Genomic DNA, 115,343 nt, shown 5'->3' with positions numbered 1-115,343 from the left:
CGCAAATACAAAACCCAACACCACCAGGCCACCAAGAAATATGAAGATATTATTATAGATAACCGCGAAGTAAATACTAACTACTATCAACCCAAAAACAACCAGCCGCAAAAGCGAATATTGGTTAGCCAGTTTTTCGTATTTGGTAAACTCGCTTTGTGCTGCTTGTGCACGTTGTTGGTAATCGTTGATGATAGACTGGTTCATGGGTAAAATTGTAAGGCTAAGTTAGTTCTTTTGCCATTCTGAGTGAAACGAAGATCTTCTTTACTGCGCGAAGGCTGTCATGCTGAGGCCCTCGAAGCATGGTGGGCAGGCCTCTGCGCGCGACACTTCGACGGAGCTCAGTGTGACAGCCGTTGTAAACCCCATAAACGCAAAAAGCGTCCCGATGAAAAACGGGACGCTTTTTTAGATATATGTAGGGTTGATTATATTATTGTTTCCAGCCGCCGCCAAGTGCCCTGTATAAATCAGATACAGCGCTCAGTTGTTCGTTTTTGATAGAAGCTAACTCTAACTCGCTTTGTAACACGTTGCTTTGCGCAGTTATTACTTCAAGATAAGTAGCCATACCGTTTTTAAACAACAGGTTTGAGTTTGCAGTAGCGTGTTTCAATGTATTAACACGATTGTTGGCAATAACCTCCTGCTCTTTCAGTTTGTTAACTTTAACCAGGGCGTCAGAAACTTCGCCAACAGCAGTCAATACAGATTGTCTGAACTCCAGTACAGTTCTTTCACGTTGTACTTTAGCTACATCATAGTTGGTTTTCAGTTCTTTATGGTCAAACAATGGTTGCAACACACTACCTGCAACTACACCAAACAGTGAAGCCGGGATATTAAACCAGTTGCTGGCTTTGAAAGAGTTTATACCACCTTGCGCTGTAATACGCAAAGCAGGATACATTTCTGCTTTGTTAATACCCACATTAGCGTTAGCCATTACCAAAGCAAGTTCGCGTTGTTTCACATCCGGACGGCGACTTACCGCTTCAGATGGCACACCTGCTGCCAATGCATCAGGTATATTGATTTGCTCCAGAGTAATGTCCCTTGTAATGGCATCAGGCAAGTGCCCGGTTAAAATGCTCAGGGCGTTTTCCTGGATGGCCACATTTTGTTCAAACTGTGGTACCAATTGCTCGGCAGCTTGTTTTTGTGCCAGGGTTTGATCAACAGCTAAAGAAGTAGCCTGACCAGCATCAAATTGCAGTTTAACAATACGCAGTGTGCTATCGGTTAAACGCAGGTTGCTTTTGGCAATTTTCAACTGCTCATCCAGCATCAGCAGGTTATAATAACCTTGTGATATACCGGCAACTAAGTTAGTTTGGATTAACTTTTTAGCCTCAGCAGTTTGCAGGTAAGCAGCTAATGCGCTTTTTTGCTGACTGCGGATCTTACCCCAGATATCAGCTTCCCAAGAAACACTTAGGTTAGCATTATAATCCTCGATATGTTTTGAACCGATATTGTACTGAGCCAGGCTTAAACCGGTAACGCTGTTGTCAGACGGTCGGTTTGAGTTTGCAGTCACATTCAGATCAACCGATGGTACATACTCCCATTTTACCTGTTTAAACTGTAATTGAGCAGCTTCCATATTTTTCAATGCAATCTGCATATCAAAGTTTTTAATCATGGCGCTGTCAATCAGCTTTTGCAGTGTAGGGTCAGTGAAGAAAGTTCTCCATGGTATATCTGCAATACTGCTGGTATCCTTAACATTATCGTTCCTAAAGGTGGTAGGCACATCGGCTACCGGTTTAGGTATATCTTTCGATACTTTACAGGCGCTCAATGCAGCAATTGCAAGCAATATGGCAAACCTGTTTATATATGTTTTCATTTCTATTGATATTAAAATTAAGCAGTGTATCCTTCTTCCAGTACCGTATTGTGGTCTACTTCTGATTCTTCAAGCAGCACAGCTACCGGTACACCGGTTATGCGTTCTTGCAGACCCTGGAAGATTACGAATAATACCGGGATGATGAATAAACCAAGTAAAACTCCCGAAACCATACCTCCGGCAGCACCAATACTGATAGAGTGGTTACCCTGTGCAGATGGGCCGGTTGCAATACTCATCGGGAATAAACCGAATACGAATGCAAGCGATGTCATCACAATTGGACGTACACGTAACCTTGCTGCTTCAATAGCCGAAGCAACCAGCGTATGACCTGCCTTGCGTTTCTGCACGGCGAACTCTACGATCAAAATCGCGTTTTTAGCTAACAGACCGATGAGCATGATCAGCGCTACCTGTACATAGATGTTGTTTTCGATACCGGTTAAACCTAGTACCACAAACACACCGAAGATACCTGTAGGGATAGAAAGTATTACCGCCAATGGCAGGATGTAACTCTCGTACTGTGCCGATAACAGGAAGTATACGAACACCAAACACAACATAAAGATCACAGCTGATTGACCACCTGAAGAGATCTCTTCACGGGTTTGACCAGAGAACTCGTAAGCATAACCACCTGGTAATTGCTCTGCAGCAGTTTCCTGGATAGCCTTGATGGCATCACCAGAACTGTAACCTGGTTTAGGTATCGCGTTTACCTCGATAGAGTTAAACAGGTTATAACGTGAAGCAGTTTCTGAACCATAAACACGGGTTAATTTAACCAGGGTATTGATAGGCACGTTATCACCAGCTTTGTTTTTAACAAATACACGGTCGATAGATGTAGGGTCTGTCCTGTCGGCAATATCAGCCTGAACAACCACACGGTAGTATTTACCGAAGCGGTTAAAGTCTGATGCTTGTGCAGTACCGAAGTAAGCCTGCATGGTAGACAAGATGTCTTTAACATTTACACCCAGTTGGTTAGCTTTTTCGTCATCAACTTCCAGTTGTAATTGAGGATAATCTGCTTTGTATGAGGTAAAGGCATAAGCGATAGCCGGTTTTGCCATCAGCTTACCAATAAAGTTATTGGCCACGCCGCTAAATTTATCCAGTCTGCCGTTGGTTTTATCCTGCAGCATTACGTCTAACGCTTCCACGTTACTAAAGCCCGGTACAGTTGGGAAACTGAACACGAAGAAAGTACCGCCAGGGATGCCTCCCAGTTTACCACGAACGATGTTTTGAATATCATCGATATTTTTAACAGGGCCACGCTCATCTGTAGGTTTTAACAACAGGAAGATAACACCCGCAGACGGGCTGCTTGATTGCGTTAAGAAGTTGAAACCAGACAGTGCCGTAACGAACCTTGCTGATGGTAAAGTTTTAAGCTGTGCTTCTGCTTGTGAGAAGATCTTGTTGGTACCGCTCAACGATGTTCCTGATGGTGTTGAAACCGCGATAGCCACGAAACCCTGATCCTCTGTTGGGATAAAGCCCGATTTGGTTGTTTTTACCATGTAAACGGTACCAACAACTATTAAGATAAGGCCACCAATGGCTACCAGTTTATTTTTGATCAGGAATTTCAGTCCGCCAACATAACGATCTGTCATGTAGTTAAAGCTGCCGTTAAAGCCTGCGTAGAATTTATCTGCAAAACCTTTTTTAGGCGCTTCGTGACCGTGACCATCAACATTGTGTTTGTTCTTTAAGAATAGCGCAGCCAAAGCCGGGCTTAAGGTTAAAGCGTTAACAGCCGATATAATGATCGCAATCGCCATGGTTAAGGCAAACTGTCGATAAAATATACCTGTTGAACCGGTCATGAAACTCACCGGTAAAAACACAGCCGCCATTACCAGGGTAATAGATATAATGGCACCGGTAATCTCGTGCATCGCTTCGGTAGTTGCCTTTTTAGGCGTAAGGCTTGGGTTGTGCTCCATTTTGGCGTGCACCGCCTCTACCACCACAATGGCATCATCCACCACAATACCAATGGCCAGTACCAATGCAAACAGGGTTAACAAGTTTACAGAGAAACCGAACAGGCTCATGAAGAAGAACGTACCGATGATAGCTACCGGAACCGCGATTGCAGGGATTAAAGTAGATCTGAAATCTTGCAGGAATAAGAATACTACAATAAATACCAGCACGAATGCTTCTACCAATGTATGCTCAACCTGGTTGATAGACTCATCCAAATCTGTTTTGGTACGATAGAACTGGTTGTATTTGATACCGACAGGGAAATCTTTCGATGCCTTCTCCATCAGCTTATCAATAGCAATCTGAATTTCGTTAGCGTTTGAACCTGACAACTGGATGATACCGATAATGATACCATCGTGTCCGTTCAGGTTACTTACACTGTTATAAGAGTAAGCACCCAATTCAACACGGGCCACATCTTTCAGGCGCAGTACAGAACCATCTGCATTGGCCCGGATAGCAATGTTCTGGTATTCTTCTGGTGTGGTGAGCTTGCCTTTGTATTTAATTACATATTCAAATGCTTCGTTACTGCGCTCACCAAACCTACCTGGGGCAGCTTCGATGTTTTTATCTTGTATAGCGGCAGTTACTTCGGCAGGGGTAATTTTATAAGCTGCCATTTGGGCTGGGTTAAGCCAAACACGCATCGAATAATCTTTAACACCACCAAATATAGCTGCAGAACCAACACCCGGGATACGTTTAATTTCCGGCACGATATTGATCTGCGCGTAGTTAGCTACAAAGGTTTGATCGTATTTCTTAGGATCTTCTGAGTAGATACCCATTGCACCAATAAAGCTGTTTTGCTGTTTGGTGGTAGTGATACCGTATTGCACTACCTCGGCAGGTAACTGGCTGGTAGCTTGCGAAACACGGTTTTGCACGTTTACCGCAGCCTGATCGGGGTCGGTACCTTGTTTAAAGTAAACGGTGATACCCAATGTACCATCATTACTGGCGGTAGAGGTCATGTAAGTCATGTTCTCCACACCGTTAATGGCTTCTTCAAGCGATGGTGTTACCGAACGCAAAATGGTCTCGGCGTTAGCGCCCGGATATACTGCCGATACCAATACTGCCGGAGGAGCAATATTCGGGAACCTTTCCAGGGGCAGTTTGGTTAAGCCAAGCACACCCACTATCACCAATAAGATGGAGATAACGGTTGAAAGTACCGGCCTTTCTATAAATTTCTGAAACATAACTTTAAAGTTTAGTTGTGTGTATTAGTTTTTTGCTACAACGGCTGCTTTATCAGAAGCAGGTTGTTTTTCAGGATGTATCACCATACCTTCCTGTAATTTGTCGATGCCGCTCAGTACAATCTGGTCGCCAACTTTTACACCGTCTTTAACCAGGTAATTGTCGCCGTTTTTACCAAGGATGGTAATCGCTTGTTTTTTAACCTTACTGCTATCGCCTACGGTAAACACAAACACTTTATCCTGCATATCAACCGTAGCTGACTCTGGCACGATCAAAGCATCTTTATGATCGAGGCTTAAGCGAATTTTACCGGTGTTGCCAGAGCGTAACAAACCTTGTGGGTTTGAGAAGGTAGCACGTACAGTAATTGCACCGGTAGTTTTATCAAACTGACCGTCGATGATGTCGATTTTACCTTGTTTGGCATATTCGGTACCATCAGCTAACAAAAGCGATACTGCTGGTAATTTGCTCAATTTATCTTTTATGGTTTCGCCCGGATATTGTTCTTTAAAGGCAACGAAGTCTTTTTCACCTAAAGAGAAGTAAACGTGTACATCGTGTACATCAGATAGTTCGGTAAGTGCAGCAACATCTGTTGGGCCAACTAAACTTCCTTGTTTTTTCTCTAAACGGCCGATATAACCATTTACAGGAGCTTTAATTAAGGTATAACCTAAGTTGATTTGTGCTGTAGATACGTTAGCTTTTGCCGATTCTATATTGGCAGTTGCTACACGGTAACTTGCTTTAGCAGTTTTTAACTGATAATCTGATACTACCTTGTTTTCTACCAGCGGGGTTAATTTATCAACCTCAATTTGCGCATTAGCTTGTGCTGCTTCTGCTGCGTGTAATGCTGCTACGGCATTATTTAATGCTGAGCGGTAAGGCGATTCGTTTATTTTGAATATTGGCTCACCTGCGTGTACAAAAGCACCCTCGTCAACAAATACTTTATCTAAAGTACCGCTCACTTGTGGGCGAACTTCAACGTTAACAGTACCTTCTATAGAGGCTGGATATTCCTGGTAAGTAGTGGCATTACCAGCCTGAACCTCTGCTACAGGTAAGGTTGGAGCCGGTGGGGCAACTTGTGCCTGCTGTGGTTGACCGCAGCTTGCCAGTGCCGCCGTTAACAGACCAAGTGCTACGATCTTAACAGCAGTAAACCTTTTAAAGCTGTTAAAGTTTAGACTAAGAGATGTATTCATGAGTTTGTTGTGTTGCATTTTGATTATTGTAAAAAAAGCCGCATATACTGCCAAATAATTCAACAGCAGTTTAATTAGGGTGTGATTTTTTATTATTTTAACAATGTTACGTTTCCTAACAGTGTTAGGTATAGTAGCAAAAAAAGAGGCGCTACTTTAAATTTTTGATAAAGCCTGTGATGGCATCGTGCAAAACCATTTTGTTTAGTTCCATATCAACAACTGAGTTGCCATTTATTTTGATAGATATTAACCCGTGCATTACCGACCAGAATGTGTGATACTTTAAGCAGGCGCTTACGTCTCTTCCACTCTTATCAATCATGCTTTGGATCGATTCTGTTACTGCCTCAGCAAATTTCACCTGTTCGGGTAAACATTCCGGTGATTCGCAGCAAGCCATCCCGATACCGAACATCAGTTGGTAATGTTCCTTGTTGTTCATTGCAAAATCCCAATAAGCATCGGCAATTGCTTTGATCTGATCGGCAGGGTCAGCGTGCTGACTTTTTGCTTCTAATATTTTTTCAGTTAGTAGTTGAAATCCTGTGCGGCCAAATTCAATGAGTATGGCCTCTTTATTTTCGAAGTGATCGTAAATAACCGGGACGCTATACTCAATGGCATCGGCAATTTTGCGGATAGACAGCGATTGCCATCCATCAGCTTTTACCATTTGCCATGCTGCGCAAATGATATCTTTTTTTACCTCATCCTTATGACGCTGTCTGCGTTCTACGATTCCCATTTTGTTATTTCCTAACAGTGTTAGCAAAAGTATCAATGTTTGGGATTAACTTCCAAATGATTTATAAAAAAATGCCGGTTTGGCATATCATATTATAATTTCATGACAAAAGGTGTGTGTTTGTACTTTGATTTGACTTTCATTGGGTGGTTCTGTGCTAACTTGTAGGGTATGTCTGCATTTAATTGAATGTCAGTCCCGCTCAATCGCCGCGGGTAGGCTGTTACTTTGGGGCGCCAAAGTAACCAAATCGCTCATCGGCAAAAGGCTTCTTTGCGCACGAGGCCATACTGCACAAGCAGTCAGAACACACAGGCCGGGATCTTTTGCCCCACTTGCGCTCGCACAAGTCAGCCCTTCTGCAAAATCTCCAATGCCTCTTTCCAGCACACAAGGCCAACATTGTTCTGACCGCTTTTGGCCGAAGCTGTTTGCAGATTAAATTAACTTGTCATTGCGAGGTACGAAGCAATCTCGTAGCTATAAGTCCTACGACGAGATTGCCACGCTATCGCTCGCAATGACAAAATTAAATGATAAACGGATTAAAATTGTTGTGATGAACCCTTAATAACCTAATAATTGTGGCATCTTAATTTTCGGATAGCACAACTCCTGCCCTACCACACCCTTCAATAGAAAATTGAGCAGCCACGAGTTTTCTTTTTGGTACTTTTTCTTTTGCGGAAAAAGAAAAAGTACATCCACTAACGATTCATATACTTCATTGCCGCACCTAATGAAAAACGAATTCTGCATTAACTAAATCAGCGACTCTGTAGGTCGGGGATTGCTTTTCCGAAGTAAATCCGGGACAGGCTGTTCCTCGCAATGACGTGTTGGGAGCAGAATGAAAAACGGACTTCTACGTTTATGTGAGGCAGTGCTAATCGGTTTGAGATTGCTTCATTCCTCGCAATGACGCGCTTTTGGATGATTGATTTTAATTAAAAACCTCTTGAAATAAATAAGGAGTGGCTCGCCCACTCCTTATTTATATTAACTAAACTATTTACCCTTGCATGTAAAAAAACTTGACGCAAAGATGCAGGTACGTTGTTGGGTTAATGTAAGGTCAATATTAAATCTTGTGTTAATTTTACAGTTGTGGTATCAATTCCATAACATGCTGTTTGAATATCCTATCTAGCACATCCTGGGTTTCGTTGGGGTAGTTTACTTCAACAATTGTATCGTCTTTAAGCCAGTTCACAATAGTTTCTTCGTGCTTTTCTTTGAGACTTTTAATCACCGGCACACCCATTGATTTTAGAGCTGCCGCATTTAATTGCTGCTCGTACTGGTTTTTCATAGGGATAACCAGCAGTTTCTTTTTCATAAACAGCGCTTCGGCCGGAGTTTCGAAACCGGCACCGCATAGTACACCTGCTGATGAAGCCATGCTGGCAATAAACTTTTCGTTATTAATAGGCTGTATAGTGATGTTGCGATGTTTAAGTACCTTTTTGTTGTGCTTGGAAAACACTTCCCACTTTACATCTTTAAAATTGGAAAGCTGTGTGATCAACCTCGAATCATCGTAAGCCGGAAGGTATACTGTGTAGTGACCTTTATTAGTCACCTCGATATTACGCACCTGCTGGCGGATAACCGGGGTATAAATATTATCGTTGAATGATTTGAAGTGAAAGCCGTACTGCTCGCTTGTGGGGGCGTATTGTTTTAAGATCAACCGGCCAACCATATCAGATGATTCTGACTTTGGGGCTTGATGTGCCAATACCGCAGCCTGGTGACTTAGGCCAACACAAGGTTTATCGTGCAAATAACAAGCCCAGGCAGATACCGGTTCGAAATCTGTGATCACCAGGTCATAATCATGAACTGGCAGGTTATTAACCTCTTTTAAGAATTTGCGGAAGTTTGATTTGTAGAAGGTTCGCCATAAATCAACACCTCCTTTTTTGCCAAATACAAACCCCATCCCATGGCATTTGTATTTAACCGGGAAAGGCAGCGACAAATCGCCCTGGATGCCACTTACCAGGATATCAACCTCAGCCATATTTTTTAGTAGCGGAACAATATCCATTGAGCGGCTTAAGTGTCCGTTGCCTGTTCCTTGTATGGCGTAAAGTACTTTCATTGGGTATTACCTGTATGGGCTGTTTGTTTAATCTCTAAATATGGCAACAATTGTGTTAACTAATCGTCAGCAAGATATTAAATAACGCCCCAAAGGTAATTTACCTGTTGGATAATGCGTGGTGAATCTCGCCGAAAAGTAAACCACTGCCACCGCCATAATGTTTAACCACCGGTATATTTTTATGCGCAGCCAGTACCGATTCCAGTTCCTGTTCTTCGGCAGCGGACAAGCCGCTGCCGATCAGGATCAAATCAAACTCACTATTATCACAAATCTTTCTGGCTTCGTCTATACTCGCAGCACAGGTGCTGTTCCACGCTTCGTTATTATTAATTAAACGGTTTATGGTTTGCAAAATACCTTCGTGTGTGCAAATGGCCAGTATTTCAATCTTTTTCATGGTAGATTTTTGATTTATTAGAGTTCCATTGGTACTTCCATCAGTAGTATCTCAGCTTCGGTATCAGCTTTAACAGTCAGGCTATCGGCAACAATACCCATACCGTCGCGTGATTCTAAAGCTTGACCGTTGATGGTTACGTTACCACTTAAGATAAAGGCATAAACCCCATTCTTCTTATCATTTAACTCGTAAGTAGTTTCGGCACCTGCATCAAACTTACCCATATTAAACCAGGCATTTTGATGGATCCATACACCAACGTCATTTGCATTAGGTGATAAGATCTGGTGAAATACGTTTTTTTCAGTAGTATCAATCTTAACCTGATCATAACGTGGGGTTACGTTACGTTTATTAGGATATAACCAGATCTGCAGGAATTTAACAGGGGCGCTGCCATCTTTATTAAACTCGCTGTGATATATACCGGTTCCGGCGCTCATGGCCTGGATTTCACCTTTCCTGATGATGGCTTCATTACCCATACTATCCTTATGCACTAAATCTCCTTCGAGGGGTATCGAAATAATTTCCATATTATCATGCGGGTGATCGCCGAAGCCACGGCCACCGTCAACGGTATCGTCGTTTAATACTCTTAACACACCAAAATTCATGCGTTCGGGGTTATAATAACTACCGAAACTAAAACTGTGAGCACTGTTTAACCAGCCATGATTGGCAATTCCACGAGTTGCTGCTTTATGTATGATGAAATTTTCCATTGTTTTAAATTGATATATCAAAGGTAAGGTGGAATTGGTGATTGGAACTTGACCTGGGTCAAGAACGGTGCGTTCGTTCATTTTTATTGTTGTGCTTTGATGAATGTTAGTCCCGCTCAATCGCCGCGGGTAGGCTGTTACTTTGGGGTGCCAAAGTAACCAAAGCACTTGTTGGCAAAAGGCTTCTTTACGCACATGGCCATGCCGCACAAGCAGTCAGAACCACAGGCCGGGATCTTTTGCCCTATTTACGTTCGCGCAAGCCATCACTTCTGCAAAATCTCCAATGCCTTTTCCCACACACCAGCCACCATTGTTCTGCCCGCTTTTGGCCGAAGCTGTTTGCCGACTGGAAAAAGAAGCAAGATTATAAACTTTATGATAAACTATTGTGAAGAACCCCTAAATAACCTAATAATTGTGGCATCTTAATTTTCGGCCAGCACAACATTGGCCACACCACACCCATTCAAAGAAAATTGAGCAGCCACGACTTTTTCTTTGCGTTACTTTCTTTTTGAGAGAAAAAGAAAGTAACATCCACTGACGATTCATAATTCACACTACCCTTCCTAATGAAAAACGGATTGTGCGTTATTAAAGGCAGTGCTAATCGGCCTGAGATTGCTTCGTACCTCGCAATGACGGGGGAGGAAAGACTCCTACTAACGACGCTTCAGCAATTTACTCTGCATTCTGCTCAAAAACTCGGGTGTAACACCGATATAAGTAGCGATATCTTTTTTAGGGAGCGTATTAATTAATGTTGGGTACCGTTTGCAGAAATTATTGTACCGCTCTTCGGCTGTTAAACTCAGGTTATCCATTAAGCGTTGCTGATACGATACCAGCGAGTTTTCGGTAATGATACGGAAGAAACGTTCGAACTTGGGGACTTTGCCAAACAGCACTTCCTGGTTGGCTTTGGATAATAAAAGAAGTTCTGTTTTTTCGATGGCTTCGATATTCAGCGTGCCGGGCTTCTGACTGATGAGGCTGTACATATCGGCCATCCACCAACCTTCGGGGGCGAAGCTGAGTACATGCTCGAAGCCGTTATCATCGATCGTATATCCTCTTAAAACACCCGACACTGTAAAGGCCGAATATTTGCAGATTTGGCCATCCTCCAGCAAAAACTCTTTACGCTTCAGTGTTTTTTCCTGCAAAAGCGATACAAAGTATTCTTTTTCTTCGGCAGTGAGGTTAATGTATTTGCCAATATTGTGCAGGATGAGATCGGTAGACATAAGGGTTTCTGAATATCTGACCAATATACAGAAACCTTGCGTAAACCTGTTTATGAAGCGGGCCGGTCAACCAGTAATCTGTTCCATTCCGGATGGCGCTTCAAGTAGGCTTGCACATACGGACAAAGCGGTACCAGTTTTAAATGGCGTGCTTCCATGTATTCAAACGTTTTGGTGACGATAGTTGCGGCCACGCCTTTGCCTTCCAGCTCAACAGGCGCTTCGGTATGGATGAGGTATACCTTGTCGCCCTTTGTTTTATAATCGATAAAAGCGCGGTAGCCTTCCACAAACAATTCGAAATTGTGAATAGGCTCGTTATTGATGAGTTGGATGTCTTCGTACATGGTTAAAGATATTAAATATCAATGTTTTTTAATAAAAACTATAGAGCTTACCCCTTATTTACGCAAGTGCGAATTGTACTGACAGTAGTGTTCCCCTAATTTAGGGGAATGCACAGGACAGTGCTTTAGCAGTAGCTTGAACAAGGGGTAAACTCTATAAATATTAATTCTTAAACACTAATTGATTTGCCAAATCAATCTCTTCCTGCGTAATAGTGTGCGGGCGGCCTTTGTAAATTTTCAGCGTTACATCGGCGTTTAACCCGGTGATCACTTTTACACTTTCATTTACACGGCTTACCGGTACGTGCGGATCAGGATCACCGGTTGTAATTAGTATAGGTGTGTTATTGAAATCACCTGCATAGTTTGCCAGGTTCAGTTCCTCCCCTATTAGGCCTCCGGTAAAGGCAATTGCACCACCGTATTGTTTTGCGTTACGGGTAATATACTCTAACGTTAAACAAGCCCCTTGTGAAAATCCTGCAAAATAGATTTTATTGGCAGGGATCCCATCGGCTTCTATCTGTTTAACCAATTGAGTTATCACACCTAAGGCCGAACTTAAAGCAGGCTCATTATCCTGAACCGGTGCCAGAAAGCTATACGGGTACCAGCTATGGTTAGTAGCTTGCGGTACGTAAATGGCAAAATCTGCAACATTAAACTCATTGGCGAGGCCAATCATATTGTGGGCGGTGCTACCGCGGCCGTGGAGCAGTATTAATGCTCCTTTGGCCTGTTGCGGTTTTGCCCCGGCTGTTATTATTTGATATTCGTGAGTGTACATGATCTGATTAATCTAATTTTGGTAATACTTTTACTAAAGCATTTCTGTGCTGCTCGTACTGTGCTGGCAATTTTAAGTTTAGGCCTAACTCTTCAACCGATTCATCTACTGCAAAACCAGGGTTATCAGTAGCAATTTCGAACAATACGCCTCCCGGTTCGCGGAAGTATAGTGAGTAGAAATAGTTACGGTCTATTTTCTCGGTGATGTTCATGCCCAGTGCAACAAGTTTCTCGCGGTACTGCATTAACACTTCTTCATTTTTAACCCTGAAGGCAACGTGGTGAACAGAACCTCCGGCTACATGGCCTGCAACTTCTCCGGCTACTTCAACCAGATCAACAATGGCTGCGTTATCAACCGCATCGGTAACAAAGCGGAAACGGTTTACATGTTGCTCCAGCAATTTGTATCCAAACACACCAGTTAAAATATCGGCAGTAGCCTGCATTTTGTTAGTAGTGATAGTGATACTGTGGAAGCCTTTGGTAGCGTTCTCTGCCTTAACTTCATCGGTTTCCCAAGGCAAACGTAAGTCTGGTGTTTTAGAGGCGATGAGTTCGAATTTCAAACCATCAGGGTCTAAAAAAGTTAGATAAGGCTCGCCAAATTTTTCGGCCACTTTGTTGTAGATCACGTTGCGTTCTTCGAAACGTTTCAACCAAAAGTCGAAGCTGCTTTCAGGCACAGAATAACCAATCTCGGTAACCTGGCGTGCGCCTCTCCTACCGATTTGAATATTTTCCCATGGGAAGAAAGTTAAGATAGTACCGGGGGTACCAACCTTGTCGCCATAGTAGAAGTGATATGTTTCAGGGTCGTCAAAATTCACAGTTTTTTTTACTATGTGCAGGCCCAGCGTTTTAGTATAAAAATCGAAGTTACGTTTGGCATTACCTGCTATTGCAGTGATGTGGTGTATGCCGTTTATTGAATTTTCCATTATCGTGTTTCCTTTTAAATTGTGGTGATGTTTTGTTTTGATGATACAAATGTACCCTACATTTAAAGGCCCGCACTTGATGTAGGACAAGAAGTAATGTGGAGGATTATTTTGTTGAGAGATGTTCAATATTTAAATATCAATAAAATTGATATTTAAATATTTTTTATTATCAATTATTTTATTTAATTTTGAATAGTTAAAATCAATATAATGAATGCAGCACAAAACATTATAGAAAAATTTGGCGGTCAAACCGAATTAGCTCAATTGATTGGCAAAGGGCAAAGCACAATTGCTCATTGGGCTAAAACAGGTTTAATCCCAGCAAAATGGAGAACACACCTTTTATCTTTAGCAGAACAAAAGGGCATCGATCTAACATCCGAGGATTTTGACTTATTACCTGATGATTTTCCTAATGTGAACTCTAATTTGCCAAAAGCAACGCATTACGGCGATTTACCATTAAACGGAATAACTCTTTCGGCTGCTGTTGTAGACGGAAAAAGGCTTCTCTCTGAAAGAAGCCTGGCAAACGCTTTTGGCATAAAAGGAGGAGGGGCATATTGGAGTAGAAAAAAAATTGATAGTACCGCAATTTTACCTGAATACTTATCGGCAAAATACCTTAAACCTTTCATAAATAGCGAATTAGAGCAAAGGTTAAATAACGCCGTCGAGTACATTTCTTTATCTGGTGTTAAGTCAAGAGGAATTGAAGCAACAGTTTTATCTGATATATGTGATGTTTATATTACAGCGAAAAAGTTCTTTGATAGTAAAGGCATGGAAGTTGAAAACCTTTCGTCAGTAGCTGATAACGCATACGGCCTATTAAAATCTTTTGCAAAAGTTGGGATAATAGCCTTGGTAGATGAAGCGACTGGTTATGAAAAGGAAAGAGAGAAAAACGAACTTCAAGCCTTTTTAAAGAAGTTTTTTGCAGAGGAGAAAGGTAAATTGATCTCCTTATATCCTGATGATTTTTTTGAGGCCGTGTTTAAAATGAAAGGGTATAGCTGGAAGGGCATAAACAACGGAAGAAAGCCACAATGGATAGGACACGTCATAAACAACGTAGTGTACAAAAGAATTGCTCCAATGGTTCTAAATGTATTACGAGAAAAAAATCCCGTGATAAACAAAAGAGGCTATCGCAGGTCTAAGCACACACAATGGATTGATGCCGAATACGGTCATAATAAACTAAAAGAGCATTTAACATTTGTAACTCTGTTAGCAAAAGCGTCTGGGTACAATTGGGACGTTTTTTTGTCCCTACTTGATAAGTCTCTACCAAAATTCAATAACGATGGCTCACAAACTTTGGAAATAGATTTTCCATCTAATAAATAAAAAAGGGCAATAAGCCCTTTAAAGATCGTCGTGCAGACGCAAGAAACAGCGGTGCAAATTATACACTGCTAACCTCGATAAACAGCCATCTCATGAGTGGTCCCTCATTAGGCGTAAGTGTTTATCGGGGATTTCTTGTTTAACAAAGTTACTAATTATTGTTAATTTATACATGGGAACAATCCTTTATCAATTAAAGAAGATTCTTCACTGCGTTCAGAATGACAAATTTGTTAAGGAGTGGTTCCTTTATCTTTTCGTCCTCCGTCCCTTTACAGGCGCTTTCACCACCGGCTCATTAATCTCAAAACTTCCCGGCAAACCTTCTGCAGCATTTTTACCGATCCATATTTTATATTTACCTGGGTCTGTTACCAGTTTCATAGCCTGGTTATGGTAGGCTAGATCGGCGGTATTTAAGGTGAATACAACATGCTGTTTCTGACCAGGGTTAAGGCTGATCTTCTTAAAACCTCTCAACTCTTTTACCGGGCGCACCACATCGCCAACCATTTGTTGCACATAAAGCTGTACCACATCGGTACCGGCATGCTCGCCAACATTGGCAATCTCTGCGGAAATTGTGATGTTATCGCCCATATTCAATACCGTTTTATCCTGTACCAAATGATAATAATCAAACATGGTATAACTCAAACCATATCCAAATGGATATTGCGGCAAATAACCTGCATCCAGATAATGCGAAGTATTACCCAGCGAACTTTGCCATGCCCCTACCGGGATGCTATCAATAGCCACGTAGTTTTGCTTATTGGCCGGCCGGCCGGTGTTGGTGTGGTTATAGTACAAAGGCTCCTGCGCACCTGTTTTAGGCCAGGTTACAGGTAAGCGGCCTTCGGGTGCGGCAATGCCTGCCAGCATATCGGCAATGGCTGGGCCGCCCATGGTACCGGGGTGCCAGGCCATTAAAACGGCATCAACCTTGTTTAAAACATTGCCTAAAGTAATTGGCCTGCCAGCCATAATTACCAGCACAATTGGTTTACCTTCCTGTTGCAGGGCGCTGATTAAACTATCCTGCGCACCCGGCAAGCCAATATCGGCCCGGCTATGTGCTTCGCCGGATAAGATAGATTCTTCTCCACCAAAAAACACAATCACATCGGCATCATGCGTTACTTTAACAGCTCGAGAAAAACCATCGGTACTGCGGTCGCGGCTAAACTTTAAACCTGGCGCATAAGATATATTATCCTTACCATACATGTTTTGCAGGGCAATTAATGGCGTTTGGGTGTCTTTGCTGTCGCCATCAAAAGTCCATGTACCTAACTGATCGTGCGGTGCATCTGCCAGCGGACCAATTACAGCTATCTTCTTCACTGTTTTGGCAAAAGGAAGCGTTACGTTATCATTCTTCAGTAATACTGCGCTTTCAATCGCAGCTTTCTTAGCAGCAGCTAAACTGGCATCGGTTAATATTACTTTGCCATCAGGCTGTTCGGTATATGGGTCGTCAAACAAACCTAAACGAAATTTCAACCTTAATACATCGCGCACCAATGTATTCAATTGTGTTATCGAAACCTTGCCACTGGCAACCAGCGCTTTCATATTTTTCTCATAGGTATTGCTGGCCATTTCCATATCCACACCTGCGTTGGCGGCTTTGGCGGCAGCATCGCTACTATCGCGGGCATAACCATGGGTGGTCATTTCTACCACACCGTTCCAGTCGCTTACCAGCATGCCGTCATATTTCCATTCGTTGCGCAAAATTCCTTTCAGTAAAGGCTGATTACCGGTAGCTGGCACGCCATTTAGATCATTAAACGAAGCCATAAATGTAGCAATGCCTGCATCTTTAGCTGCTTTAAATGGTTTCAGGTAAACATCATACAACATCTGCTGACCAATGGTAGCCGTGTTATAATCGCGGCCACCTTCGGCAGCACCGTAGCCCACAAAGTGTTTGGCGCAGGCAGCTATCGAGTTTGGTTTGGAAAGATCATCGCCCTGGAAACCCTTTACATAAGCCTTAGCCAATATAGATGACAGATAAGGATCCTCTCCCGGCGATTCTGCTATCCTACCCCAACGGGCATCACGGGCAATATCCAACATAGGCGCAAAAGTCCACCGCACACCTACCGACGAGGCCTCTACCGCAGCAATACGCGAACCCTGCTCCACAATATCAGCATCCCAGGTTGCCGCCTGTCCTAAAGGGATTGGGAAGATAGTTTTAAAACCATGAATAACATCCCGCGCAAAAATCAGCGGGATATGTCGCGGGCTTTCTTCAACAGCAATACGCTGCAGTTCGTTTACCTTATCAATATCAACCACATTAATTACCGAACCCGCCCTGCCTTCGCGTACCGCATTTTTTAAAGCCTCGGGCAATGGGCCTTTTACCCTGCTTGATGCTCCGCGTTGTGCTGTCTGGCCAATTTTGTCATCAAGCGTCATTTTAGCCATCAAGCTGTCAATGCGTTGCTCAATGGTTTTATGTACTGGCTGTTTTGGGGGGCGATTGCTAAAAGCACATAACCCAAGGGCAAGAGTGGTTATGGCAGCAGCATTCCATACTTTTCTGGTAAAAAATTCAGGCATTTGTTTAATGATATTCAGGGTAATGTTGATGTAGCGATAAATGTTTTGTAAAAATAGGTTAGGTCAGTAAAAACGCTGCTTCAAATTAACGGTTTTCAGCGCAAAATTACAGTGAAAATCAACTACATCGTTTGAGATATTGCTGTGATGTTTATTTTGGCATTTTTGATGTAACAAATCAACGTACTAAACATCAAACCATTATACGTTAATTAACTATCCCGATAGCTATCGGGAAAACAAACCTTTTATATATGAAATGGAATTTGCACTTTAAACGTAAACAAGCCGAAAACAAACCTAAGAAAAGCAAAACCCGTGAGTGGGCCGACGCGCTTCTGTTTGCCGTTGTAGCCTCTACCATAATCCGTGGATTGCTCTTTTCGGCCTACGCTATCCCATCAGCATCAATGGAAGGTTCGCTTTTAACAGGCGATTATTTGTTTGTGAGCAAGTTTAACTACGGCCCCCGGATGCCGATAACGCCTATATCGCTTCCGTTTTTAGAGCCAACTATCGGTAGTGTCAAAACCTATTGGAATGGGTTGCAATTTCCATATTATCGCCTACCGGGTTTGTCGCATCCTAAAAAAGGTGATGTAATCGTATTCAACCTGCCGTCTGATTCGATCAATAAACCGGTTGATATGAAAACCAGCTACATTAAACGTTGCCAGGCCGAACCGGGCGATGTACTGACCATTGTAAACACGCAAGTTTATATAAACGGCAAAGCTGCGCCCAATGCCCCGAAAGCGCAAACATCATACCTGGTAACTACCGATGGCCAGCAGATTAACCCGCAGGTAATGCACGATCTGCATATTGAGATTTACCAGCAATTAACCGATAACGATTTTATTATGATTATCCCAGTTGATAGTTATAAGGAATTTAAGAGTTATTCGATTATTAAAAACATTAAGCCTTATATGGACCCTGCCGGGCAATTTGATGCAGGCATATTCCCTCATAACGCCCTGTATAAATGGAACAATGATAACTTCGGCCCGCTTACCCTGCCTAAAAAAGGCTGGAAAGTTAAGCTGAATGATTCGACAGTTGCCTTATACAGCCGTGCTATTCAAAACTACGAAGGCAATAAATTAAGCCATGTTGGCAAGGCCTATTACATTAACGGCACCAAAGCCGATACCTATACTTTTAAACAGAACTACTACTGGATGATGGGCGATAACCGCCATAACAGCGAAGATTCGCGCGTTTGGGGTTATGTACCCGAAGAGAATATTGTTGGCAAAGCCATGATTACCTGGATGAGCATCGATAGTACTGAGAATTTGTTTAATAAAGTACGTTGGAATAGGATTTTGAAGAAGATTGAGTAGGTTTTAGTAACAGTGGTGAGTGGCAGTAGCAGTCATTTTTCACCATGTTACTCAATTAGTGGCAGTGGCGAGTGGCGGTAGCAGTCATTGCATCTCCAAAACGTCATTGCGAGGAACGAAGCAATCTCAGATCTATTATCACTATCTTAAATACAGCACAGTCGGTTTTCCATTAGGGATGGGTTGTGCTGTATTTACGTTAGTGGATGTACTTTTTTTTTTTCCGCAAAAAAGAAAGTACCAAAGAAAAAACTCGTGGCTGCTTTATTTTCTGTTAAAGTCAGTGCTCAGGCCAATGTTATGCTACCCGAAAATCAAAAGGCCACATGAGGACGGTTATTAACGGTATTGGTGGCAGTTTTACTTGAGATTTCTCATCGTCATCCAACTACTCACTTAATCAACCATTCACCACTCACTAAGAGCTTATTTCAATATCAACACCGGCTGCGTAGCATCATTATACAAACCTTCTGTAATGCTGTTATGGGTTAGGTTGTAGAAGAAGCTATGTTTACCCGGCAATGCTATGATTAAGTTAGCCTGGTGCTCATCGGCAAAAGTAGTTATGCCGCGCAGGATGTTTCTGTCTTGTACGTAGTAAACTTTGTAGTCAAAATTTTTCAATATCACACCCAATTTCTCTTCAACAATTCGGCGTTCCTCATCGGTTTCGTAAGGGTTTTTGCTGGCATCTACATTTAGCACCATTATTTCGGGGTGGAACCAGTTATAACGTTCTTCAATTGCGCCAATAAGCTCTGTATTTAATACCGCTTTAAAGTCAACCGCTAATACCACTTTATCAACCGGTTTATGCTGATAGGTTACCGGTACAATTAATACAGACACGGTACTGGTGCGGGCTATATTAATCAACAGCTTGTTGATACTGCTATGTTCAACATAAGTATTGCCATCACTGCCTGCAATAATCAGATTTGGCTTTTCCTGTTCGTTAATCTGTTTTATGGAGCGCACAATCGGCTCTTCGGTAATAGCAACCTGTACTTTTACTTTCTTATCCAGTAACTTAGTAAGCTTATCGCAAAGCCCGTCTACCACACCTTTTATACGGGTGCGTTCCCTATCCATATCTTCCTGACTTAGTTGTACAAAATCAGCCGAGGGAAGGTATTGCGTGTAAACAGAACTATAATAAGTAGATAATAAAATGATACGGTCAACCGGCGCATATTTGCAGAATTCGGCAGCGTAAGCAATAGTATTAGCCGCTGTAGCGGATGAATCGACAGGTATTAAAACAGTTTTCATGGTGTATATAGATTATAGACAGTTAGTAGCCGGCCATACTATGGGAGGTTGCCAACCATCTTGTTTATTAAATTCAAACAAGTGGTAAGATCATCGGCATCAATATCCTCGGTGGCAACGGTATACATTTCTGTTACCCAGGGATAAAGCTGTGCTTTTAAATTATTGGCTTCGTCGGTCAAGTAAATCAGTTTATTACGGCGGTCGTTCTCATCCTCTACCCGCTTCACCATATTACGTTTTACGAGATTATCGATCAGATAGGTCATGCTCGATTTATCCTTCAACGTTATATCGGCAATTTCCTGCTGGTTAATGCCATTTTTGCGCCACAGACATGAGAGTACTTCCAGCATTTCGAAGGTAAGGTTCATATTGTTTTCCTTCATCCTTAGCTGTATGGTTTGGCGCGATTTATTGCGCATCTCCTGCATGGCCCGCCCCAATTCTATCGCTAATTCTGCTTTATTTACTGTTGCCATTTTTCAGGATTTAATGAGCTGCATCTGCAAGGTTTACTTTGGCTTTGCTTCGTTTTATAAATATCAGCACAATAGGCACACAAACCAAAAACATAACGCCCACCCATAAAAAAACATCCATATATGACAGTAGCGTGGCTTGTTTGGTAACCGCGCCATCCAGCATGGCATAAGCCGTTTGCCGGGCAGTAATACTATCTAAGCCGTTGTGGCGTGAACTTGCTGTCATTTGCGCTACCCGCTGCTGTACACTTAAACTGTTAACATCCAGATGCGACACCAATGTATTGCGGTGCACCTGTGTTTGCCGCGATACAAACGTAGAGATCAAGGCCACACCGAACGAACCACCCAATTGCCGCATCATTCCCGAGAATGCCGCTCCCTGGCCAATCTCTGGTCCCTTTAAGGTGGATAACGACATCGTGCTCACCGGTACAGAAAGCAAGCCTAAACCAAACCCGCGGATAATCAAGATCCAAAAGAAATCGCCGCTACTGGTGAATGGAGTCAGAATAGTGTATGATAAATAACTATAAACAAAGAATACCGTCATCCCTATGGCAATCAGATACTTCTGAGGGATGCCTTTCTGTATTAAAATCGCCACCACCGGCATCATCACAGCCACAAACAAAGTGCTTGGCAATTGCAGCATACCCGATTGCTGGGCCGTCCATCCCAATAGAGACTGGGTATATAAGGGTATCACAAAGGTCGACCCAAACAGCCCTAAACCCATAATAAAGGATAATAATACCCCTATCCGCAGGTTTCCGTTCTTGAGTACGCGTAGATTTACGATGGGATATTTATACGATAACTCTCGCCAGATGAAGAGATATAAACCAAGGAAAGCCGTAACACATAATACAATGATGGCTTTACTGCTAAACCAATCGTCCTCCTGCCCCTTCTCTAACACATATTGCAGGGACGAGATGCCTACGGTAAGCAGACCGATCCCCCACCAGTCAACCTGGCTGGCTGGTCGCTTCTCTTCATATTGAGGGCTCCGCACGTATTGCAGCGTAAGTAAGGTTGCAATGATACCTACCGGGATGTTAATGTAAAATATAAACGGCCACGAATAATTATCAACAATATAACCACCCAGCGGCGGTCCAAGTGTTGGGCCAACAATTACGCCCAATGTATAAATTGCTTGCGCCATGGCACGTTTTTCAGTCGGCCAGCTTTCGGTAATAATGGTTTGCGATGTTACCAATAGTGCGCCTCCGCCCATTCCTTGTAAAAAACGGAAGATCACCAGTTCCCAGATATTATGGGCATTACCGCATAAAAAAGAACAAACAGTAAATATAACAACCGAGGCAGCAAAGTAATTTCGACGGCCAAACTGCTGGGAGAGCCAGCTGGTCATGGGTACAATGATTACGTTGGCCAGTGAATAAGCTGTAATAACCCAGCTAATCTCATTCAAGGTAGCGCCAAGGTTACCCCGCATATCATTTAAGGCAACGTTAACAATGGTGGTATCAATAATCTCTAACAGGGCGCAAAAAACGGCGGTGATAGTTATAATGATTCGCCTCGGCCCGTATTCAACTAAAGATTGTGCTTGCATATATTATTAGTAGTAATATGCAAAGTTAAATAATTGATAGTTTGAATTCAAACCAATATTTAACGAATTTACATTTCTACTACATGGCGTATTGTCCGGTATAAACAACTCACACCATCAACATAATCAACCACTTAACCAATATATTTTAGTTTAAAAAATTAAAATACTGTTAATATATTTCACCCATAGTAAAATAAGCCCGTTATTAATGCGTACCTTGCGCACTTATTAAAAATAATACAATGCAAAAAGAAGGAACAGTAAAGTTCTACGATACCACTAAAGGTTTCGGCTTTATTTCACAAAGCGAAAACAGAAATGATGTTTTCGTTCACTCAACTGGCTTAATCGACGAAATCCGTGAAAACGACAAAGTTTCTTTCGATATCGAAGAAGGCAGAAAAGGACCAAATGCGGTAAATGTTAAAGTAATCTAAGAAATACTATAAATTTAATCGTGAGCACTTGCCTAACCGGCAGGTGCTTTTTGTTTATAAAAAAATTAAAACCAACAGTAAAATATGGCAAAATCCCAGGCAACCTTCATGAAAAAACAACTCGAAAAAAACCGTCAGAAAAAGAAGGAAGATAAAGAGTATCGTAAACAACAGCGCCAGGAAAACGCTACAGGAGGTGATCTGGAAAGTATGATGGCTTATGTTAATGAATTTGGCGAAATTGTATCAACCCCGCCCGAACCCCAAAAAACTAATATCCCCGGTTAAGCAATTAACCCATAAAAATCCAATAGTGCTTTGATTCGAGTTATCTTTCAATCAGCTATTGGATTTCTTTTTTAACCTATTCTGTATTGAAACACTGCGCATAGAGCCCTACCCACCATACTTCGACGGAGCTCAGTATGACATCCCCTTTTTCTAAAAACTCGCCATTGTTGGTGTTGTCACCAACAATAATATACTATATGTAAGCATGGATGTTGGTGGTGACAACAACGGCGCTGAACCGTTCTGACTTTCTTTCCATTTGTCATTCCGAGGTACGAGGAATCTTCTTCGCCCTGAATTTGCGCCGATCCTAACTCACTAATTCAAAACTCACCACTCACTAACTCATTTGGGCGTTCCCTCCGGTCGGGCTTTACGCTCATACTGCACAGGCATTATCCGCCGATAGGCGGACGGTATCCGCTCCAATCCCTAACGCGAGCTGAAGGTTCCTATTCACTAACTCACAACTCACTCCTTCACTCATTATTCCCCCCCTACTCACTCATTCACAACTCACCATTCACAACCTTGTTAAAATAGTACAATCATTTGTTTATTTAGCACAAGTACAGCGCGTATTACATTATTACTTTTAGCCTCTAACTAATTGTTTTTTATACCAATTACTATTTCGCAAAAGTGTAATTAAGACACAATGAAGGTTTCACAATTGGATATCAACACATTAGTTAAACAATTACACCTGTAAAAATTAGATATGAGAAAAAGAGTTTCCGGGTACATCTTCTGCGGTGTTTTACTTTTGGGCGGTGGCGCTGTTAATGCACAAAGTAAATCAGCCGGTAGTACTGATGCTAAAATTTCGGCCATCATCAAAAAGCTGACCCTCGAAGAAAAAATAGCAATGGTGCACGCCAACGGACTATTTTCATCGGCAGGTGTTAAGCGTTTAGGTATTCCCGACCTGGTGAGCGATGACGGCCCATTAGGCGTACGCGAAGAAGTTAAACCCGGCTGGGGATCGGCCAATTTACTGACCGACTCTGCTACCTTTTTCCCCAACGGCTCGGCTTTAGCAGCCACCTGGAATCCCGAACTGGCCTACCGTTACGGCCACGATATGGGCGAAGAAGCCCGTGCCCGCAATAAACAGGTGATGCTGGCCCCGGCTTTTAATATTGCACGTACCCCGCTTTGCGGCCGTACCTACGAGTATTATTCTGAAGATCCGTATTTAAATGCGCGACTGGCTGTTGCATCTGTACATGGTATCCAAAGCCAGCACGTGGCTGCCTGCGTTAAACACTTTGCTGTAAACAACCAGGAAGTAGAGCGCGACCATGTAAGCGTAAACATCGACGAACGTGTCCTGCGCGAAATATACCTACCTGCTTTCAAGGCTTCAATTACCGAAGGCGGTGCATGGACGATCATGTCGGCCTATAATAAAGTTCGTGGGGTGTATTGTTCAGAGAATGACTACCTGTTGAAGAAGATCTTAAAAGGCGAATGGAAATTTAAAGGTTTAGTAATGAGCGACTGGGGCGGCACACACAGTACCGTAGCCGCTGCTAACAATGGCCTCGATCTGGAAATGGGTTCGGGCGAAAAATATGATAAGTACTATTTCGCCACAGCCCTGCTCGATTCTGTTAAGGCAGGCAAAGTTACCGTAGCTACTATCGATGCAAAAGTACGCCGCATTTTATGGGTTATGTACCAAACTTCTTTAAGCGCAAACCAACCGAAAGGCAGCATGGCTACCCCGGCGCATAGCAAAACCGCTTACGAAATTGCTTCAGAATCAATCGTATTATTGAAAAACGATAAGCACTTATTGCCTTTAAACACATCAGGCATTAAAAGCATTGCCGTGATTGGTGATAATGCCACTCACACTTTCCACCTTGGAGGCTTTGGTGCTGGTGTTAAAGCTAAATATGAAATTAACGCACTGACCGGTTTAAAAAACAGGTTGGGTAGCAGCGTTAATATCAAATTTGCGCAAGGCTATTCGGGCGTTTATCACCCGACTAAAGAAAACCATAATGGTGATGATTACAACCATTCAGACCCAGCCATGGTAAGCGAAGCTGTTGCTGCTGCAAAATCAACCGATATGGCTATCCTTTTTGTTGGTGGCAACCGTGATTACGAAAGTGAAGGCCGCGACCGTAAAGATCTGTCATTACCTTTCGGTGAGCAAACTTTGATCGATGCGGTTACCGCTGCTAACCCAAATACCATTGTAGTAGTTGTTGGCGGTGCACCTTATGATATCGGCGCTATTAAAAAGAACAACCACACCATTGTATGGTCGTGGTATAATGGTTCTGAGAATGGCAATGCTTTGGCCGATGTACTGCTGGGCAAAATTAACCCATCGGGTAAATTGCCATTTACCTTCCCGGCTTCACTGGGCGATTCTCCGGCGCATGCCTTAAATGCCTATCCTGGCAATGATTTAAAGGTTGATTATAAAGAAGGCATCCTGGTAGGCTACCGTTGGTTCGATACCAAAAACATTGATCCATTATATCCGTTTGGTTATGGTTTATCATATACCAATTATGATTATGATGGCTTGTATGCTGATAGGGCAACTTATAAATCAACAGATAATATTACTGCTACGGTTAAGGTAAAAAACACCGGTAAGTATGCGGGTAAAGAAACCGTGCAGTTGTATGTCCACAAATCAGGCTCTAAGGTTGATCGTGCAGAAAAAGAACTTAAAGCCTTTAAAAAAGTATGGATAGCAGCCGGGCAAACTGCTACAGTAACGCTTAAAATACCAGCTAAAGATTTAGCTTATTTTGATGCAACAGCTATGAAATGGGTTGTTGAACCGGGCAAGTATAAATTGCTGGCGGGTACATCATCAAAAGATATTAAAAAAGAAACCACAATAAACATCAATTAATAATAATCAACTAAATCTCTCAAAAGTCCTCTGGTTAATTCCGGAGGGCTTTTTTTGTGGAATTGAGTGTCGACGCCGGGTCATATTCAATTGCCACGCAGTTGCAGTATCTAATTAAATAATATATATTATAGCTTTGTAATATACCGTGAAATTAAATGTTATCTGAGCCATCATACCTGGCCGCCCGAATGGTGGCCTCAACCATAGAATCGCACTTTGCAAAGCACCTTAATGAGGCGCGCAAAATGGGTAAAAGAAACCTGGCTACACAGCCGCCAATACATATTATTGAGGCTATTATTGATGCTGCTTTCTGGGCCAGTTTACAACGCGAAGAAGGGCATTCACCCAAAATTTCAATCGCATTATTACACCCCGATCAGGCTGACAGACCGTTGCGCTTTGGCCGTAAACTAAGGTTAACTCCGCACAATCTTAACAAACTCTCTCCCGCTGTCGAAAATCCCGGCATACATCTGGCTGTTTGGAACGATGGCGACGATATGTATATCTGGGGAACCACGCATGGTATCCCACACATTTGTTTTGTACTCGAAGTTATTGAACCCGGCCTGGTGGTAATTAAACACAGCCGCGTTGATGGCTTCGGCAAGTTTGTAAACATAGCCATATTAAAAGGCGATAAAATTAAGATTGTTGACGAAAGCAATGCCAACACATCCGGCGACTTCCCAGATCTGATGGCATCTTTAATGGGTATGCCACTACCTTCCTACTTATCCAACTCTGTAAATGTTTGGGTTGAGCTGGCTGCCTCTATGCGTTCGCACCAGCGCGGCGGTATTGTGCTGGTGGTACCTAATAATTCTGACGAGTGGCGTAAATCAATCGTAAAACCTATCAGCTATCCGGTTGAGCCACCCTACACCGTGGTTAAAGAACTCGTTGAGCAAGACCATAGCCACCGCAACAAACTCGAATGGCAAGAACGTTTATTACAGGGAATCGAAATTATTGGCGGCTTTACCGCCGTTGATGGCGCTACCGTAGTAACCCAGGATCATGAGTTACTAGCCTTCGGTGCTAAAATCGCCCGCGCCACTGATAATACCATTGAAGAAATTGTAGTTACCGAACCCACAATTGATTCTACTGCCTGCCGTATGCATCCTGCCCAAAATGGCGGAACGCGTCACCTGGCTGCAGCGCAGTTTGTATATGACCAGCACGATGCCATTGCCTTAGTAGCCTCACAAGACGGCAACTTCACCATCTTTGCCTGGAACAAAAAACTTGAAATGGTGCACGCACACCGGATTGATATTTTGTTGCTGTAGAAGAAACAAAGTATTAAAAGGTATTAAAGAGAGCAACCGTAAATACACTCTTTTTGCGGCATTAGGGCTGTTCGGGTAGTACAGGCAAAGCCCCACCACTACCTTAAAAAGAACAGAACGTAGCCGCTGTTTTCTTTTTTGGTTCTTTTATTCTTTTCAAAAAGAAAAAAGAACATCCACTAACACTAATAACTGATTTACCTATCCTAACAGAGATCAGGCAGACTGAGAACTCACAAGCCCCCAAATTACTCCATAGCCGGCATCCCGTAAGCAATCCATTCCTCCTTTGATGGGCCATATAAACCCGGAACGGATAAGCCAAGCATGCGCATAATAATCGTCATCTGGCTGCGGTGGTGTGCCTCGTGGCCGATGAGGATAGAGAGGATATTTCCCTTTTTCCAGTTTTCGCCGTACATGGGAACTTCGTCCTCTAAAGATGAATCTGTCCACTTGCTTGGCACGGTTTGGGCCAGTAATGCGCTGTTTCGCTTGTAGGCTTCAATGATCTCTGTAAATGTGGCCGGGATCGGTTGATCTTCAAGCGGGTCGCTTTCAAATAAACCTGCTTTTGAGCCCATTTCTGTAATAGTATGGGTAATATGCCAGGCCAAACGCTCGAGCGAGCGCACATTTTCATTAATTTTTTGTGATTTGGTTTCTTCCGTTATTTCAGAAAAAATCTTGACGGTATTGCTCTCTTCGTTTTTCCAATCGTTGAGAAAGTCCTGAATATGACGGTACATAGCTTGCGAATAATTAGATTACAAATATTAAAAAATGCCGTCGAAGTTTAGCTTATTAATTAAAATTTTGCTGTTCTAACTTTTAATCAATATACAAAATATTATACCTATATTTCTTTGTTGTACATTTGTAAGTTGTTATAGTATAAAATGCTGTCAAAAAAAACCAAATACGCGATTAAAGCACTGGTAATTCTGGGTAAAAATGCTGATCAGCCGCCTATGCAGATCTCAAAAATTGCCGAACTGGAAAAAATACCAAAAAAGTTTCTTGAACAAATACTACTGGAGCTTCGAAACTCTGGTTATCTGTACAGCAAAAAAGGCGCGGGCGGCGGCTACAGCCTCAACAAAGACCCCAAAGACATTTACCTGGTAAGTATTATGCGTATTACGGACGGCCCCATTGCTATGGTGCCTTGTGCTAGCTTAAACTTTTACCATCGTTGTGATGAATGCCACCAGGAAACTACCTGTGGTATAAGGGATGTGTTTATTGAGGTACGTGATGCTACGCTGAAAATTCTTTCGGAAACCAGCATTGCCGATGTTATTGCACGCGAAAGCGGGCTTACCCTCATTCAATAAAAAAAGTCATCTGAAAAACATTTAGTAAAATTTTCAAATAATTACTACTTATTCCCTATAGTATATATATATTTGGGATATAATAACGATGAAAATTAATTATACACTTACAAACGCTTTTATTTATTGCTGTATTTGCAGGCGATGATAATGGCTGTTGCTGTATAATTTAGATGATATACGCCTCTTCAGCCGCAGCAGAAGGGGCTTTTTTATAACAATATTAATTTGCTGACATGCAAAGTTTCAGAACAGAACTGGAAAATCCGATAGTTGAAAAAGACATTATAGACCTAGAACGAAAGATCCGTGCGTTTCGCGAAGGCAAAATCCACGACGAAAAATTCAGGAGTTTGCGTTTGGCACGCGGTGTTTACGGCCAGCGCCAGCCGGGTGTGCAAATGGTGCGTATCAAACTGCCTTTCGGTAAGGTAACCTTTAAACAACTATTGCGCATTGCCGACATATCTGACCAGTACGGCAGCAGCAACCTGCACTTAACCACCCGCCAGGATATCCAGATACACTACGTAAGCCTTGACCGCACCCCACAACTTTGGGCAGAACTGGAGCAGGACGAAATCACTTTGCGCGAGGCCTGCGGAAATACCGTGCGTAACGTAACTGCATCGGCAACTTCGGGCATCGACCCATTGGAACCCTTTGATGTATCGCCTTACGCACACGCCACTTTCGAATACTTTTTGCGTAACCCCATCTGTCAGGATATGGGCCGTAAATTCAAAATAGCTTTTTCGTCAAGCGAAGCTGATACTGCTTTCTCTTACATTCACGATCTGGGTTTTATCCCGAAACTGAAAGAAGACGGTAGCCGTGGTTTTAAAGTTTTATTGGGTGGCGGCCTTGGCGCGCAACCTGCTTTAGCCCATGCGGTAGAAGAGTTTTTGCCCGAGGATGAGCTAATCCCGTACATCGAAGCTATCATCCGTGTGTTCGACCGTAATGGCGAACGTACCAACCGTAATAAAGCCCGTTTAAAATTCCTGATCCAAAAGATTGGTTTAGAGGAATTATTGAACCTGGCTTCGATAGAAAAAACGGCTAACAAGGTTAAAAGCCTTAAAGTTAACAGAGATACAATCAGCCAACCCCAGCCACCACAAATAGCTGAAAATTTGCTGGCGGTTGAAGATCTAAAAAATCCGCTCCGTTACGAGCAATGGTTAAACACTAATGTTTTTGCGCAAAAGCAAACAGGTTTTTATGGCGTGTTTGTAAAAGTACCTGTGGGCGATATTCCATCAAACGTAGCACGCCAATTGGTTGATGCCATCAGCCCTTATGTGGCTGATGAGATCCGCATCACTCAAAACCAGGGATTAATGCTGAAATACGCACGCAAAGAATCATTACCTGCACTTTATGAAGCTTTAGAAAATATTGATCTGGCTGCTCCGGGTTTCGATAGCGTAGCCGATGTAACCACTTGCCCTGGTACCGATACCTGTAACCTGGGAATCTCTAACAGTATGACTTTATCTAAAGTGTTAGAGGATGTGATCTATAATGAATACGAAAGTTTGATCTACAACCGCGAGATCAAGATTAAAATCAGCGGCTGCATGAACTCATGTGGTCAGCATGGTTTAGCGCATATTGGGTTTCACGGCAGCTCATTAAAAGCAGGTAAAGCCGTGTTACCATCTGTACAAGTATTGTTAGGTGGCGGTACTGTTGGCAACGGCTTTGGCCGTGCGGCTGATAAGGTAATTAAAGTACCGGCTAAACGCGCTACGCATGTACTGAGAGCGGTATTAGATGATTTTCAAAAGAACTCGATTGCCGATGAAACTTTTCACGGATACTATGACCGTTTCGGTAAAGATTATTTCTACCAGCTATTAAAACCACTGGCTGATTTAACTACCCTAACCGACGATGAGTTTGTAGACTGGGGGCACGTAGAAACCTTTGCAACCGCCATTGGCGTTGGCGAATGTGCTGGTGTGGTAATCGACTTAGTAGCTACCCTCCTATTCGAAACCGACGAAAAATTAGGATGGGCTAACGAAGCTTATAACGAAGGCCGCTGGGCTGATGCCATTTACCATAGCTACAACGTAATGGTGAGCAGTGCCAAAGCTTTGTTACTGCAAAAAAACATCAACATGAGTACCCAAACAGGTATCATCAAAGAGTTCGACGTAAATTATGTCGACACTAAAGAAATAGAATTACAAAGCAGCTTTAGCGAGCTGATTTTACAGATTAACCAAAACGAACCATCGCAGGAGTTTGCTACCCGCTACAAAGCCGAAGCAACTTCATTTTTAGATGGTATTAAAGCAAAAAGAGAGGCATTAGTATAACCATGATACAAACCCAAACTAAAACAGCCGTTAAAGAACCACGCATTACACTGGTAGGCGCTGGTCCGGGCGATGTCGAGCTGATAACGCTTAAAGGCGTTAAAGCCCTACAAACTGCCGATGTGGTATTGTATGATGCCCTGGTGAATAACGAATTGCTGGACTTTGCCCCAGCCCATGCACACAAAGTATATGTAGGTAAACGTTCGGGCGATCATTCATACTCGCAGGATGCGGTTAACAAACTGATGATTGATTATGCTATCAATTATGGCCATGTAGTCCGCTTAAAAGGCGGCGACCCGTTTGTATTTGGCCGTGGTTATGAGGAATTGGATTTTGCGGCTTCTTACAGTATCCCGGCACAAGTTATTCCGGGGATTTCAAGTTCTATCTCCGTACCGGGCTTGCAGAACATCCCGGTTACGCATCGCGGTTTAAGTGAAAGCTTTTGGGTGGTAACCGGTACTACGGCAAACGGCCAGATTTCAAGTGATCTTTATGAAGCAGCCCGTACCAAAGCAACTGTTGTTGTTTTAATGGGCGTACATAAATTGGCCGAAATTGTTGAAATTTATAAAAAAGAAGGCAAAAACAGACTACCGGTTGCGGTAATACAAAGCGGATCGACCACCGAAGAAAAAGTGGCCATTGGCGTTGTTGATACCATTGTTGAAGTAGTTGCAGAAAATAAAATTAAGGCACCGGCACTGATTGTGTTGGGCGATGTGGTATCACTGCACCCTAAGTTTTCACCTATCAGGGAATTTTATGACATTGTTGCCCAGGAATAATAGTTTGAACACATTGAGCGAAGAAAAAACATCAGCAGGAAATCAATTGTTCCCTGTTTTTTTAAAGCTGAATGAATTGCATACGGTTGTAATTGGCGCAGGTAATGTTGGTTTAGAAAAACTGACTGCCTTGCTCAAAAATAGTCCGCTTGCAAAGGTGACGGTTATTGCCTTAAAGGTGTCCACAGAAGTATATCTGTTGGCTACCGAAAACCCAACCATAACCATCCGCGAAAAGCAATTTGAAGAGGATGATCTGGATACAGCCGACCTGGTAATTGCGGCTACTGATGATAATATTTTAAACGCCATTATACGCCAGGCTGCGCATGATCGTAACCTGCTGATTAACGTCGCTGATAAACCTTCGCTTTGTGATTTTTACTTGGGTTCTATCGTGCAAAAAGGCGATCTGAAAATTGCGATCTCGACCAACGGCAAATCGCCAACTGTGGCTAAACGTTTGAAGGAAGTTTTAAACGAAGGACTGCCCGAAGAAATTGATACTACCCTGCAACAGCTTAGTACTTTACGAGATTCATTAAAGGGAGATTTTACCACCAAGGTTAAAAAGCTAAACGAGGTAACCTCTGTACTGGTTAAGCCTAAACAACAGTCCGAATTTAAAAACCTTTTCCGCTGGATTATCTGGGGAACCATTGTGGCTTCAATCGCCATTGTGGTATCCATTTTATGGTCACGCGATGCAGATTTTAAAAGCTTTTTACAGAACATCAATCCTATATTCTATTACTTTTTAGGTGCAGGTTTTGTGTTTGCTTTTATTGATGGTGCTATCGGCATGTCGTACGGTGTTACTTCAACCACGTTCTCCTTATCAATGGGCATCCCTCCTGCTACGGCAAGTATGGGTGTTCATTTATCAGAAATTTTGAGCAACGGTATTGCCGGTTGGATGCATTACCGCATGAATAATATTAACTGGAAGCTATTCTGGTTACTGCTTATTCCGGGTATTATTGGTGCCATGGCAGGTGCTTACTTAATTTCATCGTTAGAGCATTATGCACAGTATACCAAGCCTTTAGTATCCTTATATACCTTAATTTTAGGTATCGTCATCTTCCGCAAAGCTTTAGATCTGAAAGCCAAAAGAAAATCAGGCAAAATTAAAAACATCCGCTTTTTAGGTTTTGGTGGTGGTTTTATTGATGCTGTTGGCGGCGGAGGCTGGGGTTCAATCGTGCTATCATCACTGATAGCCGGTGGGCGTAATCCTCGTTTTTCATTGGGTACTGTCAAGCTATCAAGGTTCTTTATAGCCTTAATGAGTTCGCTTACTTTTATTGCCATGCTCAACGGCGCCCATTGGGAGTCTGTTGCAGGTTTGGTATTAGGTAGCGCACTGGCTTCGCCTATTGCGGCAAGGATCTCTAACAAGATCTCGACCAAAGCCATTATGATGTCGGTTGCTGTAATTGTGGTACTCATCAGTTTAAAGAGTATCATCAATTTTGTACTAAAGGTTATTTAAGAAATGAGTAAAGTTCCCGAACATATTAAACAACACACTGAAGGCCTCGGCCCGGTAGAAGCTTTGGCTAACCTGGCTGCGCTTTTCCCTGGTGAGATTATCTTTTCTACCAGTTTCGGCTGGGAAGATCAGGCGATAACGCACATGATCTTCAAAAATAACCTACCTATTAAGGTATTTACTTTAGAAACCGGTCGATTGTTCCCCGAAACTTATTACGTGTGGAACCGTACACTGGAAATGTATGGCAAACCAATCCATGCCTATTATCCGCAGCACGAAGCTTTGCAGCGAATGGTGGATGCTAAGGGTCCCAACTCGTTTTATGAATCGGTTGAGAACCGGAAAGAGTGTTGTAATATTCGCAAAATCGAACCATTAAAACGCGCCTTGGCTGGCAATAAGTTGTGGATTACAGGCATCCGAGCCGATCAATCTGCCAACCGCCAGTTTATGGAGCCGATTGAGTGGGATGATTCAAATCAAATTGTTAAATTTCATCCGATATATAACTGGTCGCTTGACGATGTTAAGGAATATATAAACGTAAATAATATACCATACAATGTACTGCACGATCGTGGTTTCCCCAGCATAGGCTGCGCACCATGTACCCGTGCCGTACAACCCGGCGAAGACTTTAGGGCTGGCCGCTGGTGGTGGGAAGATCAATCGAAGAAAGAATGTGGGCTGCATGTTGGCCATGATAATAATTTAATAACAAATGAGTAAGTACAACCTGGATTACCTGGACGAGCTTGAGGCAGAGGCGATCTATATTTTACGCGAGGTTGCAGGCCAGTTTGAGAAACCTGCGCTTTTATTTTCAGGAGGTAAAGATTCTATAACACTGGTGCACCTGGCCCAAAAAGCATTTCGCCCCGGTAAGTTCCCATTTCCGCTGGTGCATATCGATACCGGCCATAACTTTCAGGAAACAATTGACTACCGCGATGATATGATTAAACGTATTGGCGAAAAGCTGATTGTTGGTTATGTGCAGGATGATATTGATAACGGCAACGTGGTGGAGCAAAAAGGTAAAAACGCGAGCCGTAATGCTTTGCAAACCGTTACCCTGCTAAACACCATTGCCAAGCACCAGTTTGATGCTTGTATTGGTGGCGCACGCCGCGATGAGGAAAAAGCCCGCGCTAAGGAACGCATCTTCTCGGTACGTGACGAATTCGGTCAATGGGATCCAAAACGCCAGCGCCCCGAGCTTTGGAACATCTTTAACGGTAAAATTAACAAAGGCGAAAACGTACGCGTGTTCCCGATCAGTAATTGGACGGAGTTGGATGTATGGAATTATATCCGTCGCGAAAACATCCCTTTGCCTACTATTTACTTTGCACATCAGCGCGATTGCATTACCCGGAACGGTCAGCTAATGGCAGCATCCGAGTTCCTGAACATGGATAGCGAGGATGTAGTTGAAAACCGTAACGTGCGTTTCCGCACCGTGGGCGACATGACCTGTACTGCCGCTGTAGAATCATACGCATTTGAAATTGACGATATTATTAACGAAATAAGTGCCTCTAAAATAAGCGAACGTGGTGCGCGCATGGACGACAAAGTGTCTGAAGCTGCCATGGAAGACCGCAAGAAAGGAGGCTATTTTTAATGGAAATACTAAAATTTATTACTGCCGGTAGTGTCGACGATGGCAAGAGCACATTGATTGGTCGACTATTGTACGATAGTGAATCTATTCTGGCCGATCAACTCGAAGCCCTGCAAAGCTCGAATCGTAAAAATGACGATGGCACCATCGATCTGGCCATCCTGACCGACGGTCTCAAAGCCGAGCGCGAGCAAGGTATTACCATTGATGTGGCCTACAAATACTTCCAGACCGAGAAACGTAAGTTTATCATTGCTGATGCACCCGGCCACATCCAGTACACCCGTAATATGGTTACCGGTGCATCAAATTCAAACTTGGCTATTATTTTGATAGATGCCCGTAAAGGGGTTATCGAGCAAACTATTCGCCACTCATTTTTGGTGTCGCTGTTAGGATTACCGCAAGTAGTGGTAGCCGTGAACAAGATGGACATGATTGATTTTTCTGAAGATCGTTTTAATGAGATCGTTAAGGATTATCAGCAGTTAGCAGCCAAGGTTGGCTTAAGTAACATCACCTATATCCCGGTTAGTGCACTTAAAGGCGATAACATTGTTAATCCATCAAAAAATATGGACTGGTACAACGGCAAAAGTCTGCTTGATCACTTGGAGACGGTAGAAATTGCCATTGATGCCAACGTTGCTCATGCTTACCTGCCTGTACAATGGGTCGTTCGTCCACAAACAGATGAATTACATGATTATCGTGGTTATGCTGGCCGAATCCTGAGTGGCTCATTAAGAGTTAACGATAAAGTAACCGTGTTGCCATCAGGCTTCACCTCTACTGTTGAGCACATCGAACTATTAGATAAACAATTTGAAGAAGCCGGTGCAGGTTTATCAGTAACCGTTAGATTGAAAGACGATATTGATATTAGCCGTGGCGATATTTTAGTGAGCAGCGCCTTAAAACCACAAGTGTCGCAATTAATTGAAGCCGATTTATGCTGGATGGATACCCGCGCATTGGATACTTCGCTTACTTATTTAATTCAGCATAATAGCAAGGTTACTAAAGCACGTATCCAGGAGATATTATATAAAGTAAACATCAACACTTTAGAAAAAGAAGATGGTGAAGAATTTAAGCTGAACGATATCGGTCGCGTCATCATCAAAACTGCCGATCCTTTAGTGTTTGATCTTTATCAAAATAATAAGAACAGCGGGGGCGCTATCATTATCGATAGCCGTACCAATGTAACCGTAGGGGCTTTAATGCTTCGCGCAAACGCGGATTAATAACCAAAATCATATCATTCTAAAACAACAAAAGCCCCGACGATTGCCGGGGCTTTTTGCGTTAATGCGTTTTACATTGGAACGGAAGTTGCTGCTATTTAATACCCTAATTTGTTTTTACCTATAAATAATTAAATTTGTTCTTTTTGTAAAAACCCCAGTTAAATTAATGAACCTGAATACAGAAGTTACAACCGTTCCTGAACTGCTTAGAAACGTTGTAAAAAACATTCATCCGGATACGCATACTTTCTTAATTGATAAGGTAAAGGATAGCTGGCAGGAAATATCCTACCGGGAAACGCTGGATAATGCCGATGCGATATCGGCCTGGTTTCTTAACATTGGGATTAAAAAAGGCGACCGCTTAGGCCTGCTAATTGATAACGGCCCCGATTATATTTATTACGACCAGGCTTTACAGCAAATTGGCGCTGTAAATACTTCGATATACCCTACACTTACCGAGGCTGAGGTTGAATATATTCTGAACGATTCGGGCTCGAAAACTATTTTGGTGGGCAATCCTTTTTTGTTCCGCAAGGTATTAAAGGTGGCTAATAATTGCCCGGCGCTAATCCGTATCATTCCTGCTTTCGACGATTTCGAAAAATATACCGAGAACCTGAATTTAACCGCTGGTGTAGTGAGTTTTGCAGAGGTTATTGCCGAAGGTAAAACGCTGGTTGATCAATACAAACTCACCATCAACATTGCCCGCGAAGCTATTTTGCCGTCTGATCTTTCGTGCTTAATTTATACTTCGGGCACCACAGGTACGCCCAAAGGTGTAATGCTTACACATAGCAACTTTGTGGAAACCATCCGTGATGCGCTGGAGCAAATCTGGAACGTGGATGAGAACGATTTATTCCTTTCATTCTTGCCACTATCGCACGTGTTTGAGCGTTGTGCTACATACTATATCTGTTGCGGTGCGGGCTGTAAAATAGCTTTTGCACAAAGTTTGGAGTTGCTGGCCAAAAACCTGATGGAGGTTAAACCTACCATTATGAATTGCGTGCCGCGATTATTAGAACGCATCCACGATAAGGCCAACAAAAACGGCATGAGTGCAGGCGGCGTAAAAACCAAAATATTTACCTGGGCGATGGAAATTGGCCAGAAATATCGCCAGGCAAAAGAGAGCGGCAAAAAGCCAGGCTTTATATTAGCCCGGGAATATAAGATTGCGCACAAATTGGTATTCAGTAAGATCATCGAAAAAACCGGTGGCCGCTTAAAATTCCTGATCTCGGGTGGTGGCGCCTTACCACGTAACGTGGGCGAGTTTTTTGGCAACTTGGGTGTGCCTATCCTGGAAGGCTTCGGCTTAACGGAAACTACGGGGCCAATGGCTGTTACTGAGTTTGAACGCCAGGTTTATGGTACTGTAGGCCGCATTTTTAAACGGACAGAAACAGCCATCCAAAACATCGAAACCGGTAAAATTTATACGGTTCAAAGCTATGACACTTTCGACCCTAATTTTGAGTCGGAAGAGGGTGAAATCATCATCCGCGGCGTATGCGTAATGAAAGGCTATTGGAACAAACCCGAAGAAACCAAGGCTGCAATTGATGCCGACGGCTGGTTCCACACGGGTGATATAGGTCGCTTTTACAAAGGCTACCTGCAAATTACCGACCGCCTTAAAAACATGCTGGTAAATGCCTACGGCAAAAATATTTACCCCACCCCGGTTGAAAACACTTACCTCAAAAGTCCCAAAATTGAGCAGGTGTTTTTAGTGGGCGATAAACGCGAATATGTAACAGCCATCATCGTTCCATCACGTGAAGGCCTGCAGGAAACCTTCGGACTTACTGAACAATATTTCGACCAACCAGAGCAATTTATCAGCGACAAGCAAGTAACCGACTGGATTGGTGCTGATATTAAAAAACTAAGTAACGAACTGGCCAAGTTTGAGCGCATCAAAAACTTCAAAGTAAAACGCAACCCATTCAGCATGGACGAAGGCGAGATGACCGTTACCATGAAAGCCAAACGCAAGGTAATTGAAAACAAATACGCCGGTGCCATTAATGAAATGTATATAGGGGAAGAAGAGTAAGCCCCCTAACCCCCTAAAGGGGGAACCATGTCCATTTTGTCATTGCGAGGAACGAAGCAATCTCGTCGCCAATGCTTATTCGATCTGCATAGCTACGAGATTGCTTCGCTATCGCTCGCAATGACAAAATTCTCTTGCGCGTTTACAACGCGTGCTTAAAAACTTCATTGCGTCTGCGACGCATCTTCGCTATCTTAGCCTTACCATGAAATCAGAAAAACAAAAAATGCTCGATGGCGAAGCCTACCTTGCCAATGATCCCGAACTGGTAAAAGGGCGTACCAATGCTAAGAAATTACTTCATAGACTAAACGTTACCGAGTATTTGTTTAATGATGCCGCTAAAGAGATTGTTAAAGAACTGATCCCCAACGCAGGCGAAGGTTTATACATCGAACCACCTTTCCACTGCGATTATGGGTATAATATCAAAGTAGGTACCAATGTATATTTCAATGTAAACTGCGTGGTGCTTGATGTTTGTAAAGTAAACCTCGGCAGCAATGTGTTCTTCGCCCCTGCTGTGCAAATCTATACTGCTGCCCATCCCCTGAATGCCATAGAGCGCCGCAATACCGAATTTGGCAAACCCGTTACTATTGGTGATGACTGCTGGATAGGCGGCAACACGGTAATTTGTCCGGGCGTTACCATTGGTAACCGCTGCGTTATTGGTGCGGGGTCTGTAGTTACTAAAGATATCCCTGATAATTCATTGGCGGTTGGTAACCCCGCAAAGGTGATCAGGCATTTATAAAATTTCAAAGAACGATTTTGCTGATTTCACATCTGCATCTGTATCCTTTTTGTCATCCAGAGCGATAGCGAAGGATCTTCTTCACCATACTTCTATTCGCGCAGAAGATTATTAATAGGTCTTTATTTTTATATGTATTAATGAGCTTCCTACGGTCGGTTCTTCACATACGTTCAGAATGACAAGTGTGCGAGTTTTTAAGTAAACAACTAAACCATTAACACCAGCCCGAACCCAGTCCGGACATCTGCATGAATAGCAGCGTAGAGACACAATATTTTGTGTCCCCCTCTATCATCCCTACGGCGGCGATCTCATAGATTTCATCATAAATTATTCTGTGAATTAATACCCGGTGATTTACCGGCCATTACAAAGTAAACACCTTACTATTTAGCTTTCGCTGGCGCTGTTTTGACAGCACTTTTCAATTTGTTGATTTGGCAATTTGTCAATTAGTTAATGCCCCTGATAATTGGATGAGTAATTGTCAAATTAGCACATTGCACTATTGACAAATCGACAAATTAGCTAATTGACAAATTATTTCTACGAAATATCGTATTTTTGCAACCTTATAATTTTTAGCGTTTTACTATGAGTATTGCAGACTTATCTGAGCAGGAAATTTATCGTCGCAAATCGTTGCAAGATCTTCGCGCCCTGGGCATTGAGCCCTACCCGGCCGAAGCTTACAATGTAAATGCCTGGGCTCAGGATATTAAGGATAATTTTAACAGCAACCCGGATGCTTACCAACAGGTACAGCTTGCCGGCCGTATCATGACCCGCCGTATTATGGGTAATGCCTCTTTCTTAGAGTTGCAGGACTCAACCGGCCGCATACAGGTTTACCTGAAGCGCGATGATATTTGCCCCGGAGAAGATAAAACGCTTTACAATAACGTATTTAAAAAGCTATTAGATTTAGGCGATTATATCGGCATTAAAGGCTATGTGTTTTTAACCCAAACAGGCGAAATTTCTGTACACACACAGGAAATGACCGTTTTGGCTAAATCACTAAAACCGCTGCCTATTGTTAAACGCGATGAGGACGGCAATACCTTCGATGGTTTTACCGACCCTGAACTGCGTTATCGCCAGCGTTATGTGGATTTAACGGTTAACCCCGATTTTAAACAGATCTTCTTAAAACGCACCAAGGTGATCAGCACCATGCGTAATTATTTTAACGAGCAGGGCTGGATTGAGGTTGAAACTCCTATTCTACAACCTGTACATGGTGGCGCGGCTGCAAGGCCTTTCGCTACGCACCATAACACGTTGGATATGCCGCTGTTTTTGCGCATTGCCAATGAGCTATATTTGAAACGTTTGATCGTTGCCGGTTTTGATGGTGTGTATGAGTTCGGTAAAATGTTCCGTAACGAGGGTATGGACCGCACGCACAACCCGGAATTTACATCGATGGAAATCTATGTAGCCTATAAAGACTATATCTGGATGATGGAGATGGTTGAAACCTGCCTGGAGCGTATTGCCATTGCCGTTAACGGTACTGCTATTGCACAGGTTGGCGACAAACAGATCAACTTCACCGGTCCGTATGAAAAGCTGTCGATGTATGATTCGATCCTGAAATATACCGGTATCGATGTATCATTGATGGATGAGGCGGCTTTACGCCAAACCTGTCGTGATTTGGCCATTGAAGTTGACCAAACCATGGGTAAAGGTAAACTGATCGATGAGATCTTCGGTGCTAAGGTTGAGGCTAACTTAATCCAGCCAACCTATATTACCGATTACCCGGTTGAGATGACACCACTTGCTAAAAAGCACCGTACCAAAGAAGGTTTGGTTGAGCGTTTCGAACTGTTTGTAAACGGTAAAGAGATTGCGAATGCTTATTCTGAGTTGAATGATCCGATTGATCAACGCCAGCGTCTGGAAGATCAGCTGATCTTAGCCGGTCGTGGTGATGACGAGGCTATGGCAATGGACGAAGACTTCTTACGTGCCTTAGAATACGGTATGCCGCCAACGTCAGGCCTGGGTATTGGTATCGACCGTTTGGTAATGATGCTGACTAACCAGAGCACCATCCAGGAAGTATTATTTTTCCCGCAGATGCGCCCTGAGAAAAAAGCTAAAGTAGTTACTATTGATGATTTTGTTGAAATTGGTGTACCTGCCGAGTGGGTGCCTGTGGTAAACAAAATGGGCTTTAATACTGTTGAAGAATTGAAAGCAGCCAACCCTAACAAAGTATTTAACGACTTAGGCGGTATGCGCAAAAAACTGAAACTGGAAATTGCAATACCTGCAAAAGAAGATGTGATGGCTTGGTTTAACTAAAACTAAGTTTAGTATCCAAATACAACAAAAGAGCAGCGATTTAACATAAATCGCTGCTCTTTTGTATTTTAAGGCCTAATGTTAACTGAAATTTAAAGGTCACATAACTTTTTGTTTATTTTCCTGTTCTAACTTTATGAAAGAACAACATAAATATAAGCACATGACTTTAGAGATAACAGAACAGGAATACCTGATCAAACTCGACCGAAAAAAATTCGGCTTGTCTTTCATCCGCAGCCTATTAAAGCAGGTTGAAGTTGCACACCCATCTGAGGAAGAATTTTTCTCTCCTGACAGACACATACAACCTAATCAGAATCATTCATCAGAGCCGGATTATTTTGGTTCAATTGAAGAAAAATAATCCCGCCCTGCTCTTCCTATCTTTTTGTTTACTAATTAGCGCCTGCTAATTAGTAATTACGGTAGCCGCGTTGTACCTGTTTGTCCATTTGAGCAAGCTGGCCTTTCATCATTTTTATCTGCTCTGCCAACAGCTTGTTTTTATCTTCTTTGGTTGCTTCTGTTAAATATTGCTGCGCCTCGCGCTTGTTACGTTTGGCCATTGAAATACCTGCCAGGCTTAATTTAGCCAGTGCAGTATTGTGCGACATTTTCATGCCTAGCGACAAGGCTTTCTTAAAGTATTTTTCAGATTTCATCGGCGCCCTGCGCGATTCGATCAAACCAATCAGCAGGTTATAGTACCCCCACTGGTTTTTCCATAATTCTTTCTCGTAATCTTTAATCTTCAACAACCATTTTTCAGATTCTTCGTTGTTTTCTTTACGCAGGTAAAATTGCGCGATGATCATGTTTTCGTTAAAGAAGAAGCTTAACAAAATGATACCACCGATTAAAAGCACTAAGATTCCCCATCCCCAGAGACCGAATGCGCTCATGGCAATAGCAGCTCCGAGCACAACACAGGCTATAACAAGCCTAACAATATTTGACATAATTGTTTATGAATATATTAAAGCGCAAATATCCGTTTATTTGTACGTTTAATCAACACTTACTAAATATTTATGGCGATAGATCTGGAACCCTCATGGCTCGAAGTTTTGCACGATGAATTTGAAAAACCGTATATGCAAAAACTACGCGAATTTTTAAAAAAAGAGAAAGAAAACGGTGCCCGCATATACCCCAAAAATGCAGATATTTTTAATGCTTTCAACAAAACACCCTTCGATAAAGTAAAGGTGGTAATCCTGGGCCAGGATCCCTACCCAGGCGATCATCAGGCTCATGGCTTGTCGTTCTCGGTACAGAAAGGTATTGCCATCCCCAAATCGCTCCAAAACATTTATAAAGAGCTTACAACAGATATACCCGGCTTTACCTACCCCACACACGGTAACCTCGAAGAATGGGCCAGCCAGGGTATACTGCTGCTAAATGCCACGCTAACCGTTCGTGCAGGCGAATCGGCATCGCATCAAAAAATGGGTTGGGAAATATTTACAGATGAAGTGATCCGCAAACTGTCAGAAAAACGAAAAGGTATTGTGTTTATTCTCTGGGGTAACTACGCCCAATCAAAAACCGATTTAATAGATCAAACCAAGCATCATATTATTAAATCGGTACACCCATCACCACTATCCGTAGCACGGGGTTTCTATGGTTCTAAACCATTCTCGAAAGCAAATGATTATTTAATAAAAGAGGGAGAGAAGCCGATTGACTGGCAGATACACTGAAGCAGTTGTGAGGGAGTGAATTAGTGAGTGGTGATTAGAAAGACAATAATGCATTTTGAGTTGTGAATTAATGAGCAGTTCTATTCACAACTCACTAATTCGCAAATCGCAACTATTCACTCCCTCACTAATTCACAACTCACAATTAAATTAATACTCCAAAGGTACTATCGGTTCCTTTTTACTAGTCGACATGATCATCATGGTTTGGAAGGTTTTAACCACACTGATGCGGCTGATCTTTTCCATGATCAGTTGCTCGTACGATTTAATATCGCGCACGTAACACTTCAACAGAAAATCGCATTGACCGGTTACGTGATGGCACTCGGTTACTTCCTTAATTTTCTGGATCTCATCTAAGAAAATCTGGATGGTATTATTCTTGTGGAAATCTAGAGAGATCTGGATAAAGGTTTTGATACCTAGTCCCAACTTCTCCTCATCCACCAACGCGTGGTAACTTTTAATGTACTCGGCGTTCTCCAATTTCCGCACACGCTCCAGGGTTGGTGCCGGCGATAAACCAATCTCATTCGATAGCTGCAGGTTAGTAATTCTGCCGTTTTCCTGTAATATCTTTAATATCTGTAAATCTATTTTATCTAATTCTGCTGCCATGATGCAAATATAGAAGCCTCCTTCAACAAAATATAATTTTTTTAAAACCCGGTTAAACAAATAATAATTCTAATTAATAAAAATTTAGATTAGTCTAAATAATTGTTTAGATTTGTATAAATGCAAACCTTTACAGAAGAGAATTACCTTAAAACCATTTACAAGCTATCTGCCGAAGATGCCTCGGTTACCACTAACCAACTGGCTGCTACTCTGCAAACTAAGGCAGCCTCGGTTACCGATATGCTAAAGAAACTGGCCGAGAAGAAACTGATTGATTACGTACCCTACTATGGCGTAACCCTTACCGAAATCGGCAAAAAAATAGCAGTTGATGTGGTACGCAAGCACCGTTTATGGGAATATTTTTTGGTAGAAAAACTCAATTTTAAGTGGGACGAGGTGCACGAAATGGCCGAAGAACTGGAACATATTTCATCGGTTGAGTTGATTGACCGCCTCGACCAGTTTATGGGCTACCCTGCTTATGACCCCCACGGCGACCCCATCCCCGACAAGCATGGCCGCATGAAACAACAGGAGTTCAAACCTATTAGCCAGTTAGGTGTTGGTGAAAGCGGAGTGATCTCCGGCGTGCGCGAGCACTCCCCTGCCTTTTTGCAATACCTCGAAAAATTGAACCTGATGCTGGGCAACCAGGTTAAGGTGATTGAAATTTTGGCTTACGACCAATCAGTGGTATTAACAGTTAATCAATCAGAAAACAGGATCAGCATCGGTAAAGAGGCTGCCAAAAATATTTTAATAAGCGCATGAGCGAATCTCTAAGCAATGTACACAGTTCGGTAGCCACTGATAAAGTTGGCTGGCGTAAGTTTTTATCTTTTCTGGGCCCGGCCTATTTAATCTGCGTTGGCTACATGGACCCAGGCAATTGGGCAACAGATCTGGCGGCAGGTAGCCAGTTTGGATATAAGTTGATATGGGTACTGTTATTATCCAACCTCGTAGCCTTGCTACTACAGTCATTAAGTGCCCGTTTGGGTATTGTACGGGGTTTAGATCTGGCGCAGGCATCCAAACATGCTTATAACCGTTTTATTAACTTTTGCCTGTTCATCCTTGCACAGATAGCCATTGTAGCCTGTGATCTGGCCGAGATTATTGGTATGGCCATTGGTTTAAACTTGTTGTTTGGTTTACCGATGATCTGGGGTGTTTCGCTAACCTTGCTGGATACCCTGCTCCTGCTTTTCCTGATGAATAAGGGCATGCGCAAGCTCGAAGGCTTTATTGTGTCGTTGATTTTTATTGTTGGCCTATCATTCCTCACAGAGATGTTTATTGCCAAGCCCGATGTGCATGAGATAGCCAAGGGCTTTATCCCGCATGCTTTATCGGGCAGCGCCTTGTATATTGCCATTGGTATTATTGGGGCTACGGTAATGCCGCACAACCTGTACCTGCACTCGTCCCTTGTACAAACCCGCAAAATTGAGCGGACTGATGAGGGTATCAGAACCGCCATCAAATTCAACATTTGGGACACATCTATTGCACTTAACCTTGCTTTCTTTGTCAACGCAGCCATATTGATACTGGCCGCAAGCGCATTCTTCACCAAAGGTTTTCACCAGGTAGCCGAGATCCAGGATGCTTATAAATTACTGGAGAAAATCTTCGGCAGTATGGCACCAACATTATTTGCCATCGCGCTGATTGCCTCGGGACAAAGTTCTACCATCACGGGTACGCTGGCCGGTCAGATTGTAATGGAGGGGCACATTAACCTGCGTATTGCGCCTTGGCTGCGCCGTCTGTTAACACGTTTATTGGCTATTATCCCGGCCTATTTCACTTTGCTATATGCGGGAACAGATGCTTTAGGCCATCTACTGGTATTAAGCCAAGTGGTATTGAGTTTACAGTTGGGGTTCGCCGTAATTCCGTTGATCCACTTTACATCTGATAAAGTACGGATGGGCAAATTTGTGATTAACAAATGGGTAAAAGCCATCGCCTGGATTTTTGCGGTAATGATTGTAGGCTTAAACGTGCAACTGGTAATACAGCAATTGGGCGACTGGAGTAGCTCCGGCTCGGTATCACCATTAATTTTAGATACTGTAATTGTGCCGGTTATTATCGCCATTGGTGTACTACTTGTTTACGTAACACTTCGTCCGTTCTTTTACAAAACACCTGATAAGCCTAATAATGTACCGCACGGCATTGCCAGTGCCATACATGAGATTGACAGAATTAATTACAAACACATTGGCGTATCACTTGATTTTTCGAAGAACGATTGGGAATCCATCCGCCACGGTGTAATGCAAGGCGGTAAAGATGCCCGCTATACTTTAATCCACGTGGTGGAAACTGCCGGTGCCAAATACCACGGAACCGATGTAATGGACATGGAAACCCAGAGCGATGCCGATAACCTGCAAACTTATGCCGACGAATTGCGTACTTTAGGTTATGATGCCCATGCGCGGATCGGTTACGGCTCAACTTCTACCGGTATTGCCGATGTGGTGAAGGCAGAAAAGGTAGATTTCCTGGTGATGGGATCGCACGGACATAAATTTTTAAAGGATTTGATTTTCGGCACAACCGTTAATGAAGTCCGTCACAAGGTAAAGGTGCCGGTTTTAATTGTGAAACCTCTACCTAAATAATTCGTATTTTTGCAAACTAATGGCTCAAGACTTATATATAAAAAATAAAAAGGCATATTTTGAATACCACGTACTGGACGAGTACGTAGCCGGACTAAAACTGCTTGGAACCGAGATTAAATCGATCCGAGAGGGAAAGGCTAATTTGAATGACGCTTTCTGTACTTTCATAGATAATCAGTTATACATCCGTAACCTGCACATTGCAGAGTACTCGCACGGTTCGTTCTACAACCACGAAGCCAAGCGCGACCGTGTATTGCTACTCAATAAAAAAGAACTCAAGAAACTCAAAACCCGCACCGAAGAAAAGGGCTTTACCATTATCCCATTGGCCATTTTCATCAGCGAACGTGGTTTCGCCAAACTAAAAATTGCTTTAGCCCAGGGTAAAAAGACTTTTGATAAACGTGAAACGCTGAAAGAGCGTGATACGAAGGTGGAGATGGATAGGGCGATGAAACGCTAAGAGTAGCAGTTTTTTTAGTAGCAGTGGCAGTCTACACCGCGCACGTCATTGCGAGCGACAGCGTGGCAATCCCCTACTTACAGAGCGGCCTTGTAGAATTGAACTGCATAGTCGGTGATTGCTTCGTTCCTCGCAATGACGTGGGAGAAAGACCCACTTCCCTAGTTCACCACGCCTTATCCCCTACCAAGGGCACAAACCTAAAAGTATCCAAAACGACTTTCTCATAGTCATTCTCAGCTACTTTGAGAATCGTCACCATCTTTTGTTCGCTTTCGCTACCTACGGGGATAATAAGCAGTCCGCCAACTTTTAATTGTTTTAATAATATTTCGGGCACGGTTGGGGCACCGGCGGTTACGATGATCTTGTCGTAAGGCGCGTGTGCTTCTATCCCTCTCGAGCCATCTCCTAGAAAGAAATTCGGTTTGTAACCCATGTAAGGTAATACCTGCTTGGTTCGCTCGTAGAGCTTCTCCTGCCGTTCTATGGTATAAACATTGGCACCAAGCTCCAGCAGGATACAGGTTTGGTAGCCCGAGCCAGTACCTATTTCCAACACCTTATCGTTTTTATTAACGTGCAGTAATTGAGTTTGATAAGCAACTGTATAGGGCTGCGATATCGTTTGACCTTCGCCTATCGGGAAGGCAATATCTTTGTAAGCCTGGTTCCAGAAAGTTTCGTCGAAAAAGTAGTGGCGGGGCACCTTGCCAATGGCGTGCAGCACCCGCTCGTCATCAATGCCTTTTTTTGCTAAAATATCAACCAGCCTTTTACGGGCACCCTTTTCGCGATAATTGTCTATAAACTTGTAGGCCATTGTTAACACAAAGTTAGGCAAAATGAGCCACGCTAAAGAGAGGTTTAATTTTATGTTTGTATTGACAAATTTTAAGCCTGTTGTTTATCAGGGGCTTAATTTGAGCCTATATTTATCAACACGTTTCTTTAGTTTAATACGGATCAACATCAGGCTGCACCACACTGCCTTTGCTGAGCTTAGTAGTTTGAAACTGCAGCATCACATTGCGGATAATATCCTTAGCCTTATTCAGCGAATCTGTATCGCGCTCAAACTTCAGCATGATAGATTTGATATAGAAGTTACGGATACGGCTCACCAGTGGATACTCGGGGCCGATTACCCGGTCACCAAAATGCTTACGGAGTTCAGCACCTAAATATTCAGCCTGCTGGTAAAGTATATCGGGATCTTTGTGTTTGATGTCGAGCTGGATCATACGATAGAACGGCGGGTACTTAAAGCTCTTCCGCTCGTCGATCTCGTTTTTGTAGAGTTCGGCATAATCATTATCAATCACCTGCTGTATTACGCGGTGACTAGGGTCATAAGTCTGTATCACCACCTTACCTTGCTTACCTCTACGCCCCGCCCTGCCGCTTACTTGCGCCAACATTTGGAAACTGCGTTCATTGGCACGAAAGTCGGGGTATTTCAACAGGCTGTCGGCATTGATGATCCCGATAACCGTAACATCTGCAAAATCCAATCCCTTAGCCACCATTTGCGTGCCGACAAGTATATCCAGCCGTTTTTCTTCCAGGTCATTCATAATATTCTGGAAGGCATTTTTGGCACGGGTAGTATCCAGGTCCATGCGCATAATGCGGGCTTCTGGTAAAAGCATAGTCAGTTCATCTTCTACCTTTTCGGTACCAAAACCTTTATATTCTAAATGGGCCGAACCACAGGCCGGGCAAGTACTTGGGCTATCTTCTTTGTATCCGCAATAATGGCAGTGCATTTTGCCGCTATGTTTGTGGTAGGTTAAACTTACATCGCAATTGATACATTTGGGCGTGTAAGCACAGGTTTTACACATCATTACCGGCGCATAACCACGACGATTCTGGAACAGGATAATTTGCTCTTTCCGTTCAATGGCCTGCTGCATATCCTCCATCAGCACACTCGTAAAGTGCGACTGCATGGTTTTCTTTTTCAGTTCTTCGGCAATGTTTACTACTTCAATCTGCGGCATTTCTACACCACCGTAACGCGTTTTCAGTTCCGCAAAACCAAACTTGCCACTCTGGGCATTATAGTACGATTCTATGGATGGCGTGGCCGAACCCAACAACACTTTACCTTTATACATCGCACCTAAGTAAATAGCCGCGTCACGCGCGTTGTAGCGCGGTGCCGGGTCAAATTGTTTGTACGATGTTTCGTGCTCCTCATCAACCACAATCAGCCCAAGATCTGCAAATGGCAGAAAGACAGACGAGCGCGCACCGAGTACAATTTTATAGCTGCCGTCCAGCACCTTTTGCCAAACCTCTACCCGTTCCTGGTCGTTAAAACGGGAATGGTATACACCTATCGATTCGCCGAAATAACGGCGCAGGCGTTCAATAATATGTGTGGTGAGGGCAATCTCCGGCAACAGGTAAAGCACCTGCCTGCCCGCGGCTATCATTTCCTCAATCAATTTAATATATAGTTGTGTTTTGCCCGATGAAGTAATACCATGTAGCAGCACCACATCCTTTTGCGTAAATTGCTCGCGAATGCTGTTTAACACGCCTTCTTGCTCCTCGCTTAAAACAGCGGTAAGCTCGGGGTCGGTATCATTTTCGAAGAACAGTCGGCTCACGTTAACATCTTCAGCAATCAAAATCTCTTTCTCTACCAAAGCCTTAATTACTGCCGAACTTGCTCCCGAAGCCTCGATCAGATCTGGTTTCGATACCTTTTTACCGCCACGGGATAGATTAATATAAGCCAGCACTACATCCGCCTGTTTAGGCGCACGTTTCTCCAGGATTTCAAAAAGTTCCTGCATTTGTTCACCCTGGTAAAAAGGATTGAGCTTAATAAAAGTACGCTTACGGGGTTTGTAACGCTCGTTAACCGTTTCCGAAATCATGATGAGGTTCTTCTCGAACATCAGTTTCAGGATCGGCATTACCGTTTTTTGTCCGAGAAGTTTGGCTATATCACTAACCGTTAATTCGGGCTGAATGTCGAGCGCATCAACAATCAGGTATTCTTTATCATTGAGCGATGAGCGATCTATCTCGTAATCTTTATTGAGTACAATTTTGGTTTCGCTTGCCAGTTTCAGGGCTGATGGCAGGGCGGCATTCATTACCTCGCCAGTGTTGCAGAGGTAGTAATTGGCCATCCATTGCCAAAAACCAAGCTGAACATCGGTAACCACAGGCTGCTCATCCAGCACATCCATCAGATATTTTGCTTCGTACTTTTCGGGCGCATGCTCGCTTATACCGGCAATAATGGCCGTGTACAGCTTGCTTTTACCAAATTGCACCACTACACGCTTGCCTATAGCCACCACGTCGTTCAATTCAAACGGCACGCGGTAAGTATAGTTTTTGGCAATGGCCAAGGGTAAAATTACCTCGACGAAAAGCGTTTTACGGCCAGCGTTGTATGTTTCCGCAAATTCGAGCATCTATATTATCTGTGTCTGATGGCTGCAATGGCCAAAGTAATCCAGCCGGATATAAAAAGTAAACCGCCTACTGGGGTAACCGGGCCTAACCAGTGTAACCAACTCCAGCCCAAAATATCGCGGCACGAGAGCAGGTATAATGAACCCGAAAAAAGCAAGATACCAAAAGTAAAAAGCCAGTATCCGGTAAAAATTACATTATTTTTAAACCGCCCGAAGGTGGACAAAAACAATAAGGCAAAAACGTGGTAGAAATGGTATTGTACTGCCGTATGCCATGTTTCTAACTGCGATGGTGTTAATACAGCCTTTAATCCGTGTGCGCCAAAAGCTCCTGTTATTACAGCAAGCACACCTAATAATGCGCCTGTTACTACTATTTGTTTGTTCATGATGGGTATTTGGCTAAATTAACCATTTGAAAGAATTACTTTATGGGCATTGCGTAAAAATCTACCTTTGCACTAACAAAATACCATGAAACACCTGATTGCCACCCTAATTTTGCTTATTGCTACTGCAGTGGTAACTGTTGTTTATTTTAAACACCTCAGTCCACCCGGTCGCCGCCCGGTTGAAGTGATGCAGCACATCCCCGAGGATGCTTCGCTGATAGCCGAATTTAGCAATGATGAGGGTTTCTATGATGCATTTAGCGGCAATCACTTGCTTACTTCTATTGCCGGCGAGGATAAAACTACCGAGCTGGATGCTTTGCGTAAATATTTGTTAGATAATACCGCGCTGAAACCCTACTTCGAAAATCAGCCGATATATCTTTCCATTCATCCCTCAACTACAGACCAGGTTGATTTTTTGCTAACGACCTCTGTAGACAAAGAATTTAAAGGTTCGATCATTAATGAGCTGAAGAAGAACAGCACCGATAGCGTAAAAATTATCTCCCTAAAAAAAGGCGACAAGCAGTTATACCAGATCGATATAACCGGCCTTAAACGACCATTCTTTCTGGCCGAAACCGAGAACCAGATCTTTACCGGAAGCTTTTCGGAGGAATTGATAGACAAGAGCATTAACTACGATTTTAAGCAGCACAAGCACACTATACTTCAATTATCAGAGCAACAGCATAATAATGCACTGGCCATTTTGTATTTAAACTATGCGCAGCTGCAGCCGCTGTTTCAACAGTTGTTTATCAATAAAAACCCCGACCTATTCAGGGCATTCCGCATATTACCGGCACAGGCGGCATTGAGTTTAAATTATAAAACCGATGCGCTGATGTTTAATGGTACTACAGCGATTACGCCGAACCAGCCGGTAAGTTATTTGAACCTGTTTACTGGTCAAAAACCTGTTGAGAACCATTTGAAGGAGATCTTTCCGTCTACCACGGCCTACAGCACCAGCTTTTCGGTATCAAACCCCGATCAGTTTGTGAAAGATTTGAACAACTGGAACAACAAAAGCGGTACTAAAGAAAAGCAACAGGAGTTATTTAAACAGATTAAAGCCGAAACAGGCATTAACATTGATAAAGATTTTAATAAAGTTTTGGGTAACGAATTTGCCGTGGTTACCACCCGTTTCCAGGAAAAGCTGGCTATTATAGAGGTGAGCAACGGACAACAATTGTTTCCTTCGCTGATGAACATCAGCACGCAGACAAGCGATGAGATCGGCCAGTTTAACTACACCAAAATTCCGTTTTATTTATTGGGCGATGCTTTCGGGATCTTCAACAAGCCCTATTTCATGATCATCAATAATTATTTGATCCTCGCTAATACTGTTCAGGAGCTTCGAGCTTATGCTGATAGCTACAACAACCAGAAGTTTCTGAACAAAACAGAATCATTCAACGAATTTGATGATATGCTTTCTGAGCGGAGCAACGTGGCTTTCTTCATCAACTTTAAAAACATGAAGCAGGTATTTAAACGCGATTTAAAGCCGCTTTTTTATGATGCCTTTCAACACAGCGATCCTGGATTTAAAGATTACTACGCAGCATCGTACCAGCTTATCGCATCAGATAAAAACTATTACACCAATTTTTGTATGAAGCTGGCTAAAGTTGATTCCACAAAAACGGCGGAGAAGTAGCCTAAATTTTTATTTATGGTTGACCTATCGATACTTTTCATCGTATCGGTATATGAATGAATAAAATTTTACCGGCCCTAATCCTGTGTATTTTTAGCACGCAGGCTTTTGCACAACGCTTTGCGCAATACTACACCAATACACTGTACGATTCGTTCGAGAATCCCTCACAAAAGGTTTTCACGCCCGATTCGAGCAGGATGTTCGCCTTTAATTTCCTGTTCCCCAGTCTTAGCATTAATGCCTATATTACCGGGAGTGCGCAACCTCTTATTAAGCAAGGCATTTTTTTAGGCAAAACTAATAATTCCAATCTCACGTACGGCCAAAACAGCGCCAACCGTTTGTATACTGTTGATAATGTGTATATCGGCATGTTTAAAGTATACACCAGCCTAAAAGGCGACCAGGAAATTGGCTTTTCATGGCAAACCAAGGGCGAAGGCAATGCCCGCTTTACCGATGAAACCGTTGGCTTGTTTAACGGTAACTCGAGCTTTAACAGTACCAATTATAAAGACATCGCTAACGATAATTACTGGTATCAGGGCTATCACCAATTGAGTGTTACCTATCGTGAAACGCTGAATAATCAATTTTCTGTCGGACTAAAATTAAGCGCCTTATCCGGTATTGTCCATGAGGATGCCAGCATTAACCACTCTGATGTTACGTTTGATAAACCCCATAACCAATTAGATTTAACGTTGGCAGGCCACAACAGAACTACTTATGACCCCGGTACTTTCGGGGCTGCCAATTTTATACCTGATTTCCGGTCGCCGGGTCTTTCATTCAGTCTGGGTGTTGGCCAGCATGCCGAGGGTGGCATTAACCTGCAATATAATTTAAAAGACCTTGGTTTTATCCGTTGGAATGCCAATTCTAACGTGCATAATTTTAATAATACCCAAACGGTTACCGGGGTAAATGGCAATGGATCGAGTGGTGATCTGTATAAAGTTGCGCTGAAAATATTGACAGACCGAGGCATTAAACAATCATTCATCACCCCTACCGATGGCCGGTTCGAGGTAAGCGCATCCAAAAATTTCGGCTTAAATGATGATGCTACTTTTAAATATATCCCGGTGCTTATTGCTTCCAAACAGCTTTTCTATAATGGTTTAACGGGCGTGTTCACTAATAATTTACAGTATCACAACCTGATGATTGGCGTAACGCAGAGTATAGATGATACGGGCTATAATCTGGGCGGACAATTGATGATTAAGTCGCCCAACTTTGAATTCTTTATCGGCAGTGAGCAGCTACTGCATGATTATAGCGTGCTACTCGATCTAAGAAAAGATAATACCGAGATCAACAGGGCAAGTGCCTCTATAGGAGCAGGCTTTTATATGGGCTTTTCTGTAAAATTTGGGCACGACATCGAAACGCACGAAAACGCAAGTCACATTTCAACAGGCGATGATGAAGGTGGCTTGATCAGACGCCTACTGCACGGTGTATTTAGTATTACCGGCTCACGCCTTTTACACCGGCTACAAATTCTTTCAGGTAGTAAGGTTCAAAGTAGGCTACGTCCTCAAACTGTTTTGCCTCGAATTTCTGCAATGCGAGTTGAGTAAGCTGTTTTGCCGAATTAACAAAATCGGGAAGGAAAGTGAGTTTACCACGATGTGCTAATGCCTGGATACATTTCTCAGCACCATCGCCAAATATCACCAATTGTTTTTCGGGGGTGATATCACTAAAGCTATTATCGTCGATAATTTCGGCTGCAATAGGTCGCGTCATTTCGCCTTGAGTAGTGTATAAGGCGGTGTAAACCTCCATGCGGCGGGCATCAATCATGGGGCAAAGGATGGCATCTTCAGTAAATAACTCCGAGAACTCTTTAGCTCCGCTTGCCATTGCACTTAGAGTATCTACAGCGATCAACGGTTTATCCAGCGCAAAGCAAATACCTTTAGCGGTTGATACGCCAATACGTAAACCGGTGTACGAGCCAGGGCCTTTGCTTACGGCCACGGCATCGATCTCCTTCAATTGCTTACCGGCCTGCTCCATTACATCCTGTATAAACAGGGTAATCATTTCGGCATGCACGTTACGCTCATTTACTTCTTTAACAGCAAGTACTTGTCCGTTTTGTGCCAGCGCTACAGAGCATACTGTGGTGGCGGTTTCTATTTGAAGGATTAAACTCATGGATCTATTTTATGGTACCGGATCGTGCCCATGGCCTCCCCAGGGATGGCAGCGCCCAATACGCTTCAAAGTTAACCATCCGCCTTTAAATGCGCCATGTTTTTTTATGGCTTCGATACCATATTGCGAACAGGTTGGGGTGTAACGGCACGAGGCCCCCAGCATTGGCGAAAGCAGGTACTGATATAACTTAATCAGCACGATGAAGAAATAACCGAAAATGGTTTTAATTAGCTTGCTTAGCGCTTTCATTATTTACCAGTTCGCAAAGTTGCGTAAACAGCTTTAACATTTTTTTTTCCATCAGCGTGTAAGGCTCAATCTCCTTACCAATATAACTTAACGAAAGCGTAAGCTTTATATTAGCCTGGTTTAAAAATTCGTACAGGTTTTGCTGTTTGTGAAGCCGGTAGGCCTCGCGCATGCGGCGGCGAATAAGGTTACGATCAACGGCGTGCTTATAACGCTTTTTAGGCACAGGGAAAACCACCTGTACGGGCACTGATTGTGCAGCATCGGCCAAACGCCATGAAACCCGGTAAGGGTAACATAAAAAAGAAGAACCCTTGTGAAAAAGCTCTTCTAAGAGCCTTTTATTACACAATCGTTCTTCTTTCCTGAAAGTATACATGTTGCTTATTTAAATTGAACCGGGATAACCAAATATAACCGGTTCAAACCCAGTTACGGAAGCAACGCTAAATTATGCCTTATGACGTTTCTCGTCAGATACGCTTAATCTTTTTCTGCCTTTAGCTCTTCTTGCAGCTAAAATTCTTCTGCCATTTGCAGTTGACATACGCTCACGGAAACCGTGTTTATTTCTTCTTTTACGCTGAGAAGGCTGAAACGTTCTTTTCATAACTCTATTATTGTTGTATTCGTTGCTTTAAAATTAAGAGTGCAAATTTACTGTTTAATTTCTATTTTTCAAATACCCGCCTAACATAATTATCAACATTTCCAATCCGGCATGCAATACGACACATAAATGCCGTTTTTATACACTTAAACGCTTTTTTTAGCTAACAGGTCGCGTATCTCTGTTAATAAGATTTCTTCTTTAGTTGGTTCTGGCGGTGCAGCAGGTGCGTCTTCTGCGTCTTTACGCTTCAAAGAGTTAATACCTTTAATAGCTACAAATATCACCAGTGCAACGATAGTAAAGTCGATTACGTTGTTAATAAATAGGCCGTAGTTAATAGCAGTTTCGGGCGTTTTGCCTACGGCTGCTTTCAAAACATACTTCTGTTTACTAAAATCTAAACCACCGGTAAGCATACCAATTGGCGGCATCACAATATCGTTAACCAGCGAGGTTACAATTTTACCAAAGGCAGCACCAATGATAACACCCACCGCAAGGTCAACCACGTTGCCCTTCATGGCGAATTCCTTAAATTCCTTTACAAATCCCATAGATATTAAAGTTTGTGTATTACTAATATAGAACTATCAACACAAAAAAAGTACTAACAGTTTAATTTATTGCCAAACAATTGCCCGTTTTAGCGTTTACTTTGGATACGTTAAACAAATACGCCTTTTATATTCTACTAAATTGATGTAATTTTGGCTTTATCTAAATATGCTTAAACAGAATCTTCAACAAAAACTTTTACAAAAACTTTCCCCTCAGCAGATACAGTTTATCAAGCTGTTACAGGTTCCTACTGTTTCGCTCGATACCCGTATTAAAGAAGAGCTGGAGGAAAATCCTGCTCTCGAAGATCTAAGCTTAACTAATCTTAACGAGCCCGAAGAACAGTATCCCGACCGCGACCCGGATGAGGATACCTATAATAAAGACGACGAAAGCGGCGAATACGACGAATTTAATATTGACGATTATTTACAGGAAGATAACGTTAACGATTATGGCTCGCGCTATGACCAGAACGGTGATGACGATGACGACCATAAAGAGATACCGATTGCTATACAGACTTCTTTCTTTGAAAGCCTACAGGCCCAGTTAGACCTGCTGCCTATTTCTGACAAGGATTTCATGATCGGTCAGCAAATCATCGGTAGTTTAGACGATGATGGTTACCTGCGCCGCCCTATTATGTCATTGACTGACGACCTTGCCTTCTCGCAAAACGTAATGGCTGAGGATGAAGAGGTTGAAGAAATGCTGAAGGTGATCCAGTCGTTCGACCCGCCTGGTATCGGTGCACGTACCTTACAGGAATGTTTGTTACTGCAATTGAAACGTAAAGATGTTGGCGACCCCATTATCCGCAAGGCTATACTGGTTGTACAAAGCTACCTGGACGAGTTTACCCGCAAGCATTACGATAAGCTGGAACGTTCGCTTAACATGACCTCGGAAGAGCTGCGTGCGGTTATAAACGAGATATTAAAACTGAACCCAAAACCAGGCGACTCTAACGCTGTAAATACCAAACAACTGCAGGTTATCCCCGATTTCCATATTGTTAATGATGATGGCCGCTTATTGCTTACCCTCAATGCTAAAAATGCTCCTGACCTGCGTGTAAGTCGCTCGTACATGGATATGTTTGAGCATTACGACAAGGCTTCGCAAAAGGATAAAAAGATGAAGGAGGCCGTGCAGTTTGTGAAACAAAAGCTCGACTCTGCCAAGTGGTTTATTGATGCTATTAAGCAACGCCAGCAAACGCTGCTTAAAACCATGAACGCCATTATGCAGTACCAGTACGATTTCTTCCTGACGGGAGATGAGCGTAACCTGCGCCCCATGATCTTAAAAGATATTGCCGACCGTATCGGGATGGATATTTCAACCGTATCGCGTGTGGCTAACTCTAAATATGTGCAAACCGAGTTTGGCACCTTCCTGTTGAAATCTTTCTTCTCTGAAGCTATTCAGACCGAAAGCGGTGAAGAAGTATCGAACAAAGAGGTTAAAAAGATCCTGGAAGATTGCATCGGCGGCGAAGACAAACGCCATCCTCTTGCTGATGAGAAACTTACCGAAATACTTAAAGAGCGCGGCTACAACATAGCCCGCCGTACCGTAGCCAAATACCGCGAACAAATGAACATCCCGGTAGCAAGGCTTAGACGGGAGGTATAATTCGGCAATTTGTCAATTAGTTAATTTGTCAATACTTTAAAAGCGATGAGTAATTGATTCTAATTATCTCTCTTTTTAAGGCATTGACAATTTGCCGAATTAGCAAATCGACAAATTGGTTTTCCATTGACAAATTAGCTAATTGACAAATCGACAAATTAGAATGTTCTCATCGGGCAGGTAACCTTGTAGCGGTTATTGAGCAGGATACCGATCACAATTTCGTGGGTACCGTTGCTCACTGTATTGAGGTTAGAGGTTGTAATATCGTACGAATAACCGACGCTGATCAGCGAGTTAATAAACAAGCCGGCCAGGGCCGAGAACGAATCGTCGTGGCGGTACGAGCCACCGATCCAGAATCTATCACGGAAGGCCAGTTTGCCTGTAATATCATACGATACCGGCACCGGGTTAATTACCTTTAGCATAACAGATGGCATAAATGATACATCATCAGATATAGGCAACTTCAGCCCCGATGTAAAAAAGAAATGCGGCACGGTTTGGCTTTGAGTAACAGAATTATTGGTACTGAAATACAGGTTTTGCTTCAGCAACTGTTGTGCTGATGCACCGATGTAAAAGTTAGCAGTATAAATCCAGATGCCTGCCCCCAGATCTGGTTTCAATTGGTTGGCAATACCATTTGTAATGGCCTTATCATTAGGGTTTTCTAAAATTATATTCGTTGTGTTTAACCCAATATCGCTTATCCCCGCCGATACCCCTACAGACATGTTCCATTTGGGGCTTAACCCAATATGATAAGCGTAAGTAGCATCAATATTGGTTTGGGTAAGCGGGCCTGCTTTATCGTTAACTATAGTTATACCAATCCCATGATGTGGCGCAGCAGCTGTATAATCGCGCATGTAAGAACGGCTCATCGGGTTTTCGCCACCCCCACCTGGCATAGTGCCGGCATTATCACTTAAAAAACCGTTACCAATAGGCATGTTGGCGGTAAGGTATGAGGTAACCGGGGCACCATCGAGGCCAGTCCATTGGCTACGATAACCGGCTTTTACATCCGTATAATTTTCGATGCCGCTTAAGGCCGGGTTAAGCAGGTAATTGTTAAATACATATTGCGTGTATTGCGGGCGTTGTTGGGCATTCACAAAATGTCCGGTTATTATCAGTAAGATTGCTAACCTTAGTGCTTTATTCATGGTTATCTTATAATTGTGACATAGCCAGACATGGTTTTACGTCCGTTTTTAGGGTTTATAATATAATAGTACACGCCTACCGGCAAATCAACTCCTTTATACCTGCCATCCCAGGGCACACCGTAACCAACAGATGAATATAGCTTCTCGCCATTTCTGTTAAAAACTTCTACTGTACAACCGGGGTAGGTATCGAGATGGTTAATATACCATAAATCATTTACTCCATCATTATTCGGCGTAAATGTATTTGGAATTTCCGGCATTTTTAACACAAAAACCTTCACTATAGACGATGCAGAACACCCATCAGTTGAAGTTGCGATCAGCGTGTAGGTAATGTCATCGGTAGGGTTAGCCACCGGGTTTAGCACCGTTGGGTTATCCAAACCTGCAGCAGGTACCCATTGGTATGTTAAGCCCTTACCGGTTGCCGAGCCGTTTAACCTGGTTTGCGCGCCATCAAGTATCTGTACATCAGAACCTGCATTTACTATCGGCGATGGATTAACCAGGATTGGGATTGTGGTAGTATAAGTACAGCCTGTGGTGTTAGCCGTAAATACATAATTAATGTTAGCCACACCCGGCCCTGCCACAGATGGTTTAAACGAACCTGTTGACGAAACGCCCGGCCCGCTAAATACACCCCTGCCATCGAAACCATGCTTATCTTCTGCTATTTGCACAGCCGGGAACTCCTGGCACATTACCGGCGGGGCAGTTAATGTTACTATTGGATTTGCATTAATAACAATATTGGTAATGCCACTCTCATTCACACAACTTTCGCCCGAATATACTACTAGTTTAACTGCGTAGGTTTTCTTTAATGGATCGTTAAACAAACCGTAATTATGTAAACTTACGGTCGGCAGGTATTTCGCCTTTACTTCTCATCAGCACTACTCCATCGCTCGGGTGATTGTTATAATCAAAATACCAGATCATTTTGGTGATATTACCAAAATCAACCGTGCTTAGGTCATCAAATATTACATCGCTGGCACTACATAATGTGTTTGGATTTTCAACCTTAAAGGCAGCTTTCGGTATCGAACCATTCACCGTAAATTGTTGCGTTTTTACGGCTACACAACCATATTTAGAGGTTACCGTAAGCGTTACATTATATTGTTTTGCCGCATTATACTTATGTGATGGATTTTTAAATGTTGATGTATTGGGGTTAGCCGGTGTAGCATTTGTGGCATCTCCAAAATCCCATGCATAGCTAAATTCGCTTTCGGTATTGTCATCAATAGTACTGGCATCTTTAAAGGCTGCCGTAACATCTGCCAGGCAAACATCGGGTGCCACAAAATCTGCAACCGGCGATGAGTGTATCACAATATCTTTAGGAGTGGCGTCGCTGCTGCATCCCTTATTATTTGTGGTGATTAACGTAACATGATAAGTACCTGTAGCAGTATAGGTATGCGTTGGGTTTTTAACCGTTGCTGTTTGCCCATCGCCAAAATCCCAGCTCCAGGCTGCCTCTGTCGTCCCGGGTACCACTGTAGATTGGTCTGTAAAGGTAATGGTACCACTTGCACAATCAGGCGATGAAATGGCAAAGTCCGCCACTGGCTTTTTACTGATACTAACCGTTTGTGGAGGCGATACCGATAAACAGCCACTATTATTAGTTACACTAAGCACAACCTTATAATCGCCTGGAGCAGCGTAAGTATGGGTAGGGTTTTGATCTGTACCAAGCGGGCTGCCATCGCCAAAATCCCAGCTATAGGTTTTTGTACCTAAATCATTAGGATCGGGAGGATAGGTAAACTGTGTGGCATCGCCCAGGCACACACTCGAGAAGCTGTACACAATCGGAGGCGGATCAACCACGGTAAAATCAAACTCTATATCCTCATTCTGCCCGCATTCATCAGCCCCGGCATTAAATACGGTAGCAATAACTGTATAATCGCCCTTGGCGTATTTTACCTTTTTGGCATAAGTGTAGGTGTATAAAGTCTGGCCGTTTTTTACCGAAGTAACCGCGACAGGATTACTCTGTACAACAGGTGTGGTACCATCCTTAAAGTTCCAGGTTATTTGCGTAGTTGAATAAGGCAGCGTAACACTAAGATTATAAGTTAAATCAGAACAGCCGTAGGTTTGGATGGCCTTATTATCGGCCGGATCGGTCAAACTAATGTACTCGTATAAGTTAGCCAGGTTTGTACCTGCTGCATATCCGTATGATTCATCGATACCAAAACCATAAGCAATGGCATTAAAGTTTTGTGATGAGCTTATGTTATGAGCTGAGCCGCTGCCAACATGTATTTGCGCGTAAGCATAAGCCGGGTTATTGGCCACTGGTCTAAACGCAGTATATGGTGTACCATCGAGCATAAAGCTTGATGCACCGGCTGCAGGTATCACAACGTTAATATAGCTGGTTGAGATCTCATATTTTGAGGTAGAATATAACGTTACATGGTCCAGGCTCTGTTCGAGTGGGTTAAGGTAAATCATCTCAGGGTCGCCCAGATCCGGGCTGTTGGGCATGGCACAGCCGATGGTGTTATTCTGCGATACAGCATACTGCACTACCTGCACCGGTTTATCGGCCGAAATTACATGCGTTACACCGCCCGATTTAAATTCGTAATAACCCCTGATGCTTGGAGCAACTACGGCACCATCTAAAGTAATAACTGTCGTTGGGTCATTAATAACAATGCGGTATACATCATAAAAACGGCCGGCCAATGGCACCGTAATATAATGTTTACCCCACGAAGCCGTAGGATACACCTGCTGAAAGAGATTATCTGAGGTATTATAATTTGTGCAATCCCCTATAGAAATTTTACTGCTGCCAGAAAATACAGCAATACGCTTACAGGCGGTACCATTAGCACTTATTGATTTAATGTGGGTGCCCGTTAAGTCGCTGGAAGATAAACCCTGAAATACATCGCCTTTTTTCGCAAGGGTAATGGTAAATGTAGTACCGGCAGGCTGGCCGCTTGTTAAGGCAGCAGCCGGGGTAATCTGAACGGTTGTGTTATCTTCTGTCGCAATGACATTAAACGAAGAATAAGAAGGCCCTTCGCGTGATGCTACCGAATTTGAAACCTGCGTATAATTGATAGAAAGATAATCCTTACCCAGGGTAGCTACCGGCAGCAACAGCGTAGCGCCCGAAACACTCGTAGCGTAAATATGCGCATATACCGCAATTGGCTTGGCCGATAAAATATGCAAGCCCTTACTAAGTGTACCCGATGTGTTGTCTAAAAACGCAATAGAGGGTATATCAACAATGGTAACCTGGTTGGCTGTTACGCTGAATGATATGGTACCAAAACTGCCATCGGCAATATCAACAGTACCCGATGTATTTACATCCGAGGTGATGTAAAGGCTCATTTTACTTTCCTTACCAACATCACCGGCACCATTTACATGGTCCATGTAGGCAGTCCAAAACTCGGTGCCTTTATTTGTTGTGTTTTGTGCGTGCGCAGCACATGTTGCTGCCACAAAAAGCACAAAACCGGCAATATACCTCAGTAAAAATTTCACTTAATTAATAGCGTTTATTAGGGAGCTTTGCCAACAATCTGCGTTGTTAGCAAAGGCTAATATACATTACTTTAACTAATTGAATTAATTAAATTTACTGTGACTTTAATAAATTTTCGAGTTCGATGTTGGCAAGCTTTAGTTTCTGGGCAAGCTCTTTGTTTTCTTTACGCAGGTGGTAAATTTCGAGCGCATTTTGTATGTACATTTTCAACTCCTCATTATGCCACGGCTTAACCAGGTATTTGTAAACCTGGCCGCGGTTAATGGCATCCATTACGGCATTAATATCAGCAAAGCCGGTTAATAAAATGCGGATGGTATCGGGATATACAGGCAATATCGACTCCAGGAATTCAATCCCTGTCATCATCGGCATGCGCTGATCGGTAATAATTACGCCGATTTCGTTACTATCTAATATCTTCCGCCCTTCTTTGGCAGATTGAGCGGTAAAGATTGTAAAATCGCGTCTGAAAGCTGCTTTGAAGCTATTCAGATTGTTGATTTCATCGTCGACATATAGAACGCCGTATTGCATAAAGTATGGTTAATTAAAGGTGCAAACAGAACCTTTTTTTACAAAAAAAACAATAGTAAGTTAATTATTATATTGCGTATCCCTTTTGGGCTAAATATTTACATTTATTATAATAAATGAAAGGCTTTTTAGTTTTATTATTTCTATTATTTCAATCAGCAATTGTTTATGCCCTCGATACGCTATCAGTAAACGAAGGCGACTCTAAGTTTATTGCGCACAATTACTATTCTATTCTTAATGACCCCGATGGTACGTTTCAAATAAGAGACGTAGCAAAAAGTACAAAGTTTCACTATACCGATCAATCTCTTCCATTTATTAATTATTCTACCAAAGTAATCTGGTTAAAACTGATACTTAAAAATAAAACCACACAGCCCTTTGTACCTATTTCTATAACCAGCAGCGTAATAGATAATTTCGACCTTTATTTCAAATACCCTAATAGTGAGGAGTTTGTGCACCTGGATTCTAACTCCCCCCATAGCCATTTAAACCAGTTTGAACAGAACCTTATCCATATCAACTGTATAATATACCCCGATTCGTCGCGCACCATTTACCTGCGAATAAAAAGCGCCGTAAACACCGTAATACCTATACAGGCATATAGCGCAAATGAGTTTCTGCAAAGTGCAAGCATGCAAAATATTGCCATGGGCGGCTTTATGGGCGTTATCATCATCATGGCTATTTATAACTTGTTATTATTATTTATAGTTAAAGACATTAGCTATTTATACTATGTATTGTACATTATATTTTTGGGATTTAACCAGATGCTGCTTAAGGGTTATGGACTAAATTTTATAACCCATGATAAGATTATTATTAACAATATAATTTTACCCATTACCCGGGTGTTGTTTGGTTACTCGATCCTCATGTTTGTTTATGAGTTTCTACAGATTAAAAGCAGCAGCAAAGCACTCAACTGGTTTTACGCGTTTCTTTTCCTGCTATATACCAGTGCGCTTGTAGCGGTTATATTTGGCCGCACCCATCTTGCTTATAACATCATCAGCATAAGTGCGCTTACTATATCCATATCGCTCATAAGCATTGGTATTACCCTGTATTTAAAAGGCTTTAAACCAGCCAAATATTTTATGTTCGGGTGGACGCTCTTTTTCCTTTCTATCATATTTTCGGTGGCCCGAAACCAGGGGCTTATCAATTACAATACCTTTACGGGTAATATTATCTTGTACGGTTCTGCACTCGAACTTATTTTGTTTTCGGCAGCACTGGCAGATAAGATTAATTTTTACCGTCGCCAAAAAACAGAATCACAGCTTGCTGCATTAACCATAGCGCTCGAAAACGAACGCCTGATAACCGAACAAAACCTTATACTCGAAAACAGGGTTAACATCCGCACGCGCGAACTGATTGAGAGCAACCAAAACCTGTCGCGAAGCATTGAGAACCAAAAGGCGGCACAAATGCAACTGGTTGATACCGAAAAAATGGCTTCACTGGGCCAGTTAACCGCAGGCATTGCACACGAAATAAACAACCCCATAAATTTTGTAAGTTCTAACGTAAACCCCTTACGCCTCGATTTTATTGAAGTGTTTAACCTTATTGATAAATACACTGAACTTGAGCAGGACCCACAGAACGAAGAGTTAAGGACGCAGATTTTACAATACCGCAACCAGATTGATATTAAATACATACAGGAAGAGATATTAACCTTACTGGAAGGCATTGAAGAAGGTGCAAGCCGTACCAAAGAAATTGTTGACAGCCTGCGTACCTTTAGCCGTACCGACGAGCAAAGCCTTAAACTGGCCGATATTAACAAGGCCGTACTTAATACATTGGTGATATTGCGCAGCACCACGCCTACTTATATTGCCATAACACCGGTGCTTAATAAACTGCCGCCTATTAATTGCTATCCCGGTAAAATTGGGCAAGTGCTTATCAATGTGCTTACAAACGCTATACAAGCTATAAAAAGCAAGCCTGTACACCATGACGAAAATATTTCGATAACCACTAATGATCATCAAAACTACATCAGTATTGAGATAACCGATACCGGGCCGGGCATGCCTGCCGAAGTAAAACAAAGAATTTATGAACCTTTTTTCACCACCAAAGATGTGGGCGAAGGCACCGGGCTGGGCCTGTCCATTGTGTTTGGTATCATAGAAAAGCACAGGGGAACTATCGACGTAATATCTGAACCCGGGCAAGGTACCAGTTTCCTGATCAAGCTCCCTAAAGACCTGGTTTAATTACAGGTTTTCGGTAAGCAGCTTATCTGGGTTAGGCACAAAGTTGAGGAACGATTCGAAGTTTTCGAGATATTCTGTTTGATTGAGCTTGTAATAAAATGCGCCTTTCTTTGACGATTGCTTATCTTTTTCGGGCTGTTTAACCAGCAAGCCGGTTGATAATACTTTACGGCTAAAGTTCCGGTCGTCAAACTTGGCCTGGAATATACCTTCGTAAAGCGATTGCAATTGCGGTATGGTAAAACGCTCGGGCAGTAAATGAAACAATATAGGGTGTAGCGCAGCTTTGTAGCGCAATTGCTTTTTGGCCATCCGCACCATTTCATTATGGTCGAAGATCAGGTCGGGCATCTCGCTTAGCAAAAACCACTCGGCGTGGAACTCATCATTCAGCTGCTTTTCGTACTTATTAATATCGATCAGTGCAAAATAAGCGATGGATAGTGTCCGCTCAACCGGGTCGCGGTCTGGCGCGCCAAATACATTCAGCTGCTCCAGGTAAACGTTTTTTAACCCTGTGCGGTATTCCAATACGCGGTTAGCAGCTTCGTTAGGGGTTTCGTCGGGCTGTATAAACCCGCCCATCAGGCTATATTTATTTTTATGAGGTTCGATAGACCGTTTTACCAGCAACAGTTTTATACTGTTACCATCAAAACCAAATACAATACAATCAACTGCTACTAATATTCTTTTCTGGCCGGTATATCTCTGCATGCTTAAATTTACAAATGGTTTTGCAAGTCTATAAATAAATACGAATTATAAAAATACATTTTGATATATCAGTTAACAAGTGTTTAAACATTAACCTTATTAACCAAACATAAAAAAATGTTTAAGGTATAAGCAATATAATGCCATGCCTTAAACATTTTAATGAAAAAGTTATAGAAATAAAAACATCAAAATTGGGTAACAGCCTATTTTACATTGGCCGCCATAGCTGGGCTGCCATGCTCAAAACTGTCAACAATTCTGTTTTTAACTTTCGTTTTTTTGTCGGAGTAAAGGTATACTACAGTTGAGCCTTTAACCATATAGCCATGTTGCCATACTTCCCTCAGGGTGCTGTCTTTAGTAGAACGGAACCAGCCATAAGAGTAACGTGTACGTCTAAGTTCTTTAAACCAGCAACCCACAGTATCGGCCTTAGCACTAACTTTTGCAGTACTTTGGGCAGCAACCTTAGCGGTATCTGATTTTACTTGTGCATTTGCACTTAACAACGTACCTAATAAAAGTATTGTGAAAATTGGAGCTTTCATAAAGTGTTAGGTATTAAATAGTTTACTAAGATAACAAATAAATTTACCTCTAAAGCAAACTTATTTTTAAAAACCTCGTACAAGCTCCCTATTTATATCCTCTATACCGTTTAAAAGCTCATATTAAACTCTAAAAAATTTCAAGTAATTTCTCACGCCTCTCTGTCGACAATATTTTTTAGTTTAAAAACGCATCAAGCGCTACGGTTGGCCTACCCAAATAGCTAAAGGCACCTAAGCCATAACCTGCCCAACCATTGTAAGCTTCGGGCTCCCAATATATAACGCCTAAACCTTTATTGTTGGGTACAGATTTTACCTTACTTATCAAATCAGTAATAAATAATTTGGTAGTTGCGGGTGCAGTTACATCCATCCCTACTTCGCATATCATTACCGGGGTATTATACCGCGTAACCATATCTTTCATATTGGCCAGGCATTGTATGTCATAATTCTGCCAATTATCGGTTGTTGGATACAGCGACATGCCGATAACGTCCCAACTTGCCTTATTGGCTTTAAGCCCATCAAACACGTAACGGAACAATGTATTATCATACCCGTTAGAAACATGCACAATTACTTTAGTAGCGCTGCTTACCGCCTTAACACCATTATAACCGGCCGTTACCAGGGCTGCAAAATTGGCCATGTTTTTTGAAGCTTGTCCCTCGGGCCATAGCATACCATCATTAGTTTCGTTGCCAACCTGTACATAATCGGGGGTAATATTGTGCACTCTCAGCGAGTCCATCACAACTGCCGTATAGTTTTGCATGGTGGCAACCAGCGAACTAAAGTTAAGGTTAGCCCAGGCAGCGGGCTTAGTCTGGTGCCCCGGATCAGCCCATACATCGCTATAATGTAGATCGACAATAATTTTCATGCCCAGTTTTTTGGCACGAACGGCTTTAGCAACCATATCACTTGTATTACACCAACCATCTGACGGGTTTACCCAGGCACGCAGCCTGATGGTGTTGATGCCTTTATCTTTCAAGGTCTGGATACAATCCTGCTCCGTACCAATAGCATTATAAAATTTAATGCCTGATGCTTCCATTTGGGTGAGCCAGCTTGGGTCGGCACCTTTTATAAAACTGGTAGTAATGGTAGTGGTAGTGTCGGTTTTTCCGGAATCCCCGGAACCACCTTTTTTGCAGGAGCTGCTAAACACACATAGTGCCACGGGCACCATTAAAAACATTATTTTTTTGATCCCCGTGACTACCTGCATTGAGTTATATTATTCAATTATAAATTCTTTTTTCAACTTAATATCTTCTGATGAACTACCGATCATTACCTCGAACGCGCCGGGCTCAACAGTCCAGTTCATGTTCTTATCCAGCAATGCCAGATCATCAGGATGGAGCGTAAATTTCACTGTTTTAGTTTCGCCCGGAGCCAGTTTCACCCGTTCGAAGCCACGGAGATCAAACTCATAAGTAGTAACGCTGCTTACCTTATCTTTCAGATAAAGTTGTACTACCTCATCGCCTTTACGTTTGCCCGTATTTGTTACGTCTACTGATACGTTAATATCGGCTTGATTGTTCGCTTTATCGGGTGTTACCACCAAATTTTTATATTCGAAAGTGGTATAGCTTAAACCATAACCAAACGGATATAAAGGGCCGTTAACGCTGGTTTTACCATAACCATTTGGCCCCGATGTTGGCTGGCTGGCCTGCGATGCCGGCTTAAACGGAAAGTTAAGTTCTATCTGCCCAACTGTTTTAGGGAAAGTGATAGGCAACTTACCGCCTGGGTTATAATCGCCAAACAAAGTTTCGGCAATTACCTTACCGCTCTCCGGCCCAGGGAACCAGGCTTCCAGAATAGCGGGCACGTAGCGGTTTTCCCAGTTAATGGTTAATGGCTGGCCGTTGATCATTACCATAACCACTGGTTTACCCGTAGCCTGTAAAGCCTGAATGAGTTTAAGCTGACGGCCCGGCAAACCCAAACCTGTACGCGACAAACTTTCGCCTACACGCTTAGCATCCTCACCTACTACTGCCACAATAACATCAACATCTTTTGCGCGGTTAACGGCATTGTTAATTTCAATCTGTTCCTGATTAGTTAAAGGTGTTTCGATGATCTCACTCTCAGGCCAGGTAGCATCAATAATATCGCAGCCTTTTGCGCCTACCACAGAACCACGATCGCCTACATAGTCCTGGATACCTTTCAATACTGTTGTTACCGGGTTGTGCGATGGTCCATAACGGCTGATGGCATAGTTAGTCTCCTCTGCCAGCGGGCCAGTTACCAGGATCCTTGGCATTTTTTTAATATCTAAAGGCAGTAGGTTATTATCGTTTTTCAGCAACACCATGCTCTCGCGGTTAAGCTCCAAACCCATAGCGGTTGATGCAGCAGTATGTACAATTTTATCGGCAGCTTTGGGATCGCTTACATAAGGATTATCAAACAAACCCAATTTAAATTTTACACGCAACACATCGCCTACACGCTCATCAATGGTTTTCATGGAGAGTTTGCCTTCGGCGATGAGTTCGCGCACGGGCATAATATAGGTTTGCGGCATGGTAAAGTTGGTACGCACGTTTAACCCTGCTTCAACGGCTTGCCTTACACCTTCTTTATAATCTTCGGCCACGTGGTGTTTGCTGTACAAAAACTCGGCAGCCTCACTGTCGGATACCACATAACCTGTAAAGCCGAATTTCTCGCGCAGCAATTCAGTCAGGAAATAATGGCTACCGGTAATAGGCACGCCATCCCAATCATTATAACTGCTCATCACACCCAGCGGATGTGCTTCCTGGATTACCCTGCGGAATGGATACAGGTAGATCTGGTACATTTCCCTTGGTGCCACATGTGGGTCGGTACGGGCATTGCCATCGCGGCCACCTTTGGGCACGCTGTAAACGGCAAAATGTTTCAGGGTTGCGGCTACGCCTTCTTCCTGGATACCTAAAACCATTTGTTTACCGAGTTCTGCAATATGGAAAGGGTCTTCACCGTAGCACTCTACTACCCTGCCCCAGCGTTGGTCGCGCGCCGGATCGAGGATGGGTGCGTAAACATTGGTATAACCTAAAGCTTTAGCTTCGCGGCCTACGGTTTGTCCGGCCTGGCGCACTAAATCTTTATCCCAGGTACTGCCTATGCCTATTGGTGCAGGCAGGGAAGTTGCACGATCATGGTTTAAACCGTGGATCCCTTCGTTAGTAAAATCAACCGGGATACCTATACGTGTTTGCTCTACAAACCAATGCTGTATGGTATTTATAGCCTCGGCATGCTTGCTATACGGGAATGAATATTGCGATTGTGCATTATCGGTGTATGAGGTTAGGCTGTTCAGCTCTTCGTCAATATTGGCTATCCCATCTTTCCAAACTTCGTTTTTCCAGTTCGGTACGGGCATTTCATCTTTTAAAACGCGCTTGTAGCCATACAGGGTAGCCATCTGGCAGGTTTTTTCCTCTACTGTCATTTGTGACAGCAGATCGGCCACGCGCTTTTCTATCGGTTGCTGCGGATCTTCAAATACATCCTTCTTACCGTTCTTGTTAAAATCTATCCAGCCCTTGTGGTATATATTGGTGGTGGTTTGGGCAGATGCACCTTGCACAGCGCATAAAGCCAATAATAGCAACAGCTTATTTTTGTTCTTCATAATTTAGGATAACAGGCAGAATTGCGCTCGCAAATAAGTGAAATTATTAAAAACAAGCAATTAAGATCTTGTATCTATTTTAATACAGATGCTTTACTGTTTTGGTTGTGCTGATTACTACGGTATTACCGGCAATAACTTTCCAGGTACTTTTGCTTTGGATATAAGCAATAATACGGAACGGGTGCCCCTCCATATCAGGCGGAATGGTTAGTTGCGTAGCCCCGGTTATTTTACCAGCATTAATGGTTTTAAAAACACGTACCACATTAACATTGCTAATGGTTGTACCTTTATTTGCGCCTGCGGTTACTTTATCGGTAACGCGCTCCTGTACCAAAGCTATGTTTACCATTTCATCATCAGAAACAGAGTGCAACTGGTAATTAACTGTAAGCCGGTTGCCATCAATAGCGGCTCCTATACTAATTACATTATCGGTAAATACTTTTAACGATGCTTTTATTAACGTGCGCAGGTTATCGGTTTCAGAACCTATCATTTCCTGCTTGCCGTTAAAAATAGCCTGCGGCGTATAGGCATCGGTGTGTAATAGTTGGTTATAATGATGCTGGCGCTCAGTAAATTCACGATCACTGTAGGGGTCTTTCCAGCCTTTGTTATCCCAGTAGTCAACATGGAAACTTAACAGGTAAACAGGTTTACCGGCAAACTCTTTACTTAAATGGATAAGGGTTTCATCGGCAGCCGGGCAACTGGCATCGCCTTCAGAGGTAAACAATTCTACAATGCCGAAGCCCATGAGCAAATACTGCTTTTTATCGGGATATATTTTAAAGGATGTGAGCAATAAAACTACGAGCAGACTTAGTGTTGCAACCTTTATTTTAGCCATGAGCAAATATACTTTTTAGCTTATGGAGTACTATTGAAAAATCGGCAAAAATGAAGCTTTAAAATGGACATTTGTTAAAAGATTTTCGGCCGGAGCAAAACTCACAAAAGCATAACATTATAGTAATCAATAGTTTGAAACAAATGATTATTCAGGTCGTTATAACCTTAAATTTGTCAAAGAAATGTCATGGTGGCTATTACCATAAAATCAAGCTGATGATAAAAAGCCCGTTGCTCATTTTCGCTTTCCTGCTCTTATGTATCTCCATAGCTCATAGCCAGGGTGCCTGGGAATTAAAGCGAAATGAAAATGGCATCGAGATTTATACCCGTAAACCACTATCAGGCAATTTAAAGGAATTACGCGTTGTTTGCGAACTGGAAACCACCAAAGAGCACCTGATAAAAACCCTGCTTGATATTAATAATTACGGTAAATGGGTATACAGCACCAAGAGCAATAATATGCTAAAAACCGTTAGCCCGCAGCAGATCATCTACCACTCTATCTCGCACCTGCCCTGGCCACTTCGCGACCGTGATTTGATAGTGCAACTCACCATACTGCCCGACAAAGAACCCAACAAATTTGAAATACAAGCCATAAGCCTGCCCGATTATCTGCCGAAGGATAAAAGCTTTATACGTGTACCCTACTCCTCTGCGCTATGGAAGGTTACAGTTGTAAACGAACATAAACTCAGTATTGATTATACCTTCAGCGTTGATCCCGGCGGCAGTATCCCGGTTTGGCTGGTAAACAGCACGCTATCTATCGGCCCGTACAATTCTTTTCATAAACTGAAAGAGATGCTGGTACACTAAGCGCAAGGTATGTTTACATCATACTGATTATTTATGACTTAGATTTTTATTAGGCTGATGTTTATCAACACCCCTTATACTTAAGCACAATTCCGCTAAATTTGCAGGGTGACTACTGCCCCAAAAACTCCGCGAACTACCAAGACAACCGTACCCAAAAAACCGGCGGCTAAACGGGTGACCAAACCCCGCGCCTCTACCAAAACCAAACAGCCCGAGCCTGCTAAAAGGAGCTTTGCTTACGGGCCGATTATTATCGGCGTTTTACTGCTCATCTTATTTTCGCCTTTGTACTATAAGTTTGTGGTAAGTGGCTTTAAGGGCGCATGGCACTGGATTAACGACATTGGCGAAGATCCAGACTACCGCAACTATAAAAGCTTCAATATCCACGTTTCTGAGAAATATACCATACATGGTATCGATGTATCTTATGCCCAAGGCAAAATAGACTGGCCAAAGGTTAAGGCTATGGATGAGAATGGCCTGCACCTCACCTTCGCATTTATTAAGGCCACAGATGGTGTTAATTATATCGATCCAACCTTTCAGCGTAACTGGCGCGAGGCTGCCAAAACCGGGCTTATCTGCGGTGCATACCATTTTTTCCGGCCGGAGAAGGATGGTAAAACCCAAGCCAAATGGTTCTTAAAAACAGCCAAACTCGAGCCAAACGATATGCCTCTGGTGGTTGACATTGAAAAAATGGATGGCGTATCGCCCGAGCAAATGCGGATCCAACTGGATGCCTGCCTTTCTTTTCTCAAATACCGCAGTCCGGTTAAACCCATTATTTATTCGGGCCTGAGTTTCTACACAGATTATCTGAAAGGCTATTTTGATGAGTACCCGTTATGGATTGCCCATTACGATCAGCCTGAGCAACGGATTAGCCAGGCCAGCAAATGGCAGTTTTGGCAGCACAGCAGCAAGGCCACTGTAAACGGCATTAAACACGCGGTTGATTTTGATACTTTTAAAGGGGATAGCGTGGCTTTCAGGCAGGTACTAATTCAATAAGACGATAGTACTGTAGAATTCGATTTTTTATTCTTATAATTAGTAGATCAACACCTATTGATCCTGCTAATTTCATTTGAATGAACATTAACGAAATCCTTACCATAACCGTTGTAATTGCCGCCATATTTGCCTACATCAACCATCGATGGATTAAGTTACCGCCAACCATCGGTATTATGGCCTTATCGTTAATTAGTTCTGTGGTATTGGTGGTTACCGGTAATTCTAATTTTCTGCTCTCGAAAAAAGCGATTATGATGGTTACATCTATCGATTTTGAGAATGTGCTGATGAACTTTATGCTCAGCTTTTTACTGTTTGCCGGGGCTATCCACATTGATGCCGGTAAATTAAAAGCAGAGCGCTGGCCTATTATTATCCTGGCAACTGCGGGCACGCTTATCTCAACCTTTTTAGTGGGCGGTATGGTTTGGTACCTGTTTCAAGTATTTCATTTCCCTATCCCTTTTATATACTGCCTGCTATTTGGCGCATTAATTTCGCCAACCGACCCTATTGCCGTTTTAGGTATCCTTAAACAAGCTAAGATCCCCGCATCTTTAGAACTCAAAATATCGGGCGAATCATTATTTAATGATGGCGTTGCCGTTGTGGTATTTATCAGTATTGCCGAGGTGGCACGCTCTGGCAATTTCTCGGCATTAAATGTAGCTGAACTTTTTTTACAGGAAGCAGTGGGTGGTTTAATTTTCGGTGCAGTGATTGGCTACATCGGCTACCTGGCTTTACGCTCAATAGATGATTACAAAGTTGAAGTAATGATAACCCTTGCTGTTGTAATGGGCGGTTACCTGGTAGCCGGGCATTTACATGTCTCAGGCCCGTTGGCTATGGTTGTGGCCGGCATTATTTTAGGCAACAAGGTAAAAGGCAAAGGCGTTTCTGCATTAACCCAGGATTATATCGAAAAATTTTGGGAACTGATAGATGAGATCTTGAACGCCATACTGTTTCTGTTGATTGGCCTCGAAATGCTAATCATTAAAATAAGCACACCTGTTTTATTGATTGGCGGTATATCAATAGTGCTGGTATTACTAGCGCGGTGGATTTCGGTAATACTACCCGTATCTGTACTCAAATACAAAATCAAATTCGAGCAAAATGCAGTAGCCATACTCACCTGGGGCGGCCTGCGCGGCGGCATTTCGGTAGCTCTAGCCCTATCACTCGAAACCAATATGTACCGCGACGAGTTTGTGTTGATTACTTATATGATTGTCGTGTTCTCGATATTGGTACAAGGTTTAACAATAAGGCCGGTTGCAAAGCGATTGCTGCAGCCGGCGAAAGAATGAGTTTCAAATCTCTCCCTGGGAATTACTGTGTGCCCATAAGTCTGATTTTCTTGGTTTTTTACCCCTTATTTAATGCTGTTGCAAATTGCACAGACAGTAGTGTTCCCCTAATTTAGGGGAATGCAATGGCAGTGCCAACACCACTGACTTTAATAAGGGGTATAATCTACTCAAAATTATAAATCCTGATAAATGAAGCTCCTCAATGCACCCCAACTCTATTTTTCTTAACCAATGGCAGCACAATAAACTTTACTATACCATGTGCAACCAGGGATAAAGCAAAGGTGAAAACGATGATCATTACAACCCGTGAAGGCGTATTGAAATAATCTAAAAAGCCCGAGCGGTGCTCGCCACTGTACAATACTGCAAGTATACAAACGGTTATACCTGTAAGCCACAAGGTAAGATGCGAATAAAAATAGCGTGAAGAACCGAATTTAGGGCCAACGAATGAAGCAATTAACAGCACAACGTGTGCAACAAACAAAAGAACGGCGATAAGGATTAGAAAATAAAACATAATAAATGGTTAAAGGGTCAGATACCCAAAGTAGAAAATTGTCTTCTAATTATTGCCAAAATATTTTATTCAAGTTTTGAACAGGCATTTTCTTATAAATAGACTTGCACTTTTACACCGCATTATCTAATTTGTTTACTCAACATCCATTATGCAAAACACACTGCTCCAAACCTACGGCAACATTGATATTTACCTGTTCGATCAGTTGCTGAAAGGCCGTTATGATAACGCTGAAAAAGTACTGGATGTAGGCTGTGGCAGCGGGCGAAACCTGTTTTATTTTTTACGCAATGGCTATGAGGTTTTTGGGATCGACCCGAATCCTGCCGCGATTGAAACGGTTAAGCAATTATCAGCAGCGCTTGCACCAGATAATCTGCTATCAAATTTTATAGTAAGCACAGCTGAAGATCTGCCGTATAACGATGCCGAATTCGATTTAATTATCTGCAACGCTGTACTACATTTTGCGAAAGACGAACAGCATTTCGAAAGCATGCTGCGCTCTATATTCCGGGTATTAAAACCGGGTGGCTACTTTTTTGCAAGGCTGGCATCAGATATCGGGATAGAAACATTGGTAAAGCCCTTAGGCAACCACCGCTATTTATTACGAGACGGCAGCGAACGTTATTTAGTAGACGAACAAAGGCTGCTAAAATATACCGATGAACTGGGTGTATTGTACGAACCACTAAAAACCACTAACGTACAAAATATGCGTGCCATGACTACCTGGTGCGTGCAGAAGGTTTAGTTGGGATTCGGCAATACTTTCAATTAATCAACAAGAATTGCTCTAATACCTCATTAAACTCTTCCGGTTTCTCCATCATCGGGGCATGTCCGCATTCTGGCAGTATCACAAGCTTCGAATTTGATAAGTGTTGCTTAAACTCTTTGGCAACAGACAATGGTGTAATCTGGTCTTCATTACCCCATATCAATAAAACAGGTGTCAAAATTTGGGGAAGGTGCACAAGCACATTATTCCGTTGGGCCGATTTTGCAGTTTTAACAGCGCAAAGGCATTTAAAGGTATTGGTAGTTACCTGCAATACTTCGGCAACAAGTTCATCAGTAGCTATGGCAGGGTCATAAAATGTTGCGGCAACCCGTTCTTTGATGTAAACATAGTTTCCACGCTTCAAATAACTACCCACCTGGGTATTTTCATACAATCCAGAACTACCTGTCAACACCAGTTTTGCAACATTAGCGGGGTATTTGAGTGTGTAAAGAATAGCAACGTGCCCGCCCAATGAATTGCCGACAAGAATAACATCCTCAAGTTTATTGGCTGCAATAAACCCTTCCAGAAAATTGAGTAAATGTTCGAGGCTATCTGTTTTATATTTCTCGTATATGGGCAGCTCCGGAATATAAATATCAAACCGTTTTCCGAAATGGTTGACTACCTCTTTCCAGTTACTTAATCCCCCAAATAGCCCGTGGAGTAATATTATGCTTTGTTTCATCTCTATTTTTGAAACAAAGCTATGGTTGGGGAATATTTCAGTTAGTGACTTCAGTCACAAAAGCGCTTTTATTTCAACATAAATAATCTCGCCCGGCTTAAGGCTTCGCGGCTGATATACAGGTAACGCGCGATATTAGTGAGCGATATTTTTTGGATGATGGCCGGCCGGCGTTCTAACAGGTAACGGTAACGACGTAACGGACTTTTTAAGGATAAAATATATTGATGCTCTGACTGCTGCTCCAGTATTTCCTGGTACAACTGCAGGTTTACATGCAGCAGGTTCATGTGGAGATCGTAGAGCGGCTGTAGTTTTTTGATATTGATTCTTAGCACTACTGCATCTTCCAATGCTGTAATACTTACGGCAGACGGGGCTTTTTTATTATAGCTTTCGCAATTGGCCAGAAAATCATTAGGGAAGCCGAATTTAATGATCTTTTCGTTACCATCTTCGTCCTGGATTGAAAATTTAAACGTGCCCGAAATTACAAAGGCCGAAAAACGTGCAACCTTCCCATACTTCAAAAACGAATCACCTTTTTTAACTTGCTTAACGGTGGCCATCAAATCAAGCAAACGCCACTCGTCTTCGGTTACTATCGGATATTTTTTCCTGAGCTCATCGTACCAGCAGGGTAATTCGTGTTTCATTACAACCAGGGCTTTTAATACACCAAAGTAAAAAAATATCTATATTAAATCGTGATCCCGGTTGGGATCACGATTTAATTACATAACGCATACAATTGAATATACCTGTGTTATTTACCTTTCTTTTCAGGCACCAACATCCCCGGATAAACAACACCGTCCATGTCAGTCATTTGAAGGTTCAATAGGTTAGATATAAGCGGTGCAATATCTTCTTGACCAATCACGGGTAAAACCACACCTTGCTTTATGCCGCGTCCGAACGCAAGAAAGCCGGTTTGAATGTCTTTAAAATCAGTAGGCAGATAGCCGTGTGTACCGCCTTTGGCTGACGTAAGCAGTTCGCCTGTGGCAGTTGCTCCAAAGCAAATGCCTTGATAAGCCGCCAGTGCCAATGCTGCATTAGGGTCGCCCTGTGCTTCGGCAATTTGTTTCTTATCTAGCACATGGAAAAGCTTTTTAATACCGGCAGGTAATTCTGCAAGGGCTTTGTTTACTTTTTCTAATGAAGCTTTGTCTTTCGGGTCGCGCAATATCAGGAATGCAGAACCACCGCTTTGCTGAAAGTAAGCTTTCCAGTTTTCTTTATCATCGTTATTGTATAAACCAATTTTGGCCAGCATTACGTTAGGGTTAAATTGTGTATTGATGTCAACAAACCCATGATCCCCGGTTATAATAAAGGTGGTGTTCTCGCGCATGCCTGCCATTTCAACGGCATCCATGATGGTTTTGATGGCTACATCTACCCCTACCACAGCTGAGCGTACTTTATCGCCATCGCGGCCTTGCTCATGCTGAAAATGGTCGGTTAACCCGATATGGATAGCCAGGAACGCTGGTTTGTATCTACGTAAAATGTAAGCCGCCATGCGCGATTTATTCTGGTCGTTAGTATTATTATCTATGGTTGCGCCGTACTCCTCATTCAGCTTTCCAATGGCATTATCCTGCATTTCCTGGAAAAGCGATTTAGGGTTCGATTCATCATATAAAGCTTTGATCTCGTCCTTTTTCTCGCCTTTGTTTTTCGGCAGTATTACAAACTCGGGCAGGTTATAATCAATAGGTGCGCCAACAGTTACAGGCCAGCTTACACCGGCAGTAACTAAACCGGCACCTTTGGCCGCCGTCCAGATGGTTGGTACCTTTATGTCTTTATAATACCAAAACCATTTACCGGTAATACCCAGCGGCTCAACCGGTGTATTGTAGTAAATACCATGTTTGGCCGGCAATACCCCACTGATGATGGTAGTGTGCGACGGGTAAGTTACCGTTGGGAAACTACCGCGCACGCCCTGTGCGTAGGTACCGGTTTTCATGGCCTGGCGAACGTTGACCATGCCCCATGTTGGGTCGAGGTAAAATTCGGGACGTAAGCCGTCTATACTGATTAATACGACGTGTTTATCTTGCGCGCGGGCAACAGAAGTAGCCAGCAGACAAATTAAAAGCCCCTTGAATAGATGTTTCATAAATGTTTATTGAATAGGTAAATGTGTATTTAGAATAAAGGAACGGTGAACTGACTGTCGCCATCGGTTTCGCTCTCTTTAGTGTATGGCGAAAATGTGCGAACAGACAACTCGTTGTTCTTAACCGAGAACTTGTACAAACGCATCAATCCATTACCACCATTTGGTCGGCTCTGGTAATCGCTTAGGAAAGCTTTGATGGTATGGCCGTTATAGGTTTCGGTACGATAGCCTTCGCCATTATCGCCAACGTGGCCGCAAAGCATCATAAACACATTAGGGTTGCCTTTTAAGGCTTCATAGATAGCTTTACCCTCGGCGTTAAACGGTGCCTGCGGGGTTAACGAACCTGCTACCGGGGCAAAGTGCAGTATGGAGTGGCTTACCACAATGGCTTTGCGCGATGCATATTTTTTCAGGATCTCATTGGCCCAACCGTACATATTGGCCTGGTCTTCGTTATGCGAATCAAACTCGAGAAATAGAACAATAAAATCAACTCCACCTGCGGTAAACAAGTCATAATGGCTATCATTATTTTTACCGTAATGGCCGCCGTAATATGGCCGTCCTTCGAAATGCGGAACGCCAAAATATTTATTATAACCATTGGTAGTGCCGGTTACAGGGTATTGCGATGGAAACTGATCGTGGTTACCCACACTTAAACCGTAAGGGATACTTACAGGAGTTTCCAAACCATAAAGCGCAGTTTTTGCCAGATACCATTCAGAACGATTGGTTACCGGGTTGTCGCCATGCTCGGTAATATCGCCCATGTGGGCAACATAAGCTATGTTCTCTTTAACCTGGTTTTTCTGGATCCACTCAATCTGTGCTTTAAACATATCGAATGTACCGCCAAGCTGTGCCTGGGCAATATAATATTGCGTATCGGGTAATACAGCGATTGAGAAATCACCGGGCTTAACCACTGCAGGGGTACCGGGCGTGTTGAGCACCGTATCAACCAGCGTTGCGGCCTTTACCTGGTTGCCAAACGTGAGCATGCCCATAGCCAATGAGGCTAAGCATATATTTTTAAATGTTGCCATAAGTATAGTGTAAATGAAATACCCCGCTGCCTTGCAGCAGCGGGGTAAAGGATATTAATAACCTGGATTTTGTGTAAGCTGCGTATTCAGACCTACTTCAGCCTGAGGCAGTGGAAACAGTAGTTTATCGTTAGTAACGATGTATGAATCTGCCGAGATGTAGCTGATCTGGGTTTTCAGTTTCACACCAAAGGCATTCATCACAGTTAATGCATTACCGGTGCGTGTCAAATCGTGCCAGCGTTTGTTTTCGAAGGCCAGCTCAACACGGCGCTCGTGTAAAATAGTATTACGCAGGGTTGTTTGATCGGCACTGGTAACAGGAGCCAATCCTGCACGGGCACGCACTGTATTTAAAGCAGTTAAAGGTGACTTACCCTGCTCGTTTTGCGCTTCGGCCAATAACAATAAGGCTTCTGAGTAACGGTAAATAGGGAAATCATCAGCCGAACCTGTTATAGCTGCAGGTGTGTGTTCATATTTTTTACAATAAGGCACTGCCGTTTTTCCGCTTGGAGGCGTGGTGTATCCTACAATGCTCTTCACGGCAGAATAAGTAAAATAGTTACTGCCATCATACACACCTTCGGCAACACCGATAGAAGCATCCAGGCGCTTGTCGCCCGCTTCGTAGTTACTAATCAGATCCTGTGTTGGTGTGTTCCAGCCGCCCGTAGTGGTGTTATCAATAGCCAGCGTGGTAATTAACGAAGTATTTTTACTACGTGGCAAAAAGTGAAAACACAAAGGGTTGGGTGTTGAACCCGTAGTGGTTCCATCCAAAAACTGCACCTCAAATAACGACTCTTTGTTGTTTTTATTAGCAGGTAAAAAAGCGTCAGAATAATTGGCGTTTAGGGAGTAACCCATCGTTGACAAGCTGTTCAGTAAGGTCTCGGCTTCAGCCCAGCGTTTCTGCGTTACATATACATCGGCCAATAATACCGTAGCAGCACCCTTGGTAGCGGCTCCAGTTTGGGGAAATTTTGTTGGTACCGGCAGTTCGGTCATGGCATCGGTAGCATCGGCAATAATTTGTTTGTACACATCATCGGCAGATGAGCGCGGCAGGAAAGCATCTTCAGGCGTACGCACTTCATTCAAAAACAGCGGCACACCACCAAACAGGCGCACCAACTTAAAGTACATCAGCGCACGCAGAAATTTACATTGGCCGTCGTAGCTTTTTACAGAAGCATCGGGGATGCCAGATGCGGTTTTCAACCTCGAGATTACAATATTAGCCCTTGATATTACGAGGTACAGATCCTGCCATTCGGTAGCGGTATAGCTATCAGTTGATGGATCCATAAAATCAGAAAGTTTTTCGCGGTCTGTATAGGCCGTACCCCTGTTACTTAAAAACGACTGATAAATTGTGTTATCAGAGCGCATTTCCGAGAAAAGGTAATCGGTAGTCACCACATCGCGCAAGCCTGCATAAGCAGCTGTTGTTGCCTGCCCGAATTGCGCATCTGTTTGGTAATAATTCTGGTCGCTGTATGATGATTTGGGCGCCAGATCAATAAAGCTTTTTTTGCATGAAGCTGCTGTTAGCAATACCAGCCCCATCAAAGTATATATTTTTTTCATTGTGCTCTTTTTAAATTTTGCTTTCAATTATTTTAATGACGCTGAAACACCTATTGAGAAAGTTCTCGGTACCGGGTAGCCATTCTCATCCACACCAATACCTTGTGTTGGATCCTGGCCGCTTAAACTGATCTCAGGGTTCATGCCCGAGTAACCGGTAAATACAAAGGCTTGCTGTACCGAGCCGTAAACACGAAGCGATTTAAAGGCGAAATTATTTTTGAAAGGCAGCGTATACCCCAAAGAGATATTTTTGATGGCGAAGTACGAGCCGTTTTCGAGCCACTGTGAGTTTACCTCGCGGCCAATTGCTGTAGTACCTGTTTTAGTACGCGGATAAATGCCCGAACCCGGATCGTCGATAGAACGCCAGTGATCAAGCGCGGCAGCCAATGGTACGCGCGAACCATCCATATTGGTTTGGTAAGCCCATTTTGCTGCGTTCAGAATCTGGCCGCCTACAGAGAACGAGGTATGGATGTTGAGGTCGAACCTTTTATAGGTAAAGTGGTTGGTAAAACCACCTGTAAAGGTAGGTGTAGGGTCGCCAATAAAGGTACGGTCGTTCACATCATCAATCACGCCGTCGCCGTTAATATCTTTAACCTTGATGGTACCAATGTCTGATGATCCGTTAGGGGATGTAGCAGTGGCCTGATATTTTGCTGAACTGGCCAGGTCGGCTGCATTCTTATATAATCCTTCATAAATAAAACCATAAAACTCACCCAAGTGGTGACCAACCTGCTGGCGGAAATAATCAGAAGATACAGTATTGTTACGGCGGATATAACCCGGTGATACTAAACTCTTGATGATGTTACGATCGAACGAGATATTGAAGGAACTGTTCCATTTAAAGTCGCGGTTGTTAATGTTAACGGTATTGATCGTGATCTCATGTCCCCAGAAAGCCAGTTTACCTACGTTATCATAAACGGTGCTAAAACCCGATGAAGTTGGCAGCGGCCTGGCTTGTATCAGGTGGTCAGAAATTTTGTGATAATAATCGTAAGTAAGGCTGATGCGGTTTTTCAGCAGGCTCAGGTCAAAACCTAAATCAAGCTGTAAGCTCCGCTCCCATTGTAAATTGGCATTACCCAAATTGCTGAGTGTGGTACCCTGGGTAATGGTGTTATTATAATCGTAGTAGTAATTTGAGGTAGTGGATTGTGCCACATAATTACTTGAGAAAAAGTTATTACCCGTTACCCCGTAGCTGGCGCGGATCTTAAACAGATCCACGTCTTTAAAGCGTTCCATAAATTTCTCGTCGCTTACCACCCAGCCGGCTGATACTGAAGGGAAATTACCATACCTAGAATTTGCACCGAAGCGGGAAGAGCCATCGTTACGAAAAGCACCTTGCAACAGGTATTTACCTTTATAATTATAGTTGATGCGGCCGATAACAGACAGTAATGAATAAGCTGTATAGCTGCTGTTACCGGTTACACTGGTTGCCGCTGTAAGGTATGGGATATCATCATTAGGGAAACCTAAACCGGTTAAGGTATTAGAGGTTGATGAATACTTCTGGGCAGAGTAACCGCCTAAGATTTCGAGGTTATGATCGTGGTGGAAAGTTTTTTTGTAATTGATGTACCCTTCGGCCGTATATGAACCATTATCTACCGAACTGCTGGTACCGGTTGGGTTGTTAACTGTAGAGCTTACAATACCCGACTGGTAGTAATTACGGGTTTCGCCGCCCTTATCAACACCTACGTTTACTTTCAATAACAGGTCTTTTACAACCTCGTAGTTGATGTAACCATTTCCAAGTATACGTGTGGTTTTATAATCATCATTGGTTAAATTAAATTGTGCCAATGGGTTAATATAGGCCACCATACCCGGCGAGCTTACATTACGCTGGTAGGTACCATCGGGATTAAAAGGCGCAATCAGCGGGCTGGCCTCGAAAATACGCTCGAATAAACCGCCCACACCGTCTGTGGTTAAGCGGTTGTTATGATCTAAGCGGTAACTTGGCGCCAGGTTAAACCCAACTTTTAGTTTACCATCAACTGCGGTTACATCTTTATTAATACGTGCAGAAAACAAGCGTGTACCAGTGTTAATTAAAACACCCTGCTGATCAGAGTAGCTCACAATAGCAGTAGAAGATGATTTTTCGGTAGCCGATTGGATAGCCACATCATAATTTTGGATGGGTGCGGCACGTGTAAGCAGTTTGTACCAGTTGGTTCCCTCTCCGTAGCTTGCAGGGTCCCTGTCAAGGTAAGCTGCTTTGTAGTCGGCAGCAATGCTATAATTTTTTTCATACAGCAAGCCGTCCTGTGCACGCTCGCGCATAAACTCGGCAAATTGCTCGCCATTCATTACTTTCGGTACTTTGTTACCGGGTAACACCTGCACGCCATAATTCGCATTAAATTCTACTGTAGCACCAGCACCTGGTTTAGCGTGGCGGGTGGTAATTAATATTACCCCGTTTGATGCTCGTGAACCATACAATGCTGTAGCAGAAGCATCTTTCAGGATACTGAAACTTTCAATTTCATCGGGATTGATATTGTTGATACTCCCGGTAATCGGCATACCGTCGATCACAAAAAGAGGCTGGTTGTCTGTAAAAAACGATGCAGCCCCACGGATCCGGAAATCAATGCCCCTACCCGGCTGGCCGCTGCTTTGCACAACAGACACGCCTGCTACCTTGCCCTCCAATTGCTGTGCAAATTGTATTACAGGCATATCTTTTAAAGAAGATGCATTTAACTCGGCTATTGAACCGGTAATCTCTTTTGCACGCTGTTTACCATAACTTACAGTAACCTCTTTAAGCAGGCTGCCACCCGTAAGGCTCACATTAATTGTTGCTATTTTATTGGCTACTACCTTTACATCTTTGGTTTCGCTTTTACTGTAGCCAACAAAGGTTACCTCTACCGTATAAGTACCTTCGGGTACGTTAAGTACGTAGCCGCCATCATTGTTGGTTACCACACCTGTACCAGTACCGGCAATTTTTACCGAAGCACCGGGTAGTGGCGCACCGGTTTCGTCGGTTACGCGGCCGGTAATTTTACCCGAGCCTTGTTTAAACAACAGGATGTTGCCGGCTTCTTCTTTAAAGCCGATACCAGAGTATTTTAAAACGTTGCTAAGCACCATGTCTAAAGGCTCATCTGTAAAGCTGGCGGGCTTTACGTAGATGTCCTTTAGCCCGAGATAAGCTTCATCATAGGCAAATATCAGGTTGGATTTGCTTTCGAGCTTTTTAATTACCGAAGACAAATTCTCGTTGCCAACCGACACGTTAATGCGGCTGTTAAGGCCCTGGGCCTTAACGTTGGCTGCTTCTACATACAGCAGCCCGATAGTGAGCAGGATACTAAATGCTAAAATTGTAGTTCGCATAAATTGCTTCCATAACAGTGTATAGAAATTCATATTTTTGATTGCTTTTGTAAGTGTGAATATTTGCTGAGCATTGCAAGCCGTGGATTGCCGTCCGTTGGCTCGCAAAAATTATTACACGGCTCTGTATTAGCGTACAGGGCCGTTTGTTTTTTGGAGGTTTAGTAGAGAATTACGTCCTTGCCCTCCTTTCTGAAATGTGTGTTGTGAATTTGGCTGATCACTTTTAAAATCTGATCGGCCGGCAAGTTGTGCTGGATACGCATGCTGAACAGGTAGCTGTTTACATGCTCATTTCCTGCTTTTAGCGATAAGCCAAAAATATTATTGATCACCACTGCCAGTTCCTGGAAATTGGCTTGCGATAATGTGGTATAACCCGTTTTCCAGCTCTGGGCGTCATTAGCATTAACTGCTTGCTCATGATATTGACCTGTGATTGTTGCGTAACTTAATTGCTGACCGGGCAATAACATAGCCAGGCATTTGCCGCCTTTAACAACCCCTACCTTACCTGTAGCAACCGAAACCTGAATATTGCTTAGTTTTTGATAAGATCGTACATTGAATGAGGTACCCAGCACCTGTACATTTAATTTACCGGTGTGTACCACAAACGGATGCTGCAGGTTTCTTTTTACATCGAAAAATGCTTCACCCTCAATCAATTTTATTTCGCGCAGGTGGCCTTTAAACTCAACCGGCACCTGGATTGTACTGGCTGCATTTAGCCACACTACAGAGCTATCGGGCAGGTTAATTTGTTTGAGACCTTTGGTAGAAGTGCGAATGGTATTGTAAACTACCTGCTCTTTTGCCAAACGAAGTGTGCGCAAACGATAAAACATCAACGATAACCCTGCAAAAACTAATAGGCTTGCTGCAATACGGAACACAGGCAACCTGAAAACAGAGGGCTTTACTATAACAGGTTTTACCTTAGCGTAGATGACATTTCTGATGCGTTGCTTTTCAGCCTCGCTCAAATCCTGTTCCTTATCTTTATATGATCGGTACCAGGCATCAATCAAGGCGTTCTCTGTTTCGTTGGCTTCGCCCTTTAAGTATCTTGTTAGTTTCTGTCTAAATTTATCAATATCCATATCTGGGGTTTTCAGTATTAAGTCGCTGAAAACCCACCGGGGTACTTATAATTAAGATGAAACTTATGTTAATTATTTGTGAAGTAGCAAGGGCAGCAATAAGGCTGTATAAGTAAGGTGCTTCTCGGGATATTTCTCAGCAATTACGATGCGCAAGCGGCGCGTAGCCTCGGCAATATAGTTTTTAACTGTTTGGTCGGCCAGGCCCAATTCGCCTGCTATGGCTTTTACTGAAAGATTGTCGCTGCGCAGCATGTAAACTTTTTTGAGCATTTCGGGCATGTTGTTTACAGCCTCTTCCAATGTTTTTTCCAGTTCGATGTAATCGGCAATGGCTTCTATCGAGTCTTCGAGCAGGTTAATCCGCTCCAAAGCATCCTGCATCTTAACGTCGGTTGCCTGCTGTGAACGGAAATGGCTGATCACGCTTAAACGTACGGCACCATGCAAATAATTTTCGAGCGAAGTATTGATGCTGAGGCTTTCGCGGCGTTGCCAGATCTTGATAAAGATCTCCTGCACAATGTCCTGCGCAATTACATCGTCGCCCAGGCGGGCATAAGCAGTTTTATAGAGTTTCTCCCAATAGCGGTCGAACAAAACATCGAAGGCGAAATGATCGCTCGCTTTAATTTGTTCCAGTAAGGCTAAATCAGAAAAATGCTCCATCGACAGGCAGCAAAATTAAAACATTCAATGTTAAGCTAATCTTAATTCGGACTACGATGTGCAACAAATCAGTTAAAAAACATTTCGACATATTTTGTTAATTTGTCAAATAGTATTACTTTTGTGCAGTTAGACTTTCCCAATACGATGTCAGCACCCATTTCAGCCAAAGAAGATTTAATACAGGAACAGATCCTGACGGCGGCTAAACACCTGTTCCAGGTGTATGGCCTGGCTAAGGTAACGATGGACGATGTGGCTAAAGCTATAGGCAAAGGCCGCAGTTCGCTGTACTATTACTATAAAAACAAAGACGAAATTTTCGACGCTGTATTTAATGTGGAGATGCACGAGATGCTCACCGCGATGGAAATGGCTGCAAACCAGGCGAAGACCGTTGAAGAAAAGATCAATGCTTTCTTTATCACAAAACTTAAAGTGGTGAAAGAAAAAGGTGCTTTTTTTAGTGCCATAAGGGCTGGCATGGATGCAGAAGCATTAACTGCTTTTCAGAAAACCAAGATCGTACATCATAACACCATCATGAAGATGGAAGGTGCTTTACTCACCCGTATTTTAAATGAAGGTATCAAACGCGGCGAACTAAAAGCTATTAAAGAAAACGAAATGGATATCCTGATCTTTATTTTACTGAGTAGCATACGGGGGATAAGAAACGAGATAAACCTGGTAGATAACGCAACAGAATTTGAGCCTACCATCGCTCAGTTCACCGGTTTGATGATGAATGGATTGAAGAAATAAAAAAATTTGATTACTTTTCGACAAAAAGACAAAATATGTCGAAATGATTATAGATAAAACACAGAATGGCAACATCACTAACTAACAATACTTTTCGCGCATTTCGCAACCGTAATTATGCCTTGTTTTTTACCGGGCAGTCTGTTTCGCAAATAGGTACCTGGATGCAGCGCACAGCTGTAATATGGGTTATTTATTCGCTTACGCATTCAGCCTCAATGATCGGGTTTTCTGTTTTCGCGCAGCAATTTCCATCGTTCTTACTTTCCCTGTTTGGCGGTGTTGTTGCTGATAGGTACCCGCGTTATAAGATATTACTCATTACCCAAACAGCATCCATGATACAAGCCATATTGCTGGCTGTGCTAATACTTACCAACCATTACGTAATATGGGAAATTTTAACATTGAGCGCATTATTAGGTGTAGTTAACGCTTTTGATGTGCCAGCGCGACAGCCCATGGTTCATGAAATGGTTGACGATAAGGCTGATTTGGCAAACGCCATTTCGCTTAACTCGGCTATGGTAAACCTGGCTCGGTTGGTTGGTCCTGCCTTATCTGGTTTAGTTTTGCAAGACTTTGGTGCAGGTGTTTGTTTTAGCATCAATGCACTCAGCTTTATAGCTGTAATCGGTTCGCTGATATTGATGAAATTCCCGGAATTTAAACCGCCCGTCAACAAGAAAAAGGTGGCCGCCGAACTTACAGAGGGCCTTCGGTACCTGAAACAAACACCAGCCATCAGCATGCTCATTTACCTGTTGATTTGTTTAAGCGTGCTCATTTTCCCCTACGACACCATGGTGCCGGTATTTGCGAAGGTAATTTTTAAAGGCAACGCAGCTACTTACGGTTACATAACCGGCGGTATTGGCCTGGGGGCATTGGTGGGCAGCTTTTTACTGGCATCTGCCAAAAAAGATATAGACTTAAGGAAGATATTACTGATAAGCATTACAGTATTGGGCGCCGGGCTGATCCTGTTTTCGCGAACCAGCAATTTTGTTTTTGCCCTGCCCTTTGCTGTGGTTTTGGGGCTGGGCTCATTAACCCCCATGTCGACCACCATTACCATTATACAGATAGAAGCTGCCACCAACATGCGTGGACGCGTAATGAGCTTTATTGCGATGGCATTTTTCGGCATGCTGCCGCTGGGCAGTTTACTGGTAGGTAATATCTCGCAAAAAATAGGTGCGCCACTTACCATGCTTTGTCAAGGCATACTGGCCCTGGTGATAGTAGCGATATTTTCAAAACTACTACCTAAAATTAAACCTGCTGAAAGCGAAAAAGCAATTCTTCAATAATAAAAAATAAAATACAAACCCTATTAAAAAACAATAAAATGGAACAAAAATCGCCAAACACGGCCCTCTTAGTAATGGACATGCAAGAAGGCATAGTAGCCATGCTACCCGCTGCATCAACAATTTTGAGCAATGCAGCCAAAGCCATAGCGGCTGCACGCAGCAACAATATCCCTGTTATTTATGTGGTTGTAGGTTTCCGCAACGGTGTACCCGAAGTAAGCGAAACCAGCACCAAGAGCTTTGCAGCAGGTAAAGCGCATTTTGCAAGCCTCAACATGGACGATTTTATGAGGGTACATGCCGAACTTACTCCTGCCGATGGCGAAGTAACGGTAGTTAAACGCCGCGTAAGTGCCTTTACAGGTAGCGACCTGGAAGTGATATTAAGAGCATTCGGTATTAAACATTTGGTGTTGGCCGGGATCTCTACCAGTGGCGTAGTGTTATCTACCCTGCGTGAAGCGGCTGACAAGGATTACAAATTAACCGTGCTATCTGACTGCTGTGCAGACCGCGACGAGGAAGTTCATCGTGTATTGACCACCAAGGTTTTCCCGGGCCAGGCTGATGTGCTGATGGTTGAGGAATGGAGTAAGTAATGTTATAGAAAAGAAAGGCTGTCTTTAAATTGAAGACAGCCTTTTTCATTATATAGTTTGCTATATTACAGCTTCAATACCGATTTGTAGGGTTAACCAAAACAACATGAATATAATTGACAAGGCGGTCATGAACAGCTATCATGATATGCGCGTTAAAGAATTTGGTGAAGGTACTGTTGAAGCACTGGGTTGGCTTGATAAGACCAGTCAGTTATCGCGCTTTGCTATGCTGGCGGGTATTGGCGACATGAATAATCATTCGGTATTGGATGTGGGCTGCGGTTACGGCGATCTGCGGGAATATCTTGGTGAACGATACCCAGATCTGCATTATTCGGGACTCGATCAGGCGGGAGCATTTTTAGCTGTAGCATCAGAACGTTACCAATTGCCCAACACCACTTTTTTACTTGGCGACTTTTTTACTGCCGAACTACCGCATACCGACTATGTATTGCTAAGCGGTAGCCTTAATTACAAAAGCAGTGACCCCGATTTTATTTATAAGATGATCAGCAAGCTGTTTAATGCCTGTGAAATTGCCTGTGGCTTTAACTTACTCAGCAAAATAAACGACCCCGGAGGTATCCTGATGGCTTATGATCCTGATAAAATTATGAACCATTGCCTCACTTTGACCGATAATGTAGTGTTACATAACCAATATTGCGATGGCGATTTTACCGTATGGATGTACCGTAAATAATTCCCTTCAGGATTGTTAAACAACCGCTAAAGCCGTGCTATTTTTTGGCATGGTAAAACGGAAACAGGTTCCTTTACCCAACTCACTGTCTACATTAATGGTACCACCATGCGTGGCAATAAAATCCTTAACTAATAAAAGCCCAAGTCCGGTCCCTTTTTCTTTGCCTGTCCCTAAAAGCGAACTCGCACTCATATCTCCCAAAACCATTTCTCTTGTTTGCTGAGACATGCCCACGCCGTTATCCTCTATACATACTTCTACCATATCGCCTAAACTTACAGCAGTAACGGCAATCACCCCATCGCCAGCTGGGCTGAATTTAATGGCATTGGTTACCAAATTCTGCAAAACAGAACGCAGCATCAGTGCATCTGCATGGATATAAAGCTCTTCCTCTACATTATTCTCGAGGGTAACTTCTTTCTGACTGGCATTTTCTCTCAGCAGATCTAATGACTCATTTACACAATTCCATAAATGAAGCTTTTCAGGCTTAAACTTGGTTTTCTCGCGCTGATCTTTAGCCCACTCTACCAATTCGTTTAACTGGCTTAATACTTTGTTTGATGTTCTATTGATGATACCAGCAAACATCCGGATCTGATCGGGCAGCATTTTCTCGGCAGACCGGGAAAGATTTTCTGACGAAGCCAGCAAGGCTGTTAAAGGGTTACGCAGATCATGCGATATCACAGAAAGGAATTTATCTTTCGATAGGTTTAAGGCCTTTAATTCGTGGTTCAGGTTTTCCAGCTCAATGGTTCGTTCCAGTACACGCTGCTCCAGGTCCTGGTTTAATTGTACCAGGTCATCATTAATGGCCTGCAACTTTTCTTCCTGTTTTTTTAACAGACGGTTTTTCTGGTACAGGTCTGTAAACACAGCAACCTTAGATCGCAGCATTTCGGGGTTAAAAGGTTTGCGGATAAAATCAACCGCTCCTGCTTCATAACCTTTAAATACTGCGGCTTCTTCATAATCATGTGCTGTGATAAAGATGATGGGGATCTGCCTCAGCTTATCGCGCTGGTAAATCAATTCTGCTGTTTCGTATCCATCCATTATCGGCATTTTCACATCAAGTAAAATGAGGCAAAAATCTTCCTCTTTTAACAAAATGCGCAATGCTTCCCTTCCCGATGTGGCTTTATAAAAGGCGTATTTATCCTTATCCAAAACCACCTCCATCGAAAGCAGATTATTCTCATTATCATCTACCAGCAATATCTTAATGAGCTCTTCCTTCATCTATCTTATCCTATAACAATTAACACAAGTATTTATTTAATTAACCACACACGCATCAGCGATAGTAATTGATCAGTTTTTACCGGTTTGGTAATATAGTCTGATGCACCAGATGAAATACATTTCTGGCGGTCGCCAATCATTGCTTTTGCGGTTACGGCAATAATAGGTAAACTCTTATTACGCTGCTCTTTCCTGATCATCTGGATAGTTTCGTACCCATCCATTTCGGGCATCATAATATCCATCAGCACAATATCAATCGATTTATCTTTATTTAAGATTTCGAGCGCCTCTCTCCCGCTTTCGGCAGTGATGGCATTAATTTTCGACCGTTCAAAAACCGCCGTTAAAGCAAACAGGTTACGTACATCATCATCCACTACCAGCACTTTTTTGCCATCCAGTATGTCGGTCGAATCCTGGATCCCGGTAAGCAGTTTTAGTTTATTTTCATCTACCGATTTTTTATCGATGTGCAGCAACACCAATATTTCTTCGAGCAGGTAAAGGTGTGATGAAGGTGTTTTGGTAATCACCTTATGGTTGAGGCGTTTTAACTGAATCAATTCGTCCTGGGTAAAGTCTCTGGCCGAATGTAGAATAATAGTGGTATCAAGCTGTTTAAAGGCGTTGATCTGGTTCAACAAATCCAAGCCATTCGCGTCGGGCAATACAAAGTCAATAATGATACAATCAAACGAGGTCTTTTTCAGTATAGCGATACCATCATGAGCCGTTGTAGCGCCGTAAACCTCAATGTTATCATTATTAATTAACTCCGACAGCCTTTGCAGCTCGGCTTCGTTGTCCTCAATAATTAATACCTTTTTGGTATTGTGCTGATGGAATTTAACGATGCCAGAGATCAGCTCATCTAACGAAGTGTTAGACAATGGTTTTAAGCTGAATGATTTGGCTCCAAATTTTAAAGCCATCGCTTTATTATCCTCGCCCGAGATTACATGAACCGGGATATGGCGCAGGTTTATGTCGGTTTTTAACAGTTTGAGGATCTTCCAGCCGTTTGATTCGGGCATGTTTACATCCAGCGTAATGGCAACCGGGTTATACTTAATAATACTATCGAAAATTTCGAGATAGCTGATGGCTACCACTACCTTCAAATTAAGATCATGCGCTTTATCGATCAAAATCTTGGTAAAACGAAGATCATCCTCAACCACCAGCAGCACACGATCTTCTGATACAATGTTATGGCGGTCATCATCTACCAGTAAATCGGCCGTATCCATTAAATTGGTATGCGAGTGTACAACCGGGTAAATTTCTTTTGGCTTAACAGGCGCCGATTTTTCTTCTTTATATTTCAATGGCAGGAAGAGTGTAAATGTACTACCCTTACCCAATTCGCTGCCTACGGTAATAGTACCGCCCAATAGCTCGGCAAAACCTTTACTGATGGATAGGCCTAAACCGGTACCTCCGTATTTACGACTGGTTGAACCTTCAGCCTGTTGGAAAGCTTCGAATATAATGCCCTGGGTGTTTTTTGAGATCCCGATACCCGAATCTTCGATCGAGAAGGCAATAACAGATTCAGGGCTCTTCAATGGGTTCTCCTGCCCTATTCCAGGTCGGTAAATATTAAGTTTTACGCTGCCTTTTTCTGTAAACTTAAAGGCGTTGGATAATAAGTTTTTCAGGATCTGGTTTAATCGCTGCATATCCGTTTCCATCAACTCTGGTAAACCCTCCTGCAGCTGGATCTCAAATTTAAGGTTCTTAGCTTCTGATATTGGTTTAAAGGTTGATTCGGCAAATGAGGCAATCTCTTTAAAGCTTACCGGCATTACATCGGCAGCAATAACGCCCGACTCAATTTTAGATAGATCCAGAATATCATTGATCAGCTGGATCAAATCATCACCGCAAGAATGGATGGTTTTGGCAAACATCCGCTGCTTTTCGGTGAGGTTACCTTCCGGGTTCTCAAATAATTGCTGTGCGAGGATTAGCAAACTATTCAACGGCGTACGCAACTCGTGCGACATGTTAGCTAAGAACTCTGATTTGTATTTGGATGTCAGCGTTAACTGCTCTGCCTTTTCTTCCAGCGAACGGCCTTTATCATGCAACTCATCATTGGCGCGCCTTAACTCTTCCTGTTGTGCAGAAAGCTCACCGGCTAATGATTGCGATTGCGATAACAGCTCCTCAGTACGTGTATTGGTTTCGATGTTGTTTAGTACAATACCAATACTCTCTGTCAGCTGATCCAAAAAGTCGATGTGGGTATCGCTGAAGTTTTCGAATGATGCCAGCTCAATAACCGCTTTAATATTGTTTTCGAATAATACCGGCAGGATAACCAAATCAATAGGTGCCGCACTACCAATACCTGAGCTGATTTGCAGGTACTCGCTCGGCACATTAGAAAGCCTGATGCGTTCTTTATCTGTAGCACACTGGCCAACCAAACCTTCGCTCAGCGAAAACTCCTGGTTAATAAGCTTACGGCTTTTTTGTGCATAGCCTGCAAATAAGCGAAGTGTTGGCTCATCTGCCGCCTCTGGTTGTTCCAATATATAGAATGCGCCGTAACGGGCATTCACTAGCTCGGCCAACTCCGAAAGTACTTTATTTGCCACCGCGTTTCTATCGCGCTGGCCCTGTAGCATCTGCGCAAATTTGGCAAGGTTTGATTTTAACCAATCCTGCTCATGGTTACGTAATGTGGTGCCTTTAAGGTTGGCAATCATCTGGTTAATGGTATCCTTCAAAGCTTCCAGCTCGCCTTTGGCTTCCACGCGGATGGTTCGGGTTAAATCCCCTTTGGTTACAGCCGATGCTACCTCTGAAATTGAACGTACCTGCGTAGTTAAGTTCTGTGCCAACTGATTTACGTTCTCCGTTAAATCCTTCCACGTTCCTGATGCACCCGGCACACTGGCCTGGCCACCCAGGCGGCCTTGTACACCCACCTCACGTGCTACCGTAGTTACCTCGTCGGCAAATACGGCAAGGGTATCAATCATTTCGTTAATGGTATCGGTAAGTTGTGCCACCTCGCCTAATGCGTTGATGGATAAGCGCTGTTTCAGGTTTCCTTTAGCAATACCCGTAGCCACCTTGGCAATACCACGGATTTGCCCTGTTAAGTTGGATGCCATCTGGTTTACCGAATCCGTTAGATCTTTCCAGGTTCCACCTACCCCTTTTACGTGGGCCTGGCCACCCAGCTTGCCCTCTGTACCTACCTCACGGGCCACACGCGTTACCTCTGATGCAAAGGAGTTGAGCTGATCCACCATCGTGTTGATGGTGTTCTTTAAGTCCATGATCTCACCCTTAACATCGATGATTACCGTTTTAGATAAGTCGCCGCTGGCCACCGCCTTGGTTACCTCGGCTATATTACGTACCTGCGAGGTTAAGTTACTCGACATCTGGTTTACAGAATCCGTTAAATCTTTCCACGTGCCCGCAACGCCCGGCACAAAGGCCTGGCCGCCCAGGTTACCATCGGTACCCACCTCACGGGCCACACGCGTTACCTCTGATGCAAAACCACGCAGCTGATCCACCATCGTATTAATGGTTTCTTTCAGCTGGAGGATCTCGCCCCGTACGTCTACCGTAATTTTCTTAGATAAATCGCCGTTGGCTATCGCGATGGATACATCGGCTATATTTCTTAATTGTGCCGTTAGGTTACCGGCCATTTTATTTACCGAATCCGTTAAATCTTTCCAGGTACCATCCACACCCGGCACGTTGGCCTGGCCACCCAGCTGTCCTTCCGATCCTACCTCACGGGCCACACGCGTTACTTCTGATGCAAAGCCGCGCAATTGATCCACCATGGTATTGATGGTATCCTTCAACTCCAATAACTCACCTTTGGCGTTTACCGTAATCTTCCGGGATAAATCACCCTTCGCTACCGCTGTAGTTACCTCGGCAATGTTACGTACCTGCGAGGTTAAGTTATCGGCCATTTTATTTACCGAGTCGGTTAAATCTTTCCAGGTACCGCCTACGCCCGGCACGTTGGCCTGCCCACCCAGCTGACCTTCTGAACCTACCTCACGCGCCACACGCGTTACCTCAGAACCGAATGAGTTCAACTGATCCACCATCGTATTAATGGTGATCTTGAGCTCCAGCATTTCGCCTTGTACGTCAACCGTAATTTTTTTAGATAAATCGCCTTTTGCTACGGCTGTTGTTACCTCGGCTATATTTCTTACCTGGCCGGTTAAGTTACCTGCCATCTGGTTTACCGAGTCGGTTAAATCTTTCCAGGTACCACCTACGCCCGGTACGTTGGCCTGCCCACCGAGCTGCCCCTCAGAACCTACCTCACGGGCCACACGCGTTACCTCGAACGAGAAAGAGTTCAGCTGATCCACCATCGTATTGATCGTGTTCTTCAACTCTAACAGCTCCCCCTTAGCATCCACCGTGATCTTCCGGGATAAATCGCCTTTTGCTACCGCAGTGGTTACCCAGGCGATGTTACGCACCTGGTCAGTAAGGTTACTACCCATTTGATTCACGGAGTCTGTCAAATCTTTCCAAACCCCGCCCACTCCTTTTACACGGGCCTGGCCGCCCAGTTTACCCTCTGTACCTACCTCGAGCGCCACACGCGTTACCTCTGATGCAAAGGAGTTAAGCTGATCCACCATGGTGTTGATCGTCTTTTTCAGCTCCAACATCTCCCCTTTTACGTCAACCGTGATTTTCTTAGATAAGTCACCATTCGCCACCGCCGTGGTTACACCTGCTATATTTCGCACCTGCGATGTGAGGTTACCTGCCATCCGGTTTACAGAATCCGTTAAATCTTTCCAGGTACCTGCAACGCCCGGCACTTTAGCCTGCCCTCCCAATTTACCTTCGGTACCTACCTCCAATGCCACACGCGTTACCTCTGAAGAGAAGGAGTTCAATTGATCCACCATCGTATTAATGGTGTTCTTTAACTCAAGTATCTCCCCTTTGGCTTCTACCGTAATCTTTCGCGAAAGGTCACCTTTTGCCACCGCTGTGGTTACCGCGGCCACGTTACGTACCTGGGCAGTTAAATTACCGGCCATCTGGTTTACAGAATCCGTTAACTCGGCCCAAACACCGGCTACGCCTTTAATTTTTGCCTGTTCACCCAATTTACCTTCAGAACCTACCTGCCTTGCAACACGGGTTACCTCCATCGAAAATAAGCGGAGTTTGGAAAGCATCTGGTTTGATTCTTTAGCAATACGTAAAAACTCACCTTTTAACGGGTGACCTTTTATTTCGAGCGGGATTTGTTTGGACAGATCGCCATTGGCTACCGAGTTAATCATCCCGGCAATTTCAAGCGTTGGCGAAGTAAGGTCTTCGATGAGGTTATTGAGTGAATTAACACCATTGGCCCATTCGCCCCTGGCATCAGTTAACTCAATCCTTTTAGATAGATTTCCCCTTTTACCGATCGTTTTTTCGGCCGAAGAGATCTCGGCCACAAAACGCTCGTTCATATCGATGATATCATTAAGTACTTCACAGATCCTGCCGTTAATGCCTGCCTGCGTGACCGGCATACGCACACCCAGGTTTCCATTTTTTACAAACGAAAGCACCTTCAACAGTTCTTTCAGATCAAGTGAATCTTCCTGAAGCTGGTTGGTTACTTGTGTACCATCTAATACTTCGTTTAAGATATCGTTTTTCATGCGGGGTAGATAAATTGTGATTTAACTATTAGATTAATCAATAAAATGACAAAAGGTATAGGTATAATATTTAATTAATGCAAAATAAGAATTTCTTGTACGACAGAATCGATCATATCCGGTAACAAATCAAACGTAAACGGCAAAAAATTATTCTTAAGAGAAAGTTATTTAAGTCTTCAATAGGTCATCAAACAACGATCCCCGTTTGAACGATTTTTCAATTAAATTGTTTGATAATTTTTGCCTGGAAATGAGATTATAAATTTTCTTAAAACACGCTGATTCAATCAGGTTTGAGCCCCCAGATTGTTTCAGTTTGTTTTATATGCAGATTGTGAGAATCATAAAAATAAAAACGGCCTTAGCAAATTGCTAAGGCCGTTTTGTGCGCCCATCTGGGCTTGGAAGATTATGAGCGTTAATTTATAACAGCATCAAATTTTTCAGACGTATTTCAGACTTTTTATTTAGGAAAATACTTTATTGACGCGTGCATTGTATATACGCAAGTGTGGTAGTAGTCTTCGTAATTATAAATTGATCCCTTACCGGTTTTAGGATTAAAACTCAATGCAAAATCGGCCACTACAACTTCATTTACGCTACCATGCTTTGTTGCACTTCGATTGGAAACAAATTGAAAAGAATCGCTGTAATTTCGATTTAGGTATTCATTTTTAAAGTCAATCGGGCCAGTGTTGTATAATGTATCTACTTTAGGTTTTGACGTTGTTCCATGGTGAGTACCAGCCGAAGAGTTTTTTAACTGATCCGTAACGACAACGTAAGCGTTTCCATGATCATAATTAAAATTAACCTTGATTCTATCTTGAGTCAGATCACAATTATCTCCTATAAGACTATGGATAGTATTTCCAGTTGGCAAACTAAAATCTACCCGTTCTTCATTTGAAGGCACAACACAATCTGGAGCTTTAATTTTTTTTCTGCCCAAAGTTAGCCATGAGGTTTGTTCATACTCTAAACTACCTATCTGCGCATACCTAACCGCGTAATAAACAGTACTATCATTAACTGTAAATGAAACGCTATCTTTGGATGACTTTATTATTGTAGCAATATTTCCAGCCTTCTTTGTAGTGGAATTACCTGTTCCTGCCATGGCGGCATAAATTTTGCCTACTACTGTTGCTTTCCCTACAAATAATTTAACAATATTGTCAATTACAGTAGTGCTTAAAGAATCCGCTCCGGTGTATTTTATAGTAAAAATTACAGAGTCAGCTTTTAATCCCTCTACCGGATGCCAAAGATTGTCATGAAATTTCCCCCAACTATCATTTTTTAAAATCACTCTCTTTACTTTAAAGAATTTTCCTGTGATTTGAACATTTTTATTATGACTCCATGTATTGTATAGAAACGAATTACTATGATTATTGCTGATATCTGAAGTTTGTTTCAATGAGCTTTTTTTAACAAGAAGATCTGCATCGACAATATTTGCGTCGGATGCTACTGGGTGTGGATCAGTAGTTCCATTGGGTACACCTCCATAACTTTCAGTAAAAACGTCACTGCTGGGGTGTTCTAAATAATAATATGATCCAACAATTCTTTTTTGAGCAAGCAAATTAAATGAGAAAAGAAAAATCGCAGAGATTAAAATTAATTTTTTCATGATGATAAGGTTTTAAGGTTTGTTTTTTTATTAAATTTAAAACCTATCATACAGAAATACAACACCTTATAAAAATATTATTTATAATTAATATGCTTACTCATTGGTTGAGTAACTTTACCTCAAAGCTCAATTAATATCTCGCAGCGAGTTTTTATTGCCGAATAATTTCTTATACTCAAATCTCGAACCACTTTATCGATCATTTGAGAAAATTGGCGACAATATCACGTTAAATGAGAATACAAACAAAGGGGCTTGTATTGCAATTAAAACTTATAGTTATTCCAATTACGAGGCCAATGGTGTAAAAGCGATGTAAGCGCGTTGACGGTTTACTGTCACTGAGGCATAAATAGGTTTTCTGTCTTTCGCTTTGTCCGGCCCCAGCAAGACCCTCAATTGCTTTTATATGAATTATCATTTTCTTACTTTCACGTTAGAAATATCTAAACTTTCAACTTCACAATAACTAATTCTCAGGCAATGCCAACTTCAGAATCTATTCACAGCCAAGAGATAGAAGAAATTATAAACAAGCCCCCTGATTTTGTATTGCGTGCCGGGGCGATATGTTTGGTGTTGGCATTGATCATTGCACTTCTTATTTCGGGTATGGTTAAGAATAATGAAGAGACTGTATTGCCGCTAAAATTGACATCTACGAACAATAACGGGATTATAACATTTCAAACGTCCGGCAATATAGCCAAGCTCCTTGTCCGGGACCATGATACGGTCAAATTAGGCCAAGCACTTCTATACGTAGACAGTCAGTATGACCATACAGCCATTATACATCTTCTGGCAGATTTACATGAGTTAGAGGGTAGCGTTGACGGGGACGGAGGGTTCTTTAAACCATCTATTGAAAAGTATAAGACGGTAAAAATGGGTGATTTAAAAACGCCATATCTTGACCTGTTGTACAGTTATCGCATTTCAAAACGGCATATCAATCATAAAGAAATCTCATTTAAGATAGTCTCATTGATTTCTGAAATAGATAAATGGGCAAATATACATATACAAAAGGCCCCTATAGCAGGAACCGTAAATTGGGTGAACGCTCTGGAAAATGGAGGGAAAGTAGTTAACGGAGATACTTCGTTTATCGTCACCCCTATTCATAATCAATATTACGGTGCCGTTTGGATACCTGACCATTTAGTTAGTAAAATTAAAACTGGTCAGGAAGTATCGATAAAATTTGAAGGCCTGGCCGATGCGGATAGCGAAATCATGCACGGCAAAGTTACTTTTGTATCCGCCGTCGCTCAAAATGGTGTACATACATCTAAAATAACTTTCGATAACCTGTCTTTAGCCTGGTTAGCGGATAGCAAATTATTTCATGCCGGTATGATGGCCACTGCCCGGATTACTATTAAACAGGAAACAATATTCAGTCGCATTTATTATAATTTAAAGAAGAACTTTCAAGCATCAGCTAGGATGCCGTGATCCCGTTTATAACGTCAAGCAATGGTTTGAAGCATCTATCCTCGTTGAAGTTATCTTCAATAAACAATGAAGCTTGGGCGCCTAACTTCATACGCAGCTCATAGTTATTAATCAGATCAGAGATGGCTGCAATAAATTCATCCGGCTGGTCGGCGACCAAAAAAGCAGTTCCAATTCCACTATCCAACCCCCTGCTCCCATGCAGGGAAGTTAATAAGGGTAAGCCATTCGCTAATGCCTCAATATTTTTTATTTTAAGTCCGGCGCCAAACCTCACGGGATTAATGATGATATCAGCCTGATGATAGGCTTCTTTTAAATCTTCGACGTATCCCATTAAAAAAATGCGCTGGTCCGGGGCGGCCTTGAGCATTCTGCACACGTTACCGTAGATTAGCAAATTGACCGAAAACCGGGTTGTTATTTTGTGCCAGCAATTTTCAATGAAGAATTTAATTCCATCCACGTTGGGGAGATATTCACTTGCAATAAATACAATATTTTTAACCTCGCGCCGAATTTCATTGCCGACAGTTTTGGAAGGATGAGGTACCAGTAAGGCTGTTGTTGTGATAGCGAGTTGGTTAAACCGTTGAATATCATAAGCAGTTAGCAATAAGACAAAATCGTAATAAGACATAATTTTCGCCTCATTATCCCGGCTTATTTCAAACAATTCCCCGGCGTAATTAAAATCTCTAAATGCTTCGCTTCTATCACTAATAATGTCATGCGCATCTAAAATCAGCTGTGTTTCATGAGTCAGATATTCTAAAAAAAAGCTATTGTGTATATATTCAATGATGATGGAATCGAACTTCTTTCCTTTCATAAACCGCTCGAATTTCATACCAGATTCCTCAAGGCTCAGCCGCTTTTTTTCATCCAAAAAAAAGAAGCTGATGTTTTGCATCCGGGATAACGCTTCCACTGCATAAGTGCCAACAGGCGCTGCATAAACAATGCTTAAATTACAGTTGGCGGAGAGATAATCTACTAAAGCCGCTATACGTGTTCTGTGTCCTGCGCCCTTCAGCCAGAAATCTACATCTGTAACTATTAAAACGTTTTTCATTATGCCACGCTCAATCTACAAAGGATTACCCGAAATACGATATTACAGAACATCAAAAGATTATTTTTTTCATTCGCGGGAACAATGTTTCGTAAACATTTTAAAAAGAGCATGCATCTAAGGTAATTTATCGCTGTTCAATAAGCGAGTTACTCTTAAATTAAAAAGGGTGCATATTTATGCCGTATCCCATTTACACGCGGTAATTCGCTGTTCATCAAGCGTATTACATAGTAATTATATGCCTGATTTACAATATTTTATAATATTTTTTATTGTAATTGTAATTTTAGATGTTGATATTGAGACACCAATTGAGATCATTCTAACCTAAACCTATGGACTCGAACATTACAAGCGTGCTCAGCCGTTTATTTCGTATTGCCGAAATTCCGGTAACAACCAAAAGTGTATTTGAAGAAGTTACTAAACATCCCTATTATCCAAGCGTCCTCACCATTAGTGATGCGTTAGATAAATGGAAAGTCCCCAATGGAGCCTACGAACTAAGTTTCGAAGAACTTTCGGAAGTGCCTTGCCCTTTCATCGCGCATTTAACAGAAAACGGCGGTGGGTTTGCACTTGTTACAGCCGTAAGCAGCGATGCTGTAACGGTATATAACGAGAAATGGCGGAATATTGAAATGAGCGCCGGGCGTTTCAAAAACATATACTCAGGAACAATTTTATTGGCCCAATCAGATTTAGCGTCGGGAGAAGCAGATTTTCCCCAAAAGCTGTTTGCCCAGAAGCTGGATAACCTGCGTATTCCTTTGATCGTATTGACAATTGCATTCATACTACTGAATGCCCTGCATACACATTTAATTGCCGGAAGCATCGCTTATACAACGCTTGCACTAATTATATTCAAAACAACCGGCCTGATGCTCTCTGTTTTACTGCTTATACAAAGCATTGATGCCAATAATGCTTTTGTGCGGCGCATTTGCGGTAAAAGCAAAAAAACTGACTGCAATGGTATTTTATCTTCTAAAGCAGCCAAAATAGCCCCATTTCTGAATTGGTCAGAAGCCGTTTTTTTTTATTTTTCAGGCACCTGGATCTTATTACTTTTTAATCCGCCCTCAGCTTCGCTACAGTTCTTTCTGGCAATAATCAATGTACTTGCCTTACCCTATACATTTTATTCTATTTATTACCAGATCAGGGTTGCTAAAAAATGGTGTTTGTTGTGTTGCGGTGTGCAGGCCATTTTATGGTTAGAATTTGGCTGCACGGCTTTTTATTTATTTCATCCGGTCAACCTTATTACATCGCTCTCATTCACTAACATTTTGCTTGCTTTTCTCTTTCCCATAGCTGCATGGGCATTTATCAAGCCGTTTCTTATTAAAGCCCAAGACTTAAACCAGGTACTTTTACAACTGAATCGCTTCAAATATAATCCGGACCTTTTTTGGAACCTGCTGAAAGAACAATCCAAATACGGATTGCCTCCTGATCAGCACACCCTGATTTTTGGAAATTCAGAAGCAGAGCATGTCATCACAATAGTTTCAGACCCTTACTGTAAACCTTGTGCAGCTGCGCATGAAATATTGGATCACTGGTTAACGGAGACCAATAGCTTCAAATTGCAGGTTATTTTTTCGACCAATGCCCATCCCGATGATTACAGGACTAAACTGGCCGGGCATTTAATGCAGGTTAGTATCGAGTATAATGTAGAAACCGCTCAAAAAGCGCTTAGTGATTGGTATAGTCACCAATATGATTATAAGTCATGGTCTGCAATTTATCCAGTTCAGGATATTCCTATTAACCCTCTTGTGGAACAAAAAAACTGGGCAAAACTGGCAAGCATCGAAGTTACCCCGACCATTTTTATCGATGGCCATCGCCTTCCCAACACCTATCGGATTGAGGATTTAAAATACTTTATTCAATAAAAAATTGTCTCGAGAACAATAAGTTGCCTGTCTTCAGGAAAACAGGATAGGGTGAGCCATCCCGATTAAAACGGGCTTTATTCTTAAATTTAATTATATGCAAAAATTTAATTTAAAGATCGGAGGAATTAAAGAAATGCTCAGCAAAGAGCAAATGATGAAAGTCGGCGGAGGTTACTGTGGCGGGGAGGTTATTTCGACCTGTCTTCAATGCCAAGTTCAGGGACTGGAATACTGGATTTGTTACGTCAGTGATGGGGATTGCCCTGGTGAGAAAGGCGCATGTTTACTTGGAGGTGGCTACAATTGCTATCAGGCAAGTTGTTAACTAAAGTAGAGATGCGCCCGGGCGCATCTCTTTTACTAAACAATATGAGAATAAAATTATTTCTGCTATCAATAAGTTTACTATGGCTTAACTCTACTAAAGCACAGTCGCCATTGCCCATTGATACCGTCGTTAATAATTTAAAAACTTATAGTAAATTTACAAAGCCTGAAAAAGTACACCTCCATTTTGATAAGCCTTTCTACGCACCAGGTGACACGATCTGGTTCGAAGGCTATGTAGTAAATGCCCTTCAGAATATCCCTTCAGATCGCAGTAAAATTTTATATGTGGATCTGATAGCGGCCGGGGGTTCTATTCAAAAAAGCCTGCAATTACCGCTTAACGTTGGATTTGCCGCAGGAGAGCTGGCTGTAGATGATAATTTACCGGTTGGAAACTATCGTATCCGGGCTTATACTAAATGGATGCTCAATTGGGGGCCAGATTACTTTTTTCAAAAGGATATAAGCATTATCAGCGCTGTTAGCAGCAAGGGAGTGGCACTGAAATCCGGCTCCCATCGTACGCAAGCAAGGCCTGCCGGTATTCAATATGACATCCAACTTTTTCCGGAAAGCGGAAATCTGGTAAACGGAATACAATCCGCTGTCGCATTCAAAGTGGTTTCAGATTTAGGGTACGGCGTCAGTGTTAAAGGAACGCTTGTTGATCAGGATAACAATGAGATCCTGAATTTTAAAAGCCGGCACGCCGGTATGGGATCATTCACATTCATGCCGGTAAGCGGAAAAAGCTACACCGCGCTTGTGGAGCTTCCGGACGGGCAAAAACAAAAGGTGCTGCTTCCGAAAGCGCAGCCAAGCGGGTATGTTATCACATCTGATAACAGCAATCCCGATAGTTTAACCATAACATTATTTGCAACTCCAGATCTTTTAAATAAGCAGGAATTAATACTGTTGCCTATATCAAACGGTGTTCCTCTCTTTGTTTTCAGAACGAAGTTTCCGGACAAGCGTATTAATATTACCGCCCCCCGAAACAAGCTTCCTCCGGGAATATTACAGCTAACACTATTTAATGCTGCAGGCACACCCACAGCTGAGCGCCTGGTATTTAACAACTACGTGAAAAAAATCAGCCTAAATACGTCAGACATCAGGCCATCATATACCAAAAGAGAAAAAACACAGCTTTCTTTAATAGCAACAGACTACAACGGACTGCCCCTTATCGGCAGCTTTTCAATGTCCGTAACTAACGAGGATCAGGTATTGCAAAATGAGGAGCAAGAAATGAGTATATTTTCTGATTTATTGTTAAAATCTGATCTAAAAGGCTTTGTAGAAACCCCCAATTATTATTTTGTTAACCCCTCCCCCCTCAAAGACAGAGATCTGGATATATTAATGCTGACACAGGGCTGGACCAGGTATGCATGGACTGATATAACAACCGGGAAGTTTCCTGCAATTCAGTATCAGCCGGATGAAGACTTCACAATAAGCGGAAAGGTGCTCGGTGCCAAAAATCAGCCTGTGGCAAATGCAAAAGTATCTTTGATTACAGAAAAATTGGGCGGGGGTATAATGGACACCGTTACAGATTTAGGAGGCGGCTTTTCTTTCAAAATTCCTGAACAGCAAATATTTAATAAGTTTATGCTTCAGGTGGCTCAACAAAAAGAGCAGAACTCGTTTATTAAGCTCGACACTTTCCATCCTCTACCTGCTGAGCCGTTCAAAGTGCCTGCCGATAGCATTCGGGATGCGGCCCAATCTATGAACACTAACTCCGCAGCCGGGGGCAAATCCTTATTTAACAAAAGCACAAAACTCAAGGAGGTCATTATTAAGGATTATACCCATAAGAACAAATTGGAAGACTCTCATTCCGCTAATTTAAATGGGGCGGGAAATGCGGATATTGTTTTGACCAGTAAAGATTTAGAGAATTGCATCGATTTATCTTGCCTTACCTCACTGCTGCCTTTGCGGGCTAATGTGCTTTCAAATCTTGGCACGCATACTGGTAATATGCTTATTTTACTTGACGGCATGGCCGTAAGCGGAGATGGACAATATACACACTGGAAAAGATTGTAGCGCCGACAGATGTTGAAAGCATTGAGTTTATGAAATCTTCCGGCGTAAATGCAGCCATTTATGGAATTAGAGGTGCAGGCGGCGTATTGGTAATTACAACAAAAAAAGGCACCAATAAAACAAAAACGGATAGTAGTAAGATTGGTAATCTGCTTACGGTGGACCCCGTGTTTCATTTAACCAAAGCATTTTACTCTCCAAAATATAACATCTCTGATCATCGGACAGGGCTGGATAATCGCAGTACTGTTTATTGGAATCCTGAAATTATAACCGATAAAAAGGGCATGGCACAAGTTGAGTATTATAATACAGACCTTCCTGGTAATTACAGAATTATAGTTGAAGGTATAAGCTCAAATGGATATTTGTGCCGAAAATCATTTACTTATAAAGTAGAGTAGCCATCTTAATGATTAATCTGCGGCAAAGATTTCCTTTCCACAAGCAACAGGACACGATGGACTGTGGCGCAACATGTTTGCGTATTATTGCCGAATACTATGGCCGGTTTTATCCGATACAAAAACTACGGGACCTTAGCCACAGCCGGAAATCCGGGGCTACACTATTTGATATCAGTGAGGCTGCAGAACAGATCGGATTCCAGACTTTAGCCGCCAGGCTATCTGTCGAACAGTTAAAAGACGTACAACTGCCCTGTATTTTGCATTGGAACCAATATCATTACGTTGTATTATACAAGATCAAAAAATCCAGATATTACATCGCTGATCCGGGGAAGAGACGCCTCCGTTTGCCTGAGACAGAATTTAAAGAGAGCTGGTTTGGCAGCAAAGACAAGGAAGACGGCATAGCGCTTATATTGTCTCCGACGCCCCATTTTTATATGGCTTCAAATGAACTTGCAGTATCCAACAGTTGGTCTAGGGTGTTTCATTATTTCTATGCCTACAAAAAACTGTTCATTCAATTATTCATTGCAATGGCGGCGGGAAGTTTTATTTCGTTGATTGCACCGCTGCTTACGCAATCGATAGTTGATATTGGTATTAATACGCATGACTTGCACTTTATATATATTATACTGATTGCGCAAGTAATGTTATTTATCGGAGCAACCAGCATAGATTTTATACAGTCGTGGATCTTACTGCATATCAGTACCCGCATCAATATATCTATACTGACTGACTTTCTGATTAAGATCCTTAAGCTACCACTTGGATTCTTTGAAACAAAAACTACAGGGGATATTACTCAGCGAATGTCCGATCAACAAAAGATTGAAAGTTTTCTTACGAATACAAGCCTGTCCACGCTCTTTTCCATCTTTAATCTTATCGTTTTCATCATCCTGCTGGCCTATTATAACCTGATGGTTTTCCTGGTATCTATTGTCAGTTATTTAGTGTATGTAGTTTGGATTGTAAATTTTTTAAATCGTCGTCGTGAACTAAATCATAAGCAATTTGAAGTTTCATCAAAAAACCAAAATTCAATTATAGAATTGATGAATGGGATTGTGGAAATTAAACTAAACAATTGCGAAAAGCAGAAGCGATGGGGCTGGGAGCGTATACAAGCTGGTGTATTCAGGATCAGGGTTAAGACGTTAGCATTGACGCAATATCAGCAGGCTGGTTCAAAATTCATCAGTCAGGCAAGAAATATAATCATAACATTTTTAACGGTTCGTGCGGTAGTTTTTGGGAACATGACATTAGGTGGAATGATGGCAGTACAGTATATTGTTGGACAAGTTAACGGCCCAATTGAACAATTACTTGGCTTCATTCAAGCTTACCAGGATGCGAAGATCAGCCTTGAACGCTTGAATGAAATTCACGATATGGCAGACGAAGAGCAGGTAACTGACCAGATCATTTATGACCTTCCCAAAAACAAAGACATTCACCTTAATGATGTGACTTTTAGCTATCCGGGACATGGTAACCACCCAGTATTGGAGAATATACAGCTAACTATACCTGAAGGAAAAATCACGGCGATTGTTGGTATGAGTGGAAGCGGAAAAACAACATTATTAAAACTACTTCTCAGGGTATTTGAGCCGGAAAAGGGTGAAATAAATATTGGCGACACGCCATTACGTAGAATCGCTAACCGGCAATGGAGGAGCCAATGCGGCGCTGTACTTCAGGACGGGTATTTGTTTGCCGATAGTATTTTGAACAACATTTCGATCAGTGATGAGGTACCTGATCTGGAAAGGGTTCAGCGTTCAATCAGCGTAGCAAATTTGCAGGCCTTTATAGATGAGCAGCCATTTGGGATCAATACGCAAATTGGCAGGGCCGGTAATGGTTTAAGTACCGGTCAAAGACAACGTTTGCTTATTGCGAGGGCCGTTTATAAAAATCCCCAATATTTGTTCTTCGATGAGGCGACCAACTCCCTTGATTCTAATAACGAACGTATTATTATGAATAATTTACAGGAATTTTTTGCCGGCCGAACGGTGGTTATAGTTGCTCACAGGCTAAGCACAGTAACCAATGCAGACAATATTATTTTAATTCATAAGGGCAAAATCATAGAAGAAGGGACACATAAAAGTCTTGTCGATTATAAAGGCGACTATTACAACCTGGTCAGAAATCAGCTGGAACTCGGATCATAACTGAAATAACAATGCTCGGACTCAAAATCTCATTTTGCACAGTCGCCATGAACAGGCTTCATCACCTCAGGCAAACGTTGCCGGTAAATATAGCCGATAACCTTTCCTATGGCAATTTGGAATTCGTCATTCTTGATTACAATTCAAATGACGGGTTGCAGGACTGGATAAGAGAAACAATGCACCCTCAAATAAAGTCAGGTATTTTGAAATTTTTCAGAACTGACGAACCCAAACTTTTTAACAGAAGCCATTCGCGTAACATGGCCTTCAGGTTGGGCAAAGGTGACATACTGTGCAATATAGATGCCGATAACTTCACTGGGCCAGGCTTCGCTGACTACATTAATAAAATTATGCAAAACTCGCCCGATACATTTATTACGCCAAGCTTCCACATCCGAGACATCATAGGTAAGCTCGCGATACGGCGGGCTGATTTTTGGGGATACAGAGGTTATAACGAAGAAATAACCGGCTACGGTTTCGAGGATATCGAGTTATATAAAAGATTAACCAAATACGCCAAAAACCAGCACCAGTTTTCTGATAAACAGTTTACCAGGGCAATTTACCACTCGAATGAAGAACGGGTTTCGAACGAGTTTATAAGCGTAAATAGTGCTCACATTTTTGTCAGATATATAAATCCTGATTCATCTGAACTGTACTTTTTATATAAAGATGGCAGCTTTGAGTTCGCTACTTTTATCGACAAGCAACATTTACCTGTAATTATGTTAGAACGGGCCCAATTAGATAATATGGTTGCATTAGAACGACCTTTTCAATCTGGTTTCTGGAAATATGGCGATCAGTTTATTCAACTTTTTAAACCCGGCACTAAAGGCAGCAAGCTGAAATTCTCAAACAATAGAAAATACATTTATAATAATAGACTGGGCATCAAATTATACGAGATTACATCAACCGAGTTAAAAAATGAAATGATCCTGTTAAAGACCGAGGTTGAAAACCGACTTGGCTTATCCGCGCTGTTGAGCAAACCGTTACACGAAATTAACAGCGGAGGGTTCGGTCTCGGATCGGTTATCAGAAATTTTCAATTTCCTGTTAAACTTGAGAAATGTTTATGAATACTTCGCTGATCTATGTATCGGTTTATTATTCATCTTCGAAATGGCGATTGATACTCGATCGGCTCAGCATTTTTTTTAATGCGGCCCAGGAGCCGTTTAACTTATTGCTATTTTTAGACAACCAAAAAGGAGATGCAATTCGACTGATTATTTGCGTGGATGAACATGCTTCGTCAAACTTCAAATATGCACTTCGTGCTGATCTGGAAACCTATATTCAAAATAACCCATCACGTAGAAAACGGAACATTTTGCCGGGAGAATATTTATGGCAGGCACACCCCAATAACAGCTGGGATTTTAATTACTTTAATTGCCGCTTTTCATTTGTTAACTATTCGCTTAAAGAATTTGAACTTAATGCACATTGCAAGCTCGCTCTAGCTGTTAGCAGGTTTTTACTCCACACTATTAGCAAAGACAATATTTTAAGTAAGTTTTGCAGTTTGATATTGCTTATTATTAAAACCGGCAAAGTAGAAGTCACAGCTTCGCTCTTTTTGGAAATTATTGGCTTCATAGAGCAGAAATCTGAGTTTAAGCAAGCGCGCGATCAGCTTAACCTGATTTATGCTCATGCCGCCGATGATTTGACTGCCAATAAAAAACAACTTGCAGATTTTATTAACAACGACCTGTCAGGCTTATCGCTGAATCTTGATGAAAAAGATATTATGGAGAAAGCCGGTCATATATTTCTTCAGTATAGCAGTCTCGGTAACACAACGGCATTTTCAATCGCATTAAATACAATTATCAACTTGCTTGGTATTGATTACAGAAAACAATTATATGTTATCCGGATATTCTATCTTTTTTACTTAAACGAGCATAACCTGATGACTCACAGCCGATAATAAACCCAGCCCTGCCCTGGCAATTATTCCCGAAATAGTCATATTTATCGCGCTGTTTGATTCAACATCACTGACGCCTGTGACGGGTAGCTGTCCCAATTTATTTAGTAATTTTTCAAGTGCTGCGATCGCTGTAAGATAAAGGTTAGCATCGCCGCAGCTATGTTTAACTTTGCAATAATAATAGCGCCATAATTGCAGGTTGACATTAATATCGACTTGATCTTTGTCACAGCTAATAATTATACCATCGATTATATTTTGAATATCTGATGCTATCTGTCGCCCCAAAGGCTCTTCTGTTAAATAGCCTGCCTCTATCATCGAGAGCCCCCCTTCGAGCAATCCGCAAAGAATTTCATAATCGCCATCAAACTTACTTGTCAGATCCATCCACCTGTTAAAGGCCTCTTCGAGTTTATCGCTAACAGTCAAATAACTTTTTCCGTAAAATATCGACCGTTGTATCATTTCAATTAATAATTTCAATTCGTTAAAACCGGTCTGGTCAATATTGATCCCTGTAATTGCTTTTGAAAGAATTTCCCTGTTTAACTTTTCTCTTGGGTGATACGGATCGTTAATTCTATTTACGATCCGATAAACGAGATATTTGCATATCTCTAATACAGCTATTTGATTATCAGGTTTATTAATTGTCAAAAGATATTCAACCCAGATATCAATATCCTGTAACACCTCATTAGTATCGGCATCAATAAAACTGTTTTGTACCAGGCATTCTATGAATACCCCGTATTCCGTAATATGTCTGTCGTAAATAGATGAGGATTTACTGCTTATCAAAGTACTTGCTTTCTCTGTAATTTTATTGGCGTGAACTTCAAGTAACTTATTTGCGCTATATCTGCCATAGTGAAATAAGAAAGTTGCTATGCTTTTCCAATGATCCAGGTCATCTTCACCGGGGAGATGGGCCTCTTTCGTTAATAGTTCCGCAATCTGATCAAGCTGATCTGTAATCCTGCTTATCAGATCAGTTTCTAATAACCCAGGAAACACTGTCGGGTCACCCTTTACCGAATTTATCCCGGCCAGAATCTGGTATTTAAACCGGACAAGGAATTCATCCTCGATTTCGTTATGATCTTTAGCGATTCTGGTGACAAATTCCTTTAGTAAGTCCGATTCCGTAAGCCTCCATCTTTCAGAGTCAGGACATTTGATTGTGTTAAAATTGACGTCGCCGCGGGCCGCCCTGCTCATCCATCTGTTGAAGGAACGGCTCGAATAGTGATTGATATGCGCGATACTTGTTTTTGAGGGATATAAGTCGTCCTGATAAACTAAATTATTTGCATCCATTCTCTCGCCGGACTGCAGATTACAATAATGCGGAGAGGTAATGCTTTTTATCTGAGATACTTTTGAAATCGTCTTTCCCATAGGCGAAGCTGCCCGCATTCTTTTCGTGAGTGATATTGTAACCAAACGATACGGATCATCATAAAAGCCATTGTGGCCAAATACGTGCCAGTTAAGTGTAATTGCGGACGCGTGCCCAAAGTCTTCCAGGAACTGATGGATGTTGCAGTGCTTTCTTAATACCATGAATTCATCTATGTCCAGAAACAACACCCATTCAAATTCCCCAACAAAATTATCTAATGCATGCCGGTACGCTTTGATCTGATTATTTACAGTCTCCGTCATACTTGCGTTGCTATGCCATGGAATCACAGTCAGATAATTCCGATGAGCTGCTGAAAACCGCTTCAATTCATAACCGCGACTGTTATCATAAACCAAAAACTTCTCAAATCCTATCAAACGATGATATATCAGCCATTCATCCAAAAATTGATGCTCATCTTTTGCTATCGCAACGATACAAATTTGGTTATTGTGACTTGGTTTAATCATTGGCAAATTCCTATTTAAATATAGTAATTAACAGGGAAAACAGAACAGGTGCCGATAGCCTCCATTAATCAATAAACTTTACCAATTTATTAGATTACATTTATCTAGAGTTTGGATAAATTTGGTTATGGCCCCGGTAACCTGCTTTACGTTTTTTAATCGCTGGCAGCCGATCAAGGACGCGAAGAGGCATGGGTACCTAAGTTAAAAACAAAAAAACAGGTATTAGGATAGGTAACGAGAATTTAGGCTTTATAAAGAGTTGATAAGGGATTTCAAAGTGTAGAACTTGTCTACTTTGGAGCCCACCTGGGCTACACTCATATCTCTATTTCGTTCTGAATATCAATCACTTACGAGGTACACAAAAGGCCTGGTGGCCGTTTTGGGGATTTACCTCTCCGGTATGACAAAAGTACCGAAATGGACCTGAAAATACTAAAAAAATGGTGAAAAAAGGGTAAAATTATTGCGGGTCCCGGGTTCGAGCCCAACTAAGCGCACATCATCTGAAGCTTTGCTTAACTGGTTGATTCGAGCCCACTTAAGGGAAATAGAGATTTCCGTTCATCTCATGCGAAGCCTATAAGTGAATTGAATCGAAGCACGTTATCTCCAATTTGATTTACTCCGAATTTCTACCAGGACCACTGTAGCCAAAGCGGTTTTGACCTTAGCCTTTGTGGCCTTTTCATAGGCTGATACAATGTCTATGATTTCCTTCATCGTAATTAATAACCGCTATCGAAGCAATTTGAGTTATTTAAACCGTATCCAAACTAAATGGTAGTTTCCTAATGCGTTTACCCGTCAGGTCAAAAATGGCATTGGTAAGCGCCGGTGCGAACGCCGGTAAGCCCGGTTCACCCATGCCTCCGGCATTAGCGTCGTTCTCCATAATATGTACTTCGGTTGGCGGAATATCGTTGATGCGCGGCATTTTATAATCATAAAAGTTCCTTTGTTCTACCATGCCATCTTTAAATGTAATCTCGTGAATAGTGGCCGCCCCCAAAGCCATCACTACACTTCCTTCCACCTGGGCCTTAATAATATCAGGATTTACATACCAGCCGCAATCCACTACTACCCAAACTTTGTCGATATGTATGCCGCCTGTGCTTTTCTTAGATACTTTAACGATATGGCCCACGGTGCTGCTAAAACATTCCGTGATCGCTACGCCGTACCCCTGGTTCTTTGTTTTGCTTTTCCAGCCGGATACTTCTTCCATTTTATCGATCAGCTTTTGGCTGCGCTCATCTTTCAGGTATTCGCGTCTGAAATCCAGCGGATCTTTCATGGCTTTATGCGCCAATTCGTCCATAAAGCTTTCATAAGCGAAACCGTTGGTGGAAGCATATACCGAACGCCAGAAGCTGGTTGGTACCGGAGTTTTGAACGGTACATCGGCAAAACTTATATTTTTGATGCTTGCGAAGTATGGTGCTAAAAAGCCTTCCGTTGTGCTGCGATTTGGCCGGCCATTGTCTCCACTGCGCCAATGATCATTGTTTTGTCCGGCCATGCGAAATTTGATTGCGCTAATGGTGCCGTTTTCAACCACACCTTCACCGCGATAAGAAATACCCGGACGGTAGGGTCCTTGCGTTGCATCGTCTTCCCGTGACCATACTACCTGAACCGGAGCACCCAATTCTTTAGAGATCACACAGGCTTCATGCGGATAATCCGGCATTGCTTTACGTCCGAACCCGCCTCCCAAAAAGGTCATGTTAACAATTACTTTTTCTCGGGCTAAACCCATCTTTTTGCTGATATAATCCTGTATCCAGTTTGGCGCTTGTACCGGCCCCCATATCTCTACCTTATCACCTTGCCAATGCGCAATACAGTTGACAGGTTCCATGCAGCTGTGCGACTGGTAAGGCGTTTCATAGAGGACATCCAGTTTATCTTTTGCCGAACTAATGATGCCGTTAGGATCACCTTGTGTTTTCACGGACAATCCTTCGCTGGTTTGCAACAATTCACGCTGATGCTTAAATATCTCCGGTGAACTGACATGATCGAAGCCGCTGTCATCCCAGTCAACTTTCAAGGCCTTTTTTCCCTGCATAGCCGCCCAGGTAGAGTTAGCCACTACGGCAACGCCTTCGCGATCAGTATCCCATATTCCCATCACGACTTTAAAAACGCGAGTTACACCCGGTACTTTTAAAGCAGCTGAAGCATCAAAGCTTTTAACTTTGCCACGTAACCGGGGGTTGCGTTCTACGGCAGCGAATTGCAGGCCAGGAATTCTTTTATCAATGCCGAAAATAGCCTCGCCATTAGTCTTTAAAGGTGAATCCCGGCGGTGCGATGGCTTACCGATGAGTTTATAGTCGGCGCGGGCTTTAAGTTTAACATCCTTAGGGGCGGTTAGTTTAGCTGCTTCGGCTACCAGCTCGCCATAATGGAATTTCTTGCCGGATGGTTTGTGGATCACATGGCCTAATTCAGCATAACACTCCGTAACAGGTACAGTCCATCGTGCAGCAGCTGCCATGATCAAGACTTCCCGGGCGGTTGCACTCAGTTTTAATAAGTTTTTATAACTGCCTCTAATGGTAGAACTACCACCGGTCAGCTGGCTACCATACTTCTTTTCGTCGCCTTGCGTCAATTGAATATCTACGCCATAAAGGTCCACCTCCAATTCTTCTGCAATGATCTGGGCTATTGAATGATAGACTCCTTGCCCCATTTCAGCCCGGTGGCAGATCAGCGTTACCTTACCATCTGTATTAATGATGATCCAGGCAGCGAGTTCAACATCCCCCTCTGCGGCTACTTGTGCTGAATTAACGACTTTTGCCTCAGCCTCCCCAGACATATATAATCCCAAACATAGCGCGGTACCACTGATACCAGCTGTTTTAAGAAAGCCTCTTCTTGATAAATTTTGTTTCTCCTGTACTGACATATTAATAGCGTTTAGGATTACTTTTTCGGCGCGTAAGCACCCGTATTTAACCAGGTCAACCATGCTTTTTTAAATGCCGCATGGCTCATCGGTGGTAACGTGCGGCCTTCTCCCGGGTTCCAGCCGGCTAATACAAGGCCATCATCCGCATGCGCGATCAGCTTTTTCATATCCTTATGCCCGTTACGGTTGGGGTCAACCAACTGCTGTGCTAATTGACGGGGTGTTCTTCCCTGAAAAACCATTTTCATATCCGCTGGTGGTAAATGCCAGTTAGGGTTACCAGGCGGGGTATGCAGTCCGGGTGTATTGGTGGGCTGATGACAGTTGGAGCATTTCATCGCATAAATCCCCTTGCCATCTATACCCCTTTGCGGTGACATGGTATGCAGGTGGCTGTCATCGCCCTGCAACGGAATGTTACCGGATGGATGGCAGTTCATGCAGCGTGCGCTCATCAGTACAGTATATACCTGTTTAAAGGCTTTAACCGATGCAATGCTGTCTTTCTTGATAACCGGAATAGCCAATTTCTTCGATTCACTGGAATTGGTCATCGTAAACGCCATAATACCGATCATGATGGAAATCACGCCGATCACAGTATATGCTCTTACAGAACTTTTATAATTCCGTTTACTATTTACCTGTTCTTTCATTTGCTTGCACTTTCCTTTCTCTGCAATTCAGCAGCTAAATGAATTGCTTTACGAATGCGCTGATAAGTTCCACAACGGCAAATATTCCCCGCCATGGCCGAATCAATATCCGTGTCGCTCGGATTTGGGTTTTCACGTAGTAATACAGCCGCCGACATGATCTGACCGGAATGACAATAGCCACACTGCGGTACATTCTCTTCGTTCCAGGCCAGTTGCGCCGGATGGTTGTTATGCTGCGAGAGCCCTTCGATGGTTACCACTTTCTGGCCTTCGGCGCGGCTTACTTTTGTTACACAGGAACGAACGGCATCACCGTTCAAATGCACCGTACATGCTCCGCATTGTGCTACTCCACAGCCGAACTTCGTTCCTGTAAGCCCGATAATATCCCTGATGACCCAAAGCAGCGGCATATTGGGGTCGGCGTCGATCTGATGGGCCTTTCCGTTTACATTAATATTGATCATAGATTTATATTCGTATAACTAAGCGACTCCTTTAATAAGTTGATAACTAATTAATTGTTTGATAGCTATCAATTCATTGATCTGTATTCCACGGGGCTTTGGCCAACCCGTTTTTTAAAAACCCTTGCGAAATGTTGCGGATATTTAAATCCTAATTCTCCGGCGATCTGATTGATCGTTTTATTCCCATCAAAGATCTTTTCTTTGGCTACATCAATCAGTTTTGCTTGTATATAATCCTGGGCGGTG

At 42.6% G+C, this 115,343-nt stretch carries 95 protein-coding genes (2 of these 95 running past the window's edge); 41 read left to right on the top strand and 54 right to left on the bottom strand.

The features are described from left to right. The 12 genes from PQO05_RS11555 to PQO05_RS11500 form a co-directional block, all read right to left on the bottom strand. Window positions 1-207 carry the beginning of a MutS-related protein gene (locus PQO05_RS11555; RefSeq protein WP_273633067.1) on the bottom strand. It extends 1,599 nt beyond the left edge of the window, so the window shows 207 of its 1,806 coding nt (coding positions 1-207); it begins with the start codon at window positions 205-207; its stop codon lies beyond the left edge, outside the window. A 229-nt stretch (window positions 208-436) separates the two neighbouring features. Next, window positions 437-1,855, bottom strand: a complete 1,419-nt coding sequence (locus tag PQO05_RS11550) for an efflux transporter outer membrane subunit (RefSeq protein ID WP_273633066.1) — start codon at window positions 1,853-1,855, stop codon at window positions 437-439. A gap of 17 nt (window positions 1,856-1,872) precedes the next feature. Further along, a complete protein-coding gene (locus PQO05_RS11545; protein ID WP_273633065.1) occupies window positions 1,873-5,079 on the bottom strand; it encodes an efflux RND transporter permease subunit in 3,207 nt (1,068 codons plus the stop codon). Window positions 5,080-5,103: 24 nt separating this feature from the next. After that, window positions 5,104-6,297: an efflux RND transporter periplasmic adaptor subunit gene (locus tag PQO05_RS11540; RefSeq protein ID WP_273633064.1), complete on the bottom strand. Its 1,194-nt coding sequence runs from the start codon at window positions 6,295-6,297 to the stop codon at window positions 5,104-5,106. A gap of 151 nt (window positions 6,298-6,448) precedes the next feature. Continuing rightward, window positions 6,449-7,045, bottom strand: a complete 597-nt coding sequence (locus PQO05_RS11535; RefSeq protein ID WP_273633063.1) for a TetR/AcrR family transcriptional regulator — start codon at window positions 7,043-7,045, stop codon at window positions 6,449-6,451. Window positions 7,046-8,144: 1,099 nt separating this feature from the next. Continuing rightward, window positions 8,145-9,152 carry a glycosyltransferase family protein gene (locus PQO05_RS11530; protein WP_273633062.1) on the bottom strand — a complete coding sequence of 336 codons (1,008 nt, stop codon included), beginning with the start codon at window positions 9,150-9,152 and terminating at the stop codon, window positions 8,145-8,147. 100 nt (window positions 9,153-9,252) lie between these two features. Beyond that, the gene (locus PQO05_RS11525) at window positions 9,253-9,555 is read right to left on the bottom strand and encodes a hypothetical protein (RefSeq protein WP_273633061.1); all 303 of its coding nucleotides are present in this window, start codon (window positions 9,553-9,555) and stop codon (window positions 9,253-9,255) included. Between the two features lie 17 nt (window positions 9,556-9,572). Further along, a complete protein-coding gene (locus PQO05_RS11520; protein ID WP_273633060.1) occupies window positions 9,573-10,283 on the bottom strand; it encodes a pirin family protein in 711 nt (236 codons plus the stop codon). 665 nt (window positions 10,284-10,948) lie between these two features. Beyond that, the gene (locus PQO05_RS11515) at window positions 10,949-11,533 is read right to left on the bottom strand and encodes a Crp/Fnr family transcriptional regulator (RefSeq protein WP_273633059.1); all 585 of its coding nucleotides are present in this window, start codon (window positions 11,531-11,533) and stop codon (window positions 10,949-10,951) included. A gap of 50 nt (window positions 11,534-11,583) precedes the next feature. Then, window positions 11,584-11,880 (bottom strand): GNAT family N-acetyltransferase, encoded by a 297-nt coding sequence (locus tag PQO05_RS11510; RefSeq protein ID WP_273633058.1) that lies wholly within the window; start codon window positions 11,878-11,880, stop codon window positions 11,584-11,586. 163 nt (window positions 11,881-12,043) lie between these two features. Then, window positions 12,044-12,670, bottom strand: a complete 627-nt coding sequence (locus tag PQO05_RS11505) for an alpha/beta hydrolase (RefSeq protein ID WP_273633057.1) — start codon at window positions 12,668-12,670, stop codon at window positions 12,044-12,046. Between the two features lie 7 nt (window positions 12,671-12,677). Continuing rightward, window positions 12,678-13,613, bottom strand: coding sequence for a ring-cleaving dioxygenase (locus PQO05_RS11500; RefSeq protein WP_273633056.1), 936 nt, complete (start codon window positions 13,611-13,613; stop codon window positions 12,678-12,680). 213 nt (window positions 13,614-13,826) lie between these two features. Here PQO05_RS11500 and PQO05_RS11495 point away from each other — a divergent pair, with 213 nt between their 5' ends. Further along, window positions 13,827-14,972: a carph-isopro domain-containing protein gene (locus PQO05_RS11495; RefSeq protein ID WP_273633055.1), complete on the top strand. Its 1,146-nt coding sequence runs from the start codon at window positions 13,827-13,829 to the stop codon at window positions 14,970-14,972. A gap of 249 nt (window positions 14,973-15,221) precedes the next feature. Here the strand turns inward: PQO05_RS11495 and PQO05_RS11490 are convergent, their stop codons facing one another. Beyond that, window positions 15,222-17,552, bottom strand: a complete 2,331-nt coding sequence (locus PQO05_RS11490) for a glycoside hydrolase family 3 N-terminal domain-containing protein (RefSeq protein WP_273633054.1) — start codon at window positions 17,550-17,552, stop codon at window positions 15,222-15,224. Between the two features lie 254 nt (window positions 17,553-17,806). Here PQO05_RS11490 and lepB point away from each other — a divergent pair, with 254 nt between their 5' ends. Continuing rightward, entirely contained in the window at window positions 17,807-18,901 is a 1,095-nt protein-coding gene (lepB, locus tag PQO05_RS11485) for a signal peptidase I (RefSeq protein ID WP_273633053.1), read from the top strand. 426 nt (window positions 18,902-19,327) lie between these two features. Here the strand turns inward: lepB and PQO05_RS11480 are convergent, their stop codons facing one another. From PQO05_RS11480 to PQO05_RS11470, 3 genes are read right to left on the bottom strand one after another with little or no spacing between them, the layout of a single operon-like run. Next, window positions 19,328-20,176: a universal stress protein gene (locus PQO05_RS11480; protein WP_273633052.1), complete on the bottom strand. Its 849-nt coding sequence runs from the start codon at window positions 20,174-20,176 to the stop codon at window positions 19,328-19,330. A 38-nt stretch (window positions 20,177-20,214) separates the two neighbouring features. Further along, window positions 20,215-20,658, bottom strand: a complete 444-nt coding sequence (locus tag PQO05_RS11475) for a MarR family winged helix-turn-helix transcriptional regulator (protein ID WP_273633051.1) — start codon at window positions 20,656-20,658, stop codon at window positions 20,215-20,217. Between the two features lie 10 nt (window positions 20,659-20,668). Then, window positions 20,669-22,246 (bottom strand): DHA2 family efflux MFS transporter permease subunit, encoded by a 1,578-nt coding sequence (locus tag PQO05_RS11470; RefSeq protein WP_273633050.1) that lies wholly within the window; start codon window positions 22,244-22,246, stop codon window positions 20,669-20,671. Between the two features lie 245 nt (window positions 22,247-22,491). Between PQO05_RS11470 and PQO05_RS11465 the strand changes: the two genes are divergently transcribed. The 4 genes from PQO05_RS11465 to PQO05_RS11450 all read left to right on the top strand — a co-directional run bounded on the left by PQO05_RS11465 (window position 22,492) and on the right by PQO05_RS11450 (window position 27,165). Continuing rightward, window positions 22,492-22,686: a cold-shock protein gene (locus tag PQO05_RS11465; RefSeq protein WP_166585929.1), complete on the top strand. Its 195-nt coding sequence runs from the start codon at window positions 22,492-22,494 to the stop codon at window positions 22,684-22,686. 84 nt (window positions 22,687-22,770) lie between these two features. Further along, entirely contained in the window at window positions 22,771-22,974 is a 204-nt protein-coding gene (locus PQO05_RS11460) for a hypothetical protein (protein ID WP_273633049.1), read from the top strand. 724 nt (window positions 22,975-23,698) lie between these two features. Beyond that, complete coding sequence (locus PQO05_RS11455) at window positions 23,699-25,864, top strand: glycoside hydrolase family 3 C-terminal domain-containing protein (protein WP_273633048.1); 2,166 nt, start codon at window positions 23,699-23,701, stop codon at window positions 25,862-25,864. 158 nt (window positions 25,865-26,022) lie between these two features. Further along, on the top strand, window positions 26,023-27,165 hold the full coding sequence (locus PQO05_RS11450) for a putative sensor domain DACNV-containing protein (protein ID WP_273633047.1): 1,143 nt from the start codon (window positions 26,023-26,025) through the stop codon (window positions 27,163-27,165). A 248-nt stretch (window positions 27,166-27,413) separates the two neighbouring features. Here the strand turns inward: PQO05_RS11450 and PQO05_RS11445 are convergent, their stop codons facing one another. Continuing rightward, window positions 27,414-27,914, bottom strand: coding sequence for a DinB family protein (locus PQO05_RS11445; protein ID WP_273633046.1), 501 nt, complete (start codon window positions 27,912-27,914; stop codon window positions 27,414-27,416). A gap of 150 nt (window positions 27,915-28,064) precedes the next feature. On the opposite strand from PQO05_RS11445, the gene PQO05_RS11440 reads away from it, so the two are divergent. The 11 genes from PQO05_RS11440 to PQO05_RS11390 all read left to right on the top strand — a co-directional run bounded on the left by PQO05_RS11440 (window position 28,065) and on the right by PQO05_RS11390 (window position 41,524). Continuing rightward, entirely contained in the window at window positions 28,065-28,502 is a 438-nt protein-coding gene (locus PQO05_RS11440) for an RrF2 family transcriptional regulator (RefSeq protein ID WP_273633045.1), read from the top strand. A 236-nt stretch (window positions 28,503-28,738) separates the two neighbouring features. Next, a complete protein-coding gene (locus PQO05_RS11435; protein ID WP_273633044.1) occupies window positions 28,739-30,832 on the top strand; it encodes a HEPN domain-containing protein in 2,094 nt (697 codons plus the stop codon). Window positions 30,833-30,834: 2 nt separating this feature from the next. After that, window positions 30,835-31,626: a uroporphyrinogen-III C-methyltransferase gene (gene cobA, locus PQO05_RS11430; protein ID WP_273633043.1), complete on the top strand. Its 792-nt coding sequence runs from the start codon at window positions 30,835-30,837 to the stop codon at window positions 31,624-31,626. 13 nt (window positions 31,627-31,639) lie between these two features. Beyond that, window positions 31,640-33,121, top strand: a complete 1,482-nt coding sequence (locus PQO05_RS11425; protein ID WP_337943122.1) for a TSUP family transporter — start codon at window positions 31,640-31,642, stop codon at window positions 33,119-33,121. A gap of 3 nt (window positions 33,122-33,124) precedes the next feature. Continuing rightward, window positions 33,125-33,853 (top strand): phosphoadenylyl-sulfate reductase, encoded by a 729-nt coding sequence (locus PQO05_RS11420; protein ID WP_273633041.1) that lies wholly within the window; start codon window positions 33,125-33,127, stop codon window positions 33,851-33,853. Continuing rightward, window positions 33,846-34,751, top strand: a complete 906-nt coding sequence (gene cysD, locus PQO05_RS11415) for a sulfate adenylyltransferase subunit CysD (RefSeq protein WP_273633040.1) — start codon at window positions 33,846-33,848, stop codon at window positions 34,749-34,751. Before PQO05_RS11420 ends, cysD begins: the two co-directional genes overlap by 8 nt. Next, window positions 34,751-36,001, top strand: coding sequence for a sulfate adenylyltransferase subunit 1 (locus PQO05_RS11410; protein WP_273633039.1), 1,251 nt, complete (start codon window positions 34,751-34,753; stop codon window positions 35,999-36,001). The genes cysD and PQO05_RS11410 overlap by 1 nt, the downstream gene beginning before the upstream one ends. A 169-nt stretch (window positions 36,002-36,170) precedes the next feature. Beyond that, window positions 36,171-38,078, top strand: a complete 1,908-nt coding sequence (locus PQO05_RS11405) for an AMP-dependent synthetase/ligase (protein WP_273633038.1) — start codon at window positions 36,171-36,173, stop codon at window positions 38,076-38,078. 205 nt (window positions 38,079-38,283) lie between these two features. After that, window positions 38,284-38,835 (top strand): sugar O-acetyltransferase, encoded by a 552-nt coding sequence (locus tag PQO05_RS11400; RefSeq protein ID WP_273633037.1) that lies wholly within the window; start codon window positions 38,284-38,286, stop codon window positions 38,833-38,835. A gap of 597 nt (window positions 38,836-39,432) precedes the next feature. Further along, a complete protein-coding gene (gene lysS, locus PQO05_RS11395) occupies window positions 39,433-41,157 on the top strand; it encodes a lysine--tRNA ligase (protein ID WP_273633036.1) in 1,725 nt (574 codons plus the stop codon). A gap of 136 nt (window positions 41,158-41,293) precedes the next feature. Beyond that, window positions 41,294-41,524: a hypothetical protein gene (locus PQO05_RS11390; RefSeq protein ID WP_273633035.1), complete on the top strand. Its 231-nt coding sequence runs from the start codon at window positions 41,294-41,296 to the stop codon at window positions 41,522-41,524. A gap of 49 nt (window positions 41,525-41,573) precedes the next feature. On the opposite strand, the gene PQO05_RS11385 is transcribed toward PQO05_RS11390, so the two are convergent. Then, window positions 41,574-42,119, bottom strand: a complete 546-nt coding sequence (locus PQO05_RS11385; RefSeq protein ID WP_273633034.1) for a DUF2892 domain-containing protein — start codon at window positions 42,117-42,119, stop codon at window positions 41,574-41,576. A 72-nt stretch (window positions 42,120-42,191) separates the two neighbouring features. Here PQO05_RS11385 and ung point away from each other — a divergent pair, with 72 nt between their 5' ends. Further along, the gene (gene ung / locus PQO05_RS11380; protein ID WP_273633033.1) at window positions 42,192-42,869 is read left to right on the top strand and encodes a uracil-DNA glycosylase; all 678 of its coding nucleotides are present in this window, start codon (window positions 42,192-42,194) and stop codon (window positions 42,867-42,869) included. 150 nt (window positions 42,870-43,019) lie between these two features. Here ung and PQO05_RS11375 read toward each other — a convergent pair whose 3' ends face one another. Continuing rightward, window positions 43,020-43,490 carry an Lrp/AsnC family transcriptional regulator gene (locus PQO05_RS11375; RefSeq protein WP_074489870.1) on the bottom strand — a complete coding sequence of 157 codons (471 nt, stop codon included), beginning with the start codon at window positions 43,488-43,490 and terminating at the stop codon, window positions 43,020-43,022. A 120-nt stretch (window positions 43,491-43,610) separates the two neighbouring features. Here PQO05_RS11375 and PQO05_RS11370 point away from each other — a divergent pair, with 120 nt between their 5' ends. Genes PQO05_RS11370 through smpB form a run of 3 tightly spaced genes read left to right on the top strand, consistent with a single transcriptional unit; the run spans window position 43,611 to window position 46,604 of the window. Further along, complete coding sequence (locus PQO05_RS11370; RefSeq protein WP_273633032.1) at window positions 43,611-44,267, top strand: metal-dependent transcriptional regulator; 657 nt, start codon at window positions 43,611-43,613, stop codon at window positions 44,265-44,267. Further along, on the top strand, window positions 44,264-46,135 hold the full coding sequence (locus PQO05_RS11365; RefSeq protein ID WP_273633031.1) for an Nramp family divalent metal transporter: 1,872 nt from the start codon (window positions 44,264-44,266) through the stop codon (window positions 46,133-46,135). The genes PQO05_RS11370 and PQO05_RS11365 overlap by 4 nt, the downstream gene beginning before the upstream one ends. Window positions 46,136-46,154: 19 nt before the next feature. Then, window positions 46,155-46,604, top strand: a complete 450-nt coding sequence (smpB, locus tag PQO05_RS11360; RefSeq protein ID WP_273633030.1) for an SsrA-binding protein SmpB — start codon at window positions 46,155-46,157, stop codon at window positions 46,602-46,604. A 166-nt stretch (window positions 46,605-46,770) separates the two neighbouring features. Here smpB and PQO05_RS11355 read toward each other — a convergent pair whose 3' ends face one another. The 3 genes from PQO05_RS11355 to PQO05_RS11345 all read right to left on the bottom strand — a co-directional run bounded on the left by PQO05_RS11355 (window position 46,771) and on the right by PQO05_RS11345 (window position 50,439). Further along, on the bottom strand, window positions 46,771-47,427 hold the full coding sequence (locus PQO05_RS11355; protein WP_273633029.1) for a protein-L-isoaspartate(D-aspartate) O-methyltransferase: 657 nt from the start codon (window positions 47,425-47,427) through the stop codon (window positions 46,771-46,773). Window positions 47,428-47,560: 133 nt separating this feature from the next. After that, window positions 47,561-50,047 (bottom strand): replication restart helicase PriA, encoded by a 2,487-nt coding sequence (gene priA, locus PQO05_RS11350; RefSeq protein ID WP_273633028.1) that lies wholly within the window; start codon window positions 50,045-50,047, stop codon window positions 47,561-47,563. Window positions 50,048-50,052: 5 nt separating this feature from the next. Continuing rightward, the gene (locus PQO05_RS11345) at window positions 50,053-50,439 is read right to left on the bottom strand and encodes a DUF423 domain-containing protein (protein WP_273633027.1); all 387 of its coding nucleotides are present in this window, start codon (window positions 50,437-50,439) and stop codon (window positions 50,053-50,055) included. 85 nt (window positions 50,440-50,524) lie between these two features. Between PQO05_RS11345 and PQO05_RS11340 the strand changes: the two genes are divergently transcribed. Together PQO05_RS11340 and PQO05_RS11335 are read left to right on the top strand one after the other, a co-directional pair. Continuing rightward, entirely contained in the window at window positions 50,525-52,117 is a 1,593-nt protein-coding gene (locus tag PQO05_RS11340) for a hypothetical protein (RefSeq protein ID WP_273633026.1), read from the top strand. 56 nt (window positions 52,118-52,173) lie between these two features. Further along, window positions 52,174-53,709 carry a DUF5723 family protein gene (locus PQO05_RS11335; protein ID WP_273633025.1) on the top strand — a complete coding sequence of 512 codons (1,536 nt, stop codon included), beginning with the start codon at window positions 52,174-52,176 and terminating at the stop codon, window positions 53,707-53,709. Here PQO05_RS11335 and tsaB read toward each other — a convergent pair. From tsaB to mscL, 5 genes are all read right to left on the bottom strand, one after another. After that, window positions 53,597-54,292: a tRNA (adenosine(37)-N6)-threonylcarbamoyltransferase complex dimerization subunit type 1 TsaB gene (tsaB, locus tag PQO05_RS11330; RefSeq protein WP_273633024.1), complete on the bottom strand. Its 696-nt coding sequence runs from the start codon at window positions 54,290-54,292 to the stop codon at window positions 53,597-53,599. The two genes, PQO05_RS11335 and tsaB, sit on opposite strands and share 113 nt — an antisense overlap. Window positions 54,293-54,301: 9 nt before the next feature. Next, window positions 54,302-54,544, bottom strand: coding sequence for a membrane protein insertion efficiency factor YidD (gene yidD, locus PQO05_RS11325; protein ID WP_273633023.1), 243 nt, complete (start codon window positions 54,542-54,544; stop codon window positions 54,302-54,304). Beyond that, a complete protein-coding gene (locus PQO05_RS11320; protein WP_273633022.1) occupies window positions 54,519-54,923 on the bottom strand; it encodes a ribonuclease P protein component in 405 nt (134 codons plus the stop codon). Before PQO05_RS11320 ends, yidD begins: the two co-directional genes overlap by 26 nt. 72 nt (window positions 54,924-54,995) lie before the next feature. After that, window positions 54,996-55,154, bottom strand: coding sequence for a 50S ribosomal protein L34 (rpmH, locus tag PQO05_RS11315; RefSeq protein WP_074489881.1), 159 nt, complete (start codon window positions 55,152-55,154; stop codon window positions 54,996-54,998). Between the two features lie 146 nt (window positions 55,155-55,300). Continuing rightward, window positions 55,301-55,711 (bottom strand): large-conductance mechanosensitive channel protein MscL, encoded by a 411-nt coding sequence (gene mscL / locus PQO05_RS11310; RefSeq protein ID WP_273633021.1) that lies wholly within the window; start codon window positions 55,709-55,711, stop codon window positions 55,301-55,303. Between the two features lie 169 nt (window positions 55,712-55,880). On the opposite strand from mscL, the gene rpoN reads away from it, so the two are divergent. Next, window positions 55,881-57,356, top strand: a complete 1,476-nt coding sequence (gene rpoN, locus PQO05_RS11305) for an RNA polymerase factor sigma-54 (RefSeq protein WP_273633020.1) — start codon at window positions 55,881-55,883, stop codon at window positions 57,354-57,356. 158 nt (window positions 57,357-57,514) lie between these two features. Here the strand turns inward: rpoN and PQO05_RS11300 are convergent, their stop codons facing one another. The 4 genes from PQO05_RS11300 to PQO05_RS11285 form a co-directional block, all read right to left on the bottom strand. Then, the gene (locus PQO05_RS11300; RefSeq protein WP_273633019.1) at window positions 57,515-58,531 is read right to left on the bottom strand and encodes a PorP/SprF family type IX secretion system membrane protein; all 1,017 of its coding nucleotides are present in this window, start codon (window positions 58,529-58,531) and stop codon (window positions 57,515-57,517) included. 2 nt (window positions 58,532-58,533) lie between these two features. Then, the gene (locus PQO05_RS11295) at window positions 58,534-59,379 is read right to left on the bottom strand and encodes a T9SS type B sorting domain-containing protein (RefSeq protein WP_273633018.1); all 846 of its coding nucleotides are present in this window, start codon (window positions 59,377-59,379) and stop codon (window positions 58,534-58,536) included. 7 nt (window positions 59,380-59,386) lie between these two features. Next, window positions 59,387-62,077: a PKD domain-containing protein gene (locus PQO05_RS11290; RefSeq protein WP_273633017.1), complete on the bottom strand. Its 2,691-nt coding sequence runs from the start codon at window positions 62,075-62,077 to the stop codon at window positions 59,387-59,389. 94 nt (window positions 62,078-62,171) lie between these two features. Then, the gene (locus PQO05_RS11285) at window positions 62,172-62,618 is read right to left on the bottom strand and encodes a response regulator (RefSeq protein ID WP_174313246.1); all 447 of its coding nucleotides are present in this window, start codon (window positions 62,616-62,618) and stop codon (window positions 62,172-62,174) included. 116 nt (window positions 62,619-62,734) lie between these two features. On the opposite strand from PQO05_RS11285, the gene PQO05_RS11280 reads away from it, so the two are divergent. Continuing rightward, the gene (locus PQO05_RS11280) at window positions 62,735-64,870 is read left to right on the top strand and encodes a sensor histidine kinase (protein ID WP_273633016.1); all 2,136 of its coding nucleotides are present in this window, start codon (window positions 62,735-62,737) and stop codon (window positions 64,868-64,870) included. Here PQO05_RS11280 and PQO05_RS11275 read toward each other — a convergent pair whose 3' ends face one another. The 5 genes from PQO05_RS11275 to PQO05_RS11255 form a co-directional block, all read right to left on the bottom strand. Next, complete coding sequence (locus tag PQO05_RS11275) at window positions 64,871-65,587, bottom strand: NUDIX hydrolase (RefSeq protein ID WP_273633015.1); 717 nt, start codon at window positions 65,585-65,587, stop codon at window positions 64,871-64,873. Window positions 65,588-65,793: 206 nt separating this feature from the next. Next, the gene (locus PQO05_RS11270; RefSeq protein WP_273633014.1) at window positions 65,794-66,138 is read right to left on the bottom strand and encodes a hypothetical protein; all 345 of its coding nucleotides are present in this window, start codon (window positions 66,136-66,138) and stop codon (window positions 65,794-65,796) included. A gap of 178 nt (window positions 66,139-66,316) precedes the next feature. Continuing rightward, window positions 66,317-67,378, bottom strand: coding sequence for a glycoside hydrolase family 53 protein (locus PQO05_RS11265; RefSeq protein WP_273633013.1), 1,062 nt, complete (start codon window positions 67,376-67,378; stop codon window positions 66,317-66,319). Window positions 67,379-67,387: 9 nt separating this feature from the next. Beyond that, the gene (locus PQO05_RS11260; RefSeq protein WP_273633012.1) at window positions 67,388-69,799 is read right to left on the bottom strand and encodes a glycoside hydrolase family 3 N-terminal domain-containing protein; all 2,412 of its coding nucleotides are present in this window, start codon (window positions 69,797-69,799) and stop codon (window positions 67,388-67,390) included. Between the two features lie 79 nt (window positions 69,800-69,878). Then, window positions 69,879-70,655 (bottom strand): DUF1223 domain-containing protein, encoded by a 777-nt coding sequence (locus PQO05_RS11255; RefSeq protein ID WP_273633011.1) that lies wholly within the window; start codon window positions 70,653-70,655, stop codon window positions 69,879-69,881. A gap of 218 nt (window positions 70,656-70,873) precedes the next feature. Here PQO05_RS11255 and PQO05_RS11250 point away from each other — a divergent pair, with 218 nt between their 5' ends. From PQO05_RS11250 to PQO05_RS11240, 3 genes are all read left to right on the top strand, one after another. Next, a complete protein-coding gene (locus PQO05_RS11250) occupies window positions 70,874-71,482 on the top strand; it encodes an START domain-containing protein (RefSeq protein ID WP_273633010.1) in 609 nt (202 codons plus the stop codon). Window positions 71,483-71,590: 108 nt separating this feature from the next. Continuing rightward, entirely contained in the window at window positions 71,591-72,502 is a 912-nt protein-coding gene (locus tag PQO05_RS11245; RefSeq protein WP_273633009.1) for a glycoside hydrolase family 25 protein, read from the top strand. 80 nt (window positions 72,503-72,582) lie between these two features. Then, complete coding sequence (locus PQO05_RS11240; RefSeq protein WP_273633008.1) at window positions 72,583-73,824, top strand: cation:proton antiporter; 1,242 nt, start codon at window positions 72,583-72,585, stop codon at window positions 73,822-73,824. Between the two features lie 202 nt (window positions 73,825-74,026). On the opposite strand, the gene PQO05_RS11235 is transcribed toward PQO05_RS11240, so the two are convergent. Then, on the bottom strand, window positions 74,027-74,350 hold the full coding sequence (locus tag PQO05_RS11235; protein ID WP_273633007.1) for a hypothetical protein: 324 nt from the start codon (window positions 74,348-74,350) through the stop codon (window positions 74,027-74,029). A 151-nt stretch (window positions 74,351-74,501) separates the two neighbouring features. On the opposite strand from PQO05_RS11235, the gene PQO05_RS11230 reads away from it, so the two are divergent. After that, window positions 74,502-75,110, top strand: coding sequence for a class I SAM-dependent methyltransferase (locus tag PQO05_RS11230; protein ID WP_273633006.1), 609 nt, complete (start codon window positions 74,502-74,504; stop codon window positions 75,108-75,110). Window positions 75,111-75,129: 19 nt separating this feature from the next. Here the strand turns inward: PQO05_RS11230 and PQO05_RS11225 are convergent, their stop codons facing one another. The 8 genes from PQO05_RS11225 to PQO05_RS11190 all read right to left on the bottom strand — a co-directional run bounded on the left by PQO05_RS11225 (window position 75,130) and on the right by PQO05_RS11190 (window position 85,772). After that, the gene (locus PQO05_RS11225; RefSeq protein ID WP_273633005.1) at window positions 75,130-75,831 is read right to left on the bottom strand and encodes an alpha/beta fold hydrolase; all 702 of its coding nucleotides are present in this window, start codon (window positions 75,829-75,831) and stop codon (window positions 75,130-75,132) included. A gap of 68 nt (window positions 75,832-75,899) precedes the next feature. Beyond that, the gene (locus PQO05_RS11220) at window positions 75,900-76,487 is read right to left on the bottom strand and encodes a Crp/Fnr family transcriptional regulator (RefSeq protein WP_273633004.1); all 588 of its coding nucleotides are present in this window, start codon (window positions 76,485-76,487) and stop codon (window positions 75,900-75,902) included. A gap of 110 nt (window positions 76,488-76,597) precedes the next feature. Then, window positions 76,598-77,965: an alkaline phosphatase family protein gene (locus PQO05_RS11215; protein WP_273633003.1), complete on the bottom strand. Its 1,368-nt coding sequence runs from the start codon at window positions 77,963-77,965 to the stop codon at window positions 76,598-76,600. A 29-nt stretch (window positions 77,966-77,994) separates the two neighbouring features. Beyond that, window positions 77,995-79,020, bottom strand: a complete 1,026-nt coding sequence (locus tag PQO05_RS11210; protein ID WP_273633002.1) for a metallophosphoesterase — start codon at window positions 79,018-79,020, stop codon at window positions 77,995-77,997. Between the two features lie 54 nt (window positions 79,021-79,074). Continuing rightward, window positions 79,075-80,613 carry a RagB/SusD family nutrient uptake outer membrane protein gene (locus PQO05_RS11205; protein WP_273633001.1) on the bottom strand — a complete coding sequence of 513 codons (1,539 nt, stop codon included), beginning with the start codon at window positions 80,611-80,613 and terminating at the stop codon, window positions 79,075-79,077. Between the two features lie 27 nt (window positions 80,614-80,640). Then, a complete protein-coding gene (locus PQO05_RS11200) occupies window positions 80,641-84,033 on the bottom strand; it encodes a SusC/RagA family TonB-linked outer membrane protein (RefSeq protein WP_273633000.1) in 3,393 nt (1,130 codons plus the stop codon). A gap of 128 nt (window positions 84,034-84,161) precedes the next feature. Next, entirely contained in the window at window positions 84,162-85,103 is a 942-nt protein-coding gene (locus PQO05_RS11195; RefSeq protein ID WP_273632999.1) for a FecR family protein, read from the bottom strand. Window positions 85,104-85,175: 72 nt separating this feature from the next. Next, window positions 85,176-85,772: an RNA polymerase sigma factor gene (locus PQO05_RS11190; RefSeq protein ID WP_273632998.1), complete on the bottom strand. Its 597-nt coding sequence runs from the start codon at window positions 85,770-85,772 to the stop codon at window positions 85,176-85,178. 147 nt (window positions 85,773-85,919) lie between these two features. Between PQO05_RS11190 and PQO05_RS11185 the strand changes: the two genes are divergently transcribed. From PQO05_RS11185 to PQO05_RS11170, 4 genes are all read left to right on the top strand, one after another. After that, window positions 85,920-86,537 (top strand): TetR/AcrR family transcriptional regulator, encoded by a 618-nt coding sequence (locus PQO05_RS11185; protein ID WP_273632997.1) that lies wholly within the window; start codon window positions 85,920-85,922, stop codon window positions 86,535-86,537. Between the two features lie 65 nt (window positions 86,538-86,602). Continuing rightward, complete coding sequence (locus PQO05_RS11180; RefSeq protein ID WP_273632996.1) at window positions 86,603-87,850, top strand: MFS transporter; 1,248 nt, start codon at window positions 86,603-86,605, stop codon at window positions 87,848-87,850. Window positions 87,851-87,888: 38 nt separating this feature from the next. Next, window positions 87,889-88,452 carry a cysteine hydrolase family protein gene (locus PQO05_RS11175; protein WP_273632995.1) on the top strand — a complete coding sequence of 188 codons (564 nt, stop codon included), beginning with the start codon at window positions 87,889-87,891 and terminating at the stop codon, window positions 88,450-88,452. Window positions 88,453-88,558: 106 nt separating this feature from the next. Next, a complete protein-coding gene (locus tag PQO05_RS11170; protein ID WP_273632994.1) occupies window positions 88,559-89,161 on the top strand; it encodes a class I SAM-dependent methyltransferase in 603 nt (200 codons plus the stop codon). A gap of 15 nt (window positions 89,162-89,176) precedes the next feature. Here PQO05_RS11170 and PQO05_RS11165 read toward each other — a convergent pair whose 3' ends face one another. The 3 genes from PQO05_RS11165 to PQO05_RS11155 form a co-directional block, all read right to left on the bottom strand. Beyond that, window positions 89,177-90,412 (bottom strand): hybrid sensor histidine kinase/response regulator, encoded by a 1,236-nt coding sequence (locus PQO05_RS11165; RefSeq protein WP_273632993.1) that lies wholly within the window; start codon window positions 90,410-90,412, stop codon window positions 89,177-89,179. Between the two features lie 32 nt (window positions 90,413-90,444). Continuing rightward, window positions 90,445-96,096, bottom strand: coding sequence for a HAMP domain-containing protein (locus PQO05_RS11160; protein ID WP_273632992.1), 5,652 nt, complete (start codon window positions 96,094-96,096; stop codon window positions 90,445-90,447). Window positions 96,097-96,562: 466 nt separating this feature from the next. After that, window positions 96,563-97,741, bottom strand: coding sequence for a hypothetical protein (locus tag PQO05_RS11155; protein ID WP_273632991.1), 1,179 nt, complete (start codon window positions 97,739-97,741; stop codon window positions 96,563-96,565). A gap of 486 nt (window positions 97,742-98,227) precedes the next feature. Between PQO05_RS11155 and PQO05_RS11150 the strand changes: the two genes are divergently transcribed. Then, window positions 98,228-99,205: an efflux RND transporter periplasmic adaptor subunit gene (locus PQO05_RS11150; RefSeq protein ID WP_273632990.1), complete on the top strand. Its 978-nt coding sequence runs from the start codon at window positions 98,228-98,230 to the stop codon at window positions 99,203-99,205. Here PQO05_RS11150 and PQO05_RS11145 read toward each other — a convergent pair. Then, the gene (locus PQO05_RS11145; protein WP_273632989.1) at window positions 99,192-100,280 is read right to left on the bottom strand and encodes a glycosyltransferase; all 1,089 of its coding nucleotides are present in this window, start codon (window positions 100,278-100,280) and stop codon (window positions 99,192-99,194) included. The genes PQO05_RS11150 and PQO05_RS11145 overlap by 14 nt on opposite strands. Window positions 100,281-100,618: 338 nt before the next feature. On the opposite strand from PQO05_RS11145, the gene PQO05_RS11140 reads away from it, so the two are divergent. The 7 genes from PQO05_RS11140 (at window position 100,619) to PQO05_RS11110 (ending at window position 109,152) form a co-directional block, all read left to right on the top strand. After that, a complete protein-coding gene (locus PQO05_RS11140; RefSeq protein ID WP_273632988.1) occupies window positions 100,619-102,193 on the top strand; it encodes a thioredoxin domain-containing protein in 1,575 nt (524 codons plus the stop codon). Window positions 102,194-102,290: 97 nt separating this feature from the next. Continuing rightward, window positions 102,291-102,521, top strand: coding sequence for a hypothetical protein (locus tag PQO05_RS11135; protein WP_273632987.1), 231 nt, complete (start codon window positions 102,291-102,293; stop codon window positions 102,519-102,521). Window positions 102,522-102,565: 44 nt separating this feature from the next. Continuing rightward, the gene (locus tag PQO05_RS11130) at window positions 102,566-104,590 is read left to right on the top strand and encodes a carboxypeptidase-like regulatory domain-containing protein (RefSeq protein WP_273632986.1); all 2,025 of its coding nucleotides are present in this window, start codon (window positions 102,566-102,568) and stop codon (window positions 104,588-104,590) included. Window positions 104,591-104,619: 29 nt separating this feature from the next. Next, window positions 104,620-104,994: a hypothetical protein gene (locus PQO05_RS11125; protein ID WP_273632985.1), complete on the top strand. Its 375-nt coding sequence runs from the start codon at window positions 104,620-104,622 to the stop codon at window positions 104,992-104,994. 8 nt (window positions 104,995-105,002) lie between these two features. Further along, complete coding sequence (locus PQO05_RS11120; RefSeq protein ID WP_273632983.1) at window positions 105,003-107,195, top strand: peptidase domain-containing ABC transporter; 2,193 nt, start codon at window positions 105,003-105,005, stop codon at window positions 107,193-107,195. A gap of 11 nt (window positions 107,196-107,206) precedes the next feature. Further along, complete coding sequence (locus PQO05_RS11115) at window positions 107,207-108,292, top strand: glycosyltransferase family 2 protein (RefSeq protein WP_273632982.1); 1,086 nt, start codon at window positions 107,207-107,209, stop codon at window positions 108,290-108,292. Beyond that, entirely contained in the window at window positions 108,289-109,152 is an 864-nt protein-coding gene (locus PQO05_RS11110) for a hypothetical protein (RefSeq protein WP_273632981.1), read from the top strand. The genes PQO05_RS11115 and PQO05_RS11110 overlap by 4 nt, the downstream gene beginning before the upstream one ends. On the opposite strand, the gene PQO05_RS11105 is transcribed toward PQO05_RS11110, so the two are convergent. The 5 genes from PQO05_RS11105 to PQO05_RS11085 all read right to left on the bottom strand — a co-directional run. Continuing rightward, complete coding sequence (locus PQO05_RS11105) at window positions 109,117-111,036, bottom strand: glycosyltransferase family 92 protein (protein ID WP_273632980.1); 1,920 nt, start codon at window positions 111,034-111,036, stop codon at window positions 109,117-109,119. The two genes, PQO05_RS11110 and PQO05_RS11105, sit on opposite strands and share 36 nt — an antisense overlap. A 763-nt stretch (window positions 111,037-111,799) precedes the next feature. Next, window positions 111,800-113,965 (bottom strand): molybdopterin cofactor-binding domain-containing protein, encoded by a 2,166-nt coding sequence (locus PQO05_RS11100; protein WP_273632979.1) that lies wholly within the window; start codon window positions 113,963-113,965, stop codon window positions 111,800-111,802. 17 nt (window positions 113,966-113,982) lie between these two features. Next, window positions 113,983-114,624 (bottom strand): cytochrome c family protein, encoded by a 642-nt coding sequence (locus PQO05_RS11095; protein WP_273632978.1) that lies wholly within the window; start codon window positions 114,622-114,624, stop codon window positions 113,983-113,985. After that, window positions 114,621-115,094, bottom strand: a complete 474-nt coding sequence (locus tag PQO05_RS11090; RefSeq protein WP_273632977.1) for a (2Fe-2S)-binding protein — start codon at window positions 115,092-115,094, stop codon at window positions 114,621-114,623. Before PQO05_RS11090 ends, PQO05_RS11095 begins: the two co-directional genes overlap by 4 nt. Window positions 115,095-115,162: 68 nt before the next feature. Next, window positions 115,163-115,343, bottom strand: the 3' portion of a protein-coding gene (locus tag PQO05_RS11085; RefSeq protein ID WP_337943109.1) for a helix-turn-helix domain-containing protein. It continues 125 nt past the right edge of the window; only the last 181 of its 306 coding nucleotides appear in the window; its start codon lies off the right edge, out of view — the gene reads right to left on this strand; its stop codon occupies window positions 115,163-115,165.

Origin of the sequence: Mucilaginibacter jinjuensis (assembly GCF_028596025.1) — a bacterium.
In the GTDB taxonomy this organism is placed as follows: domain Bacteria; phylum Bacteroidota; class Bacteroidia; order Sphingobacteriales; family Sphingobacteriaceae; genus Mucilaginibacter; species Mucilaginibacter jinjuensis.
This window is presented reverse-complemented; position numbering and strand designations above follow the sequence as displayed.

What these genes read in the sequence shown, in the direction of transcription:
- PQO05_RS11550 (WP_273633066.1), bottom strand. Translation starts at nt 1,855, where the DNA reads ATGAAAACATATATAAACAGGTTTGCCATATTGCTTGCAATTGCTGCA.
- PQO05_RS11545 (WP_273633065.1), bottom strand. Translation starts at nt 5,079, where the DNA reads ATGTTTCAGAAATTTATAGAAAGGCCGGTACTTTCAACCGTTATCTCC.
- PQO05_RS11540 (WP_273633064.1), bottom strand. Translation starts at nt 6,297, where the DNA reads ATGAATACATCTCTTAGTCTAAACTTTAACAGCTTTAAAAGGTTTACT.
- PQO05_RS11535 (WP_273633063.1), bottom strand. Translation starts at nt 7,045, where the DNA reads ATGGGAATCGTAGAACGCAGACAGCGTCATAAGGATGAGGTAAAAAAA.
- PQO05_RS11530 (WP_273633062.1), bottom strand. Translation starts at nt 9,152, where the DNA reads ATGAAAGTACTTTACGCCATACAAGGAACAGGCAACGGACACTTAAGC.
- PQO05_RS11525 (WP_273633061.1), bottom strand. Translation starts at nt 9,555, where the DNA reads ATGAAAAAGATTGAAATACTGGCCATTTGCACACACGAAGGTATTTTG.
- PQO05_RS11520 (WP_273633060.1), bottom strand. Translation starts at nt 10,283, where the DNA reads ATGGAAAATTTCATCATACATAAAGCAGCAACTCGTGGAATTGCCAAT.
- PQO05_RS11515 (WP_273633059.1), bottom strand. Translation starts at nt 11,533, where the DNA reads ATGTCTACCGATCTCATCCTGCACAATATTGGCAAATACATTAACCTC.
- PQO05_RS11510 (WP_273633058.1), bottom strand. Translation starts at nt 11,880, where the DNA reads ATGTACGAAGACATCCAACTCATCAATAACGAGCCTATTCACAATTTC.
- PQO05_RS11505 (WP_273633057.1), bottom strand. Translation starts at nt 12,670, where the DNA reads ATGTACACTCACGAATATCAAATAATAACAGCCGGGGCAAAACCGCAA.
- PQO05_RS11500 (WP_273633056.1), bottom strand. Translation starts at nt 13,613, where the DNA reads ATGGAAAATTCAATAAACGGCATACACCACATCACTGCAATAGCAGGT.
- PQO05_RS11495 (WP_273633055.1), top strand. Translation starts at nt 13,827, where the DNA reads ATGAATGCAGCACAAAACATTATAGAAAAATTTGGCGGTCAAACCGAA.
- PQO05_RS11490 (WP_273633054.1), bottom strand. Translation starts at nt 17,552, where the DNA reads ATGCCTGAATTTTTTACCAGAAAAGTATGGAATGCTGCTGCCATAACC.
- lepB (WP_273633053.1), top strand. Translation starts at nt 17,807, where the DNA reads ATGAAATGGAATTTGCACTTTAAACGTAAACAAGCCGAAAACAAACCT.
- PQO05_RS11480 (WP_273633052.1), bottom strand. Translation starts at nt 20,176, where the DNA reads ATGAAAACTGTTTTAATACCTGTCGATTCATCCGCTACAGCGGCTAAT.
- PQO05_RS11475 (WP_273633051.1), bottom strand. Translation starts at nt 20,658, where the DNA reads ATGGCAACAGTAAATAAAGCAGAATTAGCGATAGAATTGGGGCGGGCC.
- PQO05_RS11470 (WP_273633050.1), bottom strand. Translation starts at nt 22,246, where the DNA reads ATGCAAGCACAATCTTTAGTTGAATACGGGCCGAGGCGAATCATTATA.
- PQO05_RS11465 (WP_166585929.1), top strand. Translation starts at nt 22,492, where the DNA reads ATGCAAAAAGAAGGAACAGTAAAGTTCTACGATACCACTAAAGGTTTC.
- PQO05_RS11460 (WP_273633049.1), top strand. Translation starts at nt 22,771, where the DNA reads ATGGCAAAATCCCAGGCAACCTTCATGAAAAAACAACTCGAAAAAAAC.
- PQO05_RS11455 (WP_273633048.1), top strand. Translation starts at nt 23,699, where the DNA reads ATGAGAAAAAGAGTTTCCGGGTACATCTTCTGCGGTGTTTTACTTTTG.
- PQO05_RS11450 (WP_273633047.1), top strand. Translation starts at nt 26,023, where the DNA reads ATGTTATCTGAGCCATCATACCTGGCCGCCCGAATGGTGGCCTCAACC.
- PQO05_RS11445 (WP_273633046.1), bottom strand. Translation starts at nt 27,914, where the DNA reads ATGTACCGTCATATTCAGGACTTTCTCAACGATTGGAAAAACGAAGAG.
- PQO05_RS11440 (WP_273633045.1), top strand. Translation starts at nt 28,065, where the DNA reads ATGCTGTCAAAAAAAACCAAATACGCGATTAAAGCACTGGTAATTCTG.
- PQO05_RS11435 (WP_273633044.1), top strand. Translation starts at nt 28,739, where the DNA reads ATGCAAAGTTTCAGAACAGAACTGGAAAATCCGATAGTTGAAAAAGAC.
- cobA (WP_273633043.1), top strand. Translation starts at nt 30,835, where the DNA reads ATGATACAAACCCAAACTAAAACAGCCGTTAAAGAACCACGCATTACA.
- PQO05_RS11420 (WP_273633041.1), top strand. Translation starts at nt 33,125, where the DNA reads ATGAGTAAAGTTCCCGAACATATTAAACAACACACTGAAGGCCTCGGC.
- cysD (WP_273633040.1), top strand. Translation starts at nt 33,846, where the DNA reads ATGAGTAAGTACAACCTGGATTACCTGGACGAGCTTGAGGCAGAGGCG.
- PQO05_RS11410 (WP_273633039.1), top strand. Translation starts at nt 34,751, where the DNA reads ATGGAAATACTAAAATTTATTACTGCCGGTAGTGTCGACGATGGCAAG.
- PQO05_RS11405 (WP_273633038.1), top strand. Translation starts at nt 36,171, where the DNA reads ATGAACCTGAATACAGAAGTTACAACCGTTCCTGAACTGCTTAGAAAC.
- PQO05_RS11400 (WP_273633037.1), top strand. Translation starts at nt 38,284, where the DNA reads ATGAAATCAGAAAAACAAAAAATGCTCGATGGCGAAGCCTACCTTGCC.
- lysS (WP_273633036.1), top strand. Translation starts at nt 39,433, where the DNA reads ATGAGTATTGCAGACTTATCTGAGCAGGAAATTTATCGTCGCAAATCG.
- PQO05_RS11390 (WP_273633035.1), top strand. Translation starts at nt 41,294, where the DNA reads ATGAAAGAACAACATAAATATAAGCACATGACTTTAGAGATAACAGAA.
- PQO05_RS11385 (WP_273633034.1), bottom strand. Translation starts at nt 42,119, where the DNA reads ATGTCAAATATTGTTAGGCTTGTTATAGCCTGTGTTGTGCTCGGAGCT.
- ung (WP_273633033.1), top strand. Translation starts at nt 42,192, where the DNA reads ATGGCGATAGATCTGGAACCCTCATGGCTCGAAGTTTTGCACGATGAA.
- PQO05_RS11375 (WP_074489870.1), bottom strand. Translation starts at nt 43,490, where the DNA reads ATGGCAGCAGAATTAGATAAAATAGATTTACAGATATTAAAGATATTA.
- PQO05_RS11370 (WP_273633032.1), top strand. Translation starts at nt 43,611, where the DNA reads ATGCAAACCTTTACAGAAGAGAATTACCTTAAAACCATTTACAAGCTA.
- PQO05_RS11365 (WP_273633031.1), top strand. Translation starts at nt 44,264, where the DNA reads ATGAGCGAATCTCTAAGCAATGTACACAGTTCGGTAGCCACTGATAAA.
- smpB (WP_273633030.1), top strand. Translation starts at nt 46,155, where the DNA reads ATGGCTCAAGACTTATATATAAAAAATAAAAAGGCATATTTTGAATAC.
- PQO05_RS11355 (WP_273633029.1), bottom strand. Translation starts at nt 47,427, where the DNA reads ATGGCCTACAAGTTTATAGACAATTATCGCGAAAAGGGTGCCCGTAAA.
- priA (WP_273633028.1), bottom strand. Translation starts at nt 50,047, where the DNA reads ATGCTCGAATTTGCGGAAACATACAACGCTGGCCGTAAAACGCTTTTC.
- PQO05_RS11345 (WP_273633027.1), bottom strand. Translation starts at nt 50,439, where the DNA reads ATGAACAAACAAATAGTAGTAACAGGCGCATTATTAGGTGTGCTTGCT.
- PQO05_RS11340 (WP_273633026.1), top strand. Translation starts at nt 50,525, where the DNA reads ATGAAACACCTGATTGCCACCCTAATTTTGCTTATTGCTACTGCAGTG.
- PQO05_RS11335 (WP_273633025.1), top strand. Translation starts at nt 52,174, where the DNA reads ATGAATAAAATTTTACCGGCCCTAATCCTGTGTATTTTTAGCACGCAG.
- tsaB (WP_273633024.1), bottom strand. Translation starts at nt 54,292, where the DNA reads ATGAGTTTAATCCTTCAAATAGAAACCGCCACCACAGTATGCTCTGTA.
- yidD (WP_273633023.1), bottom strand. Translation starts at nt 54,544, where the DNA reads ATGAAAGCGCTAAGCAAGCTAATTAAAACCATTTTCGGTTATTTCTTC.
- PQO05_RS11320 (WP_273633022.1), bottom strand. Translation starts at nt 54,923, where the DNA reads ATGTATACTTTCAGGAAAGAAGAACGATTGTGTAATAAAAGGCTCTTA.
- rpmH (WP_074489881.1), bottom strand. Translation starts at nt 55,154, where the DNA reads ATGAAAAGAACGTTTCAGCCTTCTCAGCGTAAAAGAAGAAATAAACAC.
- mscL (WP_273633021.1), bottom strand. Translation starts at nt 55,711, where the DNA reads ATGGGATTTGTAAAGGAATTTAAGGAATTCGCCATGAAGGGCAACGTG.
- rpoN (WP_273633020.1), top strand. Translation starts at nt 55,881, where the DNA reads ATGCTTAAACAGAATCTTCAACAAAAACTTTTACAAAAACTTTCCCCT.
- PQO05_RS11300 (WP_273633019.1), bottom strand. Translation starts at nt 58,531, where the DNA reads ATGAATAAAGCACTAAGGTTAGCAATCTTACTGATAATAACCGGACAT.
- PQO05_RS11285 (WP_174313246.1), bottom strand. Translation starts at nt 62,618, where the DNA reads ATGCAATACGGCGTTCTATATGTCGACGATGAAATCAACAATCTGAAT.
- PQO05_RS11280 (WP_273633016.1), top strand. Translation starts at nt 62,735, where the DNA reads ATGAAAGGCTTTTTAGTTTTATTATTTCTATTATTTCAATCAGCAATT.
- PQO05_RS11275 (WP_273633015.1), bottom strand. Translation starts at nt 65,587, where the DNA reads ATGCAGAGATATACCGGCCAGAAAAGAATATTAGTAGCAGTTGATTGT.
- PQO05_RS11270 (WP_273633014.1), bottom strand. Translation starts at nt 66,138, where the DNA reads ATGAAAGCTCCAATTTTCACAATACTTTTATTAGGTACGTTGTTAAGT.
- PQO05_RS11265 (WP_273633013.1), bottom strand. Translation starts at nt 67,378, where the DNA reads ATGCAGGTAGTCACGGGGATCAAAAAAATAATGTTTTTAATGGTGCCC.
- PQO05_RS11260 (WP_273633012.1), bottom strand. Translation starts at nt 69,799, where the DNA reads ATGAAGAACAAAAATAAGCTGTTGCTATTATTGGCTTTATGCGCTGTG.
- PQO05_RS11255 (WP_273633011.1), bottom strand. Translation starts at nt 70,655, where the DNA reads ATGGCTAAAATAAAGGTTGCAACACTAAGTCTGCTCGTAGTTTTATTG.
- PQO05_RS11250 (WP_273633010.1), top strand. Translation starts at nt 70,874, where the DNA reads ATGATAAAAAGCCCGTTGCTCATTTTCGCTTTCCTGCTCTTATGTATC.
- PQO05_RS11240 (WP_273633008.1), top strand. Translation starts at nt 72,583, where the DNA reads ATGAACATTAACGAAATCCTTACCATAACCGTTGTAATTGCCGCCATA.
- PQO05_RS11235 (WP_273633007.1), bottom strand. Translation starts at nt 74,350, where the DNA reads ATGTTTTATTTTCTAATCCTTATCGCCGTTCTTTTGTTTGTTGCACAC.
- PQO05_RS11230 (WP_273633006.1), top strand. Translation starts at nt 74,502, where the DNA reads ATGCAAAACACACTGCTCCAAACCTACGGCAACATTGATATTTACCTG.
- PQO05_RS11225 (WP_273633005.1), bottom strand. Translation starts at nt 75,831, where the DNA reads ATGAAACAAAGCATAATATTACTCCACGGGCTATTTGGGGGATTAAGT.
- PQO05_RS11220 (WP_273633004.1), bottom strand. Translation starts at nt 76,487, where the DNA reads ATGAAACACGAATTACCCTGCTGGTACGATGAGCTCAGGAAAAAATAT.
- PQO05_RS11215 (WP_273633003.1), bottom strand. Translation starts at nt 77,965, where the DNA reads ATGAAACATCTATTCAAGGGGCTTTTAATTTGTCTGCTGGCTACTTCT.
- PQO05_RS11210 (WP_273633002.1), bottom strand. Translation starts at nt 79,020, where the DNA reads ATGGCAACATTTAAAAATATATGCTTAGCCTCATTGGCTATGGGCATG.
- PQO05_RS11205 (WP_273633001.1), bottom strand. Translation starts at nt 80,613, where the DNA reads ATGAAAAAAATATATACTTTGATGGGGCTGGTATTGCTAACAGCAGCT.
- PQO05_RS11200 (WP_273633000.1), bottom strand. Translation starts at nt 84,033, where the DNA reads ATGAATTTCTATACACTGTTATGGAAGCAATTTATGCGAACTACAATT.
- PQO05_RS11195 (WP_273632999.1), bottom strand. Translation starts at nt 85,103, where the DNA reads ATGGATATTGATAAATTTAGACAGAAACTAACAAGATACTTAAAGGGC.
- PQO05_RS11190 (WP_273632998.1), bottom strand. Translation starts at nt 85,772, where the DNA reads ATGGAGCATTTTTCTGATTTAGCCTTACTGGAACAAATTAAAGCGAGC.
- PQO05_RS11185 (WP_273632997.1), top strand. Translation starts at nt 85,920, where the DNA reads ATGTCAGCACCCATTTCAGCCAAAGAAGATTTAATACAGGAACAGATC.
- PQO05_RS11180 (WP_273632996.1), top strand. Translation starts at nt 86,603, where the DNA reads ATGGCAACATCACTAACTAACAATACTTTTCGCGCATTTCGCAACCGT.
- PQO05_RS11175 (WP_273632995.1), top strand. Translation starts at nt 87,889, where the DNA reads ATGGAACAAAAATCGCCAAACACGGCCCTCTTAGTAATGGACATGCAA.
- PQO05_RS11170 (WP_273632994.1), top strand. Translation starts at nt 88,559, where the DNA reads ATGAATATAATTGACAAGGCGGTCATGAACAGCTATCATGATATGCGC.
- PQO05_RS11165 (WP_273632993.1), bottom strand. Translation starts at nt 90,412, where the DNA reads ATGAAGGAAGAGCTCATTAAGATATTGCTGGTAGATGATAATGAGAAT.
- PQO05_RS11160 (WP_273632992.1), bottom strand. Translation starts at nt 96,096, where the DNA reads ATGAAAAACGATATCTTAAACGAAGTATTAGATGGTACACAAGTAACC.
- PQO05_RS11155 (WP_273632991.1), bottom strand. Translation starts at nt 97,741, where the DNA reads ATGAAAAAATTAATTTTAATCTCTGCGATTTTTCTTTTCTCATTTAAT.
- PQO05_RS11150 (WP_273632990.1), top strand. Translation starts at nt 98,228, where the DNA reads ATGCCAACTTCAGAATCTATTCACAGCCAAGAGATAGAAGAAATTATA.
- PQO05_RS11145 (WP_273632989.1), bottom strand. Translation starts at nt 100,280, where the DNA reads ATGAAAAACGTTTTAATAGTTACAGATGTAGATTTCTGGCTGAAGGGC.
- PQO05_RS11140 (WP_273632988.1), top strand. Translation starts at nt 100,619, where the DNA reads ATGGACTCGAACATTACAAGCGTGCTCAGCCGTTTATTTCGTATTGCC.
- PQO05_RS11135 (WP_273632987.1), top strand. Translation starts at nt 102,291, where the DNA reads ATGCAAAAATTTAATTTAAAGATCGGAGGAATTAAAGAAATGCTCAGC.
- PQO05_RS11130 (WP_273632986.1), top strand. Translation starts at nt 102,566, where the DNA reads ATGAGAATAAAATTATTTCTGCTATCAATAAGTTTACTATGGCTTAAC.
- PQO05_RS11125 (WP_273632985.1), top strand. Translation starts at nt 104,620, where the DNA reads ATGAAATCTTCCGGCGTAAATGCAGCCATTTATGGAATTAGAGGTGCA.
- PQO05_RS11120 (WP_273632983.1), top strand. Translation starts at nt 105,003, where the DNA reads ATGATTAATCTGCGGCAAAGATTTCCTTTCCACAAGCAACAGGACACG.
- PQO05_RS11115 (WP_273632982.1), top strand. Translation starts at nt 107,207, where the DNA reads ATGCTCGGACTCAAAATCTCATTTTGCACAGTCGCCATGAACAGGCTT.
- PQO05_RS11110 (WP_273632981.1), top strand. Translation starts at nt 108,289, where the DNA reads ATGAATACTTCGCTGATCTATGTATCGGTTTATTATTCATCTTCGAAA.
- PQO05_RS11105 (WP_273632980.1), bottom strand. Translation starts at nt 111,036, where the DNA reads ATGATTAAACCAAGTCACAATAACCAAATTTGTATCGTTGCGATAGCA.
- PQO05_RS11100 (WP_273632979.1), bottom strand. Translation starts at nt 113,965, where the DNA reads ATGTCAGTACAGGAGAAACAAAATTTATCAAGAAGAGGCTTTCTTAAA.
- PQO05_RS11095 (WP_273632978.1), bottom strand. Translation starts at nt 114,624, where the DNA reads ATGAAAGAACAGGTAAATAGTAAACGGAATTATAAAAGTTCTGTAAGA.
- PQO05_RS11090 (WP_273632977.1), bottom strand. Translation starts at nt 115,094, where the DNA reads ATGATCAATATTAATGTAAACGGAAAGGCCCATCAGATCGACGCCGAC.